This is a genomic window from Streptosporangium sp. NPDC049078 (assembly GCF_040648855.1).
Classification (GTDB): domain Bacteria; phylum Actinomycetota; class Actinomycetes; order Streptosporangiales; family Streptosporangiaceae; genus Streptosporangium.
The window spans coordinates 1-115,343 of the sequence record NZ_JBEZEL010000003.1 but is presented as its reverse complement, the minus strand read 5'-3'; the positions used below and the strand labels follow the sequence as shown (position 1 = coordinate 115,343).

Annotated in this window: 84 protein-coding genes (1 of these 84 running past the window's edge); 48 read left to right on the top strand and 36 right to left on the bottom strand. The window is 69.0% G+C overall.

Translation table 11 applies throughout. The annotated features are described in order from the left end of the window. From AB0B90_RS05615 to AB0B90_RS05605, 3 genes are all read right to left on the bottom strand, one after another. A protein-coding gene (locus tag AB0B90_RS05615; RefSeq protein WP_362920976.1) for an MFS transporter crosses the window boundary here: on the bottom strand, positions 1-1,434 show its 5' portion. Its footprint begins 153 nt before the window's first position; 1,434 of the gene's 1,587 nt are visible here — the first part of the coding sequence; it begins with the start codon at positions 1,432-1,434; its stop codon lies beyond the left edge, outside the window. Continuing rightward, entirely contained in the window at positions 1,431-2,003 is a 573-nt protein-coding gene (locus AB0B90_RS05610; protein WP_350947559.1) for a TetR family transcriptional regulator, read from the bottom strand. Before AB0B90_RS05610 ends, AB0B90_RS05615 begins: the two co-directional genes overlap by 4 nt. Positions 2,004-2,112: 109 nt before the next feature. Continuing rightward, entirely contained in the window at positions 2,113-3,294 is a 1,182-nt protein-coding gene (locus AB0B90_RS05605; RefSeq protein ID WP_350947558.1) for an epoxide hydrolase family protein, read from the bottom strand. Positions 3,295-3,356: 62 nt separating this feature from the next. Between AB0B90_RS05605 and AB0B90_RS05600 the strand changes: the two genes are divergently transcribed. From AB0B90_RS05600 to pglX, 3 genes are all read left to right on the top strand, one after another. Continuing rightward, positions 3,357-4,310 (top strand): WYL domain-containing protein, encoded by a 954-nt coding sequence (locus AB0B90_RS05600; RefSeq protein ID WP_362920973.1) that lies wholly within the window; start codon positions 3,357-3,359, stop codon positions 4,308-4,310. A gap of 114 nt (positions 4,311-4,424) precedes the next feature. Next, positions 4,425-8,933: a BREX system serine/threonine kinase PglW gene (gene pglW, locus AB0B90_RS05595; RefSeq protein ID WP_350947556.1), complete on the top strand. Its 4,509-nt coding sequence runs from the start codon at positions 4,425-4,427 to the stop codon at positions 8,931-8,933. Then, positions 8,930-12,937, top strand: a complete 4,008-nt coding sequence (gene pglX / locus AB0B90_RS05590; protein ID WP_362920970.1) for a BREX-2 system adenine-specific DNA-methyltransferase PglX — start codon at positions 8,930-8,932, stop codon at positions 12,935-12,937. The genes pglW and pglX overlap by 4 nt, the downstream gene beginning before the upstream one ends. A gap of 81 nt (positions 12,938-13,018) precedes the next feature. On the opposite strand, the gene AB0B90_RS05585 is transcribed toward pglX, so the two are convergent. From AB0B90_RS05585 to AB0B90_RS05575, 3 genes are all read right to left on the bottom strand, one after another. Continuing rightward, positions 13,019-13,231, bottom strand: coding sequence for a DUF397 domain-containing protein (locus tag AB0B90_RS05585; RefSeq protein WP_350947554.1), 213 nt, complete (start codon positions 13,229-13,231; stop codon positions 13,019-13,021). Between the two features lie 87 nt (positions 13,232-13,318). Then, positions 13,319-13,531 carry a DUF397 domain-containing protein gene (locus AB0B90_RS05580; protein ID WP_362920968.1) on the bottom strand — a complete coding sequence of 71 codons (213 nt, stop codon included), beginning with the start codon at positions 13,529-13,531 and terminating at the stop codon, positions 13,319-13,321. Then, positions 13,522-14,343: a helix-turn-helix transcriptional regulator gene (locus AB0B90_RS05575; RefSeq protein WP_362920966.1), complete on the bottom strand. Its 822-nt coding sequence runs from the start codon at positions 14,341-14,343 to the stop codon at positions 13,522-13,524. The genes AB0B90_RS05580 and AB0B90_RS05575 overlap by 10 nt, the downstream gene beginning before the upstream one ends. Positions 14,344-14,826: 483 nt before the next feature. Here AB0B90_RS05575 and AB0B90_RS05570 point away from each other — a divergent pair, with 483 nt between their 5' ends. The 4 genes from AB0B90_RS05570 to AB0B90_RS05555 all read left to right on the top strand — a co-directional run bounded on the left by AB0B90_RS05570 (position 14,827) and on the right by AB0B90_RS05555 (position 17,650). Further along, positions 14,827-15,261 carry a hypothetical protein gene (locus AB0B90_RS05570; RefSeq protein ID WP_350947551.1) on the top strand — a complete coding sequence of 145 codons (435 nt, stop codon included), beginning with the start codon at positions 14,827-14,829 and terminating at the stop codon, positions 15,259-15,261. After that, positions 15,258-15,983 carry an ATP-binding protein gene (locus AB0B90_RS05565; protein ID WP_362920963.1) on the top strand — a complete coding sequence of 242 codons (726 nt, stop codon included), beginning with the start codon at positions 15,258-15,260 and terminating at the stop codon, positions 15,981-15,983. The genes AB0B90_RS05570 and AB0B90_RS05565 overlap by 4 nt, the downstream gene beginning before the upstream one ends. Before the next feature lie 189 nt (positions 15,984-16,172). After that, positions 16,173-16,838, top strand: coding sequence for an NUDIX domain-containing protein (locus AB0B90_RS05560; protein ID WP_362920961.1), 666 nt, complete (start codon positions 16,173-16,175; stop codon positions 16,836-16,838). Positions 16,839-16,879: 41 nt separating this feature from the next. Continuing rightward, positions 16,880-17,650: an SIR2 family protein gene (locus AB0B90_RS05555; protein WP_350947548.1), complete on the top strand. Its 771-nt coding sequence runs from the start codon at positions 16,880-16,882 to the stop codon at positions 17,648-17,650. Here AB0B90_RS05555 and AB0B90_RS05550 read toward each other — a convergent pair. The 3 genes from AB0B90_RS05550 to AB0B90_RS05540 form a co-directional block, all read right to left on the bottom strand. After that, positions 17,645-18,871 carry a radical SAM protein gene (locus AB0B90_RS05550; protein ID WP_362920958.1) on the bottom strand — a complete coding sequence of 409 codons (1,227 nt, stop codon included), beginning with the start codon at positions 18,869-18,871 and terminating at the stop codon, positions 17,645-17,647. The two genes, AB0B90_RS05555 and AB0B90_RS05550, sit on opposite strands and share 6 nt — an antisense overlap. A gap of 299 nt (positions 18,872-19,170) precedes the next feature. Then, positions 19,171-20,172: a queuosine salvage family protein gene (locus tag AB0B90_RS05545; RefSeq protein ID WP_362921331.1), complete on the bottom strand. Its 1,002-nt coding sequence runs from the start codon at positions 20,170-20,172 to the stop codon at positions 19,171-19,173. Positions 20,173-20,237: 65 nt separating this feature from the next. Next, positions 20,238-23,252, bottom strand: coding sequence for an SUMF1/EgtB/PvdO family nonheme iron enzyme (locus AB0B90_RS05540; protein ID WP_362920956.1), 3,015 nt, complete (start codon positions 23,250-23,252; stop codon positions 20,238-20,240). Between the two features lie 250 nt (positions 23,253-23,502). Between AB0B90_RS05540 and AB0B90_RS05535 the strand changes: the two genes are divergently transcribed. From AB0B90_RS05535 to sppA, 18 genes are all read left to right on the top strand, one after another. Continuing rightward, positions 23,503-27,378, top strand: coding sequence for a hypothetical protein (locus tag AB0B90_RS05535; protein WP_362920954.1), 3,876 nt, complete (start codon positions 23,503-23,505; stop codon positions 27,376-27,378). Beyond that, positions 27,375-30,272 (top strand): BREX-2 system phosphatase PglZ, encoded by a 2,898-nt coding sequence (gene pglZ / locus AB0B90_RS05530; RefSeq protein WP_362920952.1) that lies wholly within the window; start codon positions 27,375-27,377, stop codon positions 30,270-30,272. The genes AB0B90_RS05535 and pglZ overlap by 4 nt, the downstream gene beginning before the upstream one ends. A 13-nt stretch (positions 30,273-30,285) precedes the next feature. Further along, positions 30,286-31,593: a BREX system ATP-binding protein BrxD gene (gene brxD / locus AB0B90_RS05525; RefSeq protein ID WP_362920950.1), complete on the top strand. Its 1,308-nt coding sequence runs from the start codon at positions 30,286-30,288 to the stop codon at positions 31,591-31,593. A gap of 58 nt (positions 31,594-31,651) precedes the next feature. Next, complete coding sequence (locus AB0B90_RS05520) at positions 31,652-33,910, top strand: DEAD/DEAH box helicase (RefSeq protein ID WP_362920948.1); 2,259 nt, start codon at positions 31,652-31,654, stop codon at positions 33,908-33,910. Between the two features lie 477 nt (positions 33,911-34,387). After that, positions 34,388-35,971: an ATP-binding protein gene (locus AB0B90_RS05515; protein WP_350947540.1), complete on the top strand. Its 1,584-nt coding sequence runs from the start codon at positions 34,388-34,390 to the stop codon at positions 35,969-35,971. 98 nt (positions 35,972-36,069) lie between these two features. Beyond that, positions 36,070-36,504, top strand: coding sequence for a roadblock/LC7 domain-containing protein (locus tag AB0B90_RS05510; protein ID WP_350947539.1), 435 nt, complete (start codon positions 36,070-36,072; stop codon positions 36,502-36,504). Beyond that, a complete protein-coding gene (locus AB0B90_RS05505; protein ID WP_350947538.1) occupies positions 36,501-36,857 on the top strand; it encodes a DUF742 domain-containing protein in 357 nt (118 codons plus the stop codon). Before AB0B90_RS05510 ends, AB0B90_RS05505 begins: the two co-directional genes overlap by 4 nt. 4 nt (positions 36,858-36,861) lie before the next feature. Then, positions 36,862-37,461 carry an ATP/GTP-binding protein gene (locus tag AB0B90_RS05500; RefSeq protein ID WP_350947537.1) on the top strand — a complete coding sequence of 200 codons (600 nt, stop codon included), beginning with the start codon at positions 36,862-36,864 and terminating at the stop codon, positions 37,459-37,461. Then, complete coding sequence (locus tag AB0B90_RS05495; RefSeq protein ID WP_350947536.1) at positions 37,458-38,780, top strand: cytochrome P450; 1,323 nt, start codon at positions 37,458-37,460, stop codon at positions 38,778-38,780. Before AB0B90_RS05500 ends, AB0B90_RS05495 begins: the two co-directional genes overlap by 4 nt. A 30-nt stretch (positions 38,781-38,810) precedes the next feature. Further along, positions 38,811-39,665, top strand: coding sequence for an aldo/keto reductase (locus AB0B90_RS05490; protein ID WP_350947535.1), 855 nt, complete (start codon positions 38,811-38,813; stop codon positions 39,663-39,665). A gap of 351 nt (positions 39,666-40,016) precedes the next feature. Beyond that, positions 40,017-41,393: a PHB depolymerase family esterase gene (locus tag AB0B90_RS05485; protein ID WP_350947534.1), complete on the top strand. Its 1,377-nt coding sequence runs from the start codon at positions 40,017-40,019 to the stop codon at positions 41,391-41,393. A 142-nt stretch (positions 41,394-41,535) separates the two neighbouring features. Beyond that, a complete protein-coding gene (locus tag AB0B90_RS05480) occupies positions 41,536-43,062 on the top strand; it encodes a M6 family metalloprotease domain-containing protein (RefSeq protein WP_350947533.1) in 1,527 nt (508 codons plus the stop codon). 93 nt (positions 43,063-43,155) lie between these two features. Further along, entirely contained in the window at positions 43,156-43,830 is a 675-nt protein-coding gene (locus AB0B90_RS05475) for a hypothetical protein (protein WP_350947532.1), read from the top strand. Positions 43,831-43,833: 3 nt separating this feature from the next. Further along, positions 43,834-45,075 carry a copper amine oxidase gene (locus tag AB0B90_RS05470; protein ID WP_350947531.1) on the top strand — a complete coding sequence of 414 codons (1,242 nt, stop codon included), beginning with the start codon at positions 43,834-43,836 and terminating at the stop codon, positions 45,073-45,075. A gap of 289 nt (positions 45,076-45,364) precedes the next feature. Beyond that, positions 45,365-47,665, top strand: a complete 2,301-nt coding sequence (gene glgB / locus AB0B90_RS05465) for a 1,4-alpha-glucan branching protein GlgB (RefSeq protein WP_362920942.1) — start codon at positions 45,365-45,367, stop codon at positions 47,663-47,665. Positions 47,666-48,098: 433 nt separating this feature from the next. Further along, the gene (locus AB0B90_RS05460) at positions 48,099-49,700 is read left to right on the top strand and encodes a glycosyl hydrolase family 18 protein (protein ID WP_350947529.1); all 1,602 of its coding nucleotides are present in this window, start codon (positions 48,099-48,101) and stop codon (positions 49,698-49,700) included. A 228-nt stretch (positions 49,701-49,928) separates the two neighbouring features. Beyond that, positions 49,929-52,019: a S8 family serine peptidase gene (locus AB0B90_RS05455; RefSeq protein WP_362920939.1), complete on the top strand. Its 2,091-nt coding sequence runs from the start codon at positions 49,929-49,931 to the stop codon at positions 52,017-52,019. Between the two features lie 135 nt (positions 52,020-52,154). Next, the gene (sppA, locus tag AB0B90_RS05450) at positions 52,155-53,858 is read left to right on the top strand and encodes a signal peptide peptidase SppA (protein ID WP_362899290.1); all 1,704 of its coding nucleotides are present in this window, start codon (positions 52,155-52,157) and stop codon (positions 53,856-53,858) included. A gap of 243 nt (positions 53,859-54,101) precedes the next feature. Here the strand turns inward: sppA and AB0B90_RS05445 are convergent, their stop codons facing one another. Then, the gene (locus tag AB0B90_RS05445; RefSeq protein WP_350947526.1) at positions 54,102-54,572 is read right to left on the bottom strand and encodes a flavin reductase family protein; all 471 of its coding nucleotides are present in this window, start codon (positions 54,570-54,572) and stop codon (positions 54,102-54,104) included. Positions 54,573-54,866: 294 nt separating this feature from the next. On the opposite strand from AB0B90_RS05445, the gene AB0B90_RS05440 reads away from it, so the two are divergent. The 3 genes from AB0B90_RS05440 (at position 54,867) to AB0B90_RS05430 (ending at position 64,052) form a co-directional block, all read left to right on the top strand. Continuing rightward, entirely contained in the window at positions 54,867-55,601 is a 735-nt protein-coding gene (locus tag AB0B90_RS05440) for an alpha/beta hydrolase (RefSeq protein WP_350947525.1), read from the top strand. A 591-nt stretch (positions 55,602-56,192) separates the two neighbouring features. After that, positions 56,193-63,434 carry a LamG-like jellyroll fold domain-containing protein gene (locus tag AB0B90_RS05435; protein WP_362920936.1) on the top strand — a complete coding sequence of 2,414 codons (7,242 nt, stop codon included), beginning with the start codon at positions 56,193-56,195 and terminating at the stop codon, positions 63,432-63,434. 144 nt (positions 63,435-63,578) lie between these two features. Continuing rightward, complete coding sequence (locus AB0B90_RS05430; protein WP_350947523.1) at positions 63,579-64,052, top strand: hypothetical protein; 474 nt, start codon at positions 63,579-63,581, stop codon at positions 64,050-64,052. Between the two features lie 603 nt (positions 64,053-64,655). Here AB0B90_RS05430 and AB0B90_RS05425 read toward each other — a convergent pair. Both AB0B90_RS05425 and AB0B90_RS05420 read right to left on the bottom strand, forming a co-directional pair. Further along, positions 64,656-65,753: an IS630 family transposase gene (locus AB0B90_RS05425; protein ID WP_350947522.1), complete on the bottom strand. Its 1,098-nt coding sequence runs from the start codon at positions 65,751-65,753 to the stop codon at positions 64,656-64,658. Between the two features lie 171 nt (positions 65,754-65,924). Then, complete coding sequence (locus AB0B90_RS05420; RefSeq protein ID WP_350947521.1) at positions 65,925-67,274, bottom strand: helix-turn-helix transcriptional regulator; 1,350 nt, start codon at positions 67,272-67,274, stop codon at positions 65,925-65,927. Between the two features lie 583 nt (positions 67,275-67,857). Between AB0B90_RS05420 and AB0B90_RS05415 the strand changes: the two genes are divergently transcribed. Continuing rightward, positions 67,858-68,508: an ATP-binding protein gene (locus AB0B90_RS05415; protein WP_362920933.1), complete on the top strand. Its 651-nt coding sequence runs from the start codon at positions 67,858-67,860 to the stop codon at positions 68,506-68,508. A 35-nt stretch (positions 68,509-68,543) separates the two neighbouring features. Here the strand turns inward: AB0B90_RS05415 and AB0B90_RS05410 are convergent, their stop codons facing one another. The 6 genes from AB0B90_RS05410 to AB0B90_RS05385 form a co-directional block, all read right to left on the bottom strand. Then, positions 68,544-69,572 carry a peptidase gene (locus AB0B90_RS05410; protein WP_362920931.1) on the bottom strand — a complete coding sequence of 343 codons (1,029 nt, stop codon included), beginning with the start codon at positions 69,570-69,572 and terminating at the stop codon, positions 68,544-68,546. Positions 69,573-69,590: 18 nt separating this feature from the next. Continuing rightward, entirely contained in the window at positions 69,591-70,121 is a 531-nt protein-coding gene (locus tag AB0B90_RS05405; RefSeq protein WP_362920929.1) for a hypothetical protein, read from the bottom strand. A gap of 452 nt (positions 70,122-70,573) precedes the next feature. Next, positions 70,574-71,497, bottom strand: coding sequence for an ABC transporter substrate-binding protein (locus tag AB0B90_RS05400; RefSeq protein WP_350947517.1), 924 nt, complete (start codon positions 71,495-71,497; stop codon positions 70,574-70,576). A 36-nt stretch (positions 71,498-71,533) separates the two neighbouring features. Then, complete coding sequence (locus tag AB0B90_RS05395; RefSeq protein ID WP_350947516.1) at positions 71,534-72,205, bottom strand: ABC transporter permease; 672 nt, start codon at positions 72,203-72,205, stop codon at positions 71,534-71,536. A 112-nt stretch (positions 72,206-72,317) separates the two neighbouring features. Beyond that, complete coding sequence (locus AB0B90_RS05390) at positions 72,318-72,980, bottom strand: ABC transporter permease (RefSeq protein WP_350947515.1); 663 nt, start codon at positions 72,978-72,980, stop codon at positions 72,318-72,320. After that, positions 72,973-74,118, bottom strand: a complete 1,146-nt coding sequence (locus tag AB0B90_RS05385; protein WP_362920927.1) for an ABC transporter ATP-binding protein — start codon at positions 74,116-74,118, stop codon at positions 72,973-72,975. The genes AB0B90_RS05390 and AB0B90_RS05385 overlap by 8 nt, the downstream gene beginning before the upstream one ends. Before the next feature lie 300 nt (positions 74,119-74,418). On the opposite strand from AB0B90_RS05385, the gene AB0B90_RS05380 reads away from it, so the two are divergent. Then, the gene (locus tag AB0B90_RS05380) at positions 74,419-76,905 is read left to right on the top strand and encodes a hypothetical protein (protein WP_362920925.1); all 2,487 of its coding nucleotides are present in this window, start codon (positions 74,419-74,421) and stop codon (positions 76,903-76,905) included. Between the two features lie 96 nt (positions 76,906-77,001). Here the strand turns inward: AB0B90_RS05380 and AB0B90_RS05375 are convergent, their stop codons facing one another. Beyond that, on the bottom strand, positions 77,002-78,507 hold the full coding sequence (locus tag AB0B90_RS05375) for an MFS transporter (protein WP_350947512.1): 1,506 nt from the start codon (positions 78,505-78,507) through the stop codon (positions 77,002-77,004). Between the two features lie 358 nt (positions 78,508-78,865). On the opposite strand from AB0B90_RS05375, the gene AB0B90_RS05370 reads away from it, so the two are divergent. Continuing rightward, positions 78,866-79,699 (top strand): hypothetical protein, encoded by an 834-nt coding sequence (locus AB0B90_RS05370; RefSeq protein WP_362920923.1) that lies wholly within the window; start codon positions 78,866-78,868, stop codon positions 79,697-79,699. Next, a complete protein-coding gene (locus tag AB0B90_RS05365) occupies positions 79,696-80,070 on the top strand; it encodes a GntR family transcriptional regulator (protein ID WP_350947510.1) in 375 nt (124 codons plus the stop codon). The genes AB0B90_RS05370 and AB0B90_RS05365 overlap by 4 nt, the downstream gene beginning before the upstream one ends. A gap of 244 nt (positions 80,071-80,314) precedes the next feature. Here AB0B90_RS05365 and AB0B90_RS05360 read toward each other — a convergent pair whose 3' ends face one another. Further along, on the bottom strand, positions 80,315-81,298 hold the full coding sequence (locus AB0B90_RS05360; protein ID WP_350947509.1) for a helix-turn-helix domain-containing protein: 984 nt from the start codon (positions 81,296-81,298) through the stop codon (positions 80,315-80,317). 480 nt (positions 81,299-81,778) lie between these two features. Between AB0B90_RS05360 and AB0B90_RS05355 the strand changes: the two genes are divergently transcribed. Then, on the top strand, positions 81,779-82,867 hold the full coding sequence (locus AB0B90_RS05355) for a glycoside hydrolase family 19 protein (RefSeq protein ID WP_362920920.1): 1,089 nt from the start codon (positions 81,779-81,781) through the stop codon (positions 82,865-82,867). Between the two features lie 266 nt (positions 82,868-83,133). Here AB0B90_RS05355 and AB0B90_RS05350 read toward each other — a convergent pair whose 3' ends face one another. The 8 genes from AB0B90_RS05350 to AB0B90_RS05315 all read right to left on the bottom strand — a co-directional run bounded on the left by AB0B90_RS05350 (position 83,134) and on the right by AB0B90_RS05315 (position 90,448). Beyond that, positions 83,134-84,114, bottom strand: coding sequence for an NAD(P)-dependent alcohol dehydrogenase (locus AB0B90_RS05350; protein ID WP_350950229.1), 981 nt, complete (start codon positions 84,112-84,114; stop codon positions 83,134-83,136). Between the two features lie 13 nt (positions 84,115-84,127). Further along, the gene (locus AB0B90_RS05345; RefSeq protein WP_350950230.1) at positions 84,128-84,364 is read right to left on the bottom strand and encodes a helix-turn-helix transcriptional regulator; all 237 of its coding nucleotides are present in this window, start codon (positions 84,362-84,364) and stop codon (positions 84,128-84,130) included. A 2-nt stretch (positions 84,365-84,366) separates the two neighbouring features. After that, positions 84,367-84,783: a hypothetical protein gene (locus tag AB0B90_RS05340; protein ID WP_362920918.1), complete on the bottom strand. Its 417-nt coding sequence runs from the start codon at positions 84,781-84,783 to the stop codon at positions 84,367-84,369. 260 nt (positions 84,784-85,043) lie between these two features. Then, on the bottom strand, positions 85,044-86,216 hold the full coding sequence (locus AB0B90_RS05335) for a lipid-transfer protein (RefSeq protein WP_362920916.1): 1,173 nt from the start codon (positions 86,214-86,216) through the stop codon (positions 85,044-85,046). 149 nt (positions 86,217-86,365) lie between these two features. Beyond that, a complete protein-coding gene (locus tag AB0B90_RS05330) occupies positions 86,366-86,776 on the bottom strand; it encodes a MaoC/PaaZ C-terminal domain-containing protein (RefSeq protein ID WP_350950233.1) in 411 nt (136 codons plus the stop codon). Further along, positions 86,776-88,086: an OB-fold domain-containing protein gene (locus AB0B90_RS05325; protein WP_362920914.1), complete on the bottom strand. Its 1,311-nt coding sequence runs from the start codon at positions 88,084-88,086 to the stop codon at positions 86,776-86,778. Before AB0B90_RS05325 ends, AB0B90_RS05330 begins: the two co-directional genes overlap by 1 nt. A gap of 113 nt (positions 88,087-88,199) precedes the next feature. Beyond that, positions 88,200-89,354 carry an acyl-CoA dehydrogenase family protein gene (locus AB0B90_RS05320; RefSeq protein WP_362899244.1) on the bottom strand — a complete coding sequence of 385 codons (1,155 nt, stop codon included), beginning with the start codon at positions 89,352-89,354 and terminating at the stop codon, positions 88,200-88,202. Further along, positions 89,354-90,448, bottom strand: a complete 1,095-nt coding sequence (locus tag AB0B90_RS05315; RefSeq protein WP_350950236.1) for an acyl-CoA dehydrogenase family protein — start codon at positions 90,446-90,448, stop codon at positions 89,354-89,356. The genes AB0B90_RS05320 and AB0B90_RS05315 overlap by 1 nt, the downstream gene beginning before the upstream one ends. A gap of 298 nt (positions 90,449-90,746) precedes the next feature. Between AB0B90_RS05315 and AB0B90_RS05310 the strand changes: the two genes are divergently transcribed. From AB0B90_RS05310 to AB0B90_RS05295, 4 genes are all read left to right on the top strand, one after another. Beyond that, positions 90,747-91,355 (top strand): TetR family transcriptional regulator, encoded by a 609-nt coding sequence (locus tag AB0B90_RS05310; RefSeq protein WP_350950259.1) that lies wholly within the window; start codon positions 90,747-90,749, stop codon positions 91,353-91,355. 171 nt (positions 91,356-91,526) lie between these two features. Next, complete coding sequence (locus AB0B90_RS05305; protein ID WP_350950237.1) at positions 91,527-92,684, top strand: steroid 3-ketoacyl-CoA thiolase; 1,158 nt, start codon at positions 91,527-91,529, stop codon at positions 92,682-92,684. Between the two features lie 144 nt (positions 92,685-92,828). Beyond that, a complete protein-coding gene (locus AB0B90_RS05300) occupies positions 92,829-93,848 on the top strand; it encodes an MBL fold metallo-hydrolase (RefSeq protein ID WP_350950238.1) in 1,020 nt (339 codons plus the stop codon). Between the two features lie 37 nt (positions 93,849-93,885). Beyond that, complete coding sequence (locus AB0B90_RS05295; protein WP_362920910.1) at positions 93,886-94,560, top strand: FadR/GntR family transcriptional regulator; 675 nt, start codon at positions 93,886-93,888, stop codon at positions 94,558-94,560. A gap of 170 nt (positions 94,561-94,730) precedes the next feature. On the opposite strand, the gene AB0B90_RS05290 is transcribed toward AB0B90_RS05295, so the two are convergent. The 5 genes from AB0B90_RS05290 to AB0B90_RS05270 all read right to left on the bottom strand — a co-directional run bounded on the left by AB0B90_RS05290 (position 94,731) and on the right by AB0B90_RS05270 (position 99,026). Next, entirely contained in the window at positions 94,731-95,948 is a 1,218-nt protein-coding gene (locus tag AB0B90_RS05290) for an RNA polymerase sigma factor (RefSeq protein WP_362920908.1), read from the bottom strand. A gap of 8 nt (positions 95,949-95,956) precedes the next feature. After that, positions 95,957-96,310: a YciI family protein gene (locus AB0B90_RS05285; RefSeq protein ID WP_350950241.1), complete on the bottom strand. Its 354-nt coding sequence runs from the start codon at positions 96,308-96,310 to the stop codon at positions 95,957-95,959. 118 nt (positions 96,311-96,428) lie between these two features. Then, a complete protein-coding gene (locus tag AB0B90_RS05280; protein WP_350950242.1) occupies positions 96,429-97,364 on the bottom strand; it encodes an aldo/keto reductase in 936 nt (311 codons plus the stop codon). Positions 97,365-97,406: 42 nt separating this feature from the next. Beyond that, complete coding sequence (locus tag AB0B90_RS05275) at positions 97,407-98,153, bottom strand: SDR family oxidoreductase (protein WP_350950243.1); 747 nt, start codon at positions 98,151-98,153, stop codon at positions 97,407-97,409. A gap of 27 nt (positions 98,154-98,180) precedes the next feature. Next, the gene (locus tag AB0B90_RS05270; RefSeq protein ID WP_350950244.1) at positions 98,181-99,026 is read right to left on the bottom strand and encodes a fumarylacetoacetate hydrolase family protein; all 846 of its coding nucleotides are present in this window, start codon (positions 99,024-99,026) and stop codon (positions 98,181-98,183) included. Positions 99,027-99,185: 159 nt separating this feature from the next. Here AB0B90_RS05270 and AB0B90_RS05265 point away from each other — a divergent pair, with 159 nt between their 5' ends. The 3 genes from AB0B90_RS05265 to AB0B90_RS05255 all read left to right on the top strand — a co-directional run bounded on the left by AB0B90_RS05265 (position 99,186) and on the right by AB0B90_RS05255 (position 103,772). Further along, positions 99,186-101,486 (top strand): glycoside hydrolase family 95 protein, encoded by a 2,301-nt coding sequence (locus tag AB0B90_RS05265; RefSeq protein ID WP_362920904.1) that lies wholly within the window; start codon positions 99,186-99,188, stop codon positions 101,484-101,486. 268 nt (positions 101,487-101,754) lie between these two features. After that, positions 101,755-102,960: a cytochrome P450 gene (locus tag AB0B90_RS05260; protein WP_362899224.1), complete on the top strand. Its 1,206-nt coding sequence runs from the start codon at positions 101,755-101,757 to the stop codon at positions 102,958-102,960. A 374-nt stretch (positions 102,961-103,334) separates the two neighbouring features. Beyond that, positions 103,335-103,772 carry a DNA-binding protein gene (locus AB0B90_RS05255; RefSeq protein ID WP_362920902.1) on the top strand — a complete coding sequence of 146 codons (438 nt, stop codon included), beginning with the start codon at positions 103,335-103,337 and terminating at the stop codon, positions 103,770-103,772. Between the two features lie 79 nt (positions 103,773-103,851). Here the strand turns inward: AB0B90_RS05255 and AB0B90_RS05250 are convergent, their stop codons facing one another. Both AB0B90_RS05250 and AB0B90_RS05245 read right to left on the bottom strand, forming a co-directional pair. Then, complete coding sequence (locus AB0B90_RS05250) at positions 103,852-105,033, bottom strand: macrolide family glycosyltransferase (RefSeq protein WP_362920899.1); 1,182 nt, start codon at positions 105,031-105,033, stop codon at positions 103,852-103,854. Positions 105,034-105,225: 192 nt separating this feature from the next. Further along, entirely contained in the window at positions 105,226-106,254 is a 1,029-nt protein-coding gene (locus tag AB0B90_RS05245; protein WP_350950249.1) for a GDP-mannose 4,6-dehydratase, read from the bottom strand. A gap of 296 nt (positions 106,255-106,550) precedes the next feature. On the opposite strand from AB0B90_RS05245, the gene AB0B90_RS05240 reads away from it, so the two are divergent. The 5 genes from AB0B90_RS05240 to AB0B90_RS05220 all read left to right on the top strand — a co-directional run bounded on the left by AB0B90_RS05240 (position 106,551) and on the right by AB0B90_RS05220 (position 112,688). Continuing rightward, positions 106,551-107,795, top strand: coding sequence for a glycosyltransferase family 4 protein (locus AB0B90_RS05240; protein WP_362920897.1), 1,245 nt, complete (start codon positions 106,551-106,553; stop codon positions 107,793-107,795). A gap of 66 nt (positions 107,796-107,861) precedes the next feature. Continuing rightward, complete coding sequence (locus AB0B90_RS05235) at positions 107,862-108,575, top strand: methyltransferase domain-containing protein (protein ID WP_350950251.1); 714 nt, start codon at positions 107,862-107,864, stop codon at positions 108,573-108,575. Positions 108,576-108,592: 17 nt separating this feature from the next. After that, on the top strand, positions 108,593-109,645 hold the full coding sequence (locus AB0B90_RS05230) for a prenyltransferase (RefSeq protein ID WP_350950252.1): 1,053 nt from the start codon (positions 108,593-108,595) through the stop codon (positions 109,643-109,645). 77 nt (positions 109,646-109,722) lie between these two features. Continuing rightward, positions 109,723-111,699, top strand: a complete 1,977-nt coding sequence (locus tag AB0B90_RS05225) for a CRTAC1 family protein (RefSeq protein WP_362920894.1) — start codon at positions 109,723-109,725, stop codon at positions 111,697-111,699. Next, positions 111,696-112,688, top strand: a complete 993-nt coding sequence (locus AB0B90_RS05220) for an enediyne biosynthesis protein UnbU (RefSeq protein WP_362920892.1) — start codon at positions 111,696-111,698, stop codon at positions 112,686-112,688. The genes AB0B90_RS05225 and AB0B90_RS05220 overlap by 4 nt, the downstream gene beginning before the upstream one ends. Here AB0B90_RS05220 and AB0B90_RS05215 read toward each other — a convergent pair. Then, positions 112,624-113,271 carry a class I SAM-dependent methyltransferase gene (locus AB0B90_RS05215; protein WP_350950255.1) on the bottom strand — a complete coding sequence of 216 codons (648 nt, stop codon included), beginning with the start codon at positions 113,269-113,271 and terminating at the stop codon, positions 112,624-112,626. The two genes, AB0B90_RS05220 and AB0B90_RS05215, sit on opposite strands and share 65 nt — an antisense overlap. 76 nt (positions 113,272-113,347) lie before the next feature. Between AB0B90_RS05215 and AB0B90_RS05210 the strand changes: the two genes are divergently transcribed. The 3 genes from AB0B90_RS05210 to AB0B90_RS05200 are packed head-to-tail and all read left to right on the top strand — an operon-like array spanning position 113,348 to position 115,113. Next, positions 113,348-113,812: a pyridoxamine 5'-phosphate oxidase family protein gene (locus tag AB0B90_RS05210; protein WP_362920890.1), complete on the top strand. Its 465-nt coding sequence runs from the start codon at positions 113,348-113,350 to the stop codon at positions 113,810-113,812. A 9-nt stretch (positions 113,813-113,821) separates the two neighbouring features. Beyond that, positions 113,822-114,016: a ferredoxin gene (locus AB0B90_RS05205; protein WP_350950257.1), complete on the top strand. Its 195-nt coding sequence runs from the start codon at positions 113,822-113,824 to the stop codon at positions 114,014-114,016. 11 nt (positions 114,017-114,027) lie between these two features. Next, positions 114,028-115,113, top strand: coding sequence for a Zn-dependent alcohol dehydrogenase (locus AB0B90_RS05200; RefSeq protein WP_350950258.1), 1,086 nt, complete (start codon positions 114,028-114,030; stop codon positions 115,111-115,113). Positions 115,114-115,343: the final 230 nt, after the last annotated feature.

Genomic DNA, 115,343 nt, shown 5'->3' with positions numbered 1-115,343 from the left:
GGTCACCTCCAGCGACGCGGTGAACGCCGTTTTCGCCTGGCGGGCCAGCTCCATCCCGGCTGTTCCGGCGTGGCGGGCGACCTCGATCGCACCTCCCAGGGAGTCGCGCGCCGCCTCGACGGCGGAGACGGAGGAGGATAGCGCCGCACGGTAGACGGCGGCCGCGACGCTGCCCAGCACGGCGACGCCGAGCAGGCCGCCCAGCTCGTAGGAGGTCTCCTCGATCGCGGCGGCGCTGCCCGCTTTCTCCAGCGGCGCGCCCGCCATGATGACCGATGAGGCGATCGCCAGAGAGCCCATGCCGGAGCCGACCAGCAACAGTGACACGGCGACCCATGGGTAGACGACGGGTGCGGCGAACAGCACGCCGAGCCCCAGCCCGGAGATCGCCAGACCGCCGGCCAGCACCGTGCGGGTCCCGATCCGGACGGCCAGCCAGGGCGCCAGCGGAGACAGCAGCAGCGCGCCCAGCGCGGCCGGCAGCATCCGCACGCCGGTCTCCAGGGGGGAGTAACCCTGGACAAGCTGCATCCACTGCGCCATCAGCAACATCACCGCCCCCATCGCGATCGAGGTGCTCAGCGCCGCCAGCGTGCCCGCGCTGAACGGCCGACTGCGAAACAGGCGGATCTCAAGCAGAGGGTCGGGCCGCCTCAGGCAGCGCTGTACGAACCAGGTGAGCGTCACCGCCGCCACGGTGAGGGCGACCCACGGCCATGGCGTGGCAGGTCCCTCCTTGACGAACTGCTTGATCGAGAAGACCAGGGCGACCATCCCGGCGATCGACAGCGCGGTCGCGACCAGGTCCCAGCGACCCGGGTGCGGGTTGCGCGACTCCGGAAGCAGGATCAGGCCAGCGAGCACCGCCAGGACCATCACCGGCACGTTGACCAGGAAGGCCGAATGCCAGCTGAAGTACTCCAGCAGCAGTCCACCCAGGATCGGCCCTAGCGCGCTTCCCAGGGCGGCCATCGCCGCCCAGATGCCCAGCGCGGTCGCCCGTTCCGCCGGGTCGGCGAAAAGGGTGCGGATCATCGACAGTGTGGATGGCATGATCATGGCACCGCCGACGCCGAGCAGGGCTCGTACGGCGATCACCTCGCCCGGTGAGGAAGCCCACAGCACTGCCACCGACGCCAGCCCGAAGAGTACGAAGCCGGCGAGCAGCGTCTTCTTACGCCCCCAACGGTCGCCCAGAGCGCTCACCGTGACCAGCAGGCCCGCCAGCACCAGTGAGTAGACGTCCACCATCCACAACAGCTCGACCGAACTGGGCCGCAGTTCGGCGGAGATGGCGGGCAGGGCGACGTTGAGGATGGTCATGTCCATGATCACCAACAGCAGGCTGGCCGACAGCACCGCCAGGCCGGCCCATCGCCGTGGGTGGGGCGGCGCGGTGGCGGCGCCCGGTACGGGCGCGGGGAGGAGACTCATCGCGTCCCCCCCGCGAGGCCGGCGCCGTTGAAGAACGTCTCGTGCACGAGCCACTGCAGGTCCCGGCGCGCGACGCTGCCCTGGTGCAGGCTTTCCCGTACGGCCAGCAGCAGACCGTACACCGTGTTGCCGATCCATCGGGGAGGTAGGTCGGCGCGCAGGACTCCGGCTCGTTGTGCCGCCTGATAGAGCGTGACCTCCAACTCCTCCAGCGCGTCGCTGCGTTCGCGCAGCGCGGGCATGGACAGCGTCAGGTCGGCCAGGGCGAAGCTGTACTCCTCGGCGTCGTCGATCAGCCCGGTCAGCATCTCGCGCAAGGCGGTGGTGATCACGGCCGGGTCCGCCGAGCGAGCGGCCTCCCGAATGCCCGCGCTCTGCTGGGCGGCCTCCCAGCGGTTCAGCGCGTGGTGGCCGAGTGCCAGCAGTAGTTCCTCACGACCGCTGAAGTGGCGGTGCAGCGTGGCACGGCTCACCCCGGCCGCCTCGGCGAGTTCTCCCATCGAGGCGCCCGGATCCTGGTTGAGGCGCTGGATCGCTGCGGCAATGATCTGGCCGTAGCCCACAGCCATCAGTCAACTCCATATCATTTGAAACATACTTGTCTCAAATGAGAGTACAACGTTCCACAACGTTCCGCTCGCTCGCGGCTCGCAGATCAGCCGGTGGTGTGGGCCGCGTTCACGTCAACGCGCCGTATCGGGAGGAACCGGCCATGACGCGGATCTTCCGGAAGAACGTCCGGACGTCGTCGACCAGCAGGTCGGGGGCCTCCATCGCGGCGAAGTGACCGCCCCGGTCGAACTCCGACCAGTGGATCACGTTGTGCTCGCGCTCGGCGACACGCCGGATCCCGCCGTCGCCGGGGAATACAGCGACCCCGTGCGCGATCTCCGAACGTTCGACCGGCGTCCCCCACTGTGCCGAGCCCTCCTTGTAGAGCCGGGCGGACGAGGCGGCGGTGCGGGTCAGCCAGTAGATCGTCACGTCGGTGAGCATCTGGTCACGGTCGACCGCCTCCTCGGGCAGGTCGTGCGCGGGGTCGGTCCACTCCTTGAACTTCTCCACGATCCAGGCCAGCTGGGCGGCGGGGGAATCGTGCAGGCCGAAGGCGACGGTCTGCGGCCGGGTGGCCTGAAGGATCGCGTAGCCGGAGCGGTCGTTGTCGGCGTAGAGCATCATGCGGGCCTGCTCGGTCTCGGTAAGGCCCTCCATCTCGGCCGGGTCGAAGGTCGGGAAGCCGAGCGCGCCGTTGACGTGCACGCCGACCACCCGGTCGGGGGCGACGCGGCCGAGCTCGGGGGAGACGACCGAGCCGCTGTCGCCGCCCTGGGCGCCGTAGCGCTCGTATCCGAGGCGGCTCATCAGCTCGGCCCACGCGCGGGCGACCCGGCGCAGGTCCCAGCCGGTCTCACGGGTGGGACCCGAGAAGGCGAAGCCGGGTATGGACGGGGCGACGACGTGGAAGGCGTCGGCGGGGTCGCCGCCGTGGGCGCGAGGGTCGGTGAGCGGGCCGATCACCTTCGTGAACTCGACGATCGAACCGGGCCAGCCGTGGGTGAGGACGAGCGGCAGCGCGTCCGGCTCGGGGGACCGCACGTGCAGGAAGTGGATGTTCTGGCCGTCGATCTCGGTGGTGAACTGCGGGTACTCGTTGAGCGCCGCCTCGTGCTTCCGCCAGTCGTACCCGCTGCGCCAGTACTCGGCCAGTTGCCGTACGTACGAGACCGGGATGCCGTACGACCAGCCGACGCCGGGCAGCTCGTCGGGCCAGAGGGTGCGCGCCAGCCGGTCGTGCAGGTCGTCGAGCGCGGACTGCGGGATATCGATGCGGAACGGAGCGATCTCCGTGGTGAACGTCATGGTGATCACGCTAGAGAGGGGTTAGGACAGGATCGGTCCTAGAAGTACGGCAATCTGGGGGCATGTTGGAGACATCGGCCCGGTTGCTCAGACTGCTCTCGCTCCTGCAGACCCATCGGGACTGGTCGGGCGCGGAACTGGCGGAGCGGCTCGGCGTGACCACCCGGACCGTCCGCCGTGACGTCGGGCGGCTGCGCGAGCTGGGCTATCCCGTGCACGCCACCGCGGGCGCGCCCGGCTACCGTCTCGGCGCAGGCACGGACCTGCCTCCGCTGCTGCTGGACGACGACGAGGCGGTGGCGGTCGCGGTGGGCCTGCGCACGGCGGCCGGGAGCTCGGTGTCGGGGATCGAGGAGACCTCCGTGCGGGCACTGGCCAAGCTGGAGCAGGTGCTGCCGTCCCGGCTCCGGCATCGCGTACACGCGCTGCGGTCGATGACCGTGCCGATGGGACGGGCGGGTTCGGCGGTGGACCCGGCGTCCCTGAGCGCGATCGCCGCCGCCTGCCGCGACCACGAGACCCTGCGGTTCGACTACCGCACGCACGACGGGCAGGAGAGCGTCCGCGCCGCCGAGCCCTACCGGCTCGTCCATTCGGGACGGCACTGGTATCTGCTGGGCTGGGACACCGGCCGGGCCGGCTGGCGCACCTATCGGATCGACCGCCTGAGCCTGCGGACGCCGAACGGGCCGCGATTCGTGCCTCGCGACCCGCCCGACCCCGACCTGGCGGCCTACATGTCCCGTTCGATCTCCGGAGCGCCCTATCGCTACCAGGGTCGCTTCACGATGCACGCTCCGGCCGAGGTCGTCGCCGAGCACATGCCGGCCACGATGGGGGCGATCGAGCCGATCGACGAGCGGTCCTGCACGGTGTCCAGCGGTGCGAACGACCTCGACGAGCTCGCCGTCTGGGTCGCGCTGATGGACATCGACTTCGAGGTGCACGAGCCGCCCGAGCTCGTCGACCGCATCCGCGCCCTCTCCACCCGCCTCGCCGCCGCCACCCCCACCTGATGGGAATCGGCTCACTGTAAGCAGCCCGTTATCGAAGTCCCCCGGCTCGGCGGGGTCCGCGATCTACCCTGGTGCACAGCCACGCAGACCCCCACTGCCTTGGAGATCCTTGACGTGCTAGAAGGCCGTTGGACCACGATCACGCCTTCCCAGTACCAGCACGAGCGCGAGGCCCTGGAACACGTCCGCTCGGGGCTGCCCGACGCGGAGCCGTACCGTGCCTGGTCGAATTTCACCTTCACCGCCAACACCGGGCACGTCCGCGAGGTCGACCTGTTCGTGGCCGCGCCCGCGGGGCTCTTCCTCATCGAGATCAAGAGCCTGCACGGGCGGCTCGGCGCGAGCGGCGCCAACTGGGTGCAGACGACCGGCAACCGCACCCGCTATTTCGACAACCCGCTGCACCTGGCCGACTCCAAGGCCAAGCAGCTCAAGTCGCTGCTGCAGCAGGCCGCCGGACCTCGGGCGCGGGTCCCCTACATCCACGCCGCGGTCTTCCTCTCCGTGCCCTCGCTGGAGGTGGAGCTGCCCGACCAGCACCTCACCGGGGTCTACGGGCCCGAGAACGGCCGGCTACCGAAGATCCTGTCGGACCTGCTCACGGCGGCGCCCCGCGACCAGCGCCGCCGCATCACCCCGGAGATCTCCCGGCCGCTCGGCGGCTGGCTGCGCAAGGTGGGGATCGCCAAGAGCCGCTCCCACCTCCAGGTGGGAGCCTGGGAGCTGGAGCCGCGCCCGTTCGACGCCGGGCCCACCTGGGAAGACCACCTGGCCACGCACCGCGACATCAGCGCCGAGAAACGCCGTATCCGCATCTACCTGGTCGAGCGCAACGCCGACGAGGACATGCGGGCCAGCATGGGCCGGGCGGCCCGCCGCGAGGTGCTGGCCCTGCACGGCATCAGTCACCCGGGCATCGTGCGGGTCGACACCCTGGAGCAGCACGAGATGGGCCCTGCGCTCATCTTCCGGCACGACCCGCGCGCCATGCGCCTGGACCACTACATCGGCGAGTACGGCCCGCGCCTCGACCTGCTCACCCGGCTCAACCTGATCCGCCAGCTCGTCGAGGCGGTGTCGTACGCCCACGGGCGGCATCTGCACCACCGGGCGCTGTCGGCGCGCAGCGTGCTGGTCACGCCGGGCCGCGCTCCCAGGGACGCGCGGGAGCAGGGCTGGCTCAACCCGCAGCTCCAGATCAGCGACTGGCAGACCGCCACCCGAGGTGAGGGCACCGACGGCACGAGTCCGGGGATGAGCTCCAGCAGCCATGTCGGCCAGCACATGGAGGCGTCAGCCCAGGCTTATCTGGCCCCTGAGCTGAACACGCCGAGCCCCGACCCGGTGGCGCTCGACGTGTTCGGCCTGGGCACCCTGTCCTACCTGCTGCTCACCGGTCTGCCTCCGAGCGATCGGCGGGCCGACCTCCTCGCCCGCCTGTCGAAGGAGAACGGCCTGCGCCCCTCGACGGTCGCCGACTCGGTGACCGGGTTCATGGACGAGCTGGTCCAGGCCGCCACCGCGCCGGTTCCCGTACAGCGGCTGACCAGCGTGGCCGAGTTCCTGGAGATGCTGGAGATCGTCGAGGACGAGGCGACCGCCCCCGAGTCGGTCCACCCCGCCGACGAGCAGCCGGGAGACGACCTCGATCCGCTGGAGGCCAGGCAGGGCGACGTGATCGGCGGCGAGTGGCGGGTGGAGAAGCGGCTCGGCACCGGCTCCACCTCCCGCGCCCTGCTGGTGACGAACCTGCGGAGCGAGAAACTGGAAGTGCTCAAGGTCGCCCTGTCGGACGAGAAGGCGGCGAGGCTCGACCACGAGGCGTCGGTGCTGCGCGACCTGCGTGACGACTCGCGCGTCATCAAGCTGGTCCGCCCCGAGCCGATCAGGATCGGCGACCGTACCTGCATCGTGCTGGAACACGCGGGCGAGCACACCGTCGCCCGCAAGATCCGCGAGCAGGGGGCGCTCACCCCGGACGAGCTGGAGACCTACAGCGACTACCTGTTCGGCGCGCTGGACTTCCTGGAGGGCGAGGGCGTCACCCACCGCGACATCAAGCCGGACAACATCGCGATCAGGGTCCGCCCGAACCGTACCCGCCAGCTCGTCCTCTTCGACTTCTCGCTGGCCGGCATCTCGGTCAGGGAGATCGAGGCGGGCACCCCGTACTACCTCGACCCCTTCCTGGGGACGGCGAAGCGGACCGTCTACGACGCGCACGCCGAGCGGTACGCCCTCGCGGTGACCCTGCACCAGATGGCCTCCGGTGAGCTGCCGGCCTGGGGCGACAACGCGACCGAGCCCCGCTACACCGAGGGCCCGCCCACCCTGGCCGCCGAGGCGTTCGACCCGTCCGTCAGGGAGGGGCTGGTCGAGTTCTTCCTGCGGGCGCTGCACCGCGAGGCACGGCAGCGGTTCGAGTCGCTCAAGGACATGCGCAACGCCTGGTTCCAGGTGTTCCGGCGCTCGGACGCGGTGCCGCCGGTGAGTTCCGGGCATCCGGGCGACCTGCCCGCCGAGGAGGTCACCGCGGAGGAGGCGCGGGACGCCGCCGCGCTGGCCGCCACCCGCGCGACCGTGCTGGAGACCGCCGGACTGACCTCCCGTGCGGTGTCGACGGCGCACCGGCTGGGCGCCACCACGGTCGGCGACCTGCTGAGCCTCCCCTCCAAGACCCTGTTCACCCTCCCCGGCCTCGGCGCCAAGACCCGCCAGGAGCTCCAGCGCCGGATCCGTGACTGGCGGACCCGGCTCGACGAGAGCGAGCCGATCACCACCGGCGAGCGGGTCGCCGCCCGCGAGGAGGCCGCCGCACTGGACGGCGACGAGGTGGTGCTCGGCCGGATCGGCCTGGACACCGTCGCCGCCCTGCTCGTCCCCGAACGGCACAGGAACGGCCGCAACGCGGGCGAGGTGGAGGCCATCCGGCTGCTGCTGGGGCTGCCCGACTCCACCGGTGCGCTGCCCGGCCTTCCGCCGTGGCCGCGTCAGGAGGCGGTGGCCACGGCGGTCGCGGTGACCAGGGGCCGGGTCGCCCAGATGCTCACCCGGCAACGCGACCGGTGGCACACGGAACCGGTGATCCGCAGCGTCCGGGACGAGGTGCTGGAGCTTCTCGCCCAGAGTGGCCGGGTGATGGCGGTGGCCGAGCTGGCCGAGGCGGTCCTCGCCGCCCGGGGTTCCAGCCGCACCGATCCGGCGCTGCGCCGGGCGCTCGCCCTGGCCGCCGTACGGGCGGCGGTGGAGATCGACCCGGTCGTGAAGGAGCCCGAGGAGCCCCGGCTGCTGCTCCGCCGCCACGACGACCGGCACGACGACCGCCGCGATGACCGGCACGGTGAACGGGCGGACGAGCGGGCGGGTGACCGGCTGATGGTGGCGCTGGAGGTCGGGGCGGACGACTCCCCCGACACCCCCTCGGCCACGGCACTGCTCGACTACGCCGACGCGCTGGGCGAGGCGGCCGACCGGCTGGCCGCCCAGGAGGTGCTGCCGACCTCGGCGGCGGTCCTTCGCGAGCTGAGGGCGGTACCCGTTCCCGGCCAGGCCCCGGTGCTGGAGGACCGCCGCCTGGTCCAGCTCGCCGCCGCGGCCTCGCTGCGGGCCGCGGCCACCTCCCGGCTGGAGATCTATCCGCGCGACCTGGACCCGGTGCGGGCGCTCCGGCTCACCCAGGCGGGCGTGATACCGCTCGGCGGGGGCGACGGGCATCCCGCGGGGCTCAGGCCCGAGCAGGTACGCGAACGGGTGCGGGCCCGTTTCCCCGCGCTCGCCCCGCTTCCCGGCCATCCGCGCCTGGACACGCTGCTCCGCGACGCCGGTTTCGACGTCCGCTGGCGGGACGGCCGGTACGTCCCGCCGCAGTCGCCCGACTCGGTCTCCGGCACGGTCATCCGGCGCCGGTCCACCCGTACCGGGGCGTCGCGCTGGACGGCGGCCACCCCCGAGCTGGCCGAGGCGCTCCGCACCGAGGAGCGGCTCGCCTCGGCCGGACAGGGCGGCTTCCGCGCGCTGACCGTGGGCCTGACCGGGTACGAGCGGGGCCGCCGTGAGCTGGTCGGCCGCTTCGGCGCCCGGCCGGTGAACGTGACCGGCCTCTTCGTCGCGGCGCTGCACGAGCTGATCGATCCTCGGCCGCTGCCGACGTGGCAGACCGTGCTCGGTGCCGACCTGGCCGAGCCGGGCAGCAGGGGCGCGCTCAAGCTCGCCGAGTACGCCCGCGACGCCTGGGAACTGGTCGCTCCGCGCCTGGACGCGCTGTTGTCGGCCACCCCGTTCCCCGACACCCCGCGTCCGCGGACCTCGAATCCGGATTCCGGACGCCCGGAGACCGGGCACGCGGGTCCTGGGCACCCCGGCTCCGGGCGCGCCGCGGGCCCGCTGTTGCTGCACGACGCCGCGGCCGCCGCCAGGTACGACGGTCTGGGGGTGATCCGGCGCCTCGCCGGTCGGGCGCGGGCCGGCGGGCCGCCGGTCTGGCTGCTCTGCCCGATGACCGACCCGAACCGTTCGCCGAACCTGGACGGGGCGCTGACCCCGGCCCAGCTGCCGAACGAGTGGATCAAGCTGCCCGACGCCTGGGTGGCGAACCAGCACCGAAGTGGAGCGAGAGCGTCGTGATCGACCGCAAGGCACTGCTGGCCGACCTGCAGAAGCAGGTCAGGACGCTGGAGAAGGACCTGCGGGACCAGGTGGAGACCGCCTCGGAGATCGTCGGCACCGACGGCACCGGGCACTCCGGCGGCGGTGCCCGCCACGAAGGCGCAGGGCACGGGGACGCCGATCACGGGGGTGCCGCCGACGGGGACGCCCGGCGGGTCGGCGGTTCGGACGGAGGCCGCACGGCGAGGAGGGTCCGCGACCGGCTGGACGCCGAGTACCGGCTCGCGTTCCGGCTGGGTCGTACGGCGGCGACCTGGGCCGCGTGGCGGGACGAACGGGTCACCCAGGCCGCGGCGGCCTGGGTGCTCGGTACGGTCTTCGTCCGATTCTGCGAGGACAACGGGCTGCTGACCTCGCCCTACCTCGCCGGTCCCTCGCCGGAGCGGATGGTCCTCGCCGAGGAGGCGCAGGAGGAGTTCTTCCGGCTCAACCCCGCCGAGACCGACCGGGGCTGGCTGCTCGCCGCGTTCGCCGAGATCGCGGACTCCCAGGCCGGCGCGCTGCTCTTCGACCGCAGGCACAACCCGCTCTACCAGATCCCGATCTCGCACGACGCGGCCAAGGAGCTGATCGGCTTCTGGCGGCGGCGCGGCGAGGACGGGGTGCTCGTCCACTCCTTCGCCGTCGAGGACTGGGACACCCGCTTCCTCGGCGACCTCTACCAGGACCTGTCCGAGGCGGCACGCAAGACGTACGCGCTGCTGCAGACCCCGGAGTTCGTCGAGGAGTTCATCCTCGACTACACGCTCACCCCGGCGATCGCCGAGTTCGGCCACGACGAGATCCGGATGATCGACCCCACCTGCGGGTCCGGTCACTTCGTGCTGGGCGCCTTCCACCGGCTGCTGGACGAGTGGACCCGGCACGCGCCGATGCGGGACCGGCGCGAGCTGGTACGGCTGGCGCTGCAGGCGGTCCACGGGGTGGACCTCAACCCGTTCGCCATCGCGGTCGCCCGCTTCCGGCTGTTCATCGCGGCACTGCGGGCCTCGGGCTTCACCACGCTGGCCGAGGCGAGAAACTACGAGTTCCCGCTGAACCTCGCCATCGGCGACTCGCTGATCAAGGCCCGCCAGCTCGCGCTGCCCACCATGGAGTCCGACGCCGCGATCCTGCACGGGGTCAGCGAACAGGGCAGGCTCTTCGCCGCAGCCAACGAACAGGGCGACCTTTTCTCGCAGACCTACGAGGAAGAGGTCGCCGACCTCCCGAGAGACGAACTGGCCGAGTTCGCTTACACCACCGAGGATGTCCAGAATTTCCCGGGCATCTTGAGTCCGGGCAGCTACCACGTGGTCGTGGGCAATCCGCCTTACATCACGGTCAAGGACAAAAAGCTCAACGAATTGTACCGCGAACTCTATAAAGCCTGCGCAGGTCAATATGCACTCTCAGTGCCGTTCGCTCAACGCTTCTTCGAGTTGGCGCTGTCTGCGGAGAACGACGGCAGAGGCGCCGGTTACGTCGGCCAGATAACAGCCAACTCATTCATGAAGCGAGAATTTGGCCGTAAACTAATCGAAGAGTTTTTTGCCCATCAGGTTGAACTTACCCATGTCATCGACACATCGGGGGCGTACATCCCTGGACATGGCACCCCAACCGTAATTTTATTCGGCCGTAGTCGAAGACGGAAGCGCTCTGAAACCATCCATATGGTCATGGGAATCAGCGGAGAGCCCAACCCCCCTCCAATTCCCGCCGAAGGCAAAGTATGGCAAGCCATCATCACTCAAATCGGCAACCCTAAATCAGAGTCAAAGTGGCTAAGCACTACAGATGCCAACAGAAAAGACCTCGCTCGATACCCTTGGAATCTGGGGGGAGGTGGCGCAGTCGAACTTCAAGAGTTGATCGAGTCTGCCAGCAGGCGGAGAATCGCTGACGTAGCGACAAGCGTAGGCCGCTCAACTGCAACCGGCGAAGACGAACTTTATTTTCTCCGTGACGAATCCACTGCGCGGAGACTTGGTGAAAGCGATTACGTCAGAGATCTTGTCGTCGGAGACACCGTCCGCGACTTCGTCATCTTCGATGTGGTCAAGGTCCGAAACCCCTATCTAGACTCAGCCAACAGGGTTAGCATCCCCACCTCTCACCCCCTTAGCACACGCAGCCTCTGGCCAGCTCGCACGCTCTTGTCGAGGCGGGTTATCTTCGGCAAGTCAATGCACGACCAAGGGCGCCCCTGGACAAGTCATCTGGAAAACTACTCCAGTAAGCTGACAACACCCCACGGGATCACCTTCGCTTTTGTTTCCACTCACAACCATTTCACCTTTGATCGACTAGGCCGACTTTTCAATCGGACTGCACCCGTAATTAAATTACCAACAAAAGCTTCGAATATTTCAGAGAAAGAGCACTTCGAGCTACTTGGAGCCTTAAACAGCTCAACAGCGTGTTTCTGGCTTAAGCAGGTGAGCCAGGACAAAGGAAACCGTGGCGGCGAGCGAGGCACAGGCCGCTATGCGTGGGAGAATTTTTTTGAATTCACTGCGACAAAGCTACAAGAATTTCCGCTCCCGAAGCATTTACCCTTGGACCTCGGGCGGGAGCTCGATGCTCTAGCACAAACACTTCAAGAAGCGAGCCCCGCAAGAGTGGTGGCAGGAACCACACCAACCCGGGAGCGATTGAGAAACGCGCGGGAGCAGTGGCATTCGACCCGAGCGCGGATGATCGCGCTTCAGGAAGAGCTGGACTGGCACGTCTACTCGCTCTACGGACTTCTGGATGAGAGCTTGACCGCTCCACCGGAGGCCATTCCACAACTCAACCTTGGCGAGCGGGCTTTTGAGATCGTCATGGCGAGCAACCCCGAGGTGGACGAGTCAGACGATCAATGGTTCATCCGACACCGGCGCGAGGGCTCGCGCAAGGTCAAGGAGATTCCGGGTCACTGGCCGGACGAGTACAAAAAGGTCGTGGAGCGGCGAATCGCGCTGATCGGCTCTGATCGCAACATCGGGCTACTGGAGCGTCCCGAATACAAGAGGCGCTGGGCGCTGATCAAAGACGTAAAGCCATGGGGGTGGGCCGAGCAGGAAGCGGCTGCCCTGCGCAACTGGCTGCTGGATCGGTGTGAGGCGCGGGAGCTCTGGTTCCACTACCTGGACGGGATGGAGCAGCCTCGGATGCTCAGCACCGCACAGCTCGCCGACCTGCTTAGGCCCGATGAGGACTTCGTCTCGGTCGCCGAGCTGTACGCCCCCGGCAAGGACCTGGAGAAGGTGGTCGCCGAGCTGGTCGCCGACGAGCACGTTCCCTACCTCGCGCAGCTCCGCTACAAGGACTCCGGCCTGAGCAAGCGCGCCGACTGGGAGGACGTCTGGAACCGGCAGCGCCGGGAGGACGCAGCCCAGGCCGTCGCGGACGCGGCCAGGCAGGCGGCCGAACGGCAGCGGAAGATCGCCGACGACCTGGAAGACGGCGAGGAGCGTAAGCGGGCCTACGACGAGTGGACCGCGCTCAACACCGAGCAGGTCAGGGCCGAGGCGGAGGTGAAGAGGATCCGGGACGCGATCCCGGTGCCGCCGAAGTACGGTTCGGGTGACTTCCTCAAGGTCTCGTACTGGCGTAACCGCGGCAAGCTCGACGTGCCGAAGGAGCGGTTCATCTCCTATCCGCACGCGGGCCGCGACGGTGACCCGGCGCTGGTCCTCGGCTGGGCCGGCTGGGACCACAAGGAGCAGGCTCAGGCTCTCGCCACCATCGTCGTCGACCGGGAGCAGAACCACGGCTGGGACGCAGACCGGCTGACCCCGCTGCTCGCCGGGCTCCGCGAGGTGCTGCCCTGGGTCCGCCAGTGGCACGACGAGTTCGACTACGTCTACGGCGCCAGCCCTGCCGACATCTACGAAGGCTTCCTCACCCAGACGCGCGACCGCCTGCACCTCGGCGACAACGACCTCACCACCTGGCGTCCCCCGAAGACGACCCGCCCCCGCAAGCAACCCTGACCAGGCTCACGGGAAATGAGACATCGGTGCCTCTCGTCCGTCGACCACGGCCGAGAGCCCTCCCGTGTTCCGCAGGCGTAACTAGAAGTCGAACTCGCCCTTCTTGGCCCCGTCCACGAAGGCGTCCCACACGCTCGCACTCACCACGAACGGCGCCCGCTCGGGGGCCTCAGTGTCACGCAGCCCCACCCGACCACCCGACAACGGAGCCACCTCAAGACAGTCACCCTGGTCGGGACCGCTCTTGGTGGCCTTACGCCAGGCCGCGCTCTTCAACTCATCACTCAGGTCCACGGTCTCTCCGCCTCTCCACTGCGGATAACGGTGCACGGGGAAGCTCCCAGCAACGACCGGGAGCCTCCCCTGCGGAGGGATCGAGGGTCAGAAGTCGAACTCACCCTTCTTCGCCCCGTCCACGAAGGCGTCCCACACGCTCGCGCTCACCACGAACGGCGCCCGCTCGGGGGCCTCGGTGTCACGCAGCCCCACCCGACCACCCGACAACGGAGCCACCTCCAGGCAGTTCCCCTGGTCGGGACCGCTCTTGGTGGCCTTACGCCAGGCCGCGCTCTTCAACTCATCACTCAGGTCCACAGTTTCTCCGCCTCCCTGATCAACTCGGTGGACATTTGCTGGGGTTGCGCCTCGGCTCGCAAGGCGTCATACCTGCTATGGATAGCTTCGACATCTTCAGGGCGGTTTGTCACGTGCCCATGAATTGCGGACTGGATATACGCCGTATCCGGAACTCCTGAAAGCTGCGCGATCACGAAGCCACCGAGAACCCCGGTCACCACCCCCAGCTTCAAGGGGATGATCTGGATGCCGATTCGTGGGGATTCTACCGCCTCCACGAGGCGTTCGAGTTGCCGGCGCATGATTTCCTTGCTGCCGACCAGGCGGTGCAGAACGCCCTCGTCCAGCACCGCGCGGAACAGCGGCGGGTTTTCGCGAGCGAAGATCTCCTGCCGCCCTATTCGGGCCGCGACAGCCTTCTCTATTTGTTTGTCGGTTATGCCGGGCTCGCTCCGGATAACCACCCGCGCGTACTCCTCGGTCTGCAGCAGACCCGGCACGATGAGCGGTTCCCAGGTATGTAGAAAATGCGCCTCCTGCTCGATATCCAGCCACCCCCGGAACCACCGAGGGCTCGTCGAGCGGGTGACGTACTCCCAGAGCCGAACGAGCTCCCCGCCCGCGCCCACGGCCTCGTCGTAGTGCTCCATGAAGCTCCGGCCTGCCCTGCGCTGCCCTCGCTCGGTGAAGCCGATCAGGCTCGCGCTGAAAGGGATGACCTCCGCCAGGCGCTCTATGGAGATGCCGGTTCTATTTCGGTATTTGCGAAGTTCGGCCCCCAGAAGGACCAGAGGCTTTACAGAAGGGTCGGGTTCCTGGAAAGCGGACATTTCAGCTCCGTCCTGCGGGGGGCGCTACTCCGCCAACACAAAAAAACACAGTCCACTACAAAGTGTCCTGGAGGTGTGTAGGGAGTTTCGATACTCAACGTAGCCGGTCGAGGGCACTCTGTGAAGGGAAGGAGGGCGCGAGAAAAGCGTCGGATAAGCCCTCTTACCACATGCATCAAAAGGCCTCGGCAAACCTGTCGCCAAAATAGTTGTCTATGTCCGGAAAAGAGGGTCAGAAATGGCGCCGAGGTGTCGGATCATGCGACATCGACAGGTAGTTCAGGCATCCGCCGGATACAGACCTGTCACCACTCGGCAAGCCCTGGTCGGACGGCCGGAAGTCACCTGACGCAGGCACGACCACCCGGACGGCGCCGCCCCCGCCCCGGAAACGCAGTCCTCACCCCAGAAACGAAAGCGGGACCCGCCACGGCATCGCACGCCGGGACGAGCCCCTCGACCGGACGCAGGAGGTCCGATCTGATGCATCACCCTAGAGGAAACCCCCGCCCCATCAGGGTCCGTTGGCACGCCGACCGGCCGCCGATGCCGCTCGGTTGCCGCTGGTGCGGTCATCCCCCGTACGCGCACGAGGCCGCCAGCCTGCCGCACCGCGCCCGCCACCACTGGGAGCAGCCCACCCCCGCCCAGGTCCACGCCAGGATGACCACCCGCCGCCGCCTCGGCCTTTCCGGTCGTCCGCCGGTCGCGACGCCCGTCCGGTCGATCCCCGCTCCCCCTCCCGTCGTTTCCCCGGCGCGGCTCCCGGAGGTCTCCCCCGGCCGGCACCGGCGCCCTGAGCAGGCCGGGGTCACGGCCGGGGTCGCGGTCACCACCGTGCCGTACCGGCGAGGACGGCCGCCGGGTTCCCGTACCCCCGGCAAGCACACCCCGTACCGGCAGGGGGCGACGGCATGAACGGACGCGAGCCAGAGCCACAGCCCCGGCAGGGCGGGCGGCACCGGCGCGGGACCGTCACCGAGCGGGTCTGCTCCCGGCCCTGGGACCCGGCGGAACGCGCCGCCGCCGAGCAGCTGGACCAGATCGAGCCCGCCTGGATCGTCTGGTACGGCACCGGCACCCGGCACTTCCACGCCGTCGCCGTCTGGCCCGCCGCCGAACCCCTGATCGTGCGGGCCCGCACCGCCGACGAGCTACGCGACCTGATGCGCGAGGCCGAACGCAGCACACCGCCACCCCGAGGAGGGACCATGCCCGTGAGCCCCGACACACCGCACCCCACGGACGACCCGCGCGCCGTCTACTGGGACCTGCCGCACGACCTGCCGATCGTCGGCAAGGCCCGCGCCATGGTGAGCGAGACCCTCACCGCCTGGGCGCTGCACCACCTCACCGACGATGCCGTCCTGGTGGTCGGCGAGCTGCTCGCCAACGCGATCGTCCACGGCGAGCCCGTGGTCAGGCTCTCCCTGTGGGCCGACGCCGACGAGTTCCAGGTCCAGGTCACCGACCGTGGCCCCGGACAGCCGCGTCACCTCACCCTGGATCCCGAGTCCCTGCACGGCCGCGGGCTCGCCATCGTCAGGGCTCTGGCCCACGACACCGGCGTCACCCCCCTCCCCGACCGCCCCGGCAAAACCGTCTGGGCCCACTGGCGTCTCTCCGTCGGCGACCGCTGAGAGCGCAGCCCCGAGCCCGAACGACCTCCGCCCGCCCTGCCGCGGCCCACCGGGGCCGATCGCGGTCACGCACCCCCGAGCGGAGAGGCGTACGAATACCGATCGACACATAAGACATCTCTACCTATCAACCAATAAATGCGACAGCGCTTGATCTCACACAACGAGGCCATGATGTATCATCGGCCGATGACCGAAACGGTTGATCTTGTAAATGGCGAAGGGCACGTGGTCAAGCGAGCAGTTCCGCGCCAGGACGCCGGTCGTTACGAAGGTCTTTATCTGTCGATTGTCATCGTGGTCATATTCAACGGAATCGGGCAGATACTCGTTCATCGACGCTCCCTGTCCAAGGATGTCAATCCGGGGGACATCGACCATGTCTGCGGTGCGGTGGTCTCCGGAGAAACCCCTCACCAGGCCGCACATCGGGAGACCCGCGAAGAACTCGGGGTCTCACTGCACAACCTTCACGTGCTGCACCGGGGAATCAATCCGTACGACCGTTACCGATATCTGTTCACAGGCGAGACGGACGAGAGTCCGCGTCGAGACGAAATAGATCCGGCGGAGGTCGATTGGGTGGGTTATGAGCATCCGGCGGCGCTCATCGCCAAACGCGAGTCGGGCGAGCTCACCTTCATCGACGGTTTCTTCGACGATCTGGACGTCGCGCTGCGATTCTTCGCCGAGCGCCGTGCCCCACAGGCCGTTCCCGTGCCCGGAGCGCTCGACTCCCGTCCGCCTTCCTCCGTTCGGACGCGTGACCGTGCGGCACAGTGGGGGGCGCCGGACGTCACGGTCCCGTCGATCGTTCACGACCGCCTCCACAACGATGTGTTCACCGGTCGTTGAAGGACCGTCTGCTCGAAGGGGCGGCTGACTACACTTGGGCCGTGCTCCCGCCCATCCCGTTGGAACTCGTCGAATCGGTCCAGAGCGGGGATGTGGTCGCTTTCTGTGGTGCGGGACTTTCCGCCCTCGGCGGCCTGCCCACCGGATCCCAGCTGGCACGTGCCCTCGCCTCCCGCCTGGACGATTTCGACGGCAACCCCGACGATCTGACGGAGGTCTCCACCACCTACTCCGCCCTGCGGGGAAGGCACGCTCTCCTGTCATTTCTTCTCGATCGTGTCGAGCATGTGCCGGCCGCCCCCACCGACACGCATCGCACGCTGTGCGGGCAGCCGTTCGCCGCCTTCGTCTCCACGAACTGGGATCATTTCATCGAGCAGTCGCTCAGTTCACTGGGCATCGCGCACAGCGTGGTCGTCACCGACGGCGAGTTGCCCTTCATCCGTTCCGGGTCGGTGCCGGTGCTGAAGATCCACGGGACGCCGGCCCGGCCGGACACGATCGTGGTCACCGATCGCGACTACTACGACCTGTTCTCCGTCCAGCCGGGAATCGCATCGGTGCTCAACGGCTATTTCGCCACGAAGACGCTGCTGTTCCTGGGCTACGGACTGAACGACCCCGATTTCAAGCGGCTTTACTACACGCTCGGCCGCCGCTTCGGCCCGCTGCAGCGGCGCGCCTACGCGGTTCAGCTGCGTCCGGCGGCGACGGCCGTGAGCGTCTGGCGCGAACAGCGACTCGACGTCATCGACCAGGACGTGAAGGAGTTCGCCGTCGAGCTCGCGAGGGCGACCGGGCTGCCGTCATAGGGCGGACCCCGCGGAGTTTCGTGGCACGTCGGCGGGGTGAAGGAAGGCGGAGACGGCGTTGGTCAGCATGAAGGCGTCCTCGGAAAGCGCGATCATGCCCGTCCGCTCCTCCAGCACTCCTGACCGGCAGAGACGGCGCGTCTTGTCCCGAAGCTCCCCGAGCCGGAGGCTCTCCACGGCATCCGCCTCCACCAGGGGCACGGGCGTCCCCGAGCGGAGCCCCACGATGATCCGGCGGATCTCGACATCCTCGGCCGTCAGCCGGAACACCGTGTTCAACCGATCGTCGATCTCCGTCCAGGAGACGTGAGGCGCCGACAGCACCCGTTTGTAGCCGTCGACGTCCCGTCCGCGCTGGACGAACCCGCCCGGCAGGAAGGAGTAACTGCCCGAGCCGAAGCCCAGGTGGCGAAACTCCCTGCACCTGTGCACCGTCCAGCGGTGCCGGTGCTCCTCGCCGCGGACGAACGTGGTCCCCGCCCCCGGAACGTAGCCCATGCCGTAGAGCCCCTGCTGGATCGTCCAGAGTGCTTCGATCACCGCGTCGGCACTCGGCATCTCATGCGGCCTGCGCCGCAGCACGGGGATCTCCTCCACGTCCCACAGCTGGTAGACGCTCACACTCGGAAGTGAGAACCCCAGCTCTCGAAGATCGTGGACAGCCTCCAGGATCTCCACGGCCTGGCCCGCCACCGTGCACTCCTCCCGCGGGTAGCCCAGGATGAAGTCGACGTTGTAGCTGGGAAGAAGGCAGTCCGCGGCCCTCAGCAGCTCGATGACCGCCCGCTTCGTGCTACCGCGCCCCATTCTTCGCAGCGCATGGTCTCTCCACGCCTGTATGCCGACGCTGATCCGGGTAATGGGCAGGCGGGTCCGCGTGGCGAGTGCCCCCAGGAACGAGGTCCAGTAGGCGGCATCACGACCGGCGTCGGGAGCGCACTCGATCGTGGCCTCCACCGGCACGCCCTGCGGCGCGAACACGGCGACCCGGTCAAGGAGCCTGTTCAGCTGCTCGATCCGCAGAACACTCGGCGTCCCGCCTCCGATGTAGAGGGTGGACATCCGCGGAGACCCCAGAATCCCAAGGTGGTCACCGAACTCCCCCAATTCCCTGAGCAGCGCCGAAAGATAGCTCTCCAGCTCCCCGTCGTCACGAAGGAGGCTCCTGTGCAGACTGCAGAAATTGCAGTTGATCCGGCAGAAGGGAATATGTAGATACATGCTGAAGTCGGCGAACTCACCGATGACGTGGCGGTCAAGGCCCCCCGGAACGCTCAGTTTGCGAGCGAAATAGGGAGGAGGGTAGGTGTAGGTGAAATTGTGGAGCGACGGAGTGACGGCCGATGAGATTTCGCGCAGTTGATCTCGATGCCACAATCGATTCTCCGCTCAGGGCTCCTGAGCATCAATCGTCGCCCGCGGACCGTGTGGCGTCAAGGGCGCTTGGAGACCGGCGACCGGAGAAAAACGGAAGGGATTCCTCGACGAACAGGAGACCGTCATCCCCGGCCACAGGCCGCTCAATAGTTTTCGGTGGCCACCACCGGTTCCCAGAGATCACGAGATCGCGCGTCCGACTTTCCCGGACACCAGCTCTCGAAGACACACCGATTCGGGGTGGGGGACGCCAGGTAGGAGTGAAAGGAGTCGTTCTCGACCCGTTGGCTCACACAGAGCGGGGCGTTCCTGCAGCAGCTGCGAGCGTGTGCCCACAACAGCACGTCGAAATCGAACATGGGCATACCCGCGAGCCCCGGCAACTCGCTGCACACCCGCATCGAAACCTCCCGGACGACCGTTTCCACAGCGGGGCTCACCTTTCGCTGGTCGCGGAGCCGACGGGCGACGTCGTCATCCAGAACAGTGATGCAGCCCGTACGGAGCAGGATGCGCATCCGGTGGTAGTCAATCATCGGCAGAATATTGTGCTGATCCGCTATCTTCCATCGGCCGGAGAAGTGAACGGTCATCAGGAAGGCACTGCTCTTTTTGTGCAGGGGATCCCGGAAGGCGGACAGCCGCTCCAGCAGGGCGTAGACGCCGCTGTCACCGCCAACGGTGTGCTCCGCCTCCTCAAGCAGGAGACTCACGCTGCCCTCGAAGGCACGCAGCAATTCCGATGAGGTGGTGCGGAGTATCTCCGCACGTCGGGACAGGTCGGCGAGCTTGACCTCCGCCTTTTCCGCGTGCCCGACGAGGATGGCCGTGAGCCCGGCCTCCGTGATGTCCTCCATCGCCTCGGGGCTCAGCGTTCCCGGGCTCTCGACCGCCTGCCGGGTGAAGGCCCTGAGCAGAAAGTCCCAGCCCTTGTAGTAGTCTCCCGAGAAATACCCCGCCAGGCCGCCCTTCGTGGCGTGGCATATCGCGGACGCCCATAGATACGCCCGGAAGGCGGTCTCGTCCTCGACCTCCACCTGCGGGGTCAGTTGCGCGGAGAAGTCCGCCGCCAACGGTAGCCGCCCGAGAGTTCCGGCCAGGAGTCTGATCCTGTTCTCGTCGATGACGACAGTGCCCGTCTCCATCACATGCGCCATGAGTGGCCTCCCAGTTCGCGCTAGGCTGATTCCGGACGATCGCCCTCGGGGTTTTAAAGGGAGTACGCCATGCGGAATCCCACGTATTCGTTACGGGTCTCCGGGGCGAGGGAGTATTTGTTGCTGACCGCGCTGGCCCCTTCCGCGGAGCCCGCCCACGAACCACCGCGGGCACATTTGTGCTCTCCCTGCTCCGGACCGGCCGGATTGTGTGTCCGGTCGATGTCATGCTGCGGCGCCCACCAGTCCTGCACCCAGTCGAAGGTGTTTCCACACATATCGGCGACCCCATGGGGACTGTCACCACCTGCTGGGGAATATTGCCCGATCGGGGTGGTGCGTCCGGGACCTCCGATTCGCGTGTTTCCTTTCTTCGGGTCATGGTCGTCGCCCCACGACCATAGTCGTTTCACCTTGCCGACGGGGTCCCAACCTGCCGCCATCTCCCACTCCGCCGCCGTCGGAAGCCGGGCGGAAATTCCGAATTCACGCCCATACCAGCGACAGTAGGCATTTGCCTCGTGCCAGCTCACCTGGGTCACCGGATGCTCCGTGATGCGTTTCGGCGGCGCCTCACCGCGCCAGTGTTCCGGCGAGCGGAGCCCGGCGGCCCGGATGAATTGGAAATATTCGAGATTGGTGACGGGAAAGCGCTGGATGGCGAAAGACGATACATAGGCACGATATTCCGGTCGAGAATGCTCGAATCTACCGTCGTCAGTACCGAACACGAACTCCCCGCCCGTTATCGTGACGAACATGTCGGCCGCCGGCGGTGGATGATCCTCTGCGGCGAGCATCCTGGCCGCGGTACGGCGGGTCGCCGGATAGTCACTGCTCAGCGCGCGCTTCAGAAGTTCGCGTCCTGCGGGGTCCCGCGTTTCGGACAGCCAGTGCAACACGGCCAGCTGAAGCCCCGGATCGGGTGCCGCCACGATCCGGTGAAACTCCTGCCAGATGTCGAGGCCGGAGGTGACGGCCCTCTCGGCCCACCAGCCGACATCCTCATCACGGTCGAGAGCGGCCAGCAGCATCAGCCGTGCCTGGCCGGGTGTGAGGTCGAGTTCCTCCCGATGTCTCTCGATCGTGGTCCACTGGATCTGGCCCGGCAGGACCCCCAACCGGTCGAAGTCCATCACCGACTGATTCAGGATCTGCCGCGCGTACTTCCGCTCCACGTCCTCGGGCTCGATCCAGGCCCAGATCTTGCCGGCCAGGATGTCGTGGGCCAGTTCGTACAGTCGGTCACGTCCGTGGATCGGCCGGACGACACGCCTTTTCGTGAGCTCCTGCAGGGCGTCCTGCAAGGTCTCGGCGGAGATGCCGAGGCGACGCGTCATGGTGTCGCGTTCGATCTCCTTGGCGGTCATCGCCGCTTTCGTCCTATCGGGTCCGACCATGCACTTCAGTACGGCCTTCGCCGTCTCCCTGCGGTCAGGATCGAGATCCTCCAGCGTGTGGTCGAGGTATTCGGCGAGAATCCCCGGGGTTCCACCCAGCCGTTCGTAGGTGGCGAGCCGGAGCACGCCGGAATCCGGAGAGTCGGCCCGGTGGAGCATGTGGCAGACGATCTGGAGATGCGCCGGATCGATCCCGCCGTCGTCCAGGTCACGGAGAAGCCGGTCGAGCAGGTCGGCCTCCGTCCCTATGCCGAAACGCCGCTCCGTGGCCGAGAGGAACTCCGTGGCCTGGGCATGGGACAGCCGCCGCACCCAGTAGCGATTCTTGAAAACGGCGTCCATGGGTGGTTCGAGTTCCAGCAGACAGTGCAGGAAGTCCTCCCTGATGACCACGACCACGCGGAGGTCGAGCAGGTCACCGGTGAGGCATTCGTCGAGCTGCCGGGCGAACTCCGCGCGTGAGTCCGGGCCCACCCGGATGAAGAACTCCTCGAACTGGTCGATGACGACGACCGTCGGCCGGTCGCGAAGCACCGCTCGCAACTCGCCGTACAGGTTCTTTCCCTCCGAGGACTCGTCACCCTGAGGGCGTACGGCGGAGAGGATCTCCGTCGCCGGATGCTGGAGTGCCCGGACGGTGTAGGTGTCGAACCCCTGGGCGTGCAACCTCGGCACCAGGCCCGCGTTTATCAGCGAGGTCTTCCCGACACCGGACACACCGGTGATGAGCACGAAAGGGCTGCTCGCGACCATCGCCGCGATGAGCGCGGAATCCGCGTCGCGCCCGAAGAAGACCTCGGCGTCCCCTTCCGTGAAGTAGTCGAGGAACTTGAACGGTTTCGTCCGCGTCCGGGGGCGCTCAGCGGTCCGCACCCGGAGCGAGCGTCCACGCGGGGCGCCCTCCTGCGCCAACTGCGACAGCGACCGGCGTACAGGGCCCGAGACGAGGTCGTACCCGCGGTGGCGCCACACCGCGGCCGACGCCTCCGACTCCTCCTCGGCCAGGATGTACCGACGCCGGGAGTATGTCGGCGAGGTCTGCAGCAGGGTGTGGACCATTTCCAGAAAGGGATCGTCCAGCCGGTATCCGACGAAGACCAGGGTCTTGGTCATCAGGATTCCCCGCACGATGATGCCGACCTGGTCGATCGCCGTCGAAAGCCACATGAGCCGGTCCTGGCTGACGACGAGTGAATCCGGCTGGGAGACGCAACCGGCGAGTTTGATGAGCCAGGGGCGGTGATCGTCTGTCGCGTAGGCGGCGTTGACGGGATCGGCGATCACGGTGTGCTGATTGCGACCGGCTGCGCTCAACGCCATTTCAGCGCTATACGAGACACTTGTGGATATAAGCGCCTCTGTGGCCAGCTTCGCGGCGAGCACGAGTTCCTCGCCGACTTCCGGATTCGTGGCCCCCAGTTCCTCTCGAATCAGCCGGCCCAAGGCATGTCGCCCGCGCAGCGCCTCATATTGCGAGGCGAGGATCGGAAGGTCGCGGTGGGTGGGATGTCGCGGCGCATCGCCACCCAGCCGACGGGCGATTGCCGTCACCATCTGCTCAGGAGTGGCCGGCCCTGCGGGACGCCCGGCGTTCAGCCCGTCACCGACGACAGGTACGACCTCTCCGGCGGCCGCGGCCTCCAGAAGTTCCGCCGGCAATCTTCGCATATGACATCACCAGCCCGTCAGTACGCGAAAGTTCACAAACCGCACTACAGCGACAAAGTCCCTGCTCCGGATAGTCGTGAGGTGCACACCCGGCGACGATTCTGACTAGGCGCACGATATCACCCGCTCCCCGGAGTTACCGGCGACCGGACATAACACTCCAGCGAACGACCTTCCCCGCGGCGTCATCCCGCGGATACCTTAATGAGTTCAAGAAATCGCCTGTCGCAGGTCAAAACAAGTGAGGGACATGACAACGCCACACCAGCCGCCGTTGCTTCGGGAGTTCATCGACATTCCCGAGGGGATGAGCGACAGCGATTTCGTGCTCAAACTCGCCGAGGGGGTGACCGACGCCGAGTCGACGCTCCGCGACTACGTCATCACCGAGGACCTGGTCGCGAACTTCGATCGAGCTCTCGGGCTGATCAAGGCGGCGGTCACCGGGCACAGCTCGAAGGCCGCCTACCTGCACGGATCGTTCGGCGCCGGTAAATCCCACTTCATGGCCGTGCTGCACGCGCTGCTGCGCGGAGAGAAGACCGCGCGAGAGCGGGTGGAGTTCGCCGGGCTGCTGGCCAAGCACGACTGGCTGGTCGGCAGGCGCTTCCTGCTTGTACCGTTCCACCTGCTCGACGCCAAGTCGCTGGAGCACCGGGTGCTGGGACGCTACGTCGACTACGTCCGCTCCCTCGAACCCGACGCGCCCATCCCCTCCGTACACCGCACCGACGCCCTGCTGGCGCAGGCGGCCCACCTGCGCGCGCGGATCGGCGACGAGGCGTTCATCCAGGGGCTCCCCGGTGGCGACGAGGTCGACGAGTGGGGCGACCCCAGGCCGTCCTGGACCTCCGAGCAGCTCGACTCCGCCTTCGCCGGGTCCCACGCCGACGCCTCCGACGGCCACGACGAGCATCCGATCGTGCTCACCGCCGAGGACGAGCTCCGGCGCAAGCTGGTGAACGAGCTGCTGCAGACCTGGAACACGGGGTTCTTCACCAACGCCAAGGAGGACGCGGAGGGGTTCGTCTCCCTGGACCGGGGTCTGCTGGAGATCAGCAGGCACGCCAAGGACCTCGGCTACGACGCGCTCATCCTCTTTCTCGACGAGCTCGTCCTCTGGCTCACCAACTCGGTGGGCGATCCGAAGTTCGTGTCCCGCGAGGTACAGAAGATCACGAACTTCGTGGAGTCCGGCGACGCGACCCGCCCGATCCCGGTCATCAGTCTCATCGCCCGCCAACGCGACCTGCGCGACCTGATCGGCGAGGAGGTGGTCGGCGCCGTCGAGCTGGGCTTCCAGGACACCCTCGACCTGGCCAAGAGCCGCTTCGACACCATCACGCTGGAGGACCGCAACCTGCCGGTGATCGCCCAGCAGCGGCTGCTCACCGCGAAGGACGACGCGGCCGCCGCCGCACTGGCCCGCGCGTTCGACCAGACCAGCAAGGTCAGGCGCGAGGTGTGGGACACCCTGCTCGGCTCCGGCAACGCCACCGGCGCCGATATCGACGCCTTCCGCAGGACCTATCCCTTCAGCCCCGCCTTCATGGACACCCTCGTCCACATCTCCAGCGCGCTCCAGCGCTCCCGTACGGCGCTGAAGCTGATGCGGCGGATCCTCATCCGCCGCCGTGACGACCTGCGACTGGGCGACCTGATCCCGCTCGGCGACCTCTACGACGTGATCTCCGAGGGCGGCGACGAGCCGTTCACCCAGAAGCTCAAGGTCGAGTTCGAGGCCGCGCAGAAGCTGTATGACACCAAGCTCCGCCCGTACCTTCTGGGCCGCTACGGCGACCTCACCGAGGACGAGATCGCCAGGGTGCGGCGCGGCACCGAGACCGAGCCCCGGCTGGCCGGGCGGGTGCGAGCGTTCACGGGCGACGACCGGCTGATCAAGACGCTGCTGCTCTCCGCGCTCGCGCCGACGGTGCCCGCGCTGCACAACCTGACCGCGAGCCGCCTCGCCGCCCTCAACCACGGCAGCGTCACCAGTCCGATCTCCGGTGGCGAGGTCGGGCTGGTGGCACGCAAGGTCGAGGAGTGGGCCGGTCAGTTCAACGAGATCAAGTTCGCCAAGGCCGACGATCCGGGGGTCGGCCTCGAACTCGTCGGCGTCGACATCGACTCCATCCTGGACAACGCCCGCAACGCGGGAGCCGACACCACCGGCACCAGGAAGAACCTGATCAGGAAGCTCCTGTACAGGGAGCTTGGCGTGACCGAGACCGAGCAGTACGGCGGCGACCGGTTCGAGCTCGCCTGGCGCGGCAGCAAGCGGTCCGTGGAGGTCGTCTTCGGCAACATCCGCGACCACGACGACCTCAGGGACGACGCCTTCCACCCGGCCGACCCGACGAGCTGGCGGGTCATCGTCGACTACCCGTTCGACGAGGGCGACTACACCCCTGCCGACGACCGCAACCGGGTGCAGATCATGTTCGCGAACGGCTTCCGCGACCGCACGCTCTGCTGGGTGCCCGCCTCCCTGTCCGCCGAGCGCACCCAGGACCTGCGCAGGCTGGTGACGATCGAGTACGCCCTGCACGGCAAGCGGTTCGACGAGGTCGCCAAGGATCTCAACCCGACCGACCGGCACCGGGCCCGCCAGACCCTCACCGGCCAGGGCGTCGTGCTCTCGAACAAGCTGGCCGAGACACTCCGGCAGGCGTACGGCCTGACCGGCAAGCAGCAGGGCGACGTCGTCACCGGCTTCGACGACCACCTGCTCTCGCTGTCGGAGGAGCTGAACCCCCGCCTGCCCTCCGGCGCGTCGCTGGCGGACGCGATGGCCGGCCTGGCCGGGCAGATGCTGACCTGCCAGTTCCCCGCCCACCCCGACTTCGACCCCGACCACGTCGGCGGCGCCGCCGTGGTCAAGGCGGCCGACGCCAGGCTGGTGCTCGACTACGTCCGCAAGGCCGTCGAGGCGTCCGACGGGCGGGTGGAGGTCGACAAGCCGCACCGCGCCACGATGCGCCGCGTCGCCAACCCGCTGCTGCTCGGCGAGATGCACGAGGCCGCGTTCGTCCTCGGCTCGCACTGGCGCGGCCACTTCAACCGGTGCGCGGCGCAGGACCGGGTGACCGGTGACCTCAAGATCCCCGTGCTGCTCGACTGGATCGACCGGCCGGAACGGCGTGGCCTGGACCGGCTCGTCGCCTACCTGGTGATCGCCTGTTTCGCCGAGCAGACCGACCGGTCCTGGACCCAGCACGGCGGCCCGGTCAATCCGGAACTCGCCCAGATCAGGGACGACATGGCGCTCCGCGAGGAGAGCCTGCCCGGCGAGAAGGTCTGGGATACCGCGCGCCGACGGGCGATGGAGATCTTCGGCCGGAACCCTCCCGCCGCGCGCCGGGCGCGGCTGGCCGGGCTCTTCGCCCGCGAGCTCTCCGACGACGCGCGCCGCCACCGCGACGCGGCGCACGACCTGGTGGCCGAGCTGGAGAACCGCGGGGACATGCTCGGACTCGACCTCGACGCGAGGGAGGGGCGGCTGCGGACCGCCCGTCAGGCCGCCGACCTGCTCGACGGGCTGGGGTCGCGGCACGGCAAGCTGGAGATCATCGAGCAGCTCGCGTCCGCCGACGTCGGCGAGGCCCCGCAGCGGGTGGGCAAGAGCATCAAGAGCGCGGCGGCGGTGGTGACCGCCCTGCGTACCGCCCGCTGGGACAACTTCGCCCACCTCGCCGACCTGAGCGAGCCGTTCAGCGCCAGGGCCGAGCTGATCGTCGGCGAGCTGCGCCAGGCGGCTCTCGCCGACGAGCTGACCCTCCCGCTGGCTCCCGCGCTGGCCCGGGCGGGCTCGGCCGCGGGAGACCTGATCCGCGAGGCGATCCGCCGCCGGGACCCCGTCCCGGATCCCGTCCCGGACCCCATCGGTCCCGGCCCCGTCCCCAAGCCCCCGCCCGGCCCTCGGCCGGAGGTCATCTACAGCGGGCCGGTCTCGCGGCTGGAGGAGCGGTTGTCGCAGCTGCTCACGGACGCCCGTACCCTCGCGGAGGCGCACCCCGACCTGGAGCTGAGACTCACCGATCTACTCACCCAGGCGCGCGCCCTCGCGAAGGCGGATCCCGGCGCCGACGTCGAGATCTCCATGCGATCGGTCCCCCGCCGGTGAGCCCGGCCTCGGTCGCCTCACGGCCGCTGCCCATCACCATCGCCGCCCTGGAGCAGGAGGTCGCCCGGCTGCTGCGCAGGTACGCCAAGAGCGACCAGCGGGTACTGCTCATCCGGGCCGCCCCCGACTGGGCGGGTGCGGACGAGATCACGCTGAACGGCCGGACCGTACGCATAGCCGCGTGCGTGTCGCCCCTGGCGGTCATGGAGCAGGTCATGACCCACCTGGATCGCGACGACGACAGCGGCCGCGAAGGCGAAGGCGGCGACGGCGACGGCGACGGCTCTGTGCTGGTCGTACTCACCGACGCGGAGGAGAGCACGCTCGGAGTCGGTCTGCTGAGCAGGGTGATCCGGCAGCGGATCTTCGTCGTGGAGCCCTGGCGGCTGGTCGAGGAGAGCTTCGGCGCCCAGCGGACGGACCCCCGGCTGGTGGCGGAGGGCTGGGCGGCCGAGGCCCTGATCGACGCGATGCCCCCCGGCGGGTGGCCACGACTGACCGGCGCCATGCTGACCCGGGAGATCGCACTCGGGCAGCTCGCGGCCCGGCGGCTCCGCCTCGACCGGCTGGGCATCGGCGCCGACGAGCTGAGCGCGGCCGCGCTGCTGCTCTGGAGTTCGGACCCCGCCGCGGTCGAGGCGTTCCGCGGCCTGCGGGAGACCGAGCGCGAGGGCCTGCGGTCGTGGCTTCGTGAGACCACCGGCAGCACCGTCGACGTGCTGTTCCAGCTCGTGGACGGCGGCCACGCCGCCGACGCCCTCGCGCTGGGTCTGGTCTGCGGCGCGCTCTGGAACCCCTCAGCGGAGGGCGTCGCGCAACGCGCCCAGGGAGGCGCGCTCGCCTACATCTCGGCCATGAGCGCGGACACGTCCGCGCGCGGTGGCCCGCACCCCTCGGTGGAGGATGCGAGCATCCGCGCCTTCGCCGCCACCGCCGAGCGTTTCGTGGCCTGGCTGCTCCGCGACGGGGGTGACGCGGGCGAGGCACGCCTGGCGCACGCCACCCTGGAACGGGCCGAGGACCTCGTCGGCCAGTTCGGCGCCAGGGCCGCCGCCCGGCACAGCGACCTGCTCGGCTCCGGCTTCGAGGACAGGCTCGACGACGTCGCGTCCGCGCTGTCGGCGGCGCTCGAAAAGCGCTCCGCACCAAGCCTGGCGGTGCTGGCCGACACGGTCGCGGGACTGCGGACGCACGTGCTCGCCAGGGCGGAGAGCCACCGGGTGCGCCGCGCCGAGATGGCTCAGCGACTCCTCCAGTGGCTGGTGCGGCCACATGTCACGGCCGAACGGGTCAGTGGCGTCGGCCCGGCCGTGCAGGCACAGATCGACGAGTGGGGCTGGGTCGACCGTGCCCGCGACGACCTCTGGCTCGGTGAGCCGCACCACAGACCTTTGAAGGAGGCGTACCGGAGACTCCACGACCTCGTCCGCACCCGGGGAGACGAGCTGAACAGGGCGTTCGCCGCGAAGCTCTCCGCCTGGACCGCCACAGGACCCGGTGACCTGCTCACCGTCGACACCGTGCTCCCGCGCGTGGTGGCGCCCCTCGTCGCGGACAGGTCCGACCGAAGCCGTCCGCTGCTGTTCGTCGTCCTGGACGGGATGAGCGCCGCCGTCGCCACCGAACTGGCCGAGGAGCTCCGCGAGCGGAACTGGGAGGAGTACGACCCGGTTCCGGGCTCCGGAGGCCGGGCACGCAGGCGCGCGGTGGTGGCGGCGATCCCCACCATGACCAGGGTCTCCCGGGCCAGCCTGTTCGCCGCCCGCCTCGTCACGGGGGACGCCGCCGAGGAACGCAAGGCATTCGAGAACCACCCGTTCTGGAAGGGGCGGAAGGTCCGGCTGTTCCACAAGGGCAGCCTCTCCGGCTCCGCGGGCGACTCCCTGGGAGAGGAACTGACCACGGCGCTGGAGGACGTGTCGACACATGTCGGCGTGGTGCTGAACACGATCGACGACACGCTGGACAAGGGCAGGGGGCGGATCGACGACGCGTGGGGGGTGGCCGACGTCGGCATCCTGCGCACCCTGCTGCACCACGCCCGGCTCCAGGGCAGAGCGGTCATCCTGACCAGCGACCACGGTCACGTGCTGGAGCGGGGCGGCACGCTGCGTACCGTCCCCGGTCCCCGCTCGGCCCGCCACCGCGACGCCGGAGCGCCGGTCGGCGAGGGCGAGGTGGAGCTCACCGGTCCGAGGGTGGCGGGTGGGCGTCTCGTCGCGCTCTGGGACCCCTACCTGCGCTACCTGCCCGGTAAGGCCGGTTACCACGGTGGTGCCTCGCTGGCCGAGGTCACGGTCCCGCTGCTCGCGTTCCTCCCGCTCGGCTCCTCGGTGCCCGACGGGTGGCGGGCCCTGCCCGACCAGCGTCCCGAATGGTGGTCGCTGGAGGCAGCACCCTCGCCACCCCCGCCGCCCTTGCCGTCCCCGGTGCCGCAGGCCCCCGCCGGACCCCGTACCAAGGGCAGGAAGGCCCCGCAGGTCGCACAGGGCCCGACGCTGTTCGACGACTTCAAGGACTTCGAGGATGGGGCGGGCTCGGCCGCGGTCGACGAACCCGCGACCTCGAACCCGAACGAGACCCTGGTGACCGAGCTGCTCGCGACCGAACTGTTCGCGGCGCAACACCAGATGATGCCGCGCAGGGTGCAGAAGGCGAAGATCCACGCCGTGCTGCTCGCCCTGCTGGACGCGGGCGGCCCGCTCCCCCTTCCCGTCGTGGCCCAGCGCGCGGGGGAACACACCGTACGGGCGGCGGGGTTCGTCGCCACGCTCCAGCGGATCCTCAACGTCGACAACTATCCGGTGCTCTCCATCACCGACAATGGCCGGAGCGCCCGGCTCGACGCACATCTGCTGAGAGAGCAGTTCGGGCTCGGAAACCCGAGAAAGTGAGAGGACGGCCTTCGTGACAGCAGACGTGTCGGTGAGTGCCGTCCGGCGGCGCGAGGTGATCGACGCGCTCCGGCAGGGTGCCGTGCCGCAGGCGGGTCTCGACCTGCTCGCGGTCGGTCTCGGCCGGTTCGGCGACACCGTCGGCGACGAGCTGGACACCCTGGCCTCCGGCGGCTCGGTCTTCAAGGCGGTCAGGGGTGAGTACGGCTCGGGGAAGACCTTCTTCACCCGCTGGCTCGCCGAGCAGGCCAAGCGCAGGGGCATGGCGACGGCCGAGGTCCAGGTTTCCGAGAACGAGACCCCGCTGCACCGGCTGGAAACCGTCTACCGGCGACTGACCGAACGCCTCTGCACGGCGAGCTACCCGCCCAGCGCCCTGCGGCCCGTCGTGGATGCGTGGTTCTACGTGCTCGAAGAGGACGCGCTCACCGCGGGCGCCGACCCCTCGGAGCTCGGGCAGGCTGTCGAGGACCTGCTCGCCGAACGGCTGGCCGGGGTGAGCCGGTCGGCGCCCACCTTCGCGGCGGCCCTGCGCGGTTACCGGGGGGCCTCGGCCGCCGGGGACGCGGCGACCGCCGACGCGATCCTGGCGTGGCTGGGCGGCCAGCCGAACATCGCCGCCGCCGCGCGTCGCACGGCCGGCGTCCGAGGCGATCTCGACCACTTCGGCGCGCTGGGTTTCGTCCAGGGGCTGCTGACCGTGCTGCGCGACTCAGGCCATCCCGGCCTGGTGCTTGTGCTGGACGAGGTCGAGACCCTGCAACGGGTCAGGTCCGACGCCCGGGACAAGGCGCTCAACTCGCTGCGGCAGCTCATCGACGAGGTCCACTCGGGCCGCTTTCCCGGCCTCTACCTGCTGGTCACCGGGACGCCCGCCTTCTTCGAGGGGCCGCAGGGCGCGCAGCGGCTGGCGCCCCTCGCTCAGCGGCTGGCCACCGACTTCACCGGAGATCCACGCTTCGACAATCCCCGGGCCATCCAGATCCGGCTGCCGGGCTTCACCCTCGACTCCCTCGGCGAGCTGGGAACCCGGGTCCGTGACCTCTACGCCGCCGGAGCCTCCGTACCCGGCCGGATCGCCTCGGTCGTGGACGACGGCTACCTGGCGGACCTCGGCCGCGCGGTGACGGGAGAGCTGGGCGGCCGGGTGGGGGTCGCGCCGCGCCTGTTCCTGCGCAAGCTCGTCGACGTGATGGACCGCGTCGACCAGTTCGAGGAGTTCGACCCCCGGCGGCACTACGCGCTCACCCTGGCCGCCTCGGAGCTGACCGAGGTGGAGCGGAACGCGATGTCGGCGGACAGTGTGGAACTGGACCTGTGAGCGATCCGGTGCACCCCCCTCCGGCCCCCTCGGAGCCGACCGACACGGAAACAGGGTCATGAGCGACCTGGCGCCCCTGCACCCCACTCTGGCGCACCATGTCGTCAACACGCTCGGGTGGCCGTCGCTGCGCCCTCTCCAACAGCAGGCCCTGGGGCCGCTCGCCTCGGGGCAGGACGCTCTGCTGCTCGCGCCGACGGCGGGAGGCAAGACCGAGGCGGCCGCGTTCCCGCTGCTGTCGGCGATGGCCACGCAGCACTGGACAGGCATCTCGATCCTCTACGTGTGCCCGATCAAGGCGCTGCTGAACAACCTGCTGCCCCGGCTGGAGCGGTACGCGGAATGGCTGGGGCGCCGGGTCGCCCTCTGGCACGGCGACGTCACCTCGTCCAGACGGGCCGCGATCCTGCGTGACCCGCCCGACATCCTGCTCACCACGCCGGAGTCCCTGGAGTCGATGCTCGTCAGCACCAAGGTGGACCACCCGGTGATCTTCTCCGGGCTGAGGGCCGTCGTGGTGGACGAGGTACACGCGTTTGCAGGTGACGACCGGGGCTGGCATCTGCTGTGCGTCCTCGAACGACTCACCCGCGTCGCAGGCCGTCCGATCCAGCGTGTCGGTCTGTCCGCGACGGTCGGCAACCCCACCGAGTTGCTGGCCTGGCTCCAGGGATCGAGCCACGGCAACCGTACGGGAGAGGTCATCTCACCATCCGGTGAACCGTCCGGATACTCTCCGGGTTCGGCCGACCCGTCCCCGCCCTCTCACGACCCGTCCGCTTCTTTCGGTCCGCCCTCAAGCCCTCCGACCTGTCACGACTCCCTTTCCGCCCTACCCGGGGGTTCTCCCGCCCTCGCCGATCCGTTCGGAGGCTCCCCCGGCGGCCCGCCTCCGGGTGATGTCGAGCTCGACCACGTGGGCTCCGTCGCGAACGCGGCCAAGGTCATCGCCGCACTGCACCGAGGGGAGAAAAGACTCGTCTTCTGCGACTCCCGGCAACTCGTCGAGGAACTGGGCACCCGGCTGCGCACGCTGGGTGTGACGGTGTTCCTCTCCCATGCCTCGCTGTCCGTCGAAGAACGCCGCCGGGCCGAGCACGCCTTCGGCGAGGGCCGGGACTGCGTCATCGTCGCCACCTCCACCCTCGAACTGGGCATAGACGTCGGTGACCTGGATCGGGTCATCCAGATCGACGCGCCCTCCACCGTGGCCTCCTTCCTTCAGCGTGTCGGCCGTACCGGGCGGCGTCCCGGCTCCACGCGCAACTGCCTCTTCCTCGCCCTCGACGAGCAGGGACTGCTCCGGGCCTCGGGGCTGCTCCGTCTCTGGGGGCGACACTGGGTCGAGCCGGTCACGCCCCCGCCCGAACCGAGGCACATCGTCGCGCAGCAGTTCCTCGCCCTGTGCCTGCAGGAGTATCGGATCGGAGACCGTACCTGGCCCGAGTGGTGGCCGGGCCTCGAACCCTTCGGTGCCGAGGCGGCACCGATCCTGCGGCACCTCGTCTCGGCGGGGTTCGTCGACACCGACGGCGGCATGCTCTTCATCGGTCCGGCCGCGGAAAAGGCGTTCGGGCACCGTCATTTCATGGAGCTCACCACCGTTTTCACGGCGTCGCCCCAGTTCACGGTCCTGCACGGCCGTGCCGAGATCGGCCGCGTCGACCCGTCGCTGCTCTGCGACCACCGCGAGGGACCCCGGCTGCTCCTGCTCGCCGGCCGGAGCTGGCAGGTCACCTGGATCGACTGGAAACGCCGCCGTTGCTTCGTCGAGGCGGCGGAGCACGGCGGACGCGCCCGATGGCAGTCGGGCGGCCTTCCGCGGGGGACGTCCTTCCAGCTCATGCAGGCCATCCGGGAGGTGCTCCTGGGCGCGCCCCCTCCCGTACGGCTGACCCGTCGCGCCGTCGACGCGCTGGCCGACGCGCGGGAGCGGCATCTGGACGTCGTCCACCCCGGCGGTTCGGTCATCGTGCGCGGGGACGACGTGCGCTGGTGGACCTGGGCCGGGTATCGCGCCAACCTGACCCTGCGGAGCACGCTCGCCTCGGTGGCCGACCCCAAGCAGCAGGTGACCGACGCCTGGCTGCGCCTTCGGACAGACGTATCCAAGGAAAGCTGGACCTCCGCCCTGCGGGACTCGGCCGAAGGACTGTGCCTACCGGAACCCGACCCCGGAGCACTGGAGGGCCTGAAGTTCAACACCGCCCTGCCCGCACGACTCGCCGAGCGCACCCTGGCCGCCCGCCTGGCGGACTTCGACGGAGCCCGCGCCGTCTTGAACCAGCAGCACCGTTTCTCCGTCTCCAGCGGTTGAGGTGTCGCGGCAACGAGTGTTCCGGTCGTCAGCGGTGATGACAATCTGGTCACGAGCCTGTTCGTCGAGCACCACCGTAAATATGACGTCGGGTGCTGCGGTGAGCGCGACTGGACGATCCTTTTCCGGTCCATCGGGACGACAAGGTCTCACACCTCGAGCTCATCCGGAAAATCGTCACTATATGTCCATAGATGTCCTAGTAGCGAGCATTGGTCAATGGATGCGTTGACTACTGGTTGATTAAAACTGAAACACCTAGTTCGAGAGTGACTGTCTGTTCTTGGTCGTAGCCGTGGTGCTACGGTGTCTGCCTGTTCACGCTCTGCTGTTGAAACGGCACCGCATGGCCGTCCCGCCGTACAGGGAACAGCAGGTTCGACGCGGCCCTGTCATGCCCTGCCGCCACCCCCGAGGACGCCGATGTCAGTAGATGCACCCCACCGGGCGCGGAGAAGGTTTTCACCGAGGGAACTGGTGGTCCTCGCCGCTCTCGGCACCATGGTCATTACGGCCTGCGCGTGGTTGTGGGCGATATACGCCGCCCCCTATGAGGCCAGAGGGCTGATGGCACTCGTCGGCGGGGTCTCGGCCCTGCTGCTGTCGGGCGCCGTCGCCGCCGCCGTCCACTACGCCGGCACCGGTAACCGGCTGCGTGAGCAGGCCGAATGGGCCGGCGCGCGGTTCACCTGGCTGGAGCGGGAAACGCTGCGGATGGCCGAGGAGTCGCTGCCCTCGCTGGGACGTCAGGTGCGCGAAGGCGCCTCGGTCGCCGACGCGCTCTCCCAGATGCCGCAGCCTCCGGAAGGCCCGCTGCGGCACCTGCTCGGCTCGGCCGGGCACGAGCTCGAACTGCTCGAACGCGAGCGCGCCGCCGCCCAGGTGTCCCGTGAGACGACCGAGGACGAGATCTCCCGGCTGATCGACGACACGCTGCCGGAACTGGTCAGGCGGATCCAGACGAACCGGATGTCGGTGAGCGCCGCACTGGCCGAGATACCCCAGCCGGAGCACGAGCCGCTGCGCGACCTGCTGCGCGAGACGGCGCGGCAGCTCTCCGAGAGCGAGCGCAGGGGCACCGCCGTGATGGCGGCGTGCGCCGGGGCCGCGGCCCGCGTGCAGGCACAGGCCACCAGCCTGCTCGCCCGGCTGCGCGAACTGGAGGAGCAGTACGGCGATGACGAGGAGGTGTTCGCCGATCTGCTGGACCTGGACCACCGCATCTCCCAGGTGAGCCGGCTGGCGGACAACGTCGCGCTGCTGAGCGGCGGTCGTTCCGGACGGCGGTGGACCCGGCCGATCGTCATGGAGAGCGTCCTGCGCGGCGCGATGGGCCGCATCGGCGGCTACCGGCGCATCCGGCTGCACTCCACCAGCACCGCCGCCGTCGCGGGATACGCGGCCGAGGGCGTGATGCACGCGCTGGCCGAGTTGATGGACAACGCCGCCACGTTCTCGGCGCACGGCACCGAGGTCCACGTGTACGTGGACGAGGAGGACGCCGGCGTGGTGATCACGATCGAGGACAGTGGCCTGGGGATGCGCCCGCGCGAGCGGCAGCACGCCACCAGGATCGTGTCCGAGCCGCTCGACATGCGGACGCTGTCCGGCACCCGGCTGGGCCTGGCGGTCGTGGGACGCCTGGTCGACAAGTACGGCCTGACGGTCAGCTTCCGGTCGTCCGCCCGCGGTGGCATGGGGGTCGTGATGCTGATCCCGCGCCTGCTGATCACGCAGCCCCTGTCGATCACCGTGTCGCCCGACGCCGAGACTTTGGTCCGCCGCCCCGTGCGGGCCGCCGTACAAGCCGGCGTGCGGGCCACCGCGCAGGCACCGGCCATACCCGCGCAGGAGGGGCCGGCCGACGAGTCCGAAGACCTGCTGCCCAGGCGGCGCCGAGGGCAGACGCTGGCCGAGGCGACCAGGGCTCGGCAGGCGTCACCGGCCAAGCCCGCGCGCGAGGGGCGTGACTCGGCCGCGAGGTTCGCCGCGTTCCGCCAGGCCGGCGGTCGTGGACCCACGTCCCCTCAGGCCCCTTCCCCGGACCCGGGCGACTCTTGACACGTGTCCGCCGACCACCGGACATCTTTGGATTCACAGATGAGGAGGCAGGGGCCGTCCCTCCCGGGCCCGCGCCGCAGGGGCACCCCGTCGTTTCTATGAGCACAACCGACGCTTCGAACACCACCGATCGTGACTTCGACTGGCTACTGGAGAACCTCAAGAAGAAGACCCCGGGGATCAGGCATGTGCTGGTACTGACCAGGGACGGCCTGAAGATGAGCTTCACCGCCGGCCTCGGTCGGGACGGTGCCGACCAGCTCTCCGCCCTGGCCGCCGGGATCCAGAGTCTCTCGCTGAGCGCCTCCGCCGAGTTCGGGGACGGCATCGGAGCGGGGCAGGCGATGGTGGAGTTCGCCGGCGGACTGCTGCTCATCGTGCCGGCCGGGGACGGCGCCCACCTGGCCGTGGTGGCCGACGAGGACGGCGAGGTGGGGCTCATCGCGCACAACATGAACGAACTGGTGGAGCAGATCGGGGTCTACCTCACCGCGGCACCGCGGCAAACGAAGAACGGCGACGACCACGGATGACACGGCGAGCCATCGACCGAGAAGACCCCGACCGGCTCTACACGGTCACCGGGGGGCGTACCAGCGCCGATGAGAAGACCTTCGACTCCGTCTCCCTCATCGTCGCCGAGTGCGCCCCCACCCCCGGTATGCAGTCCGAGCACATCAAGATCCTGCGGATGGCCCAGCGGCCGACGGCGGTGGTGGAGATCTCGGCGGAACTGCGACTGCCGGTCAGCGTGGTGAAGATCCTGCTGCGCGACCTGCTGGACACCGGTCGCATCACCGTCCGTCATCCGTCGATCGCCGCACAGGCAGGACGACCGGATCCCGAAATCCTCAGGCAGGTGCTCGTTGCACTCCACAACCTCTGACCAGATGGCGGCCACCGCGCGAACGCCACTCCGCACGACCGCCGCGGACGCCCTGAAAATCGTGGTCGTCGGCGGGTTCGGGGCGGGAAAGACCACCTTGGTCGGCTCGGTGAGCGAGATCCGCCCGCTGAGCACCGAGGAGGTCATGACCCAGGCGAGCGTGGGCATCGACGACGCCAGCCAGGTACGGAACAAGTCGACCACCACGGTGGCCTTCGACTTCGGCCGGATCACGCTGAACGAGAGCAAGGTGCTCTACCTGTTCGGCGCGCCCGGTCAGCAGCGGTTCTGGTTCCTGTGGGACCAGTTGTTCGCCGGCAGCCTGGGCGCGGTCGTCCTGGTGGACGCCCGCCGCCTGGAGGATTCGTGGTACTCCATCGACCGGCTGGAACACCACCGGACCCCGTTCGTCGTCGCGGTCAACCGCTTCAGCGACGGGCCCTCCCTGGACGCGGTGCGCGAGGCGCTGGCACTGTCGCCCGAGGTCCCGCTCATCGACTGCGACGCGAGAGAGCGGTCCTCGTCCAAGCACGTGCTGATCACGCTCATCGAGCACCTCACCCGCACCTACGACCAGTCGCCCGCCCGAGAGAGCATGCCGTGACGAACTCCCCTCCCCTGCCCGACTCCACAGACCCGTCCGCCGGCTCGCCCGGATCGCAGAATCCCGAGCGGAGGCGGGAGTTGCTGGAGGGATACCCCGACCACGCCGATGCCGTACCCCTGTACGGGGCACTGATCGGCGACGACCCGACCGCGCTGTTCCAGGAGATGCGCCGCCGGCACGGACCCGTCGTCCCCGTTCTCCTCGACGGCATCCCCGTCTGGTACGTGATCGGTTATCGCGAGCTGCACCATGTCGCCAGCCAGCCGCAGTTGTTCGGCCGCGACTCCCGGCGCTGGAACATGAATGATCACCTCCCCCCGGACTGGCCGTCGCTCCCGCAGGTGAACTGGCAGCCGTCCGTGATGTACTCCGAGGGGGCCGAGCACCAGCGGCGGATCGGCGCCGTCAGTGACGCGATGGACGCCGTCGACCGCACCGAGCTGGCGCTGATCTGCGAGCGGATCGCCGACCTCGCGATCGACGAGTTCGCCGGGGACGGCCACACCGACCTGATCTCCCGGTACGCCTACCGGATTCCGGCTCAGGTCATCACCCGGCTGTTCGGGCTGGCGGAAACCGACCTGCCGGAACTGGTCGAGGACGTCAACTACGTGTTGAGCGGAGGCGAGGAGGCCCCCTCGGCGATTGCCCGAATCCTGGACAAGATAGGCCGGCTCATCGCCGACAAACGCACCCTGCCGGGCCACGACATCACCTCGCGCGTACTGGCACACCCCTCGCGGCTCACCGACGAGGAGATCGTCATGGATCTGATCGTGGTGATGATCGCCTCCCATGACAGCACAGCCAACTGGATCGGCAGCGCCCTGCGGCTGATGCTGGTGGACGACCACTTCTCGATGAGCCTGCAGGGCGGCCGCAGCAGCGTCGGCGAGGCGCTGAACGAGGTGCTGTGGAAGGACCCGCCCACGCCGAACCTGCCCTCACGCTGGGCCGTGCAGGACTGCGAGTTGGCCGGGCGGCGCATCCGCCGGGGCGACATGCTGGTGCTCGGCGTCACCGCGGCCAACGCCGATCCGCAGGTGCGACCGGCCGCCCATGCCGGCTCCGGCGCCAACCGGGCGCACATGTCCTTCGGCCACGGCGAGTACGGTTGCCCCTTCCCCGCGCCCGAACTCGCCGAGATCATCGCCAAGACGACTGTGGAGGTCCTTCTCGACCGGTTGCCCGACGTCTATCTCACCGTGAAACCGGACGAGCTGCGATGGCGCCCTTCGCTGTGGGTTCGTAGCCTGGAGGCCCTGCCCGTACAGTTCAGCCCGATCGTGCCGACCGGCCGCCCGTGGAGCACCTGAAGCGCCCCGGGGGTTGATAACTTCTCGAAAATGGGAGAAGCCAACACATTCCGCATCGGAGGCACGATCGACGTACGGCGGCTCGGGTTCGGGGCGATGCATTTGCCGACCGAGCCCGGCGAGGCCCGTAAGGGTGCCGTCGAAGTGGTCCGGCGCGCCGTCGAGCTGGGTGTCACGCTGATCGACACCGCGTATCTGTACGGGTGGGGCGCGAACGAGGAACTCCTCGTCGAGGCGCTGTATCCCTATCGGAACGAGACGCTCATCACGACGAAGGTGGGCGTCGTGCCACCGGACCCGCCGCGCGACGCGGCCCTGTGCGGACGGCCGGAGGTCCTGCGAGATCAGGTCGAGCGGGCCCTGCGCCGACTCCGGGTCGACCGGCTCGATCTCCTCCAGTTACACCGCATCGACCCGGAGGTGCCACTCGCCGACCAGGTCGGAACGCTGCGTGACCTGCGGGCCGACGGCAAGATCGGTCATATCGGGCTGTCCGAGGTCACCGTCGCCCAGCTCGACCAGGCACGGCGGATCGTCGACATCGCCGGCGTGCAGAACCGCTACAACATTCTCGACCGCGAGCACGAGGCCGTGCTCGACGCCTGCACCACGGCCGGGATCGCCTTCCTGCCCTGGCGACCCGTCCACCCCGCGGCCTCGGAGCCGACGGGCGAGATCGCCGCCGTGGCGACCGAGCTCGGCGCCACGGCGGCCCAGGTCGCGCTGGCGTGGCTGCTCGACCGTTCACCGGTCATGCTGCCGATCCCCGGCACCGCCTCGATCGAGCACCTGGAGCAGAACGTCGCCGCGGCGAGCCTGCGGCTGAGCGACGACCAGCGGAGCCGTCTCGACGCCATTCGGCCGAGCGCGACCGGTGACCGCTGAGGCCCACCACACCGCCTCTGCCGACACCGGTCAGCGCGATCATCCAGTCGATCAACACGGAGATCGGGCTCGGAGGCGTCTCCGTCTACGGCGCGAACAAAGAGGACGGAAACTTTCATCGGAGGGGGCGGGGGCATCCGTACCGCTTTCGCCACCAAAGGTGTTTCTCACCTGCGAGAAACCGCCGCGGAAAGGAGGGCGTACGCCGGACGCGAACCCGCACCCCCAGCCTGTGATTGAAAATTTCGGCTAATAAATTTAACTTTCGGCGACAAGCGTGAGACGTCGAACGCCGGGGCCGCGAAGGTCAGGGGGCTCCGGCGATCGGCCGTGGCCGAAAGGAGATCGACGATGTCCGACAGCGATGTTCCACGCCGGACCGACCGGGGCGCGGGGAGGAGTCGGCTGAGGACGGCCCTGCGAATGGCGTGCGCGATCATTCCCCTCCTGCTCGGCTTCGCGCTCACGACCGCGCCCGCGTCCTCCGCCTCCCTGGTGGAGGTCACCGGCTTCGGGACGAACCCCAGCAACCTGCGGATGCACCTCTACGTCCCGGACCGGGTGGCGCCCCGTCCCGCCATCCTGCTCGCGGTGCACTACTGCACCGGCTCCGGCCCCGCCTTCTACTCCGGCACGCAGTTCGCCTCGCTCGCCGACCAGTACGGGTTCATCGTGATCTACCCGTCGGCCACCCGCAGCGGGAACTGCTTCGACGTCTCCTCCTCCGAGGCGCTCAGGCGCGGCGGCGGGAGCGACCCGGTCGGGCTGATGTCGATGGTGAACTACGTCCAGCAGCGTCACAACGGCGACCCCTCCCGGGTCTACGTGACCGGCGCCTCCTCGGGCGCGATGATGACGGAGGTCATGCTGGGCCTGTACCCGGACGTGTTCAAGGCGGGGGCGGCCTTCATGGGGGTGCCCTTCGGCTGCTTCGCCAGCACCTCCGGATGGAACAGCGAGTGCGCCAACGGCACGATCGTGAGGACCCCCGAGCAGTGGGGCAACCTCGTACGGGCCGCCTACCCCGGCTACACCGGCGCCCGGCCCCGCGTCCAGCTGTGGCACGGCACCGAGGACTCCACCCTGCGCTATCCGAACCTGGGCGAGGCGGTCAAGCAGTGGACCAACGTCCACGGCCTGAGCCAGACGCCGACCTCGACCGACACCCCACGGCAGGGCTGGAACCGCAGCCGCTACGCCGACTCCACCGGCACCGTCAAGGTCGAGGCCTACAGCCTGCCGGGTGTCGGGCACAGCCTGCCGCAGGGCGGGATGGCCGAGTCGGCGATCCAGTTCTTCGGCCTGAACACCTCGGGCCCGTCCCCGACCCCCACCCCGACGCCCACGCCTACTCCGACCCCGACGCCCACCCCCACCCCCACTCCGACGCCGACGCCGACGCCGACGCCCGGCGGTGCCTCCTGCCAGGTGACCTACAGCGCCAACAGCTGGAACACCGGCTTCACCGCCAACCTGACCGTCACCAACACCGGCACCTCGACGATCAACGGCTGGGAGCTGAAGTTCACCTTCCCCGGCAACCAGCAGGTCACCCAGGGCTGGAGCGCCACCTGGTCGCAGTCCGGGCAGGTCGTGACCGGCCGCAACGCCTCCTACAACGGCACCCTGAGCCCCGGGCAGTCCGCCGGAATCGGCTTCAACGGCGCCTACAGCGGCACCAACGCCAACCCCGGCTCCTTCACCCTGAACGGCTCGGCCTGTAGCTGACCTCGGGAACACGACATCGGCTGCCTCCGGACCCCGGAGGCAGCCGATGTCGTACCGGTCACCGGTTGAGTAGGGGATTACTCACGACACGAACCCCCATGAGCCCTACCTTCGCCGCAAGAACGGACGATGGGGGGACACCATGCATCTCGTTCCGCTGGCGCCGGACGCGCTGGACAGGCTGGAGGCACGCTTCCACGAACTGAGGATCGCCGGGATCCTGCCCGAGCACCTCACGTTCGAGGACTACTACGCGGTGTGGCGCTCCGAGCGTCGCGGGCCGCGCGCGGCGGGCCTGGACGACGGCAGCGCCACCCCGCAGGCCCCCGCGAGCCTGATCAGCAGGCCGCCCAGGAAGCTCAGGGGCGTCGTCAGGACCCTGGTGCTGCTCGTCGACTTCGACGACCGGCCGCACGACCCCGCCCACGACGCGGCGCACTTCGAACGGCTGCTGTTCGGCACCCAGCCGGGCAGCATGCGCGACTTCTACCGGAAGGTGAGCGGCTTCGACGGCGACCCCGAAGGGCGGGGCATCGACGTCCAGGGCGAGGTGTTCGGCTGGTTCCGGCTGCCGCGGACGCTCGCCTTCTACGCCAACGACAAGTCGGGGATGGACGAGCGCAACTTCCCGCGCAACGCCCAGGGCATGGCGCGCGACGCCGTGCTCGCCGCCCTGGAGGCGGGCGTCGTCTTCGACCCCTCCTACGACGCGCTCGGCGAGAACCGGGTCACCGCGCTCTTCGTCGTGCACGCCGGTCCCGGTGCCGAGACCTTCTCCGACGCCGCCGGGCTGCGGTTCATCTGGAGCCTGAAGTGGACCGTCGGCGATCAGCCGATCACGGTCGGGCCCGGTCTCCAGGTGAGCACCTTCCTCACCGTTCCCGAGGACTGCAACGTCGGCGTCTGCGCCCACGAGTGGGGGCACCTGGCCGCGCGCTGGGCCGACTACTACGACACCGACCGGGCGCAGACCGGCGTCAAGTCGCACGGGCTGGGCAACTTCTGCCTGATGGCGGCGGGGTCGTGGGGCAACGGGGGCGTCACGCCCGTCTTCCCGACCGGCATGCTGCGCATGTTCCACGACTGGGTCACCCCGCGCCTGGTCACCGAGACCACCCGCGGCATCACGCTGCGGCCGGCGGCCGAGGGCGGCGACTTCGTCGTCGTCCACAACGACCGGACGATGACGAGCACGCAGTACGTCGTCGTGGAGTACCGCCGCAGGCGAGGCCAGGACGAGTTCCTGCCCGACCAGGGCGTCGCCGTCTACGTGGTGGACGAGTCCGTTCCCAACGTCGACGACGAGCGGCGCCTCGCGATCGAGCTGATGCAGGCCGACGGCCTGCGCCAGCTCGCCAGGCCGGGCAGCCTGGGCAACCGGGGCGACGCGAACGACCTGTACCCCTCGCTGGGCAACGCGAGAATCGGCCGGGACACCTCACCGGCGCTGAACCTGCCCGAGGGCGGGTGGACGGGCGTGACCGTCGAGGTCTCCGGCACACCGGGCGACGACGAGATGACGATCGACGTCGTCGTCGCCTCGTGGCCGAGTGACTCCAAGACCGACTCAGTGACCGACTCAGTGACCGACTCAGTGACCGACTCCGTGACCACGTGGCCCGTCGCGGCCCTGAAAACGGATGAAAGCCCCCAAAAACCAACAACGTAAACCAAAAGTGCAATACGCCTTTGGACCCGCCGGGACACTCACCGATCGCTACTCTTCGCAAGGAAAAGTCAACGGTGAGTAAAGAAGGTGCTCATGGGGCGAAGACTGATGGTGATGGCGGTCGCGGGAGCGGGGGTGGCCGTCGTCGCCGGGGCGGCGCTGTTCGTCTCCGGCGAGCAGGGGTCGCAGGCCGCGGGGGCCGCCCTGCGAATGCCCGCGCGGGAGGACCCGCTCACCGGCCAGGAGGTCGCCAAGGCCACCACGATCGCGTCGGCGGGATCCAGGTCGCACATGGCCGCCGGCCGGATCAAGCTGCTCTACGTGGAGCGCGACGACGACAAGGACGCCTCCGACCGGCGCCGCGCCGACGCGTACCTCTACGACTACGGCAGCGACAGGCTCATCGTGCGGACCGTCGACCTCGGCCGGGGCGAGGTCGTACGGGAGACCGTGGCGCGGGGGGTGCAGCCACCGCCGTCGAAGGAGGAGGAGACGACGGCCGCCGCCCTCCTGCTCGCCCATCCGGGGTACGGCAAGACCGTGCGCGAGGCGTACACCAAGGCCGGGGGCGGACCGCTGAGGTCGGCGGCGGAGCTGGGGCTGCGCGGGCTGATCTTCACCCCGTACGGCGAGCGCGGGTCCGCCAAGGAGTGCGACGTCCACCGGTGCCTGCGGCTGTTCGTCCGGTTGCCCGACGGCACCTGGCTGGACACCAGCCGGATGGTCGTCGACCTGTCCGCCAAGAAGATCCACACCCTGGAGTGGTAATCCGTGTTCCTCCGCCTCACCCTTTCCTGCGCCCTGCTCGCCGGAGGGCTCGCCGCGCCGCCCTCCGCGCCGAGAGCACCCGTACCGCCGCTGCCACCACAGCTCACCTCCTCCGGCGCGGCGCCGTCCCCCGGCCCGCAGACGGCGCCGGCGGCGACGGGAACCGGCGCGCAACCTCCCGCGGCCCCCTGCAACGCGCCGTACCGCGTCGACAAGACCCTGCCCAACGGGGCGCGCTGGCAGCTCTGCTGGGAGATGCGCAACGTCGAGGGTCTCACCCTGACCGGGATCGTCTACACCCCGAGAGGCCATCGGCCGATCACCGTGCTGCGCAGCACCTCGCTCGCCCAGATCCACGTGCCGTACGACAGGGGCAGGCCCCGCTACCACGACATCGGCTCGCTGGGATACGCCGCCATTCCGCTGCGGGCCGCGGACTGCCCGCTCGGCGAGCGCCGCGAGCAGTTCGTCTGCGTGACGACGAGGGCGCGCGGCCACGCGTACCTCAAGGCGGTCCCCGATCAGCTGAACATGACGGCCCAGGGGCGTGACCTGGTGGTCTTCGCCGCCTTCCAGGTCGGCTGGTACACCTACCTCGCCGAGTGGGCCTTCTCCGACGACGGCGCGATCACCCCGCGTGTGGGGGCCACGGGGTCGCTCGCCGGGTTCACCACCACACCCGAGCACGGCTGGCCCATCGGGGTGGGCGCCACCGGGTTCGAGGCGAACCACACCCACAACATCTTCTGGCGCCTGGACTTCGACGTGGCGGGCCGGGCGGACGACGTCGTGGAGCAGTACGACTTCAGCGGCTCCGGCACCGGGACCCGCAAGATCCAGCGGACGGTGTTCGGGACGGAGGCCAAGGCCGTCAGCAGGCCGATGCGCTGGTGGCGGGTGGTCGACAGGAAGGTGCGCAACGCCGACGGGCACCGCGTCTCCTGGGAGATCAACAACTCCGACACCGCCCAGTACCGGGGTCCCGCCGACGAGGCCTTCACCCGGGCCGATCTCTACGTCACCGACTACCGCTCCTGCGAGCGCCTCGCGACGGTCAACCCGTCTCCCGGGTGCGCCCTGTCCGTCGACCGCTACACCAACGGGGAGCGGCTCACCGATCCGGTCCTGTGGGTCAACGTCGGCTACCACCACGTCCCCCGCGACGAGGACGCCGACCCGATGCCGAGCCACTGGCAGGGGTTCCGGATCACCCCCCGCGACGTCACCGCCAAAAACCCGCACTGACCTGCTGTTTTCTGCTGCTTTATGCAGCTTTTGACCGCACAGGGCGGCACCGGGCGGTGTTGGGTGATGTGATCATCGGAATCGGCCGGGTTCGACCGGGACGCCGCCGCCGATGATCGGATACGGTCGGCGCACAGCGTTGTGATGGCCCCACATGACCGACAACCGTGACTTTCCCCTCCTTTGGCTCCGCGCGTTTCCCAATACGCATGGTGATAGCGGACATGGGCATGGGTTCGGTCACCCGAGTAGGGCAAGGTAGGGGCTATCGATCTACGGGAGTAAAGCCATGAGCGCGCACTTGGACCTGGACCGGCTCGCGGGCGGAGCACATCATGATCCGCACTCGATCCTCGGGTCGCACCTGGGTCCCGAGGGCGTGACGATCCGGACGCTGCGCCCCATGGCGCAGCGGGTCCAGGCACTCGTGGACGGCAAGGCCCACGACATGAAGCACGTCGCCCACGGCGTGTTCGCGGTCACCCTGCCCGGAGTCGACAAGATCCCCGACTACCGCCTCCGGATCGCCTACGCCGGCGCCGAGCCGTACGAGACCACCGATCCCTACCGGCACTGGCCGACCCTGGGCGAGATGGACCTGCACCTCATCGGCGAGGGACGCCACGAGCGGCTCTGGGAGGTCCTCGGCGCGCGGGTGATGCGGCACGAGGACGTGGACGGCACGGCCTTCGCCGTCTGGGCGCCCAACGCCCGCGGGGTGCGGGTCATCGGCGACTTCAACCACTGGGACGGCGCCGCGTACCCCATGCGCTCGCTCGGCGGGTCGGGCGTGTGGGAGCTGTTCGTCCCCGGTCTCGGCCCCGGCGACCGCTACAAGTTCAGCATCCTCGGTGTGGACGGGATCTGGCGGGCCAAGGCCGACCCGATGGCCCGGCGCACCGAGCTGCCCCCCGCGACCGCGTCGGTGATCGAGAAGTCGGACTACGCCTGGCGGGACGACGAGTGGATGCGGCGCCGCGCGGAGGGCAACGCCCTGCGGGAGGCGATGAGCGTCTACGAGGTGCACCTCGGCTCGTGGCGCCCCGGCCTGTCCTACCGCGAGCTCGCCGTCGAGCTGGTCGACTACGTGGTGGACATGGGGTTCACGCACGTGGAGCTGATGCCGGTCGCCGAGCATCCGTTCGGCGGCTCCTGGGGTTACCAGGTGACCTCCTACTACGCCCCGACCTCCCGTTTCGGCACCCCCGACGACTTCCGCCACCTCGTCGACGCCCTGCACGAGGCGGGCATCGGGGTGCTGGTCGACTGGGTGCCCGCGCACTTCCCGATGGACGACTGGGCGCTGGCCAGGTTCGACGGCACCCCGCTGTACGAGCACGCCGACCCCGCGCGGGGCGAGCACCCCGAGTGGGGCACCTACATCTTCGACTTCGGCCGCCGAGAGGTGCGCAACTTCCTCGTCGCCAACGCCGTGTACTGGCTGCGCGAGTTCCACATCGACGGGCTGCGCGTCGACGCGGTCGCCTCGATGCTCTACCTCGACTACTCGCGGCGCGAGGGCGAGTGGACGCCCAACGAGTACGGCGGCAGGGAGAACCTCGACGCGGTCGCGTTCCTCAAGGAGATGAACGCGGTCGCCTACCGGGAGGCGCCGGGCATCGTCACCGTCGCCGAGGAGTCGACCGCCTGGCCGGGCGTCTCCCGTCCCGTGCACCTGGGCGGGCTCGGCTTCGGGTTCAAGTGGAACATGGGCTGGATGCACGACACGCTCGCGTACCTCAAGCACGAGCCGGTCTTCCGCCAGTACCACCACCACCAGATGACGTTCTCGCTGATGTACGCGTACTCGGAGAACTTCGTGCTGCCGCTCTCGCACGACGAGGTGGTGCACGGCAAGGGGTCGCTGCTCGGCAAGATGCCCGGCGACGAGTGGCAGCGGTTCGCGAACCTGCGGGCGATGTTCGCCTTCATGTGGGCCCATCCGGGCAAGCAGCTGCTGTTCATGGGCGGCGAGTTCGGCCAGGGGTCCGAGTGGTCGGAGGAGCGCGGGCTCGACTGGTGGGTGCTCGACTTCGACGGGCACAAGGGGGTGCAGCGGCTGGTGCGCGACCTGAACCGGGTCTACAAGGAGTCTCCGGCCCTGTGGAGCGTGGACGCCTCCCCCGACGGCTTCCGCTGGATCGACGCCGACGACGCGCTGGGCAACGTCTTCTCCTTCCTGCGCTACGCCGAGGACGGCTCGGTGGTGGCGTGCGTGGCCAACTTCTCCGGCGCGCCGCACGACGACTACCGCCTCGGGCTGCCCTTCCCCGGCGCGTGGGAGGAGGTGCTCAACACCGACGCCTACGACTACGCGGGCAGCGGCGTGGGCAACCTCGGCGCCGTCCAGGCCACCGAGGAGCCGCGCCACGGTCTGCCGTACTCGGCCACGATGCGCGTCCCGCCGCTGGGAGCCCTCTGGCTGCGCCACCCCGGCGCGCTCGAACCCGCCGCGGACCAGCGCGCGGAGGAGATCGTCCAGGCCGCCGAGCAGGAGATCGCGCGGGAGCGGCTTGAGGTCGTAGGGGAGGCGGCCGAGGCCACCGAGCCCGAGGGACCCGAGGAGCGCCGGGAGGCCGAACCGGCCTGACCGAACCACTCCCCGGGCTCATCCGGAGCTCCCAGACTCCCCCGGGTTTCCCGGCGCACTCATCAGGAGTTCCCGGAACCCTTCGGGGTCTCCCCTGCGGACTCGTGCGGGAGCTTCCGGAACCATCCGGGGCTCTCCCCCAAGGAACGGAGCCGCCAGGCTCCCCCGGTACAGAGCCGTCGGACTCCCCCTCCGCAGAGTCCAACAGACCAGGTGAGAACGGGCCGGTCGCGCGATTCGCGCGACCGGCCCGTTTTCGCGCTCTATGCTTCCGGCACCCTCGCCGCAGCCCGTTCGGCCGAAAACCTTAAATCGGCCTTATATCAACGAACAAGGCATTGACCGTCGGCGTACGAGAACCTACGCTCTGGTAATTAATAGGAAACTTTCCTATGAATACGGGGACTCGGCACTCTCTGACCTGGAGCGACCCTTGCGACGAATTACCATCGGCTCCTTCATCGCGGCGGCGGCGCTGCTGGTTCCCCTGGGGATCGGCACCGCGACGGCCGCCACACCCGCCACCGCCACCTACACGACGACCTCGAACTGGGGATCAGGCTTCGAGGGCAAGGTCGTCGTGCAAGCCGGGACGAGTGCGCTGACCAGTTGGAAGGTCGAGTTCGACCTCCCCGCCGGGACCTCGATCACCACGTCCTGGGACGCCGACCTGACGAAGAGCGGCAACCACTACACCTTCGTCAACAAGTCGTGGAACGGCGCGCTCGCCGCGGGCGCCTCGACGAGCTTCGGTTTCAACGGCGCGCCCGGCGGGATCACCGGCGTGCTGAACTGCAAGCTCAACGGCGCCGCCTGCAACGGCACCGGCCCCTCGCCGACCCCCACCCCGACCCCGACGGTCACCCCCACGCCGACCCCGACCCCCACCCCGACGGTCACCCCCACCCCGCCGCCCCCCGGCGGCAAGAAGATCGTCGGATACTTCACCCAGTGGGGCGTCTACGCCCGCAACTACCACGTGAAGAACCTGGTCACGAGCGGCTCCGCGTCGAAGCTCACCCACATCCTGTACGCCTTCGGCAACACCACCGGCGGCCGGTGCACCATCGGTGACTCCTACGCCGACTACGAGAAGGCCTACACCGCGGCCGACAGCGTCGACGGCGTCGCCGACACCTGGGACCAGCCGCTGCGCGGCAGCTTCAACCAGCTCCGCAAGCTGAAGAAGGCGTACCCGAACATCAAGGTCATCTGGTCCTTCGGCGGCTGGACCTGGTCCGGCGGCTTCACCCAGGCCGCGCAGAACCCGGCCGCGTTCGCCGACTCCTGCTACAACCTGGTCGAGGACCCGCGCTGGGCCGACGTGTTCGACGGCATCGACATCGACTGGGAGTACCCCAACGCCTGCGGCCTCACCTGTGACAACAGCGGCCCGAACGCCTTCAAGAACATCATCTCCGCGCTGCGCACCAAGTTCGGCGCCAACGCCCTCGTCACCGCGGCGACCACGGCCGACGGCTCCAACGGCGGCAAGATCGACGCCGCCGACTACGCCGGCGCGATCAACAACCTGAACTGGCTCATGCCGATGACGTACGACTACTTCGGCGCGTTCAACCCCCAGGGCCCGACGGCTCCGCACTCGCCGCTCACCTCCTACACCGGCATCCCGCAGGCCGGGTTCAACTCCGACGCGGCGATCCAGAAGTTCAAGGCCAAGGGCATCCCGGCGAGCAAGCTGCTGCTGGGCATCGGCTTCTACGGCCGCGGCTGGACCGGCGTGACCCAGGCGGCTCCCGGCGGCTCCGCCACCGGCGCGGCCCAGGGCACCTACGAGGCGGGGATCGAGGACTACAAGGTCCTCAAGACCAAGTGCCCGCCCACCGGCACCGTCGGCGGCACCGCCTACGCCTACTGCAACGGCAACTGGTGGAGCTACGACACCCCCTCCACCATCACCGGGAAGATGACCTACGCCAAGAACCAGGGTCTGGGCGGGGCGTTCTTCTGGGAGACCAGCGGCGACACCACCAACGGTGAGCTGATCACCGCGATCTCCAACGGCCTCAAGTAATATTTCGACCACTCGGCCCTCCGAGCGCGTTACGCCGCGGGGGGCCGAGCTTTTCTCCACTCGGCCCTCCGCGCGCGTCACGCCGCGGGGACCGATCGCCCCCGTGCGCGTCACGCCGCGGGGGCAGAGCTTTTCTCCGAAGATCCTCCAAATCTGGGGCAAAGTATTCACTTGGCGCATACGGCTGCTTAGACTCCGAAACGCCCTTTTGATCCCCCCGGAGGACGCGTGCGACTTCGAGCTGTCGTGGCCATGGCGTTGGTCTTCACCCTCTCGCCCGCCATACCCGCCCTCGCCGAAGAAGTACCGGCGCCCCCGACGGCCTCCGCGAGCGAGAGCCCACCCGTGGCCCCGGGCGACGGATCCGGAGCCGGAGCCGAGGCCGGAGCAGGGGAGACGGGCGACGGATCCGAGGGGACGGGCGGTCAGGAGACCCCCGCCGACACACCGGTCTCACCCCCCGCCGACGCGACGCCCCCGCAGCCGAAACTGGAGGAGGGGCTCGCCTCCGACACCGACGGCGCCCGGGTCATCGTCGAGCTGGCGGCCCCCGCCGAGGCGGCCCCGGTGGCCGGGGAGGCACGGCAGCTGCCCGACGCCGAGGTCGTCCTCGAACCCGCGGACACCTCGTTCATCGTGGTCGAGGGCACCGGCGAGTCGCTCGCGAAGCTCGCCGAGGACCCGCGCGTCCTCTCCATCCGCCGCGACCGCGTCTACTCCCCCACCGCGCTGGGCTCGCTGAGTTCCGGCTCGCTCGCCACGAGCCTGCAGGTGATCGGCGCGGACAAGGCGCACGCCACCGGGACCAAGGGCGCCGGCCAGACGATCGCGATCATCGACACCGGGATCGACGCCGGCCACCCCGACTTCGGGGGCAAGGTCGTGGAGCAGGCCTGCTTCTCCGCCACGGACGAGGGCGCGCAGTCCCTGTGCCCCAACGGGCAGACGAACGACCCCGGATCCGCCGACGCGAACACCCCCGCCTGCGTCCACGAGGGTGTCAACCTGTGCGACCACGGCACCCACGTGGCGGGGATCGCCCACGCCGTCGCCCCCGAGGCGGACATCGTGGCGATCCAGGTCTTCAGCAGGTTCAACGACTGCGACGACGAGGGCGGGGTCTGCCTGAGCGCGTTCGAGTCCACGCTCCTGCTCGCCCTGGAGCACGTCGCGAAGCTCAAGGACGGCGGCAGGAACATCGCCGCGGTGAACCTCAGCCTCGGCGGCGGCCTGTACGAGGGAACCTGTGACGCCGAACCGGACCTGGCGGCGATGAAGAGCCGCGTCGACGACCTGCGCGCCAAGGGCGTGGCCGTCGTGGCCGCCGCAGGCAACGAGGGCGTGCCCGGCGCCGGGGCTCCCGGCTGCTTCTCCGCCCCGGTGACGGTCGGCGCGACGGGCGACGACGACACCGTCCCCTACTGGTCCAACTACGGTTCCGTGCTCGACCTCTTCGCCCCCGGCCTGGAGATCGAGTCCGCGGTGCCGGGCGGCGGCCACCAGGTCTACAGCGGGACCTCGATGTCCACCCCGTTCGTCACCGGCGCCATGGCGCTGATGGCCCAGAAGACCCCCGGTACCCCGGACGCGCTGGAGGCAGCGCTGAAGACCGCGGGCCGGCAGGTCACCTACGGCGGCGTGACCACCCCCCGCCTCGACCTGAACGCCGCGATCGCCGGAGGCACCCCGGGTGACCCCGTCACTCCCCCCGGCCCCGAGGTTCCCGGCGACGATTCCGGCCCGGAGACCGGCACCGACCCGAGCCCGGACCCCAGCCCCGAACCCAGTCCCGGGCCCAGCTCCGCTCCCCCTCCGCCGGCCCCGCCGAACGACCCGGTGCCGACGCCGGTCCCGCTGCCCACGGTGACGGTCACCGTCACCGTGACCGTCCCCCCGCCGGCGACGGCCACGGTGTGCACGCGCGGCAAGTCCACCAAGACGCTGAGCGCCGCGCAGTGGGCGGTTGAGGTCACCCGGGGCAAGGGCACGATCAAGGACGCGACGGTGAGCTGCTACCTCGGCCTGGTGGCCAAGGCGAGCAAGGTCTTCTCCGAGGTCACGCCCGCCTCCACCCTGGGCGGCGCGTACAAGGTGCTCAAGCCCGCCAAGAAGACGGCGAGGGCCAAGCTGGAGAGCGAACTGCTCGCCGCCTGGCTGAACTGGGCGAACGGCGGCGTGAACTTCACCGCGAAGATCAAGGAGACGGCCACGCTGAAGACGGTCCTCACCTCGGTCGAGAAGGCACGCCTGAAGGGCTCCTCCCCCGCCGCGTCCACCACGATGCTCAAGAAGCAGGTGAACGCCCGCCGAGCCGCGTAGCCCCGCAGGCCGTGTAGCCCCGTAGCCCGCGCAGAGCCGGAAGGCACGCGGTCTACGGGGCTCGCTTGTGCCAGAAAACGGGCGAGAACCTGCCGAGCCGCATAAGCCCGGTATGTGTCGCTTAGGGTGAGGGACATGGACGCGACCAAGGTGATCATCGATAGTGTCGAACGGTTCAAGCAGCGGCGTACCGCTCCCCTGATCCTTGAGCTCGACCTCACCGAGGGCCTGACAGACGGCAGTCCTCCGGCCGACCCGCTGAGCGCCATCATGGCGATGCGCAAGACGAGCCTCACCGACGTGCTCGCCGGGCTCAAGCGCGCCAGGAAGGACGACCGGGTCAGGGCACTGATCGTCAAGATCGGCACCCAGCCGCTGGGCCTCGCGATCGTCCAGGAGCTCCGCCAGGCTGTGATCCACTTCCGGGCCTCGGGCAAGCTGACCGTCGCGTTCGCCGAGACCTTCGGCGAGATCGGCGGGGGCACCGTCCCCTACTACCTGGGCAGCGCCTTCGAGCGGGTCTACCTCCAGCCCTCCGGCGACGTCGGCCTGACCGGTGTCGCGATGGAGCAGCGCTTCCTGCGGGGTGCCCTGGGCAAGATCGGCGTGGAGTACCAGATCGGCCAGCGGCACGAGTACAAGACGGCCGCCAACACCTTCACCCAGGACCACATGACCGAGGCCCACCGCGAGTCGATGAGCCGCATCACCGAGTCGATCACCGAACAGGTCGTGGCGGGCATCGCCGAAGGACGCGGCCTGGAGCCGGCCAAGGTACGCGAGCTGATCGACCAGGGCCCGTTCATCGGCGCCGAGGCCGTCGAGGCCAAGCTCGTCGACCGACTGGCCTACCGCGACGAGGTCTACGACGAGGTCAAGCAGTCCGTCGGCGACGGCGCGCTCCTGCTGTACGTCGGCCGCTACGCCAAGTCGCTGTCCGCGAAGAAGCTCCCGCACCCCGGCGAGCAGGTCGTCGCGCTCGTCCGCGGCAACGGCGCGATCCGGCTCGGCCGCAGCGGTCGCAGCCCGCTGGGCGGCGGTGGCGCGATGGGCTCCGACACCATCTGCGCCGCCCTGCGCGCGGCCCGCAACGACGACCACGTCAAGGCCGTCGTCTTCAGGGTCGACAGCCCCGGCGGCTCGTACACCGCCTCCGACGCCATCTGGCGCGAGGTCGTGCTCACCCGCAAGGCGGGCAAGCCCATCATCATCTCGATGGGCGATCTGGCCGCCTCCGGCGGCTACATGGTCTCGATGGCCGCCGACGTCATCGTGGCCCAGCCGGGCACGCTCACCGGCTCCATCGGCGTGTTCGGCGGCAAGGCGGTCATCGGCGGGCTGCTGGAGAAGATCGGCGTCACCTCCGAGACCGTCGGCGAGGGCGCCAACTCCGGGATGTTCTCCCCCACCAACGCCTTCTCCGAGGCGCAGTGGGCGCGGATCAACGCCTGGCTCGACCGGGTCTACGACGACTTCGTGAACAAGGTCGCCGAGGGACGCGGCCTGTCGCGCGAGCGCGCCCACGAGCTGGCCAAGGGCCGGGTCTGGACCGGCGCCGACGCCCTGGAGGGCGGCCTCGTCGACGAGCTCGGCGGCCTGGAGGACGCCCTCGCCATCGCCCGTAAGAAGGCGGGCCTCGCCGTCGACGCCCCCGTACGCGTCTACCCCAAGCTCAACCCCCTGGAGCGGCTGCGCCCCGCGGAGTCCAGCGAGGACAAGGCCGCCGCCCTGGCCAAGGTCCGCCTGGAGTCGTGGGGCCCCCTCGCCCACCTCGCCGGCGAGCTGGGCCTGCCCTCGTACGGCCCGCTCATCCTGCCGGGCACCTGGACGATCCGCTGACCTTCGTCGTACATCGCCGTGAGAGCCGTCCCGGTCGACCGGGGCGGCTCTCACGCCATCCGGCGCCGGACGAACGGTCGCCCGGTGCACCGCCAGTGCGGCGTCCCTCGCGGCGCCCGGAAAGGACAGGCCGCGCCCGATGAGCGTCGAGCCGGACACGCCTCCCGTCGCGGCGACTCTCGCGCCCGCACGAAACCTGCAGGAGCGCCCGTACGGAACCCCTGAGAAAGGGTGAGCGGGATTTCAGCGATAGCGGCTCCGGTAGCGCGCCAGCGGCAGCAGGGACGCGTCGACGTACTCGACCCCGAGGACCTTCGCGATGAACAGCGTGTGATCCCCGGCCGGGACCACCTTGACCGTCTCGGCCTCCAACGCGGTGACACCACCGTCCACCACGAGAGCCTCGCTCAGCGGACCCCGGTGGTGCGGCGTCCCCGCGAGCAACAACCTCGCACCAGGACGGCCTGCCGTGGCGAACCGGCTCGCGATCGCCTTCTGCCCGGCCGACAGCACACTCGCGGCCCATCTGTCCTGCCTGAGCAGCAGCTCGTTGAGATATCCGGCGCTGTCCAGGCTCACCATCACCAGCCGAGGATCCAGCGACAGCGAGGTGAAGGTGGAGACCGTCACCCCCACGTCGTCGCGGTCGTCCTTCACGGTGACGATCGTCACCCCGGTCACCACCTGGGCCATCGCCTCGACGAACTCGTTCATCCGGCCATCATCCCGGACCCATGCCGACCGCTTGGCCCGGCCCCATGTCCTCCGAACCACCTCACCTCATGCCCTCGCCCTTCTCCAACCGCGAGGCACCGGATGGACCAAAGACGAGACCGCCACCGGCATGAGAGCGCCGGACCCACCGACCTGGACTTCTCCGGAATGTTCCATGGCATAGACCGCCACCCGGTAGGAGAGCACCGGACCGGCGCCTGATCACCGCCGAGTCGGCCGGACGGCCACCCCTGGCATCATGGTCATCGGCCGACGCGACGGGAGCAGCTTCACATGCATGTCGAGACACACGGTCCTGCCGATGCCCCGCCCGTGCTCCTGCTGCACGGTGGCGGTGTCGCCGGTTGGATGTGGGAGCCGGTGCGTGAGCGTCTCGCGCGCGACCACCGGTTGATCGTCCCGGACCTGCCCGGCCACGACCGCAGCGCGGACGAGACGTATCACTCCCATGCCCAGACCGCAGAAGCCCTGACGAAGCTCCTCCACGACGTGGGCGGTCGCGTCTCCGTCGTCGGGTTCTCCCTGGGCGCGCAGCTGACGGTCCTGCTCGCCGCGCACCGGCCCGAGCTCGTGGAACGCGTGGTCGTGGTCAGCGCGCAGGCCAAGCCCATCGCGGCCACCGGCTTCACCCTCGGCCTACTCGGCGCCACCGCCGGACTCGCCCGGCAGCGGTGGTTCGCCAAACTGCAGGCCAAGCAGCTGTTCATCCCCGATCCGCTGCTCGACGACTACATCCGCACGTCCGCGAGCGTCTCGAAGCAGACCCTGCTCGCCGCAGTCGGCGAGAACCTGCGCTTCACGCCGCCGCCCGCGTGGTCGCGTTTCCCCCGCGAGGCGCTGATCCTCGCCGGCGGACGTGAACGGGCCCTGATGCGGGAGTCGGCCCGCGTGCTGCACGAGGCCCTGCCGGGCAGCGAGCTGGAAATCGTGGCGGACTGCGGACACGGCATCCCGCTACAACGACCCGACTGGTTCGCGGACCGCGTACGCGACCGGCTCGGCACCTGACCCCTGCCGCACTCGGCCCGATGTGCTCCGAATCACATCGCCCCACGACCTTCCCGTCGCCGCTTTCAACCCGCGAGAAATCACCCCCAGCCACTCCAGCACCACCGCCACCACCTTCGGCCCGCCCCAAAACCCCGAGTTCAAGCTCTCCGCTCCCCTCGTGGCCATTGCGAAGACCGCCATATCTCGCCGCTCGTGAACCCCGCCTTCAGAGAAACTCAAAGGCGAAGCCCCCAGGCGAACTGTGAGCCACCGCCCCCTCCCCCTACGTGATCGTTTCGGCTCGCCCCTCCCCGCAACCGAGCGTCACCGTGAGAACCCGGTCTCGATACACCGCATTTTCAAACCCGAAACACGTGTCCTATTTAGCCCCTCTTACACATATTGCGGACATAAAGGTTCTATGGGTAATTTCTGATCGTTTGCTGTTAGAACGCTCCGAACCGTCGACCTCGGCCCGCCTTGGGCCTGATGGCGGGCTGGGGTAACGCGGGAGCGATTGGCTCTCGCGCTGACTTGTTCGGAGGGTGACGGCGTATGCGCCGGAGTTTGTCATGGTCGTTTTCGGTAGTCGTGAGAACCTGGACGGCGGTGGCCGTGCTGGTGACGGCGCTACCGGGCCTGCTGCTGTTCCAGGCCTTTCCAGTGTCCGCCGCGACGGTGCAACCACTCGCCCTCTTTCAAGGCCCTCCCGACACACCTGACCAGTTGACCGGTTCGGCGGCGGGCTTTCCGTCCCTGGTGGAAACGGAGCGCACCTCGACAAAGGTGCAGGTGAAGTCCCCGACGGCGGAGATCGCTCCGCCCAAGGAGGCGTTGCCGCCCGAAGGCCGGTTCGTCAATGAGCCACAACCCTCCACGACGACGGCCCCGCCCCCTTCCAAGAAACAGCGGAAGCAGGCCGAGTCTCCGGCGCAAACATCGGCGGCCATGCTGGCGGCGCCCCCATGCGGGAGCGTTTCACCGTGGCGGTCCAATTACTCGGTCGCGCAAGGGGAGCGCGTCGCCTCGGCCGGCCGGATCTGGGAGGCGCTGCAGGCGATTTCCGGGATTGTCAACACCACACCCCCCGAGAACAGCTTCTCGTGGGTGTGGGCCGACCGGGGAGCGTGTCCGCTGCCCCCCGCCCCCACGGTCACCTCCATGACCCCCGCCAACGAGGCGCTGGTGATGACGCTGCAGCCGACGCTGTCGGCGACGGTGACATCGTGGGACGGCGGCGTCGCCAGCTTCGACTTCCTGGTCTGTGACAACCCGTCGATGTCGGGCGATTGCGTGTACTCCGACGACTACGACGATGTCTGCTGTGGACTGTACGGCCAGTGGACGCTCCCCGAAGGGTTGCTGGCCTGGGGCAAGGAGTACTGGTGGCAGGTGTACGTCAGCGACGCCTCCACGATCGGCGGCCAGGGACGTTACTCCTCGACTCGCTCCTTCACCATGGGGGTCCGCCAGCCGACGATCACTTCCAATCTGTCGACTCGGGGGATCAACGGCCAGGAGTTCTACCAGTCCACCGGTAACTACACGACGACCTTCACCGACGCGACGGTCGGCAGCGCAGGGCCGCCCCTGTCGGTGGTGCGGTCCTACAACAGCATGGACCCCCGACGCGACGGCGCGTTCGGAGCGGGCTGGTCGACCCGTTTCGACATGCGGGTCGTGCCGGAGACGATCCGGGGCTTCGAGGCGCTCCTGGTGACCTACCCCGACGGGCGTACGGTGCGCTTCGCCGACAAGGGAGACGGGACCTTCCAGCCACCGTCGGGCACGTACGCCACCCTGGCGACGGTTACCGGGGGCGGCTGGCGGCTGATGGACAAGTCGTCGACCTCCTACGTCTTCGACGCCCAGGGGCGGCTACTGAGGGTGACCGATGACCGTGGCCGCAGCCAGGAGATGACCTACGGCACCGACGGCAAGCTGAGCACGGTCACCGCGGCCGGCGGCAGGTCCCTGTCGTTCACCTGGACCGGAGCAAACGTCACCGCGGTGTCGACCGATCCTGTGAACGGATCCCCGCTGACCTGGACCTACGCCTACACCGGTGACCGCCTGACCAGGGTCTGCGCGCCGACGAGCGCGTGCACCGACTTCGAGTACGGCGCCGGATCGCTGTATCGCAGCTCGGTCCAGGACGCCGACCCGTTCGGCTACTGGCGGCTGAGCGACGCCTCCGGCAGCGCGGCCGATCTGGGCTGGGGCGCCGGCCCGGCCTCCTACTCCGGAGCGACGCGGGGGCGTCCGGGAGCGCTGGCCGGCACCACCGACACTGCCGTCGATCTGACGAGTTCGGGGTATGTGGAGGTGCCCTCAGGGCTCATGCCACGAATCCACCAGCAGGGAACGGTCGAGCTGTGGTTCAAGTCCACCGGAACGGGCCGCCTGCTGTCCTCGGGGCAGTTCGGCACCCTGGATCCGATGATCCAGGTGGGCACGGACGGCAAACTGCGCGCCTCCCTGCGGCCGACCTCCTCCCCCATCATCTCCCCCGCCGCGGTGAACAACGGCACCTGGCATCACCTGGCTTTCACACTCACCGGAAACAAGCAGACCCTCTACCTGGATGGCCTGCCCGTCGGGACGCTGACCCAGCCGGTGGCCACCGAGGCCCGTGACACCACCAGGATCGGCGGTGGCCTGGCCGGGTCCATCGACGAGCTCGCGGTCTACGACCGGCCACTGAGCGCGGACGAGGTCGCGGCACACTTCGCCGCCCGCGTTGAGGCCCCGAACAAACTGACCAAGGTCACCCTGCCGTCGGGCCGGGTGTGGGCGACCAACACCTACGACTCGGCATCCGAACGACTCAAGACGCACATCGACGCCAACGGGGGCACCTGGCAGATCGGGGCCCCGGCCTACAACCGGACGACCGGCGAGTCGACCGTGACAGTTACCGACCCGCGCACCGAGACACTGAAATACGTCTACGACGCCTGGCGCGGCTACCGCCTGGTCAGCCAGACCGACCAACTCGCCAAGGTCACCAAAGTCGCCTACGACACCGGCGGCTTCATTAGCAAGATCACAGACCCGAACAATAACGTAACTGAACATTTCAACGACAAACGAGGCAACCTTCTCAGAACCAAGAAGTGTCGGACGACGAATAGCTGTCAGACCGATCATCACGCGTACTACCTGAACAACAACAACCAGTTCGACCCCCGCAATGATCGGCCGATCGCCTCGCGGGACGCGCGTTCGTCCAGCGCCACCGACAACACCTACGCGACCAAGCGGGAGTACAACCAGCACGGCGAGATGCTCAAGCAGACCACCCCGGCCACCCCGGACTTCCCGAACGGCCGCTCCACCAGCACCACCTACACCGACGGCACCGAACCCGCCATCGGCGGCGGCACCACACCAGCGGGTCTGAACAAGTCCAGCAAGGATGCCAAGGGCAACGAGACGACCTACCGCTACAGCGCCGATGGTGACCTGGTCGAGCAGACCAGCCCGTCCGGACTGATAACGAAGTTCGCCCATGACGCGCTGGGCCGGGTGACCTCGCGAACCGAAATATCGGCAGCCCATCCCACCGGTGTCACCACGACGTTCACCTACGACGAGCTCGGGCGCCCGCTGACGCAGACTGCTCCCGGGGTGAAGAACGAGGTCACCAACGTCACCCACACCACCAAGACCACCTACACCTACGACGCGGACGGTAACAAGCTCACCGAGACGTTCTTGGATCTGACCGGTGGTGACCCGGCGCGCAACATCACCTATACCTATGACACCAGAGGGCGAACAGAGACGGTCACCAATCCCGAAGGCGGCGTGACCCGCTCCACTTGGGACGTCACCGGCGCCCTGGCCTCGACGACCGATCCGGTGGGCACCGTCTTGACCTACGCATACACCAAACGCGGCGAATCGGCCTCCGTGACGCTCAAGAACTGGACCGGCAGCCCGGTCGCCCCGCAGGCCGCTCGCGATGTGGTGCTGCAGGCGCTCTCCTACGACCCCGCCGGACGCCTGGCGGGTCAGGTCGACGCGATGGGTCGTAAGACCTCCTACAACTACTTCGCCGATAACCGTCTGTCCGAGATGATCGGCGACGATGTACGCCTCAACGGCTTGACCAGCCTGGACGACGTGGTGCTGCAGTCAAATGAGTATGACCCGGCCGGTAATCTCGTCCGCCAAGTCAGCGGCGGCGGCAAAGTCACCGTCCAGTCCGTCTACGATGCCGCGAACCGCCTCACCTCGATCACATTCGACCCCGCCGCTCTGGGGCGTAAAACCGCTTTCGAGTACGACGCGGTCGACAACGTCACGAAGAAGACCTCTACCGCGACCGGCACCACCCGCACCGAATCGGTCTCGTATGCCCACAACGTGTTGAATCAGGTGACCCGGCAGACGGTGGAGAACGGCACCGACGACCTGATCACCACCAACCTCTACGACGACCGGGGCCTGCTGAGCGCGACTACCGACCCGCGTGGGAACGCCTCCGGCGCCACGGCTGCGGACTTCACCACCACGATGCGCTACGACCTGGCCGGACGGTTGATGGAGACCAAGGCCGCGCAGGTGACGATCGAAAAGAACAGCACCACCGCCGCCATCGGGCAGCCCACCGTGAAGTACGGCTACAACAGCGCGGGCGAGCAGACCCACCTCGTCGATGCCGAAGGGCGCACCACCACCTCTGTCTTCGACAAGGCCGGGCGGCTGACCTCGACCGTCGGCGCGTCCTACACCCCGCCGGGCGGCAGCGCGATCACCCCGACGGTGAGTTTCGGCTACGACGAGGCCGGGCGGCAGACCACGGTCACCGACCCGCGCAACCACGTCACCTCCACTGTCTACGACGCGCTGGGGCGCCCGGTCAAGGTCACCGAACCCGGCCCGTCGGGGCCAGGCGGCGCCTGGGTGGGCGAGTACAACCTGCTGGGTGAACAGGTCGCGGCGACCGATCCCACCGGCGCCCGGAACGAGGCCACCTACGACGACCTGGGCCGGCAGATCACCCAGACCGTGATCGAGCGCACCCCCGCCACCGTCGCGCACACCACCGCTTTGACCTACGACACCGCCGGCAACCTCACCAAACGCGTCGCGCCCGGTAACAAGACCACCACTTACACGGTCAACGCCGCCGGAGAAGTCACCGCCACCGTCGCCCCGGCCACCCCCACCACCAGTGCCCCGGCCAGCCGCACCACCGCCTTCGGCTATGACCTGATGGGCCGGCAGACGAAGGTGACCGATGCACTCGGCAACGCCACCGAGGTCGCCTACGACCTCGCCGGCCGCAAGGTCTCCGCCAAGGACCTCAGCGGCACCGGCACGGTGCTGCGCACGGTCGGCTTCGGCTACGACGCGGCCGGTAACCCGACCAGCACCACCTCCGCCGAAGGCCACACCACCCAGCGCACGTTCGACGGCGCGGGGCGGCTGACCTCGCTGATCGAACCGGTCTCGGCGACCTCGTCGATCACCTCGACGTTCGGCTACGACGCGAGCGGGGCGCGTACCCGCACCACCGACGGCCGCGGCAACGCCACCTGGACCACCTACAACACCCTCGGCCTGGTTGAATCCGTCATCGAACCAGCCACCACCGCCCACCCAGGCGCCGCGGACCGCACCTGGACCAACCTCTACGACGCCTCCGGCAACGCCACCGCCACCCTGCAACCGGGCGGGGTGCGCCTGGATCGCACGTTCGACCATCTGGACCGGATGACCGCCGAGACCGGCAGCGGCGCGGCGATGGCCACCGTGAACCGTGCGGTCACCTACGACCAGGCCGGGCGAGTGACCGCGATCGGTGACTACAGCCTGGAATACAACGACCGTAGCCTGCTGACCAAGGTCTCCAAGGCCACCAATCAGGTCGCCGCCTACGCCTACGACGCCACGGGTAACCTCACCCAGCGCGTTGACCCGACCGGGACGGCCACCTACACCTGGGACGCCGTCGACCGGCTCAGCACCGCCAGCGACCCGGTGACCGGCCGCACCTGGACCTACGGCTACGACAACGCCAACCGGCTCACCAGCAAAACCTCCGCCAACCCGGTCGGCACCCAGACCTACGGCTACGACAGCATGGATCGGCTCACCTCCCAAGCGGTGAAGAACAACTCCGGCACCGAACTGTCGAAGATCGTCTATGGGTGGGACAAGGACGACAACCTCACCAGCAAGACCACCACCGGCACCGCCGGAGCCGGAACCAACACCTACGGCTACGACCGCGCCGGACGGCTGACCTCCTGGACCGCGCCCGGTGGCGCCGTCACCGCCTATGAGTGGGACGCCTCCGGCAACCGCACCAAGTCCGGGGCCGACACCTTTGCCTACGACCAGCGCAACCGGCTCACCTCCGGCGCTGGAGTCGACTACACCTACGCCCCCCGCGGCACCCTCGCCACCGAGACCAAAGCCGGTGTCACCCGCGATCTGGCCTTCGACGCCTTCGACCGCCTCGTCTCCGATGGAGAGGCCACCTACGGCTACGACGCCCTGGACCGGATGACCTCACGCACCAAGGGCGCCGCCCAGCAGCGCTTCGTCTACTCCGGGCTGACCAACGACATCACCACCACCACCGACGGTGTGGGCGCTGTCCAGGCCAAGTACGGCCGCGACCCCTTCGGCGGCCTGCTGAGTCTGCAGGAGGGCGCGATCCCCGCGCTCGCCACGATGACAGACCTGCACGGTGACGTGGTGGGCACCTTCTCCGGCACCGCCCTGGTCGACTCGACGGCCTACGACCCCTTCGGCAAGGTCACCCACCGCTCCGGCACCCAGCGCGCCCTCGGCTACCAGGGTGAGTACACCGACCCGGACACGGGCAAGGTCAACATGCACGCCCGCTGGTACCAGCCCGGCACCGGCGCCTTCACCTCCCGCGATGACTGGACTCTTTCTCCTGAACCTTCCAATCAAATAAACCGCTACACATATGGAAATTCAGATCCACTCGGAAACGAAGACCCTACAGGGCACTACCCGAAACCCTCAACTTTCAAAGAGGGGGGATATTGCATGACGGTGATGCACTGGACAAAATGCGCGCAAGCAGCATTGATAACCAACGAAACCGAAGAATTCGTTAACGGAAAAGAGGGCAACAAGGAAACCAAAAGAAGAAATGCGATTCGCCACTTCATCTGGCAGGTCAGAATTATGATGCAGTTTGGTGCCGACATCGCCAAGAAGCTTGGGGATAGTCACGAAAGGTTCAGACCCGACTACGAGAAGGGCAAAGACGATGAAAAAAAGAGGCAGGGGAAGGAAAGTGACACCGACTTCGACCAGCGCATCAACGCTTTCGCCAGAAAGTATACCTACGAACACCAAAAAATATTGAGAGACATAAAGTCGACTCATGGAGACGATGCCTGGTTGAACTATCTGTATGCTGTAGGAATTGATGAGATGTGCAGTGAAGGAATTCTCAAAGCTAATTCATGCCCTGAACATTACTACGCAGGCCGGCCTCCCGGAAGCAAGAGAAGCAATGCGGAACGGAAGCGCGAATCCAAAAAAGTAAGAGACCAGGCAAAGATTGACGCCGAGTGCATGTCTGGACCGTGCACGAAAAGCTACAGCGGCCACTACGACTTCTGGCATATCGAAAACGCAGCCAACATCTGGAGCGTTGAGTCTGGCATACCATGCGAAGTATGGAATCCCGGAAACTGCGACAAGCCCACGCGTAACTTTGAAATAAACTCCGCCGAAACATGGGAGTCGTACGTTTGGAACCTGAGTTCGGAATCATTTAGATATACGAGCAGCGCCCGCGAATGGACACAACCACAGATCGTCAGTTTTCACCAATACATCATCATAAGGTGAAGCCGAGATCGCACACGAGGTGGTTAGATCTGATGACATCGAATTCAGTCACTCCTCCGACCCGCCACCAATAATATTAATGCCCAACAGGAGGGAACGACTTTCAATTGAAATTTTCAACGACTATCACATTAAGGAGATCGTGTGCTGCAAGAAGGTCTTGTGAAATCACTGAGCACCGTGTCGGTGATCGTATTTTTCGCCGCTGGCCTGGCAGCCTGCTCTGGAGAAAATCAGTCCGAGACCTGCTGGGCGAGGGCAGATAAGGAAAACAAGATGCTCGCCGGACTGATCCATTCCGCTTTCAAAAATCACAGAGTTGTACTTTCCATTGAAGAAAGCAATGGATGTGATTCCGCAAACAACGGGGCATGGCTGGATGTCACCCTGAATGCAAACGTAACGAAGAATGAAGTTCGAAACGCATTCACGAAGGCTGGATGGTCATCGAATGTCGATAAATTCATGCCCTGCGGACCGACCTGCAATCCCACAATGGCCATACAGTCCGGAAAGCGACGTATCGGCATGAACCTCAGCAAGGAGGCCGATACGCCTTGGATGATTTCCATGCAAGCCATTGACGATTGCTGGACCGACGACAGTTACACCTGTTGACCCTTTTTGCCGTATATGATAAGTGCACATTAAAAGCAGAGCGCCGGCGGGAACGTCATTGAAACCAGGTAGCGGCATCTGGAATCTCGGCAAGGAGAAAGGATGCAACTGAGGAAAGCTCCAAGACACAGATGGATGTTCACCCGCCCCCCTCCACCAAGGCCACTACAGAAGTGAATCGCTGCCGCTAGAGTCAGAAATTCTGAGGGAGTCAGTCCTTGCCGACCCGGACACACTTCATCAGTGCGACGGGCCGACGGCTCTGAGCCCAACCACCGACTTATGCGTGAATTTATACAGCATCAGTCAATCGGTCATATTCAGCCACGATCTTTATGATCTTCGTATGGTCGGCTGCGGCATTCGACCAAGAGTTGATTTCGCTTCATGCTCGGGGTGGTAGCCCGGCTGTCGTGCCGGGTGGGCGGAATTTCGGCCGCGCAACGAAAGCTCAGCCGCCTGATTCGCTGCTGCGGCTGGGCGTGTGTTTCGCCGATGACACGAAGACCACCATCGAGCACCTGCGGAACAGGATGAACCCTTTCAGTGATCCGCTGGCCGAGCCCATGCTGGCATGGTCGCCAAGCGGCAGCTATTGGCGTGTCACGCAACCTTGGTGGGATAACTGGTCCATGAGCGGATCGGGGAGCTGGCCGCGAAGCTGACCTTGGGCTGGGCGTGCCGGTTGTGCCAGCGGATGTAGGCGGCGATGGCAGCGTTCTGCTCGGGGTGGCTGCGGCGGTTGGTGCCGTTGAGGGCGAAATAGCGCAAAGCGGCGAATTCGGACTCGATCCAGTTCAGCCAGGAGGCGTAGGTCGGCAGGAACACCAGCTCGACGTCGTTGGCGGCGGCCCAGGCTTTGACCTGGGGATGCTTGTGCGGCGAGTAGTTGTCCACGATCAGGTGGATCGTGCCTGCGGGCCAGCGCTCGCGCAGGGACTTGATGAACGACAGGAACTCGCGCCAGCGTTTGCGTTCACGGATCCGGTAGTGGATCTTCCCGGTGGCCAGGTCCAGGGCGCCGAGCAGGTGCATGACCCCGCTGTAGCGGTTGTAGGTGGCCCGCAGGCGGCGGGACCTCTTACCTGGCCGCCAGGTCTTGCCCTTGCGGGGTTGTAGGTTCAAGGGGCCGAACTCATTCAAGCACACCACCCGCCCACCCTGTGGCGGGGCGTCGTACAGGGCCAGGATGCGCTGCATCTTGGTGACGAAGTCGGTGTCGTTGCTGCTCTTCCATGCCGTGGTGGTCTGCCATGACACCTTGCCGGCCTTGAGGATCCGCGCCAGGTGCTGGCGGCTGATCGAGGTCACCAGCCGCAGCTCGATCAGGTGGGCGGCGAGCTTGGACAGGCTCCAGGTGGAAAAGCCGGTGAGGCCCCACTCGGCGGGGGTCGTCCGGGCGATCAGGCAGATGCGCTCGCGCACCCACTCACTGATCATGCGTGGACGACCCCCGCTCCATTTTGGGTCCAAGGCCTCGAACCCCCGCTCGTTGAACGCGTGCACCACCTGGCGCACGTAGTCGTCACTGACCTGCATCAACGACGTGATCGCCGAAGCCGACTGTCCTTGTGCGGACATCAGCACCACGATCGCCCGCCGCAGCTTCACCGGATCCTTGGCCGATCGGGTGATCCTTTGCAGGCGCCGTCCTTCCTCCATCGTCAGCGCACGGACGAACACCTCGGGTTTACGTGCCATGACCACCTCCCAGAACTACTCCGGGACCAGGCTGGCCTGCTCACCCGCCGAGATCAAATAGCCCAGCAAGGTTCAGTGACACGCCACTATGATCACCTTCATCCCAACTCACAACCCTGACGTGTTGGCATTTTTCCCAATTTCCATTACGTCGGAGTCGTACTGTCGGCCTCAGGACGCTTCCATTGTCGATTGATAGAGGTCTTCGAATCTTCGGACTGCGGCGGTGTCCGCGAAGGGGTGGAGACGGGAGCGGATGGCTTCCATGCGGTCGGTGACGCGGGCTGAGTTGACTTTGACCGCGAGGTTCAACGACTTCGCAGCGGCCTCCGTGGCCTGCTCGATCTCGCGGGCTTGGGCGTAGGCGTCGGCGAGCCAGCTCAGGTAGAGCGAAAACTCTCGGGCGCGCGTGGCGTCGTAAGTGTCGAGGCCCTGGGTGAGCAGCGGTTCGGCCTTGAGCGGGCGGCCGAGTTCGGTGAAGCATCGGCCGGCCATCACGTCGACCTCGCCTCGGTCCAGCCAGTAGACCCATTTGGGGTCCTCGTCTCCGTCCCCGTGCTGCTCGAACACCCGGTCGACCTCGCCGAGTGCCCGTTCGGTGATCGTCGAATCTCCCGCTTTGGCGTGTGCCCAGGCCACTCGTTCCAGCAGTAGAGCACGGGTGAGCGGGGTGCTTGATCGCTCGGCGCCCTTGACCGCTGTACGGGCTATCGTGGCCGCTTGTCTGGGGTCTCCCACGTTGGCCATCTGGTAGCTCAGCGAGGACAGCAGATTGGCCGCCGTCGGCTCGTCTTGGGCGACGTGCGCGGCCTGGATGCCTTGGACGTAGTAGGTACGGGCGCGATCGTAGAGTCCGGCGTCAGAGGTCACCCATCCCGCGAGCTGGCAGAGCTCTCCCACCGCTTTCAGCAGACGGCGGCCCACATCCTCGCGGTAGGCGGCCTCCCTGACGACCGTGACGGTCGCCTCCAACTCCTGGGAGACGAGTGCATGCAGATCCGTACCCCCCACGTAGTCGTCGAGGTGGCGCAGATGATCGACTCTGGTCTCGATCTTGTCGATCAGTGAATGCCCGACGCGACGTCCCGAGCGGATCTCGTGGAGCTGCGGTGCCTCCACGATCAGCCACTCGTGGGCGACGCGAAGCGCGGACTCCTCCGACAAGGCCTCGCTCTCGGCGGCCAGCCCGGCGGCCATCGCCTCGTTGCTCTCTCGCGTCCACCCGTCACTGAACAGCGTCAGGCGATCACCGTTCACGCTCGGCGGGGTGATACCCAGTCGCTTGGCGCGAGACAGGACAACCGCCTGGTCGAGCATCGCCAGAGGCAGATCGAGCACGATGCTCAACCACGGCAACCAGGCCAGGGGCAGCCGCTTGCCGCGCTCCCAGCGGGAGACCTCATTGCGAGTGATCGTGGCCTGCCCGGACACCCGTGCAAGCCGATCGGCGAGACTCGCCTGGGTGAGGCCCTTGGCCTGCCGGGACTGCTTGATCAGTTCCTCGATCGTCAGACCTTCCACACCCTGGCTCCTTTCGCGCACCATCTGTAGGCCAGGAAGCGGCCCCCAGCGACTGACTCGGCTTCAGGGCGGCCCCTCGATCCGGGCCCCTGTGAGGCTCCTTCCATGGTCACTCACCTGCGGTTCTCTTGGAAGGGAATTACACAGAGTTACTCGACCTCACCTGGAGCAGATATGCCGGGCGACTCCCCATCAGTGATCACCGTGAACCCCTGCCGAGCCATAGAGCCCTCCCGGGAGGAGGGAACCGCCTGCGATGACTACGGCCGAGTACCGCGCGCACTGGCATTGCGGTTCACCGGCTGGTGTCTTTGGTACGGCAAGGCCACCAGACGCTGGTGGGCACTGCCTCCCACCTGGTGCCAACAGCGCGTCGGCCTGATCGAAGCCGACACCCCCACCGAACTCGCCGCACAGATACAGCACATTGAGGACTTCCGCCCCCACCTCATCCCTGAGCAGTCGGCACCCCTCATCCTCGGCGCAGACACTCACGCCCCGCAGGCCAAAGGCCCCAGCAAGGAGAGCAGAGCCACTGCAAACATCCGGTTCGACAGGAGCGAGGGCAAGGGAGGTGGGCAAGATGGCAGCGCAATTCCTGTCCCTGCTCGTCGGCGTACTCGCTGACCGCCTCCGCACCACGACGACCACCGATGCCGTACGGTCACCGCACCCGGGACGGATCCCCGGCTGGCCGGAGTCCCTCGGCCACACGCCCGTCATCTCTCAACGGTTCGCCGCCACCCCCGACCAGGTCAGACCCGCACGCGCCTTCGTCGCCGAACTCCTCGGCGACGACCACCCGCTCCGCGACGACGCCATGCTCCTCACCAGCGAACTCGCCACCAACGCCGTCGAACACGCCAGAGGACCACTCGATGCGCAACCGGCAGACACCGAAGCCACCGACGCCGGACCGTACAACGCGGGGCCGTACGACGACACCGGACCGCACGACACAAGACCGTACGAGCACGACGCGGGGCCGGTCGAGCGAACACCGGAGTTCGTCGTCACGGTGGCCTTCCTCTCCCACGGCGTGCTCATCACCGTCCAGGACCCCGGCGCCTCACAGATCCCCTGCACCGGAAAGCCAAGCCCAGAGACCACCGGCGGCCGAGGACTCCTCCTCGTCAACGACCTCGCCACCCGCTGGGGATTCCACCGCGACCCCACAGGAACCGTCATCTGGTTCGAGCTCCGCTCGAACCAGACCACCACCCGGATCAGGTAGCCCTCACCAAAGGGGGACACCTGCCGAAGAGCATGTCAAGCGTTGCTCGGCTCCCTGCGTGAACGGCGTTTCCGCTGGATCAGCAGGAACGTGATCGCCGCGAGTACGGCGAGGAAGGCACCGACGGCGAGTGCCACCATGAGGTAGGGGTCCGTGTCCATCTCCGCCTTGACCGCTCGCGCCGCGCCTGCGGCGGGAAACCGGATGGTCGCTTCGGCGCTGCGTTTCGTCAGCCCGCTCTCCAGGCGCATACGGGCACGCCACGGGCCATCGGGCACCTGCTCGGTGAGGGTGGCGGTGACGGATCCCGTGTCACCGGGAGCGAGCGTCGTGCCCGTTTGGACCCTGTACGGACCCGCGCTGTGGTGCTGGCTTCCGGAGCTGCTGGTCAGTTTCAGGTCGCCGCTCAGGTCGAGGGCGCGGCCCCCGGTGTTGTGCACCTGCGCCATGACGGCCTGCTGACCGTCCGGTGAGCGCTGGGCCGTCAGCGAGTCGATGGTGAAGTCCGATGGCGGCGGGTTGCCGCGACCGACGTCCAAGTAGAGCCGGATACCGACGCGGTTGATCTGGGCGAGGCCGCCACCGGGCGGCGCGGCCTTGGCAGTCTCGGCCCAGATCATGGCGTAGCGCTCTCCGGGAGCGGCATCATCTGGCACGGCGACGGTCACGGTGACCGGCGCGCGGCCCTCTGGGGGCAAGACCACCTCATGCCGGTCCATGCTGGTCCAGGCGGACAGCTCATTGGCGGTGTGATCATCGGCGAACTGGAATTTCCGGTCGCTGATCTGTGCCGCGGCCGAGTAAATAGAGAGCTGCTTGGGTGAGCCGGTCGTGTTGAACACCTCGACCCGCCGATGGATGACGGTACCCGGCGCGAGGTGATCGACGATGTAGGCCCATGCCCGCTTGTCGGCTCGGGCCGCGACCGGCGCTTCGAGCAGGCGGATCCCGATGCCGCTCTCCGATGATCGAGCCGCCGCCTGCGCGGGCGCGTCGAGCGTGCCGGTGGCCAGGGTGAGAATCCCGGCCACCAGCAGCCCCGTAACGATGGTAGGCAGACGCACGATTGTCGCCGGCTCCGCTCAGCCGACCGAGTGGGTGACGGTGCCGGAGTAGGTTCCTCCGACGGCCGTGGTCGGAATCGTCACGGTGAGCGTTGGATTCCAGGTGGCGGTGTTGTTACCGACGAGGTTGGTGCCGGTGAACGCGACGCGCGGCACGTTGATGATGCCACCGGGACCCGGCGTGAAGGTTCCCTGGCCCGTCGTGGCGGTGGCCGATCCGGGGGAATAGGAGACATTGATGTTTCCGATGGTCTCTGGCGCTGTCCCTCCGCCGGTGGTGAAGTCGGTGGAGATGACGCTCGCGTTCCAGGAACCGTTCAGGGTGGCGCGATCGTCGGTCACCGTGACCGGGCCGATCTGCCCCGAGATGCTGGTGGCACCGGCGGCCACCGAGCCGAGGTTCGCCGTCGACGGCGCACTGATCGTCAGACCGGCGGTCGTGATCGAGAACGTGACGATGGTGTCCACGGCCAGGGCGGGCAGAGCTGTCGCCGCGGCCAGGCCGAGGCCGGCGACGACGGTAGCGATCGCCAAAAGCGGTTTACGCATCTTTTGGTCCTATGTTCAAGCGGATGTGAGAAGCGAAGCGCAGCTCGGACGCCTGATCCAAGGGGCAAGCCCGCAGGCATACCGCCACACTTCGCAGCAGACGATAACTCTCCGTAGCGACACAAGGTGTAGGACACGACGCGCGCATTCGGCACAACACCGTTCCATGACAGTGAAATGCCGAAAGGCATGGAATCCGGGCATCCGTTCGCCGGAGGGTGAGCTCGTGTGTGTTTCTCTTCTGCTCGAATTACTTCCTTGGCGGGCCTGAGGGCAACGGCGCTTCATTGGGGCATTGAGAGCCCGATCATGGTGCCGCGCCCGCCTGTGCCGCCGACCGGTAGGCGCGCCACCGGTCCGACGACAGCCGGTGGGAACGCCGGAAGGCGGGTGGATGTCCACCCGCCTTCCTTTGGGACCTTTGTGAAACCGTTGGGACCGCCGACAAAAACCTAGAGCAGGCCGTTCTGGGTGAGCCAGTCCTTGGCGACCGCCTCGGCGTCGTCCTTGTCGACCGCGACGCGCTTCATCAGCGCGACCAGGCCGGCGGTGTCCAGCTTGGCGGAGACCGCGTCGAGGGTCGTCCGCACCGTGTCGTTCACGCCGGCCTTGTTGACCAGGGGGGCGATGTTCTCCGCGGCGAAGGCGCTCTTGTTGTCCTCAAGGGAGACGAGGTCGTTCACGATGATCTTCGGGTCGGTGGTGAAGACGTTGCCGACCTGGACGGTGCCGTCCTTGATGGCGTCGGCGGTGGCGTCGCCGGTCTTCTTCCACTCCTTGAACTCCAGGCCGTAGGTGTCCTTGAAGTTCTTCTCCTGGCGGGTCTGGAACTCCGGCGGACCGCCCACCGAGTAGTTCTTGGCGACCTTGACCAGGTCCTCGATCGTGGTGAGGCCGTCCTTGGTGGCGGTCTCCTTGGTGACGGTCAGCGAGTTGTTGTCCTCGGCCGCGGCGGGGGTGAGGACCTCAAGCTCGGCGGGGAGCTTCTCCTTGAGGCCGGCGACGACGTCGTCCTTGGACTTCGCCGTGGTCGTGTTGTCGACGAAGGCGAGCAGGGAGCCGATGTACTCCGGCAGGATGGTGAGGCCGCCGCTCTTGATCTGGTCGTACAGGACCTCGCGGCTGCCGATGTTGAACTTCTCCTCGACCTCGACTCCCTTCGCCGCCAGGGCCTGGGAGTAGATCTCGCCGAGCAGGACGTTCTCCGGGAAGTTGGCCGATCCGATGACGACCTTCCCCCCTTCGGCGGGAGCGGCGGCGGACCCGGACTCGGCGGGGGCCGGGGAGGCGCTGGTGAGCGGATCTCCGCCACCGCATCCGGTAAGTGTGAGCGCCGCGGACAGGAGGATCGCCGCGGTGCTGATCAGGCGCTTCATGGTGCTATTCCCTTCCAAAACGGGGGGTAATGAAGACTATCTGATGGCCTGGCGCTCGCTCACCCCCGGGGAGACCGTTGCGCGCTGTACCAGGGTGAACCCGAGCTGAACGATCAACGCGAGCAGTGCTACGAGAACCGCTCCGCCGATCGTGCTCGGGAAATTCTTGGTCGCGAGACCGTCGATGATGAAACGGCCGAGACCGCCCAAGCCTACGTACGCGGCCACCGTCGCGGTCGCCACCACCTGGATCGCCGCCAGGCGCAGACCCAGCAGGATGAGCGGCAGCGCGACCGGCACCAGCACCCGGCCCAGGACCTGCCCGCCCCGCAGGCCCATGCCGTACGCGGCGTCGCGCAGGTCGGGGTCGACCCCTCGGATGCCCTCGTAGGTGTTGACCAGGATGGGCGGCACGGCGAGCGCCACCAGCGGGATGAGCACCGGCAGGCTCGTGCCGACGCCCAGGAACAGGACGATGAGGACGAGCAGGCCGAGCGTCGGCAGAGCGCGGGCCGCGTTGGCGGTGAGGATGACGAACAGGGCGCCCCTGCCGGTGTGGCCGATCAACAGCCCCAGCGGCAGCGCGATCAGCATGGCGAGGAGCAGCGAGAGACCGGCGAACTCCAGGTGTTCGAGCAGCCTGTTGGGGATCCCGTCGGGTCCCGACCAGTTGGCCGGGTCGCCGAAGAAGTCGAGCAGCCAGTTCACGCGGCACCCCTTACCCGCGGCGCCCGCGACACCCGCGTCATCAACGAGGTCAGCGACATCCACCACCTGATCGGTCGAGCCGCAAGGACCGCACGAGACACGATCAACCGTTTCACGCGGACCCCCTCGCCCTCGACCACGGGGTGAGCAGGCGCTGCGCCAGGATGAGCAGCAGGTCGGCGATCCCCGCGAGCACCACGACCAGCACGATGCCGACGACGATCGGGGTGTAGAACTGCCGCTGCCAGCCGTCGATGAACAGGTAGCCGAGCCCGCCCCTGCCGACCAGCGCGCCGACGCTGACCAGGCTCACGCTCGCGACCGTGGCCACCCTGAGCCCGGCGAGCACGACCGGTACCGCGATCGGCAGCTCCACCTGGAGCAGCCTGCGCAGCGGGGTGAAGCCCATCGCCACCGCGGACTGGCGCACATGGTCGGGGACCGAGCGCAGCCCGTCGACGACGGCGGGGATCAGCACCGCCATCGCGTAGAAGGTGAGCGGGACCATCACGGTCATCCGGGTGGCGAGGCCGGTGATCGGGATGAGCACGATGAAGACGGCGAGCGAGGGCAGCGAGTAGATCACGTTCATCACGCCGACGGTCGGCTGGTAGAGCCAGCGCCAGCGGACCCCTGCCAGCCCGAGCGGGAGCGCGATGATCAGTCCGACGAGGATCGGCACCAGCGCCATCACGATGTGGTCTTCGAGCAGGCCCTGGATCGTGGGCCAGTTGCGCCCGATCCAGTCCCAGCGGACCAGGGGCTCGTCACCCATCGACGCCCCCTGCGGGAGCGGCGGCGGCTCGCGACGGGCCGCCGATGCTGCTCGCCACCGTGGCCAGTGCCTCGTCCAGCGCCTCGCGGGTGGCGACGCCCACGGCCTTGCCCGACTCGTCCACCGCGACGGCGCTGCCCGACGGGGTCAGCAGCGTCGCGTCCAGCGCGGCGCGCAGCGAGTCGCGTCCGCTGACGAAGGTCCCGTACGGCGCGAGTTCGGTGTCGGCGAGGGTGCCCGACTCGGGCAGGTCCTTGACGGCGGCCCAGCCCAGCGGCCGGTTCTCCCCGTCCACCACGGCGAGCCACGGCTCGCCGGTGGCACGTGCCGTGGCGATGTCGGTGGAGGCGGGGACGAGCAGGTCGGTGCGGAGCCGTACTCCCTCGTCCGAGACGAACGACAGCCGCCGGATGCCCCGGTCTCGGCCCAGGAACTCGCGGACGAAGTCGTCGGCGGGCCGAGCCAGCAGCGTCGCGGGGTCGTCGAGCTGGGCGAGGTGGCCCCCGACCCGGAGCACGGCGACCCGGTCACCGAGCTTGACGGCCTCGTCGATGTCGTGGGTGACGAACACGATGGTCTTGTTCAGCTCGGCCTGGAGCCGCAGGAGCTCCTCCTGAAGGCTCGTACGGACGATCGGGTCGACCGCGCTGAACGGCTCGTCCATCAACAGTACGGGCGGGTCGGCGGCGAGCGCGCGGGCCACGCCGACGCGCTGCTGCTGCCCGCCGGAGAGCTGGAAGGGGTAGCGGCCGGCCATCTTGGGGTCGAGCCCGACCCGCTCCAGCAGCTCCATCGCGCGGTCGCGCGCCTTCTTCTTGTCCCAGCCGAGCAGCAGGGGCACCGTCGCCACGTTGTCGACGATCTTGCGGTGCGGGAAGAGCCCGGCCTGCTGGATGACGTAGCCGATGCCCCTGCGCAGGGTCGGCGGGTCGATGGTCTTGACGTCGACGCCGTCGAGGAGGATCTGTCCCTCCGAGGCGTCGATCATTCTGTTGATCATGCGGAGGGACGTCGTCTTACCGCATCCCGAGGGACCGACGAAGACGGTTATCTCCCCGGTCGGCACCTCAAGGCTCAGGTTGTCCACGGCGACGGTCCCGTCGGCGTAGCGCTTGGTGACACCGTTGAATGTGATCATGCGCAACCTCTTGTTTTCGCAGGGTTACGGCTCCCCTGCCACAACCGTCCCCATGATCCAGCACAGGTCAGCCTATGCCCCTCATCTCCGATCTGTCTTCCAGGCTTTCCCCAACCAGCTCCGAAGCAGATCCACAAGTGTATTTCTCAACAAAAGGGCATTGAGTAGTGCGGGAGGTGCCCATGACTTGACATGATTACCCACATTGCCGGAGTCCATCCCTCTGGCACCGTATGTCACAGGTTTCACAGCCGCCCCGCCCCTCCATCACGCTCGCCGAGACACCAGAGGAACCGGTCCATGACCCAACCGCTCCTCGGTCAACGCTCGCGCGTCGAACTGATCGCCGAGCTCTACGACCGCCACGCCGCAGGGCTGTTCGCCTACTCCCACGACCAGTTGGGCGACGCGGACTCGGCTTCCGACGTCCTGGTGGCCGTACTCTCCGGTGTCTCGGACACAGAACCGCCGCGCGCCGCGCTGTACGCGCTCGCCCGCCGCGAGATCTTCTTGCGCGACATCGTCTACTCGCCCCCTGCCATCGGCCTCGACCCGGCCGCCGCCCTCGTCGACCGCGTCCTGAGCGACCTGCGTACGCACCAGCGTGAGGTGCTGTACCTCTCGGGCGTGTGCGAGATGGACGCCTCCGAGCTGTCCTGGGTGCTCGACGTGGCCGTCGACACCGCCGACGAGCTGACGGTGAGCGCCTGCCGCCGCTTCGCCCAGTCGCTGGGCCGTGCCCTGGCCTCGGCCAAGGTTCCCGAGCACATGTCGGAGGTGTTCGGCGCCCTCGCCGTCGCCCCGGTCCGCGACGTCCTCAACCTCGCCCCCTGGGCGACTCCCCCGGCGAGACTGCGCGCCGCCGTGCTCGGGCCGAAGGCGCCGCCTGCCGCCTCCGCCGGACGGTCGACGTCGCCGCTGTTCAGGCAGCTGTGGCCGACGACGCCCGCGTGGCCGCTGCCGCTCGCGCAGACCGGTCCCCCGATCGGCGCCTCGGACTTCCCCGTGCCGGACCACATGGCGGAGGACCGCTTCCCCGATCCCTTCGCGCCGAGGGATCCCGACGCCGTCTCCACGCACGAGGCCACCACGGAGCCGATGCCCAGGCTCGGTAATGCCGTGCTCACCGCCCTGGACACCGCGGCCCTGCGGCCTCGCCGCCGCCTCCAGCGTCCCCGGCCGCGCCGGGCGGCGCCTCCGGCACCGGTTTCCGGGGACGTGCTGGACGAGCCTCCCGCGCGGGGAGATCTCTTCCGCCCGCTCAGCCCCGAGGCGCGGGCGGCCCGCGCCCGCACCGACAGGCTCGTCGCCGCGGCCCCCCGCACCGAGACCTCTCCCACCGAGACGCCTCAGGCTCCACACCAGGAAACAGCCCAGGCTCCGCACGCCGAGACCTCCCAGTCCTCGTTCGCCGAGACTTCCCTGACTCCGCACCCCGACGCCCCCCAGGCCCCGGCCCCGCTCTCGGCTCCGGCTCCGCACACCGAGGTCTCCCACCCTCCGCTCGGGGCTCCCTACCTGGAGACACCCCAGCTCTCGTTCGCCGAGATCTCCCTGCTCTTTCCCCCGAGGCCCCCCCGCGCGCCGTTCACCAGGAGCGGCAAGAGCACCGAAAGCACCGAGGCGTCTCCGGCGCCCTCCGCGGAATCCCTCAGGACGCCCTCCGCCGAGACCCTGCGGGCTCCGTTCGTCGAGTCTCCCCGGCGACCGGAGGCCACGCCGCTCACCGGCTTCCCGCCGCACGGAAACGGCGACGTACTGGACGACGTACTGGACGATGGTCCCGGCGACGTGCTGGGCGGCCACCTCGGGGACGTGCTGGACGACACGCCTCCCCTGCCCGGCTGGCCCCTGCAGACCGACCAGCTCGACGCCCTCGCCGACCGCGAGCGCCGGTCCTCCGCTTCAGCGCACGCGCGAGAAGCCGACTCATCGTCCGTACGACAAATCAGTACTTCTTCCGCGCGAGGCGCCGATCCCTCTCCCGCGCGCGAGGCCATTCCTTCTTCCGCGCCTTCTGCGCGAGGAGGCGGGCGGCACGCGCTCGCCGGTGACGACGACCGCTCCCACTTCTCGCTCCCCGACTGGACCAGGCGCGCCGAGAGGGTCGAGAGCGCCGAGAGTTCCGCGCCTCCGGCCGGGCGCGCTCAGCCCTCGTTCCCCGCCTGGGCCACGCGGAACGCCGATCCCGTCCGGTCCTCCGCCGTCGACTGGTTCGCGGACGCCGATCCCGCCAAGCCCGCTCCTTCCGAGCCCGCACCCTCCGGGACCGCGACCGCCGCCCCTTCCGACGCCGCGACCGCCGCATCCTTCGACGCCCAGACCCCTGAGGCTCCGACCGCCCTGCCCGCCTGGACCCCGCGGACCGACCACCTCCGCACCCCCACCGGTCGCGCCCAGCTGCGCCTGCCCCGCTGGGTCATGCGCGAGGACCAGCAGCCCGACGACGCCTCCCTGCCCTCCACACCCCCGAACCACGCCCTCACGCCGTACGAGACGGCGCGGGACGACGCGGCGACGACCATGCCGGGGAACGGGTTCGTGGCGATACCTCCGATGCCCTCGACACGTACAACACGTACGGAGACCGGCGCGGACGAGGCGGCCCCCTCTCTTTCCGACCGGGCCGCGACCCTCGAACGCAGGAACGGCCGGGCACCGCGCAGTCACAAGGCGACGAAGAGCGCGGCCCACCACGACTGGGCCTGGGAAGTGATCGGCTTCGTCATCGCGGTGACGATCGCGATGATCGTCTTCTTCGCGGTACCGATGATGACCACTCCCTGACGTCCTCCCCGCTCTCCCGGCTTTCTCCGATCGTGCGTACGCGTTGACCGCCGTCCTCCGTAGCCGGGAGGGCGGCGGTCAGCGGGGAACGGCGGCTCAGACGGGTCGCTCCTCGGCCACCGGCGTCTCGGTGGCGGCGGGGGTCCGAAGGGTGATCGCGGCGACCAGCGCCAGTGCGATGAAGATGACGGCACCGGTCGCGCCGACCGCGTTGAGCCCGCTGGTGAACGCGCCCCGGGCCGCGTCGAGCAGCCCGGGTACGTCTCCGGCGACCGACAGCGCCCCGACCAGGCTCGATGTGGCGGCCTCCGCGACCTCGGCGGGTGTGCCGGCGGGCAGGTCATCGGCGAGAACGGACCGGTAGACCACGGTCCCGAGACTGCCGAGCGTCGCGATGCCCATCGCGATGCCGAACTCGGCGCTGGTCTCCGAGACCGACGCGGCCGAGCCAGCCTTCTCCGGCGGTGCGGCGGCGAGCATCAGGTTCATGGTGAGCGCCATCGGGAACGAGATCCCGCCCGAGGCGAGCACCAGCCCGACGACGAGCAGGCCGGAACCGGTGGTGGTGACCTGCGTGACGACGAGCAGGCCGACGCCGGCGATCGCGAGGCCCAGCGCGGTGACGACGCCCGCCGGCCACTTGCGGGCCAGGGCCGGTGCGACCATCGAGCCGACGACCATGGCGATGTTCTGCGGGATGAGCCACATGCCGGTCGAGAGCGGCGAGAGGCCCGCGACGTTCTGCAGATACAGCGAGGCGAGCAGGGAGAGCCCTGCCATCACGACCCCGCCCAGAAGCATGATCCCCAAGGCCGTGCTGAACGTGCGGTTGGCGAACAGGCCCAGGTCGAGCAGCGGCTCGGCCAGGATCCGCTGGCGGCGGACGAAGAGTACGCCGATCGCGACACCGGCGACGATCGCCGCGAGCGCGACGGGCTGCCAGCCGTCGCGGGCGAGGGACTTGAGGCCGTAGATGACGGGCAGGATCGCGGTGAGTGACAGGGCGACGCTGAGGAGGTCGATCGGGTGTTCGGGCCGTTCCGCCTTGAACTCGGGAAGCAGGAACGGGCCCGCGATCAGCAGCAGCACCATGAACGGCACGCCGAGCAGGAAGACCGAGCCCCACCAGAAGTGCTGGAGCAGCAGGCCCCCGACGAGCGGGCCGAGCGTCGCCCCGCCCATGAAGCAGCTGAACCAGACACCGATGGCCATGCCCATCTGCTTGGGGTCGGGGAACATGTTGCGGATCAACGCCATCGTCGAGGGCATGAGCGTGGCACCGGCGACGCCGAGCAGCGCCCGCGCCGCGATCAGTGTCTCGGCGCTGGTGGCGTAGGCCGCCACGATCGAGGCCACCCCGAACGCGGCGGCACCGATCAGCAGCAGCCTGCGCCGGCCGATCCGGTCGCCGAGGGCGCCCATGGTGACGAGGAACCCGGCGATCATGAACGAGTAGATGTCGAGGATCCACAACTGTTGGGTGGCGTCGGCGTGCAGACCGGCGCCGAGTTGCGGCAGGGCCAGGTAGAGCACGCTGACGTCGAGCGAGATCAGCAGGGTCGGCAGGGCGAGGACGGCGAGGCCGATCCACGGGCGGCTCATAGGAATCTCCATGTCGGGCGGACCGGCTCTGGCACGGCGGCGAACATGCCCCGACGGTACTGGCCGACGATTCACATAGTCAATACAAAAAAATTTGTCGGTGACGGATTCGGCTCGCCACCGTGGTCACCTCGGGCGACGCGATGCCGCGTGCGGCGGCGGGAGCGAGACCGAGAGCTCAGAGCCCGCGTCCGGTGGTGGTCCGAGCAGGGGTGCCACTCCGGCCACCGCCCACTTGATGGTCCACGACGACGGCCGCCGCTCGTGCCACCGGGACGACGAGAGCCCACGGGGCATTGACTTTGTCGCAAAGTATGACGCACCATGTTGCTACAAAGCTTGCGACAAAGGAGGCATTATGACCCGTGAACCGTTACCGGACGCCGGCCCGCCGGTGCGTGCGGCCGATCTGCGACTGGCGGGCGAGTGGCTGGCCCGGCACGACCTGGCCGACGCCCGCCCGACCCCGCTGCTGGCCGGCCGGCTGGCGGTCCGCAGACGCGCCGGCCTCGCCGCCAACGTCGTCTTGGCCGTGCTGATCCTCGCGAGCGCGCTCGCCGCGGCCTACGACCGGCTGGCCACCTCCGCCTTCGGCGGCTTCCAGCCGCATCGCCCGCTGCCGCTTCTTGCCCTGACCGCGTTGGTGGCCGGGCTGCTGCTGGCACAGGCGCTGCTCGACTGGTGGGTGCGACGCATCGACCAGCGGGCGGGCGCGACGCTGTCCCGCAGGGCCGCCCATCTGATCCAGCCCGGCTGGCGGGTCGTGCTCGGCCGGCCGTACGCCGTCTTCGCGGTCGCCACGTTCGCCGGTGCGATGGCGCTGGCCGGGAGCGCCCTGGCCGTTCCCGACTCAACCGTGCGGCAGTTGGCCGTCATCGTGCTGATCGGCCTGCTCGGCGTGACTGCCATCACCGCCATGCAGCTGCGTCACCTGCTCAGGCGCCCGGTCGTGGCGGAGGACGAGGAGTCGCTGACCGCCGACGTCATCATGCGCGTCGAGGACGCCCGCGCCGTCACCACGCCGAACGTGCAGTGGACGCTGCCCATGGTGCTGCTGTTCGGCACCGCGCCCGGCTGGTGGAGCGCCGCTTCGGCCGCCTACCTGGTCCTGGGCCTGGCCGCGTGCATCGCGCTCCATGCCAGGACGCCGTCGAGCGCGGCGGTGGGCCGGCGGGCCATGAGCGTCCGATGATCGTCATCGACACGGCCTCGCCGGTTCCTCCGTTCGAGCAGCTACGAGTCCAGCTCGCCCGGCAGATCCAGGATCGCACGCTGGCCGTGGGCGCCCGGCTGCCGACCATCCGCCACCTCGCGGCCGACCTCGGCCTGGCCGTCAACACGGTCGGCCGGACTTACCGGGAGCTGGAGGAGGCGGGGCTGATCGAGACGCGCGGACGGGCGGGCTCGTTCGTGTCGGCCGCCGGCGAGGAGGGCCGGGAGCGGGCCCGCCGGGCCGCCGCCGACTACGCGGCTCTGATCGCCAGCGTCGGCATCGACACGGGCGAGGCGATCCGCATCGTCCAGGCGGCTCTGACATCCGGCGCGGCACCGGCCGCGTCATGACGGCGACCCGGCCTCGGGATCACGTCGCCGGCGAAGCGGCCGATCAGACGGCGTCCGAACCAACCGGCCGGAGATGCGCTGGGTGCGGTATTTTCGGTGACACCCCGAGCACTCACGACCCGCCCTCGACGGCCCGGCCGAGCGTTCACCGACGGCGTGCGGCGGCGCGGCCCAGCACTCACGGGCGACACGCGATGGCGCGGCCCAGCGCTCGGAATCGAGGTAAGGCCGCGCGGCCGAGCGCTCACAGCCAGTGTTCGGTGGCGGCGCGCCAGGCCAGCTGGGTGCGCGTCTGCGCGCCGGTGACGTCCAGGATGTTCGAGACGCGCCGCTGCACGGTCCGCTGGCTGACTCCCAGCTGGGTGGCGATCGACGTGTCCGACGCGCCGCCGACCAGCAGCGAGACCAGGTAGAGGTCGTCGGGACCGAGCGGGCAGGGCGTCGTCCCCTCGGTGAGCGCTCCGTCCTCGGCGATCCGCAGCAGGGTCGCCCGTTCCCAGTAGCACTCGAAGAGGGCGATCAGCGCCTCCAGCAGCTGGCCACCGCGGATCAGTGCCGCCGTCTGCTCGGAGATCCCGTCCCCCTGGACGAGCGGCAGTACGGCGGTCTCGTGGTCGACGATCGTCAGCCGCACCGGCAGCCAGGACATGACCCTGGCCTGCTCGCCCAGCTTCACCCCGTACGCGATGTCGGCCGGCATCCCCTCCTCCGCCAGCAGCGGCTTCTCGTAGATCACCCGGTACTCGACCCCGCGGCGCAGCGCGGCGAACTCGGCGTGGCTCTCCTCCGAGGGCAGCACGGTCTCGTGGTCCCGGCAGAAGTGGAGGACCTCGTGGCGGGCCGTCTCCTGCAGGTGGCCGAGGCACCCCTGGAGCGCGGTGCGGTTCGGCAGGACCTCGACCAGCCGACCGGCGTCGCGGCGGCGGACGCTGTCGCGGTACTCCTCGGAGAGCTGGTCCACCTCGCGCCGCGCCCAGTCGATCGCCTGCTGGTGGCGCAGGAGTTGCGAGCCCAGCACGATGTCGGGGGCCACGGCGGCGAACCGCCGCCTGCCGGGACCGATCGTCCTGATCAGCCCTCTGACCCGCATGGATATCAGTATCGTCTCGACCGTCTGGGCGTCGATGCCCAGGTTCCCTATGAGGTCGGCGATGTCCGCCTCCGCCGTGGCCACCAGGAACCGGTAGACGCGCTCCTCCATTGGATCGAGCCCGAGGGATTCCAACATGACGCACATGATGACATCCGAAACGCCCATAAAAGTTACATCTATTGTCTAACCGGACTTACACCATTGATGTGAATTAACCGGACGCGGGCCATATCGGATTCGGGGCGCATTCTTCCCGCGACAGCGGCGATCAGGTGTCATCGGGTTGTGACAGCGACCTGTCAGGACTAGTATCACGGAAACTCTTAGGAAAGTTTCTTAAGAGAAACTTAAGGCGGGTGCCTCGCAGGCCCCCGGCAACCGTTCGACCCGAACCAAGAGCTGCGCGAACCTCGATGGCGCGGATCGTCATCGCACGGGAGTCCGACCGTCCGGACGTCCCACACCCCCGGTTTCCCCCCATGGGAGCGATCATGCGGCGCACCCCCTCCTTACTCGCCCTGACCGGGCCTGCAAGGTTCTCGGGTGAGCCGCTCGCGCCCCGGTCGCGCGGCGCCTCGAACCTCTGCGGCCCCCACCGCACGAAGGAGTGATCAAGTGTTGAGACAGCGAATCATGGCCGCCCTCGCCGCCCTGGCGGTCACGGGCGTGCTGGCGGTCGCCCTCCCCGCGGCCTCCGCCTCCTCAGTGTCTGCCCCTGCCTGCGTCGCCGCGTGGAAGTCCTCGGCGGTCTACACCGGCGGCATGACCGCCTCCCACAACGGCCGCAACTGGTCGGCGAAGTGGTGGACCCAGAACGAGACCCCCGGCAGCGCCGACGTGTGGGCCGACCAGGGCGCCTGCGGCGGTGGCGGCACGACGCCTCCCCCTTCGGGCAACTGCAACCACCCGAACTGGGTCGCGGGCACCTGGTACGCCGCCGGGAGCATCGTCAAATACACCAACGGCCAGTTCTACCGCGCCAAGAACGAGAACCCCGGCTACGACCCGGTGATCAGCACCTGGTACTGGGAGCCGTACACCTGCGGCACGACGCCCACCACCCCTCCCACGAACCCGCCCACCTCGGGCTTCGTCGTGAGCCAGGCCCAGTTCGACCAGATGTTCCCGAACCGGAACTCGTTCTACACCTACAGCGGCCTCACCGCGGCGCTGAGCGCCTACCCGGGCTTCGCGAAGACCGGCAGTGACACCGTCAGGAAGCAGGAGGCGGCCGCCTTCCTCGCCAACGCCAGCCACGAGACCGGCGGCCTGGTCCACATCGTCGAGCAGAACACCGCGAACTACTCGCACTACTGCGACACGAGCCAGTCGTACGGCTGCCCCGCGGGCCAGTCGGCCTACTACGGGCGCGGCCCGATCCAGCTGAGCTGGAACTTCAACTACAAGGCGGCGGGCGACGCGCTCGGCATCAACCTGCTCGGCAACCCGTACCTGGTGCAGAACGACGCGTCGGTGGCCTGGAAGACCGCCCTGTGGTACTGGAACACCCAGAGCGGTCCCGGCACGATGACGCCGCACAACGCGATGGTCAACAGCCGCGGCTTCGGCGAGACGATCCGCAGCATCAACGGCAGCCTGGAGTGCAACGGCAGGAACCCCGCGCAGGTGCAGAGCCGGATCAGCACCTACCAGCGCTTCGTGCAGATCCTCGGCACCACCCCCGGTGGCAACCTGAGCTGCTGAATCCCTCGACTCGCGAGCCGCCGAACGAACCGAACAGCCGGTTCCCCGACGGCCCGGCCCCGAACGAACCGGACACCGGTTCTCCGACGGCCGCCGCGCGCCCTGCCTCCGACCGGGCGCACGGTTTCCGGGAAACGTCCCGCCGAGCGTGCGAACCCGTGAGGCGGTGACTCCACGCGTACGATCCACGCGCGTGACACGAAGGGCGCGGCCCACCGGCCGCGCCCTTCTCACGTCTTCTCCCCGACCCGCCCTCACTCCGCGCCTCACACGGTGATGACGACCTTGCCTTTCGGGTGACCGCCCCGGAGGTACCGGATGGCCTCGGGAAGCTCGCCCAGCGGGTACGTCCGGTCGACGACCGGCGTGACCTCGCCCTCCTCGACGGCCTTCCCCAGAAACAGGAGGTCCTCCTCGCTCTCCCGCAGCATCAGCGCGCACAGCTTCTGCCCCACGAACGGCGAGAGCAGCATCGCCCGGAGCTGGCGGTCGGTGCCCTGCAGCCACCGCCCCTTCCGCTCGCCGCCGACGATGACGAGCGTTCCCCGAGGGGTGAGGGCGCGCCGCAGGTGCGACAGCGAGCGGTTGCCCCCCGTGTCGAGGATGAGGTCGTAGCGGCGCCTCCCGTCCGCGAAGTCCTCACGGGTGTGGTCGACGACCTCGTCCGCGCCGATCGACCGGACCAGGTCCGTCTTCGCCGTGCCGCACACCCCGGTGACCTCGGCGCCGAACGCCTTGGCCAGCTGCACCGCGAACGTCCCGACACCGCCGCCCGCGCCGATGACCAGCACCTTCGCCCCCGGCTTCACCGGTCCTCCGGCGCGAAGCCCCTGCAGGGCCGTGTAGGCGGAGCCGGGGGTCGCCGCGGCCTGCTCGAAGGTGATGTTCGCGGGTTTGGGAACCAGCCTGTCCTGCCTGGCGCACGCGTACTCGGCGAAGGCGCCCTCGCAGGTGCCGAACACCTCGTCACCGACCCCGAACCGGGTCACACCCTCGCCGACCGCCTCGACGCGGCCGGCGACGTCCATGCCGAGAAGGCGGTTCTTCGGCTTGAGCAGCCCGAAGCCCGCGGCGCGGACGACGTAGGGCAGGCCCGTCGTGACGTGCCAGACGCCGTGGTCGAGGCCTGCCGCGTGGACGCGTACGAGCACCTCGCCCTCCCCCGCGACCGGCCGGTCGACGTCGCCGAGTCGCAGCAGGTCGGTCGAGCAGTAGGCGTCTCTGGCCATGGCCTTCATCGTCTTCATGGTCTTCATCGTTTTACGTCCCCTTCGGCGAGTCGGTGTCCGGATACTGGAAGACCTCGTCGAGCGGGACGCCGAACACACGGGCGATCCTGAAGGCCATCTCCAGCGAGGGCGAGTAGCGCCCCTGTTCTATGGCGATCACGGTCTGACGGGTCACGCCGACGCGTTCCGCCAGCTCCGCCTGCGTCATCTCCCCGGTGGCGAACCGCAGGGAGCGGATCGCATTGGTGATCTTGGTGGGCTTGACCATGCTCAGAACCCCCGGCGGTACGCGACGATCTTCACGACCGACGAGGAGAGGGCCGAGAGGACGAACGCCAGGTAGAGCGCGTGGGCGATCCAGAAGTGCTCGAACTCCGCCATCGTCAGGCCGAGGGCCCCCACGACGCCGATGGCGAGGACGTAGAACTCGGCCCGCATGCCGTGCCGGTGGATGTCGTCGTCGCGCTCGTCCTTCTCCACCTCACCGCGCGGGGCGGTCCCGGCGAACATGTTGCCGACCATGTTCGCGACCATCGCGGCGCCGATGGCCGTGATCATCGGCCACACGTAGTCGACCTCGGCGACACCGACCTCCCGGACCCTCCCGAGGATGATCGTGGCGTAGACCGCGAGCACGCCGATCGCGACCACGGCGTAGACCCACACGCGTTTCTCTTCCGTTGACATGCCCGCTCCCCATGTAAAACAAAGTAGACATGATGAAACGTAAAACAGAGCAGACATGATGTCAAGAATTATTAACTTCCCCCTGGTCAGGGGATCGCACGGACACCTCCATGGAACGGCGAACACCGCCGAGGCGCACCAGACGCCTCACCGAAACCGAGAACCGAGAACCCGGAGGCGGGAACGGGACACGGGACACCGGGCGGCCGGGACCGACACCGGTCCACGCCCGGCCTCGGCCTTCTCCACAGGGCCTCAGGTCACTCCGACGACAGGACGAGCCCGCTCGTCGGCACCCCCGTGCCCGCGGTGACCAGCACGTTCCGCACCCCGGCGACCTGGTTGGCCGAGGTGCCCCTGATCTGCCTGACGGCCTCGGCGATCCCGTTCATGCCGTGGATGTACGCCTCACCGAGCTGGCCGCCGTGTGGGTTGACCGGGAGGTGGCCGTCGATCTCGATGCCGCCCCCGGCCACGTAGTCGCGGGCCTCGCCGCGCCCGCAGAAGCCCAGCTCCTCCAGCTGGGTGAGGACGAACGGGGTGAAGTGGTCGTACAGGATCGCCGTCTGCACGTCCGAGGGCCCGAGCCCCGACTGCTTCCAGAGTTGGCGGCCGACCACCTCCATCTCCGGCAGGCCGGTCATGTCGTCGCGGTAGTAGCTGGTCATCATCATCTGGTCGGCGCCGGACCCCTGGGCGGCGGCGGTGATCACGGCGGGTGCCTCGCGCAGGTCCCTCGCCCGCTCGGCGGAGGTGACCACCAGCGCCACCGCGCCGTCGCTCTCCTGACAGCAGTCGAGCAGGTGCAGCGGCTCCACGATCCACTTGGACGCCTGGTGCTCCTCCAGGGTGATCGGGCGGCCGTGGAACCACGCGGCGGGATTGGTGGAGGCGTGCCTGCGCATCGCGACCGCCACCCGGCCGAAGTCCTCGGAGGTGGCGCCGTAGGTATGCATGTAGCGTCGGGCGAACATCGCCACCCAGGCCGCGGGGGTCATCAGCCCGTACGGCACGTGCCAGCTCATCTCCAGGCCCTGCGACGAAGGCTCGCCGGCGACGCGGGCGTCGGGCTGGCCGTACCTGTTCCCCGAGCGCTCGTTGAACGCCCGGTAGCAGACCACGGTCTCGGCGACCCCGGTGGCGACGGCCATCGCCGCGTGCAGCACGGTCCCGCACGCCGCGCCGCCGCCGTAGTGGACGCGGGAGAAGAACGACAGGTCGCCGATGCCCACCTCGCGGGCCACGGCGATCTCCTGGTTGGCGTCCTGGGTGTAGGTGACGAGGCCGTCCACGTCCGAGGGCGCGAGGCCCGCGTCGTCGAGCGCCGCGAACACCGCCTCGGCGGCGAGCTGGAGCTCGGACCTGCCTGACCGCTTGGAGAACTCGGTCGCGCCGATCCCGGCGACGGCCGTACTCCCTGAGAAGGAGACCACGGTGGTGAGGGCCTTTCTGTGTTTTCGCCGTTCCCTGCCGTTCTCGCCGTTTTCCGCCGTTCCGACCGCTTACGCCGCTCCCGGCCGTTTCCATCGTTTCGGTTGCTCTCGCCTCCCGGTCTCCGTCCTCGGCAGCCGCCGGGGCGCGGTCAGCGGGCGGGGAGGACGAGCCTGACGGTGCCCGAGACGTGGGCGCCGAGGCTGACCCCGCCCCGGACCTCGACGGTGAACTCGCCGTCCTCGCAGGCGACCACGCTGCCGGTGAAGGACAGCCGGTCGCCCGCGTACGCGGGGACGCCGAGCTTGACGTTGATGCCGCGGATGATGGCCTCGGGTCCCGCCCAGTCGGTGACGTAGCGCTCGACGAGACCCATCGTGGTCAGGATGTTGAGGAAGATGTCCTTCGACCCCTGCGCCCGCGCGACCTCGACGTCGTGGTGAACGGGGGTGAAGTCCATGGTCGCGAGTGCGGTCGACACGACCACGGTGGGGCTCAGGTCGATCGCGAGCTCGGGAAGCGGAGCTCCGACCCGCACCTCGTCGTCGGTAAGTGTCCGCATCACGCCTCCTGGGGGACCCACATGGGCAGGATCAGCTCGTCGTCCATCCGGCGGTACGTCAGGCGCACCGGCATACCGATACCCACCCGCGAAGCGGCGCAGTCCACCACGTTTCCCACGATCCGCACGCCTTCCGGTAGTTCCACCACGGCGACCACGAAAGGCGTACGAAGCCCCGGGACCTGCGGGTTGTGGTGGACGACGTAGCTGTAGACCTCCCCCTCGCCGCTCGCCGTCACGAACGTGCGGGTGGTCGAACGGCACGAGGGGCAGACCGGCCCCGGCGGGTGGCGGAGCTCGCCGCAGTCGGCGCACTTCTGGATCCGCAACTCGCCGGCGGCGACACCCTCCCAGAAGAAGGCGGTGTCGGCGTTGACCGCGGGTCTCAGCGGATACGGCGGCCGGGGGGACACATCCTCCCGTGTCTCCGGCATGTCCTTCGTGAGCACGTCCCTCGCGAGCGCCTCCTCGGCGGGCACGTTCGCGGGCGCGTCCTGCGCGGGCACGTCTCTCGCGAGCGCGTCCTCGGCGGACATGTTCGCGGGCATGTCCTTCGTGAGCACGTCCCTCGCGAGCGCGTCCTCGGCGGGCACGCCCGCGGGCGTGTCCTTCGCGGGTCGGATCCGAGCGGGCGGGGCCTCGGAGGTGCCGTTCTCCGTGGGCGCGGATCCGTTCCCGCTCGGTGCGACTTCGTTCTCGCCGGTGGTGTGCGTGTTCTCGTCCGGCCCTTCGGCACGTTGCCAGGGCCGGAACTTCAGCACCCGGAACAGCATGTCGGCCACGGCCTCGCCGTCGGCGTACCAGGTGATGTTCCAGGTGACGAAGTAGCCCTTGCCGAGCGCCGTCCGCTTCGGGCCGGTGATGCCGGTCAGCCGGGTGGCCGGGACCGGAAACTCGCCGAGCCGCACGTAGCGGTGGTAGGTCTGCTCGCAGTTGGTGGCGACCACCCCGGTGTAGCCGTTCTCGTCCAGCATCGCGAGAACCGCGTCGATCGGGGTACCCGCCCGCTTCCTCCTGTTCCCGGCCACGCCGGGCATCGTCCAGACCTGGATCATCGCCGGTGGGGCCACGATCCCCCCGTGCACTCCCGCCGCGGCGGCCTCGGGGTCGGTGTAGAGCGGATTGGTGTCGCCGATGGCGTCGGTCCAGTGCCGGATCATCGGGAGGTTCACCGGGTCCGCCTCCGCGACACCGAGCACCTCCCCCTCGGCGATCTGCCGCTCCGCCAGAGCGATGAGCCGTTCGTGCAGGGTGGCGGACTCCCCCCCGGTCTCCGGACCCGTCGCGGACACCGAACTTGTCGCGGACACCGGTCCTGTTGGGGCAGGCTCGGGCGCCGGGAGTGCCGGAGCCGTCGCGGCCGTCGGGACGGGCTGGGGCGTCGGGGCGGGCTCGGGTGCCGGGGACCCCGGCGGTGTCCCGGTCATCGGGGCGGCCTCGGCAGGCTCAGGCCGAGCATCGCGATGAGCTCGCGCTGGACCTCGTTGACGCCGCCGCCGAAGGTGAGCACGAGCGCGCCCTTCGCGCCGCGGTCCACGCGTCTCATCAGGTCCGCCGTCTCCGGGTCGGACGGGTCGCCGAAGCGCGCCAGGACCTCGCCGACGATCCTGCCGACGTCCTGCAGCCGCTCCGAGCCGTACACCTTGGTGGCCGAGGCGTCGGGGGCGCCCAGCCAGCCGAGGTCCATGTTGGCCGCGACCTGCCAGTTCAGCAGCTCGTTGGTCCTGAAGTAGGCGTACACCTGGCCGAGCGCCCTGCGTACCGCGGGCTCCTCGATCGTGCCGGTACGGCGGGCCCAGGCGAGGAACCGGTCGTAGGTGTGGGCGATGTTGCCCGCGGGGCCGAGCGTGACCCGCTCGTGGTTGAGCTGGTTGACGATCAGGTCCCAGCCCTTGTTCTCCTCCCCTACGACCATGTCCACCGGCACCCGCACGTCGGAGTAGTAGGTGGAGTTGGTGTGGTGGTTCCCGTCCATCGTGACGATCGGGGTCCACGAGTAGCCGGGATCGGCGCAGTCGACGATCATCATCGTGATCCCGCGGTGCTTCTTCGCGTCCGGGTCGGTACGGGCGGCGAGCCAGATGTAGTGGGAGTAGTGGCCGCCCGAGGTGAAGATCTTCTGCCCGTTCACGACGTAGTGGTCGCCGTCGCGGACCGCGGCGGTGCGCAGCGAGGCGAGGTCGGTGCCCGCCCCCGGCTCGCTGTAGCCGATCGCGAAGTGACACTCTCCCGCCAGGATGCGCGGCAGGAAGAACTCCTTCTGCGCCGCCGTCCCGTACTGCATGAGGGTCGGACCGACGGTCTGCACGGTGATGATCGGGTACGGCACCTCGGCGCGGGCGATCTCGTTCGCGAAGATCTGCTGCTCCAGCGGGCCGTATCCGCCGCCGCCGTACTCCTTGGGCCAGCCGAGTCCGAGCTTGCCGTCGCGGCCGAGGGCGCGGCAGTGCTCCATGTAGGCGTGGCCGAACGGGTCGGCGGAGATCCGCGCTCGTTCCTCCGCGCTGAGGCACGACCGGAAGTACTCGCGCAGTTCGTCGCGGAGCCTCTTCTGGTCGGGGGTGAGGTCGATCAGCATCAGACGAGCGCTCCGATCGTGTCGAGCCGGGCCTCCACCCCGCCCAGCAGGTGGGCGTGGTGCTTGCCCCAGGCGAAGTAGCGGTGCAGCGGATAGGTCACGTCCACCCCGATACCGCCGTGCAGGTGCTGGCAGGTGTAGAGCGCCCGCAGCGCCTGGTCGGTCGCGGTGAGGGCGCCGACGGCCAGGTCCGCCTCGGCCTCCTCGTCCGCCCCCTCGGCGAGCCGCCACGCCCCGGACCACACGGCCACGTCCAGCGCCCGCCCCGCGATGTAGACGTCGGCGATCTGCACGGTGACCGCCTGGAACTCGGCCAGCGCCCGGCCGAACTGCTTGCGGGTCCTGATGTACTCGGTGGTGAGCGCGAGCGCGCCGGCCAGCACCCCGGAGGTGACGGCGATGTTCCCGGCCAGCGCGAGTCTTCGCAGGCCACCGGCCGCCGCACCGTCCCGCGCCCCGACGGGCTCACCGGGGGTGCCCTCCAGGACGAGCGTGGCGGCGGGCTCGCCGGTGGAGGTCGGCACCGGCCGCAGGTCCGTCTCGGCGGGGTCGACCAGGAACAGGCCGACCCCGGTGGCGGTGGCGGCGGGGACGAGGATCCTCGCGGCCTGGGCGGCGTACGGCGTCGTGCCCTTGGCGCCGTCCAGCACCCATCCGGCGCCGTCCTCGCGGGCGGTCGTGAGCGGCGGGGCACCGAGGTCGCCGAAGGCACGACCCGGCTCGGAGGGGGCGACGGCCAGGGAGATCTCGCCGGCGGCCAGCGGGGCGAGTGCCTCGCGCTGCTCCCCGGAGCCGTACCTGGTGATCACCTGCGCCGCGACGAGGCTCTGCTCGGCGGGGACCGGGGCCACGTGGGCGCCGATCTCCCGCAGGACGACCGCCATCTCCACCGGCCCGAGCCCCGCGCCTCCGGCCTCCTCCGGCAGGCAGGCGCCGAGCAGTCCCGCCTGGGCGAGGGAGCGCCAGAGTGCGGCGTCGTAGGGCGCGTCCCCCTTCTCGTGGGCTTCGAGCCTGGCCGGGGTCACCTCCCTGCCGAGGAGGTCGACCGCGAGTCCGCGCAGGTCGGTCTGTGTCTCGTCGAGATTGAAGTCCACTGGCGCTCCAGGGTTTCTGTCGGCCGCGTCACCCTTCCGGAAAGTAGAACAGATTCTATTCTGTGTCCAGAGTCGGCCTATGGCAATAAGTCACCGCATAACCTCCGCACCGCATATGCCATGTAAGCGCGGGCCGTCTTTGTGACCGGCGAGTAACCCATCGGAGTATCCCTAAATCAGATAACGTGTTCTCATGCCCACTCCGCACGTGACGACCGACACGCCGGTCACCCCGCGCCGGACCGGCAGGCACGCCCAGAGCGGCGCCGATCCGGCCATCACCGAGGGGGCACCCGGCATGCGGAGTGAGTCGGCACCCACGAGCGTCCGCACCAGGAGCCAGCACCAGCGGCGCAAGCGCATCGTCCAGGCGGCCGCCGCCCTCGCCTCACGAGGTGGCGTCGAGGCAATGCAGATGCGGACCGTCGCCGAGCGCGCCGGGGTCGCGCTCGGAACGCTCTACCGATACTTCCCCTCCAAGATGGATCTCGTCGTCGCCGTCGTCGGCGAGGAGATCGACCTGCTGGAGACCAGCATCGAGCGTCGCCCGCCCAGCGCCACGACGGCTTCGGGGCGGGCCGTCGACGTGCTGATGCGCGCCACCCGGGGCCTGATGCGCGAGCCGGAGCTCGCCGACGCGCTCATCCGCTCGCTGATCATGGCCGATGTCGACATACCGTTCGGCGACCGTATGGCGGGGTTGCTGCTCCGCGTCGCCGGAGCCGACCTCACCGCCGAGACCGCCACCGAGGAGCAGTTCGCCCTCGCGGGCTCGCTGTCCAGCGTCTGGGTGCACGAACTCATGGAGATGCTCAGGGGCCGGCGCACGTACGAGCAGATCCAGCGCCGCATCGAGATCGCCGCCGGACGCCTGTTCGCCGACTTCCAGCCCTCCGCCTCCGGCTGAGAGGCGTTCCGCGAGAAACCCCACCCTGCCTTCCACCTGAAATTAGAACCCGTTACAGTCGCTACCGAAGGCGACTAGAGCGACGTTCTGGAGTGACGCGCGGGCGGGCGGATCGGCGAGGACGGCCGTCCGGTGCGCGCGAGCTCCCGGCCGGATTGCGAGGAGATCGTTATGGGTGCGGTGATCGTCGAGGCAGTGAGAACCCCGATCGGCAGGCGCAACGGATGGCTCGCCGGGCTGAAGCCGCAGGCGGTCCTCGCCGCCGCGCTCACCGGTCTGATCGGCAGGTCGGGCATCGACCCCGCCGCCGTGGAACAGGTTTTCGCCGGGTGCGTCACGCAGGCGGGCGAGCAGGGCGGCCACGTCGGACGGCACGCCTGGCTCTACGCCGGGCTGCCCTACCAGACGGGGGTGACCACGATCGACGCGCAGTGCGGCTCCTCACAGCAGGCGGTGCACCTGGTCGCGGCGCTCATCCAGGCCGGGGTGATCGACGTCGGCGTGGCCTGCGGCGTCGAGGTGATGAGCCGGGCTCCGCTCGGTTCCAACGTGCTGCCCGCCGACCCCCGGCCCGACGACTGGGACCTCGACCTGCCCGACCAGTTCACCGCCGCGGAACGGATCGCGCGGCGGCGCGGCCTCACCCGCGAGCACATCGACCGGTTCGGCGCCAGGTCCCAGCGCCTCGCCGCGGAGGCGTGGGCCCAGGGCCGCTTCGACCGGGAGGTCGTCGCGGTGACCGCGCCGGTCCTCGACCGTGAAGGTGCGCCCACCGGCGAGACCCGTGTCGTCGACAGGGACCAGGGGTTGCGCGAGACCACCGTCGAAGGGCTCGCCGGGCTCAGGCCCGTCATGGGCGAGGGCGGCCTGCACACGGCGGGCACCTCCTCGCAGATCTCCGACGGCGCGGCGGCGGTGCTGCTGATGAGCGAGGAGGCCGCCGCCCGGCACGGCCTGCGGCCCCGGGCCCGCGTCCTCGCCCAGGCGCTCGTCGGCTCCGAGCCGTACTACCACCTGGACGGACCGGTGGACGCGACCGCCAAGGTCCTGTCCTCGACCGGGATGAGCACGGCCGACATCGACAGGTTCGAGGTGAACGAGGCTTTCGCCTCGGTGGTCTTATCCTGGTCGTCGGTGCACAAGCCAGACATGGAACGGGTCAATGTCAACGGCGGCGCCATCGCGCTCGGCCATCCGGTCGGAGCGACCGGTTCCCGACTGATCACCACCGCCCTGCACGAGCTTGAGCGGTCCGACTCCTCGACCGCGCTGGTGGCGATGTGCGCGGGCGGGGCGCTCGCGACCGCGACCATCCTGGAGCGCCTCTGAGCGGCGCCGATACCCTGAGGCGTCTCCGCGCGCCGCCGGCCACCCGAGGCGCACCTGAGGCGCCGCCGACCCGAGGCGCCCCGCGTGGCGCCGGTGAGGAGCACCACCGTTGACCCCCCGCAGGTCGTACAAGGAGCACCAGCGTTGAAATCCCGCCGCAGGCCGTACAGCGAACAGCGTCCGTTCGACACCGGGGGCGGGGTGTGGAGCGTGCCCGTCCCGATCCCCGGCAACCCGCTCGGCTACACGCTGGTCTACGCGATCGAGTCCCCGGCGGGTCCCGTCCTGGTCGACGCGGGCTGGAACGCCCCCGAGGCGTGGCTGGCGCTGCGCGACGGGCTGGGGGCGGTCGGCATCGACGTCCGCGACGTGCGCGGCGTGGTCGTGACCCATTTCCACCCCGACCACGCCGGGCTGGCCGGCCAGGTGAGGGAGGAGTCCGGTGCGTGGATCGCGATGCACGAGGCCGACGCCGCGTTGATCGACTTCATGCGGCGGTTCGAGGGCGACGCGCAGCGCGACTTCCAGGCCGACATGCTGCGCCGGGCGGGAGCGGGAGCCGTCGAGGTGGAGGAGGTGAGGGGGAACCGGCCGCGGCCGCCCGCGCTCCCCGACCGCGTTCTCACCGACGGCGACCTGATCGACCTGCCGGGGCGCAGGCTCCGGACGATCTGGACGCCCGGTCACACTCCCGGCCACATCTGCCTGCACCTGGAGGACGCCGACCGGATCTTCACCGGGGACCACGTGCTGCCGGCGATCACGCCGCACATCGGGATCTACCCGTACGACCGTGCGGACGTGGATCCGCTCAGCGACTTCCTGGAGTCGCTGGAGAAGGTGAAGGGGATGGGACAGCTCGAGGCCCTGCCCGCCCATGAATGGATATTTCAAGACACGGCGGCTCGGGCGACGGAGATCCACATCCACCACGAGGAGAAACTCCGACGGCTCGCCGCCCTGCTCGGTGAGGAGAAGGAGCCCCTGACCATCTGGGAGATCGCCGAACGCATGACCTGGAACCGCCCATGGAAGGACTTCCCCGCCATACTGCGCGGGATGGCCGCCGGGGAGGCCGCGGCCCACCTGCGCACGCTGGAGGTACGCGGAGTCGTCCGCCGCGTGACGGGGGTGGATCCGGTGCGGTTCGCCATACACTCATAGACATCGGATGTCTGGCGCGACCTGAGGACGGTGCGGAGTGGCGGTCACCGACGCCGCTATCGACAAGATCAAAGAAATGATCCTGTCTGGCGATCTCGCCCCGGGCAGCAAACTGCCCAAGGAGTCCGACCTCGCCGATCGGCTCGGCCTGTCACGCAACTCCCTGCGCGAGGCCGTCAGGGCCCTGGCCCTGATCAAGGTGCTGGACGTGCGCCAGGGCGACGGCACGTACGTGACCAGCCTGGAGCCCAGGCTCCTGCTCGACGCGATGTCGTTCGTGGTCGACTTCCACCAGGACGACACCGTGCTGCAGTTCTTCCAGGTGCGGCGGATCCTGGAGCCCGCGGCGACCGCGATGGCGGCGGAGCACATGTCCGAGTCCGACATCACCGAGCTGCGCAAGATCCTCGACGGACTGCCTCCCAATCCGAGCGTCGAGCAGATGGTGTCCAACGACCTGGAGTTCCACCAGCGCATCGCGGCGGGCTCCGGCAACACGGTGCTGTGCTCCCTCATCGAGAGTCTCTCCGGCCCCACCACCAAGGCCAGGATCTGGCGGGGCCTCACCCAGGAGAACGCCCAGGAGAAGACCCTGGAGCAGCACGCCGCGATCTGCGACGCCATCGCCGCCCGCCAGCCCGAGGTGGCGCGGGCCTGGGCCACGGTCCACATCGCCGGGGTCGAGGAGTGGCTCCGCAAGACCCTCACCTGACGATCCCCGCGGCCGTCTCGCGCGCTTCGGCGGTCCCCGTCCGCACCGGTACAGGTCGACCGGGACCGGCAGAGCAGGCGAAGCACGACAAACGCCCGCCCTGGACAAAGCGCGAGCCTGCGCAGACACGAGCCCACACAGGCACGAACGGGAACGAACAGGCGCCGGACTCAGGCGAGTGCCTCGCGGTTGCGCCGTAGGAAATCACGCTCGGCCTCGTTGTGGGTGAGGGCAGTCGCCGCCTCGTAGGCCCGCGCCGCCTCGGTGGTACGGCCCAGACGCCTGAGCAGGTCGGCGCGGACGGCGTGGAACAGGTGGTAGTCATCGAGGTCGAGGCCATCGACCAGGGTGAGCGCCGCCTGCGGTCCGTCGACCTCGGCCACCGCGACGGCGCGGTTGAGTGCCACGACCGGGTTGGGGACGAGGGCCAGAAGCCGGTCGTACAGCGCCAGGATCTGCCACCAGTCGGTGAGGGCCGCGGTCGGCGCGTCGCTGTGCACGGCGTTGATCGCGGCCTGGATCTGGTAGGGGCCCGGCCGGTCGCGCCGCAGGCAGCGGCGCACGATGGCCTGGCCCTCGGTGATCAGGTCGCGATCCCATCGGCTCCGGTCCTGGTCCGCCAGCAGCACCAGGTCGCCGTCCGGCGTGGTGCGGGCGGCCCGGCGGGACTCGACGAGCAGCATGAGCCCGAGCAGCCCCATGACCTCGGGTTCGTCGGGCATGAGCTCGGCCAGGAGCCTTCCCAGCCGGACGGCCTCCGCGCAGAGCTCGTCGCGGACCAGCCGCTCGCCCGAGCTCGCCGTGTGCCCCTCGTTGAAGATGAGGTAGATCACGGCCAGGACGGACCTGAGCCGGTCCGGGAGGTCGGCCTCGGCCGGGACCCGGTACGGGATCCCCGCGGCGCGGATCTTGTTCTTCGCCCGGACGATCCGCTGGGCCATGGTCGCCTCGGGGACCAGGAAGGACCGGGCGATCTCGGCGGTGGTGAGCCCGCCCAGCAGCCTCAGCGTCAGCGCGACCCTGGCGTTGGCCGAGAGCGCGGGATGACAGCAGGTGAAGATCAGGCGGAGCCGGTCGTCGCGCACCGCGCCCTCCTCCCATGGCTCGCCACCGGCGTACAGCAGGGCCGCCTGGGCATGGCGGTCCTGGCGGGTCGCCTCCCGCCGGAACCGGTCGATCGCCCTGTTGCGGGCGGTCGTGATGATCCACCCCGCCGGGTTCGGCGGCAGGCCGGTGGAGGGCCACAGCCGTACCGCCACGGTGAAGGCGTCCTGGACCGCCTCCTCGGCGAGGTCGATGTCACCGAGGAGGCGGACCAGGACCGCGACCGCGCGCCCGTACTCCGCGCGGAACACCCGGTCGATCTCCGAGGCGGGAACGCCCTCCATCCTGGACGTCAGCCCGCCTCACCCTGGAACGGCCGCACCTCGACGGGGAGAAGGCCGATCGCCAGGGCGAGCCTGCGTCCCCATTCGAGCGCCTCGTCGAGGTCCGGCGCCCTGATGACGGTGAACCCGCCGAGGTGTTCCTTGCCCTCGGTGTACGGGCCGTCGGTCATGAGCGTGTCACCGTCCTTGACGCGGATCACGGTCGCCGTGTCCGGGGGGTGCAGTCCACCGGAGAAGACCCACACGCCGGCGGCCCGCATCTCCTCTTCCAGTGCGCCCAGGTTCCTGACGATCGGTTCCAGCACCTCGGGCGCCGGAACGCCTCCGTCGGGCTGATAGATGCTGAGCAGATACTGTTTCATCGCGCCTCCTGGGCCGGTGCGGCACCATCGCCGCCTTCCTACCCTTCACACGAACGGCGTCCGACGAAATCGACACCGGGCGCGACGGTCCCGCGAAATTCAACGGAGACCGGGCGGCTCAGGAGATGAGGCCCTCGGCGGTGAGGTCGGTCCAGAGGGCTTCCGGGACAGGTCTGGCGGCCAGTTCCGCGTTGCGGACGACCTCGGCGGCGGAGCGGGCGCCGATCACGACGCTCGCGACGGCCGGGTGGCGCAGAGGGAAGGCGAGGGCCGCCTGGGGGAGGGTGACGTCGTGGCGTTCGCAGACGGCGGCGATGCGGCGGGCGCGCTCCAGGAGCGGTCCGGGGGCGGGGGCGTAGTCGTAGGTGCCCGACGGGTCGTGGGTGGCGAGCAGTCCGCTGTTGAAGACCCCCGCGGCGAGCACCGAGACGCCGCGCTCGGCGCACAGGGGCAGCAACTCCTCCTCCCCCGACCGGTCGAGGAGGGTGTAGCGCCCGGCGAGCATGACCGTGTCGACGCCGGTCTCGCGGACGAACGCGGCGAGCATCCCCGTCTGGTTCATGCCGACCCCGACGGACTTCACGACGCCCTGGTCACGCAGTTCGGCGAGGGCCGGGTACGCCTCGGAGACGGCCTGCTCCCAGTGGTCGTCCGGGTCGTGGATCAGGGCGATGTCGACCGCGTCGAGGCCGAGCCGCTCCAGGCTCTCCTCCAGCGACCGCAGGATCCCGTCGCGGGAGAAGTCCCACACCCGGCGCATGTCCGCGGGGACGTCGAAGCCCTGGTCGTCCCGGCCGAAGGGGCCTTCGCCGGCGGCGGGCACGAGCAGACGTCCGACCTTGGTGGACAGGGTGTAGGAGTCGCGGGGCCTTTCCGCCAGGGCGGCGCCGAGTCGTCGTTCCGACAGGCCGAGCCCGTAGTGGGGCGCGGTGTCGAACAGGCGGACCCCCGCCTCGTAGGCCGCGTCCACCGCCGCGCGCGCCACGTCCTCACCGACCGCCGAGAACAGGTTTCCGATCGGCGCCGCGCCGAAGCCGTACCTGCTAACCCGCACCGCCTGCTCCGTTCCGTTTCTGCGATCCCGCCGGAATCCCTGTCACGACTTCGGCCGGAGCCTGAGCCCCTGCATCCCGCCGTCCACGGCCAGGATCGTGCCGGTGGTGGCCGAGGCGAGCGGGCTCGCGAGGTAGGCGATCGCGGCGGCGACCTCCGGGGCGCTCACCAGGCGGCCCATCGGCTGGCGGGCCTCCAGCGCCGCCCGCTCGGCCTCCGGGTCCTGCGCCGCGTCCAGCAGGCGCTGCACCCAGGGGGTGTCGGCGGTGCCCGGGTTGACGCAGTTGACCCGGATGCCCTCGCGCACGTGGTCGGCCGCCATCGCCAGCGTCAACGACTGGATCGCCCCCTTGGACGCGCTGTAGAGCGCCCGTTGGGGCAGTCCCGCCGTCGCCGCGATCGAGCAGGTGTTGACGATCACGGCGTGCTCCGAGCGGCGCAGGTGCGGCAGGCTCGCCCGGGTGACCCGGACGATGCCCAGGACGTTGACGTCCATCACCCTGGCCCACTCCTCGTAGGGGTTGTCCTCGATCGTCCCTGCGGCGCCGATCCCGGCGTTGTTCACCAGGATGTCCAGGCCACCGAGCCGCTCGACGGCCTCGGCGACGGCCGCACGGACCGCCTCCTCGTCGGTGACGTCGGCCCTCACCTCGACGAACGGGCCATCGGAGGCGTTGATGTCGAGGGAGGCCACCCTCGCCCCGCGTTCGGCCAGCAGGGTGGCGGTGGCCAGCCCGATGCCGGATCCGCCGCCGGTGACCAGGGCGCGCATGCCGTCGAACTCACCCATTGAGAGACCTCCGTACCGTTTCGTCGCTCACGCCTGTCCCATGGTCTGCCGCTGGCGCCCGAGTCCGTCGATCTCCAGCTCCACGACCTGCCCCGCGCGCAGGTACGGCGTGCCGGGCAGGCCGAGCGCGACGCCCGCCGGGGTGCCGGTGTTGATCAGGTCACCGGGTTCGAGGACCATGAACCGGCTGAGGTAGCGGATCACCTCCGCCACGGTGAAGATCATGTTCTTGGTGTCGCCGTTCTGGAACCGCTCCCCGTCCACCCACAGGCGCAGGCCAAGAGCCTGCGGGTCGGGGATCTCGTCGGGGGTGACCAGCCAGGGACCGAGCGGGTTGAAGGTCTCGCAGGACTTGCCCTTGTCCCACTGGCCGCCGCGCTCCAGCTGGAACTCGCGCTCGGAGACGTCGTTGGAGATGGCGTAGCCCGCGACCTTGGACAGCGCCTCCTCGTGCGTCTCGACGTAGCGGGCCGTCTCACCGATGACGACGGCCAGCTCGACCTCCCAGTCGGTCTTCACGCTGTCCCTGGGGATGAGCACCTCGTCGTCGGGCCCGACGATCGTGTTGGGCGCCTTCATGAAGACGATCGGCTCGGCCGGGGTGGCGGCGTTCGTCTCCGTCGCGTGGTCGATGTAGTTGAGGCCGATGCACACGATCTTCCCGGGCCGCGCGATCGGGGCGCCGATCCGCAGTCCTTCGGCGTCCAGCACGGGAAGATCGTCCCGCTCCAGTGCCTCGCGGACCCGAGCCACGCCTCCCGAAGCGAAGAAAGCCCCGTCGATCTCGGTTTCCGAGATTGCACGGAGGTTACCGGCCTCGTCCAGGACGGCCGGGCGCTCCTGGCCCACGGGTCCCACTCGCAGTAGCTTCACGCCGTACCCTTCACTGATACATCGGATGTCTTGTTCCGTGATGTTTAACGACACCAAACCTCGGTGTCAACCCTCACCGATCGAAACATCTCCTCCACCATCGAGGGGGAACCGCGGCCGGAAGGGTTGAACGTGACACGCTCGGATACACCCGATGACTTGACGCTCTGGTACGACAGACCGGCCGCCGACTGGGAAACCCAGGCGTTACCGATCGGCAACGGCGCGCTGGGTGCCACGGTGTTCGGCGGCGTCGGCGGCGAGCGGATCCAGTTCAACGAGAAGTCGCTGTGGACCGGCGGCCCCGGAGCGAACGGCTACGACTTCGGCAACTGGACCTCCCCGAGGCCGGACGCGATCGCCGAGATCAGGGCGCGGATCGACCGCGACGGCGCGATGTCCCCCGAGGCGGTGGCGGCGAGGCTCGGGCAACCCAGGAGCGGATTCGGTGCCTACCAGACTTTCGGGGACCTATGGCTGGACATGCACGACGGCCCCGAGTTCCCCGGGGGCGCCGTCACCGGTTACCGCAGGGAGCTGGACCTGCGCGAGGCGGTCGCCAGGGTCGGTTACACCGCGAACGGGGTGACCCACTCCCGCGAGTACTTCGCCAGCCACCCGGGAAACGTCGTCGTCGGCAGGCTCTCCGCCGACAGGGGCGGCGAGGTCTCCTTCACGCTGCGCACCTCCTCTCCCCGCGGCGACGGGCAGGTCTCGGTCTCCGAGGGCCGCCTCACCGTGAGGGGCGTCCTCGCCGACAACGGCATGAGGTTCGAGGCGCAGGTCCAGGTGATCGCCCGGGGCGGCACCCGCACCGACGGCACCGACGAGATCACCGTCACGGGCGCGGACAGCGCGGTGTTCGTCCTGTCTGCGGGCACCGACTACTCCGACGTCTACCCGGCCTACCGGACCGCGGACCCGCACGCCGCGGTGACCGGGGCGGTCGACGGGGCCTCCCGCAGGTCGTACGAGGAGCTCAGGGCCGAGCACCGGGCCGACCACCGCAGGCTGTTCGACCGGGTCGGGCTCGACCTCGGGCAGAGGACCCCGGCCGTCCCGACCGACAGGCTGCGCGCGGCCTACACCGGCGGCGCCTCGGCCGACGACCGGGCGCTGGAGGCGATGTTCTTCGCCTACGGCCGCTACCTGCTGATCGCCTCCTCCAGGGAGGGGTCGCTCCCGGCGAACCTGCAGGGCGTGTGGAACGACTCCGTCGATCCTCCCTGGGCGGCCGACTACCACGTCAACATCAACCTGCAGATGAACTACTGGCTCGCCGAGCAGACCAACCTCGCCGAGACGACCGAGCCGTACGACCGCTACATCCGGTCGCTGGTCGCTCCCGGTGAGAGGACCGCGCGGGAGATGTTCGGGGCGCGCGGCTGGGTGGTGCACAACGAGACCAACCCGTTCGGCTTCACCGGCGTGCACGACTGGGCCACCGCGTTCTGGTTCCCCGAGGCGGCGGCGTGGCTCACCCTGCGGATGTACGACCACTACCGTTTCTGCGGCGACGTCGAGTATCTGCGCGAGACCGCGTACCCGGTGATGAAGGGCGCGGCCGAGTTCTGGCTGGACACCCTCCACACCGACCCGCGCGACGGTGGGCTGGTGGTCTCCCCCGGCTACTCCCCCGAGCACGGCGACTTCACGGCGGGCGCCTCGATGTCCCAGCAGATCGTCTTCCAACTGCTGACCGACACCCTGGAGGCGGCGAAGACACTGAGGACCGACACGGCCTTCCAGGCCGAGGTGACGGCCGCGCTGGCCATGCTCGACCCGGGGATCCGCATCGGGTGCTGGGGACAGCTCCAGGAGTGGAAGGAGGACCTCGACGACCCGGGCGACACCCACCGGCACGTCTCCCACCTGTTCGCACTGCACCCCGGACGGCAGATCGTCGCCGGCACCCCGGAGGCCGAGGCGGCCGGGATCTCGCTCACCGCGCGGGGCGACGGCGGCACCGGCTGGAGCAAGGCGTGGAAGATCAACTTTTGGGCCCGCCTGCTGGACGGTGACCGCGCGCACAGGATGCTCGTCGAACAGCTCGGCGGCTCCACTCTGGACAACCTGTGGGACACCCACCCGCCGTTCCAGATCGACGGCAACTTCGGCGCCGCCTCCGGCATGGCCGAGATGCTGCTGCAGAGCGGACACGGCACGGTCCACGTGCTGCCCGCACTGCCGTCCGCCTGGCCCACCGGTTCGGTGACCGGCCTGCGCGCCCGGGGCGACGTGACCGTGGACGTCTCGTGGCGGGACGGCGACGCCGACAGGGTCACCGTGCACGCCGGGACGTCGGGCCCCCTCAGGGTCCGCGCCGCCATGGTCGGTGGCCGACACCACGTCGAGGACGAGCGCGGCGGGATCGTCACCCCGCGTCGCGACGGTGACGTCATCACCATCGACGCCGAAGCCGGCGGGTCCTACACGATCGTCAAGCTCGCCGTCCCCTGATCGCGGCCGCCGTACGGGCTCCGACTTGACGAGACCCCCTTACCGTAATAGAACACGTTCCAGAAAGAAGAATCGCCGAGCGCCCGCTCAGGCACTCGGTAACTCGGCGTGCCCGGAGCGGAAGGCGGGAGCAGCAAAAAGTCCCGCGATCGCCACGTTCGCGATGGATTCTCGGCGAACGCGTGAGGGTACGCCGCTGACCGCACCCCCAAAATCGCGCCGATATGAACCGTGTCACGAAAGCGCCGACCGGTTCGCAGGAGGACCATTGGATATCGATCTGGTCGACCAGGACTTCTACTGGCAGAACGGCGCACCCTACGAACAGCTGGCCTGGCTGCGGGCGAACGCGCCGGTCTACGCGCACCCGGGCGACGCCGAGCGGGGATGGCCGGGCTTCTGGGCGGTCACCAAGCACGCCGACGTGGTGCAGGTCTCCCGCCGCTCCGACCTGTTCTCGTCGAGCAGGAAGCTCGCGCTCTTCAACGAGATCCCCGAGGACCAGAGGGCCCTCCAGCGGCTGATGATGCTCAACCAGGACCCACCGGAGCACACCCGGCGGCGCTCCCTGGTCAACCGGGGCTTCACCCCGCGCATGATGAACGCCCTGGAGGGGCACATCCGCGACATCTGCCACGAGCTGGTGGACGAGGCGAAGGGACGCGGCTCGGTCGACTTCGTCAGGGACATCGCCGCCCCGCTCCCGCTGTACGTGATCTGCGAGCTGCTCGGCGCCCCCGTCGAGGATCGCGACAAGATCTTCAACTGGTCCAACCAGATGATCGGGGCCGAGGACCCCGACTACGCGGCCGATCCCGAAGAGGGCACGAACGCGGCGATGGAGGTCTACGCCTACGCCAACACCCTCGCCGCCGAGCGGCGCGCCCAGCCCCGCGAGGACATCGTCACCAAGCTGATCATGCCCGACGCCGCCGGGGAGACCCTCACCGAGGAGGAGTTCGACCTGTTCGTGCTGCTGCTCGTGGTGGCGGGCAACGAGACCACCCGTAACGCCGCCTCGGGCGGCATGCTCGCCTTCTTCGAGAACCCCGAGCAGTGGCGGCGCCTCGTCGCCGACCGCTCTCTCGCCCGCACCGCCGCCGACGAGATCGTCCGCTGGGTCGCCCCGGTGAACCTCTTCCGCCGTACGGCCACCGCCGACACGACGATCGGCGGGCAGGAGGTGAAGGAGGACGACAAGGTCGTGATCTTCTACAGCTCCGCCAACCGGGACGAGGAGGTGTTCGCCGACCCCGGCGTCTTCGACATCGGCCGCGACCCCAACCCGCACATCGGCTTCGGCGGCGGCGGCGCGCACTTCTGCCTGGGCAACCACCTCGCCAAGCTGGAGCTGCGGGTGCTGTTCGAGGTGCTGGCCGAGCGGCTGCCCAACCTGGAGCAGGCGGGCGAGGCCCGCCGCCTGCGGTCCAACTTCATCAACGGCATCAAGGACCTGCCGGTCACCGTCGGCTGAGGTCGGGCGACACCGGACACGACATGGGAGGGCCGCCCTCCCATGTCGGAGGCACCGGAGAATCCGGCTCACACCGGCGGCTCACGGTGGTGCCGTCGGAGCATCCGGCTCGCGGTGGCGCCACTGTGGCGCCACTAAAGAAACCGGGCGAATCTCCCCGCGTCCCATCGAGTCCCCCGCGTCCTCCCGTGTTTTCCCATGGCCCTCGATGGACCTCGCGACCCTCGTCCGTGTCTCCCGTGTCTCCCGTGTCTCCCCCTACGCCTCCCCGCCCCGGTCGACGGGTCGCCGGGGTGGCACCACACCCATCGTTTAAACATTCTGTTGAACTTAGATTGTTGACAATAGATTGTGCTTTGGATCATCCTGGTCGCATGCCCGCTCATCACGACGGATCATCCGACCCCTTCACCGCTCCCGACCCCGCCCTGACCCGGACGCACCGCGAGTATGCCTCCCTCTCGCGCATCGCCGAGCGCCACGCGACCGACGAGTCCCAGCGCCTCCGGCAGGTCCACCCCACGGTCCTCGGGGCCCACGAGGCCGTCAGGCTCGTGACGTTCCTGCTGAGCGGCAGCGCCCACCCCGAGGAGGGTGAGCCGGAGGTGGACCACGCCGACATCACCGCCGCCCTCACCCTTCTGCCCAGGGCCCGCGCGGAGATGGACGAGCTTGAGGCCGCGCTTCTCCTCATGGCGCGGGGCCGCGGCCTCACCTGGCAGGAGATCGCGTTCGGCCTCGGCCTCGCCACCCCCCAGGCGGCCAAGCAACGCCACGAACGCCTGGCGGGCCGCACCGCACCGCCGGCCTGAGGGCTGCGCGTCAACCCCCACGCGCCGCTCAGCCGCGACGCGACGGGAGAATCCCCGGCCCTTCAGGCCGGGGAGGAGGTCAAAGCAGTTCCTCGATCAGGTCGGCCGCGCGGACGGTGCCGCCCTCACCCCGGACCTCGTCCCTGAGCTTCGCCAGCCGAGCCGCCACCTCCGGGTCGGAGGTGAGGTCGAGCAGGGCGGCGCGCAACGCCTTCGGGGTGGCGTCCTCGGTGTCGATCCTGCGGCCGACCCCGAGTTCCACGAGCCTGTCGGCGTTGCCGAACTGGTCGACGGCCTGCGGGACGGCGATCATCGGGACGCCGCAGTACAGGCCCTCCTGGCTGCCGCCCATGCCCGCGTGGGTGACGAACGCGTCGGCCCGCTCCAGGATCGAGAGCTGCGAGACCCAGGAGTGCACCTCGACGTTGGCGGGGATCGCGCCGAGTTCCGCCCGGTCCACGAACCTCCCGACCTGCAGGACGACGTGCCAGCCGGGCAGGTCCCCGAAGGCGGCCAGGCAGGAGCGGTAGAAGTCCGGCAGGTTGGTGAAGGCCGACCCCAGGGAGACGAGCAGCACCTTCTCCGCACCCTCGGGCCGGACCCAGGGCTCCTGGTGGGTGCGGGTGGCGAAGCAGGGCCCGGTGAAGGTGATCCTGGCGGGGTCGACCCGGTCGGCGTTGGGCTGCATGATCTTCGGGATGAGCGCGAGCGCCCGCGGCGGACGGCCTCCGAAGTCGTGGGAGTCGGTGTCGCGGATGCCGTTGTCATGCAGCCACTCGTCGAACCGCCGGTAGTGCTCGGCCCCGCCCGGAGCCTTCTTCAGCTCCTCGACCATCGGCGCCATCTCCTCCCGGTAGCCCTCCCAGGCCACGTACGTCGGCGAGAGCTGCATCAGGGGGATGTCCCAGTTCTCCGCGAGCACCCGGGCGGTGTAGCCGCCGATGTCGTAGAGGAACAGGTCGGGCCGGTCGTTCTCGTACGCGGCGCGGAGCTGCGGCAGCATCGAGATCGCGTCGCCGAGGAAGACGTCGAGCTGCGCGACCGTGTCCTCCGGCCACTTGGCGCTGTCTCCCATGGGCAGGGTCGAGGTGTACGGGACGAGTTCGGCCCCGGCGCCGGTGATCACGTCGGCGTAGGAGGGGTCGTTGGCGTAGGTCACCCGGTGCCCTCGCGCCACCAACTCCCTGATCACTTCGATGCTCGGGTTCACGTGGCCCGGCGCGGGGATGCTGACCATCGCGATGTGCGCGCGTCGGGACATGGTTTCTCCTCTGTCGGAATTCGGAATTCTGCCGGGATGCCCTCGGGGGTCCGTCGAGACCTTTTGGCGAGGGGCCGACGGAATCACATGAGTGACGAGACGTCTCGTCTCGCTTATGGCACAGCATTCCCCCTGTCGCGCACACTGTCAATACGAGACGCTACGACTCGTCTACTGAATACCCGGACCGGCTCAGGGCCAGGAGGAGTCCTGGTCGGGGTCGCCGCCCTCGGAGAGCAGCTTCACGTCCGACTCGACCATCATCGCCACGAGCTCCTCGAAGCCGACCGTGGGCTCCCAGCCGAGCTGGACGCGGGCCTTCTTCGGGTCCGCGCACAGCAGGTCGACCTCGGCCGGGCGGTGCAGGGTCTGGTCGGTGACGACGTACCGCTCCCAGTCGAGCCCGGCGGCGGTGAAGGCCGCCTCCACGAGGTCGCGGACGGTCTGGGTGCGACCGGTGCCGATCACGTAGTCCTCCGGCGTGTCCGCCTGGAGCATCAGGTGCATCGCGCGGACGTAGTCTCCGGCGAATCCCCAGTCGCGGCGCGCCTCCATGTTGCCCAGGCGCAGCTCGGAGGCGAGGCCGAGCTTGATCCTGGCCACACCGAGCGACACCTTCCTGGTGACGAACTCGGCCCCCCTGCGCGGGGACTCGTGGTTGAACAGGATCCCCGACACCGCGTACATGCCGTACGACTCGCGGTAGTTCTGCGTCAGGAAGTGCCCGTACGCCTTGGCCACACCGTACGGCGAGCGGGGGTGGAAGGGGGTGATCTCGGTCTGCGGGGTCTCGCGGACCTGGCCGAACATCTCCGAGGAGGACGCCTGGTAGAAGCGGATCTGACCCGATCCCGCCGCCGTACGCGAGGAGGAGATGCCCGAGCAGACCCGGATCGCCTCAAGCATGCGCAGCACACCCATGCCGGTCACCTCGGCGGTGAGCTCGGCCTGCTCCCACGACATGGGGACGAACGAGATCGCGCCCAGGTTGTAGACCTCGTCGGGCTGGACCTTCTCGACGGCGGAGATCAGCGACCCCTGGTCGAGCAGGTCGCCTCGGACGAGCTGGACGTCCTGCAGGAGCTTGCGGAAACGTGGAACTCGGGGGTTGGCCTGCCCGCGGACGAGACCGGAGACCTCGTAGCCCTGACCGAGCAGGCACTCGGCCAGATAGGAACCGTCCTGCCCGGTGATACCGGTGATCAGCGCGCGCCTGGCCAACGCGTCCTCCTCGCTTGCGGGGGCGGCAACCTATGCCGGTTCTTGTGCCGTTTGATGGCGAATGTACCCGCAGAGCATCCGGCAGGCACCATCACCCTGAGACACAACTCACCTAGAACGCGTTACACCGAATCACGCTCGATAAGGCTAACTTCCCAGTTCGCACGCAGTGAAGCGCGATCTAGGGACAATTCCACATCAGGTACAACAGGGCTCGTGAATGGTAGGGTCCGAGGACAAAGGTCATCTTTCACGGTACCTGTCCCCTTTTCGGACAGGTTGAGAAGGGGGTTGCCGTGCCGGGTGCTGAATCACTGCGGGTCGCGCTGCTGTCGTACCGCAGCAAACCGACCTGCGGTGGGCAGGGCGTCTACCTGCGCCATCTCAGTCGCGAGCTGGTCGCCCTCGGGCACAGCGTGGAGGTCTTCTCCGGCCAGCCCTACCCGGAGCTCGACGAGGGCGTCGTCCTCACCAAGATCCCCAGCCTTGACCTGTACCGCGACGAGGACCCCTTTCGCACCCCCGGGCTGAGTGAGTACCGCGACTGGATCGACCTGCTCGAAGTCGGCACCATGTGGACCGCCGGGTTCCCCGAGCCGCTCACCTTCAGCATGCGGGCGTACCGCGAGCTGAAGAAGCGCGTCGGCGACTTCGACGTCGTGCAGGACAACCAGACCCTCGGCTACGGCGTGCTCGGCATCCAGAAGCTGTTCCCCGTGGTCGGCACCATCCACCACCCGATCAGCGTGGACCGGCGCATCGAGATCAAGGCCGCGACGCCGCGCAAGAAGCTCCCGATGCGGCGCTGGTACGGCTTCGTGCGGATGCAGGCCAAGGTCGCGCCCCGGCTCAGCCCGATCCTCACCGTGAGCGAGTCGTCCCTCGCCGACATCCACCGCGACTTCAACGTGCCGCAGAAGAACATGCGGCTCATCCCGCTGGGCGTCGACACCCGCTACTTCCACCCGCGCCCGGAGCTTCCCAAGCGGCCCGGGTCCATCGTCGCGGTCGCCAGCGCCGACTCCCCGATGAAGGGCGTCGCGACGCTGCTGAGGGCCGTGGCGAAGCTCGCCACCGAACGCGACGTCAACCTGACCGTGGTGAGCAAACCCACCCCCGGCGGCCCGACCGAGAAGCTCGTCGGCGAACTGGCGCTGCACGACCGGGTCAGGTTCGTGCACGGCATCTCCGACGCCGAACTGGGCGAGCTCATCGCCACCTCGGAGATCTCGGTCGTCCCCTCCCTCTACGAGGGCTTCTCGCTGCCCGCCGTCGAGCACATGGCCTGCGGCACCCCGCTCGTCGCGAGCCGCACCGGGGCGCTGCCCGAGGTCGTCGGCGACGCCGCCGTACAGGTGGCCCCCGGCGACCCCGAGGAGCTCGCCGCGGTGCTGCGCCGCCTGCACGACTCCCCCGAGGAGCGTGCCGCGGTCGGCAAGAAGGGCTACGACCGGGTCATGGAGCGCTTCACCTGGAACGTCGTCGCCCAGCGGACCGTGGAGGCCTACCACGAGGCCATCCAGGCCCGCCGGGCGAAGTGAACGACCCCCTGAGACGACCGAAGTGAGCGACACCCTGAAACGACCACCTCTCACAAGGAGCGGCGAGTGCTGACTGTCGACTTCGACCGGTTGCCCGTGGGTCCGGGGACCCGAGTCCTGGACCTGGGCTGTGGCGGCGGACGGCACGCCTTCGAAGTGCTGCGGCGCGGCGCCGACGTGGTGGCCTTCGACATGGACGCCAGGGAGCTGGAGGGCGTGGCGAGCATGTTCTCCGCGATGGACAAGGCCGGGGAGGTGCCGCCGGGCGCGACGGCGGAGACCGTGACCGGCGACGCGCTCGACATGCCGTTCGAGGACGGCGGCTTCGACCGGGTGATCGCCGCGGAGGTGCTGGAGCACATCCCCGACGACATGGCCGCGATGCGCGAGATCTTCCGGGTGCTCAAGCCGGGCGGCCAGGCGGCCGTCACCGTGCCGAGCTTCCTGCCCGAACGCATCTGCTGGGCACTCGACGAGGCGTACCACACCGCTCCCGGCGGGCACGTCCGCATCTACACGCTCGCCGAGCTGAGCGCGAAGCTCAAGTCGACGGGCTTCGTCATCGGCCCGCACCACCACGCCCACGGCCTGCACGCGCCCTACTGGTGGATCAAGTGCGCGGTCGGCGTCGACAACGACGACCACCCGCTCGCCAAGGCGTACCACGAGCTGCTGGTCTGGGACATCATGAAGCGCCCCGCCGCCACCAGGATCGCCGAGGCCGTACTCAACCCGCTCATCGGCAAGAGCGTGGTGCTCTACGTCCGCAAGCCCGCGTGACCTCCGAAGGAGGGGCAGTGAGCGGCTGCATGGAGTGGGAAGAGGTCGTCCGCACCGCCCGGAGCATCGCGGCGGTGCAGGAGGCCGACGGCGGCGTCCCGTGGCCCGAGGGACACGTGGACGCCTGGAACCACATCGAGTGCCTGATGGCGATGAGCGTGGCGGGGCTGACCGGCCCGGTACGCCGCGGGTACGACTGGCTCGTCCGCACCCAGCGGGCCGACGGTTCCTGGCCGATGAAACTCGTCGGCGGCGAGGCCGTCGAGCAGGGCGGGGAGTCCAACCACGCCGCCTACGTCGCGGTCGGCGTCTGGCACGAACTCCTGGTGACCGGGGACGAGGACTTCGCCCGGCGGATGTGGCCGGTCGTCCGGACGGCGCTGGACTTCGTGGTCGGCCTGCAGACCACCCGGGGTGAGATCGTCTGGGAGCGCGCGGCCGACGGCAGGCCCGCCGCGTACGCCCTGCTGACCGGTTGCGCCTCCATCCACCAGGCTCTGCGCTGCGGTGTGCTGCTCGGCGAGCACCTGGGTGACCCGCAGCCCGACTGGGAGCTCGCCGCCGACCAGCTCGGCCACGTGCTGGCCGCCCACCCCGAGGCGTTCGCCGACAAGAGCCGCTTCTCGATGGACTGGTACTACCCGATCCTGGGCGGCGCGGTGCGCGGCCAGGCCGCGGAGACACGGCTCGCCGAGGAGTGGGACACGTTCGTGGAGGCGGGTCTCGGCATCCGCTGCGTCTCCGACCAGCCGTGGGTGACCGGCGCGGAGACGTGCGAGCTGGTGCTCGCCCTCGACGCCCTGGGCGACCGGGGACGGGCGCTGCGGCTCTTCTCCGACATGCAGCACCTGCGGCACGAGGACGGTTCGTACTGGACCGGCTGGCAGTTCGTGAACGGCAAGCACTTCCCGCACGAGCGCTCGGCCTACACCGCGGCCGCGGTCGTGCTCGCCGCCGACGCGCTGGACGGGCACACCCCCGCCTCGGGCATCTTCCGCGACGCGGGCGGGTACGTGACCGACCGTCCCACCGCCGCGTGCGGCTGCAGCCACGCCCGCTCCAGGAGCTGAACCTCCGGCGGTTTCTTTGCACGGAACCAGAAACGCGGTGCTTGAAGGGCTGAATGCGGCTCACTACGTTCGGGTCCGTGACTCGGAGGGGCGGTGGGGTTCGCAGATGCGCGGCGGGATTCCTCGCCCTGGTGTCCGCGACCGCCGGGTGGAGGCTGACCGCCCTGCCGGACACCTCGGCGGTGGAGGCGTCCGCCGCCTTCTCCTTCCACGCGAGACCGCTGAACCCTCCCTCACGGGCCGGTGACCGTCTCCTGCGGCCGGTCGCGCCGGGGTACGCGCGCCTCGGGAGCCCGGCGTCGTCGCTGGGCGCCGGGGTGGCCCTGTTCGACGTGGACGGCGAGGTCGTCGCCGACGACCTGTGCCTGGTCGACCCCCGCCGCGACACGGTGACCGTCAGGCCCGCGCCGGGGACCCCGCGCCGCTACCGGCCGTTCACACTGGTCCCCCCGGAGCGCAGACGGTACGAGGCGCCGACCGGGTGCCTGCCCGCCGATCTCGACCAGGACGGCTGGGAGGACCTGGTCGTCTACTACTGGGGCCGCTCCCCCTCCCTGTTCCTGCGCGTCCCCGGCGAGCCCCCGTCCGGTGCGGCCTTCCGTCACCGTTCGCTCACCGCCGAGCCGGAGATCTGGAACACCAGCGCCGCCACGGCCGGAGACTTCGACGGGGACGGCCGCCTCGACCTCGTCTTCGGCAACTACTTCCCCGACGGGGTCAGGGTGCTGGGCGGCGACCACGGCGACAGCGGTGACCACGACGACCGTGACGACAGCGGCGACAGCGGCGACGCCGTGATGCCCGACTCGCCGTCCGCCGCGGCCAACGGGGGCGGCGGACGGCTCTACCGGGCGACGGGACCCGCGCTGTTCACCGAGGAGAAGGGGGTGTTCGACGAGGTCGCGGGCGAGGGCCGGGGCTGGACCCTCGCTCTGGGCACCCAGGACCTGGACGGCGACGGACGGCCCGAACTGTACGTGGCCAACGACTTCGGCCCCGACCACCTGCTGGTCAACGAGTCGGCGCCCGGCAGGGTCCGGTTCACCGAGGCGAGCGGCACCCGGCATCTGGCGACTCCCTCCTCGCGGGTCCTCGGCCGCGACTCGTTCAGGGGGATGGGGGTCGCCTTCACCGACCTCAACGCCGACGGCAGGCCGGACATCCTGGTGAGCAACCTCAGCGGGGACCCCGCGCCGCGCGAGGGCGACTTCGCCTTCGTGTCACGGCGAGGAGGGCTGCACGAGGGGCACGCGCCGTACGACGACCTCGGCGAGGAGCTGGGGCTGAGCCGCAGCGGCTGGTCCTGGGACGTCAAGGCCGCGGATTTCGACAACGACGGCATCGACGAGATCATGCACGCGACCGGGTTCGTCAGGGGTGAGGCCGACCGGTGGGCGCGGCTGCGGGAGGCGGAGTCGGCCAACGACCTGTTCCTCTCCCGTCCCTCGCTGTGGCCGGATCTGAAGGTCGGCGACGACCTGTCGGGTCGCGAGACCAACACCTTCTTCACCAGGGGGCCGGACGGCCGCTACGTGGACGTGGCGCGGCGAGCCGGGGTCGACGGCGCCGGCGGGGACGGCGGGGACGGCGGGGGTGCGGTCAGCCGGGCCTTCGCCGTGGGCGACGTCGACGACGACGGGCGGCTGGACTTCGCGGTCGCCAACCAGTGGTCCGCGTCGGTGCTCTACAGCAACCACGGGCCGACGGCCCCGTTCGTGGGCCTGCGGCTCCGCCTCCCCGCCGGTGCCTGCGGCGCGGCCGGAGCGGCCCACCCCGGACCGACGCGGCCCGCCATCGGTGCCGTCGCCGCGGTGCGCCTGCCCGGCGGGATCACGCGGAGCAGGCAGCTCTACCCCGCCAACGGCCACAACGGCGTCTCCGCACCCGAACTGCTCTTCGGCCTGGGCGACGACCTGCCGAACCCCACCGCCCCCGTCGAGATCTCCTGGAGAAACGCCTGCGGCGGCACGCGTACCGCGTCGGTGTCCCTGGAGCCCGGCTGGCATCAAATCCTGCTCGCCGGCGACCGTGCCTCGGAGATCCGGCGGCCGTGAACGCCGACCGGAGGCGAGAGACGGCGTTCCGGCGGCTGGCGGGGTCCCTCACCCTGATCACCGTGCTCGGACACACCGTGCTCGGGTTCGAACAGTCCTGCCTGGCACCGGTGGCCGGCGTGCTCACCGGCGTGACCGCCGAACTCGCGCTGGAGACCGTGGAGGCGTGGTCGCGGCGACGCCGGCCCCGCTATCTCGGGGTGCCCCGCGCCCGGGTCGTCGGCTTCCTCCTGCCGTCCTACGTGTGCGGCCTGCTCTGCGCGATGCTGCTGTACGGCAACGGGCACCTGATGCCGATCGCGCTCGCCGTCCTCATCGGCGTCGGCGGCACGTACGTCTTCCGCATGAAAGCACCGGAGACCTTGGAGCAGGGGCGAAGGGCCGAGGACGCGGCGGGGAGCCCGTTCCTGAACCCGGCCGCCTTCGGGATCGTCGCCGTGCTGCTGCTGTTCCCGTGGGTCGGCCTCGCTCCGGCGTACCAGTTCACCGCGTGGGTCTCGGGGCCGTTCGACCTGATCGTGCCGCTCACCGTACTCGTCTGGGGCACGGTGATGAACGCCAGGCTCGCGGGTAGACTGCCGCTGCTCATGGGCTGGACGGGCGGGTTCGCCCTGCAGGCGCTCGTCAGGGGCACGCTGACCGACGTGTCGACGGTGAGCGCGCTGCTGCCGATGACCGGGACGGCCTTCGCCCTCTACGCCGGATACGTGATCGTCGAACCGGGCACCTCCCCCGCCAGGCCACGTGAGCAGGTCGTGTTCGGTCTCGCCACGGCGACGGTCTACGGGCTGCTGGTCCACCTTTCTGTCGTCTTCGGGCTGTTCTTCGCCCTGGTGATCGTCGGCGCGGGCCGGGGTCTGCACGCGGCGCTTCCGCCCCACCTGCGTCTCGCGCTCGCGGCACACCTCCACGCGACGCTTTCCGTCAGCCGATGCCGGATCCGACCCGTTCGAGCACCCGCAGCGAGCCCTCCTGCCGGACCTCCTTGAACGCGCCGGAGGCGAGGGCCCGCTGGTGGACGCGGTACGGAGCCTGCCCGCCCTGGGCCGGGTCGGGGTAGATGTCGTGGAAGACCAGGGCGCCGCCCGGCATGACGTGCGGGGCCCACCCCTCGTAGTCCTTGGTCACCGGATCCTCGGAGTGGCCGCCGTCGATGAAGAGCATCGCGAGCGGTGTGTTCCACAGCGCGGCGACGCGCTCGGAGCTGCCGACGATCGCGACGACCTCGTCCTCCAGCCCCGCGGAGGCGATGGTGGTGCGGAAGGTGGGCAGCGAGTCCATCTTGCCGAAGCGGAGGTCCATCAGCGTGGGGTCGTGGTGGGCCCAGCCCGGCTGGATCTCCTCGGAGCCCCGGTGGTGGTCCACGGTGAAGACGACGGACCCCGCCTGCCGCGCCCCCGCCCCGAGGTAGACGGCGGACTTCCCGCAGTAACTGCCGATCTCGCAGATCGGGCCCCGTGGGCCGTACTCGGCGGCGGTCTCGAACAGCGCGATTCCTTCCTCGGGTGGCATGAAACCCTTGGCGCGCTGGGCGACGTACAGCAGGTCGGCCGGCATGGTGGCGATGCTCATCGCAGCAGACTACCGAGACCGAACAACATTCCGACTCCCCTTGCCCGACCTTGTGGAACGTGTTCTACTTTGCACCGTGAACCAGCGCGCCCGCATCGTGATGACCGACGACGAGGTGACGGCCTTCATCGCCGAGTCTCGGAAGCTGCAACTCGGCACGATCAACCCCGACGGAACACCGCACATGGTGACCATGTTCTACGGGCTGGCCGAGGGCAGGATCTCGTTCTGGACCTACGGCAAGGCGCAGAAGACGCTCAACATCCAGCGCGACGCCCGGGTGAGCTGCCTGATCGAGGCCGGAGACGAATACTCCGACCTGCGCGGTGTCCTCGTCTACGGGGTGGCGCGCAGGATCGACGACCTCGACGGCGTCCTCGGCATCGGCATGGACGTGACCAGACGGATGGCCGGGATGCCCGACGCGGAAGAGTCACTCACCGAGTACGTGGCCCACACCGGCCGTAAAAGGGTCGCCTTCGTGGTCGAGCCGAGTCGAGTGATCTCCTGGGATCACCGTAAGCTCGCCATTCCCGGTTAGGAGGCCCATATGAAAATCAAAGTCGACTATCTGGTCTGCGAGGCCAATGCGATCTGCACGGGACTCGCCCCGGAGGTCTTCGAGCTCGACGACGACGACCAGCTGCACGTGCTGCTGCCTGAGCCGCCGCCGGAGATGCTGGACCGCGTCCGGCACGCGGTCCGGTCCTGCCCCAAAGCCGCACTCTCCCTTGAGGAGAACTAGGAGGACCCCCCATGCGTGGTGCGCTTCTACATGCCGTCGGCGACGACAAGCTCGACATCCGCGACGACCTCACCCTCGCGCCGATGGGCCCGACGGATGTCCGTGTCAAGATCAGGGCCACCGGCGTCTGCCATTCGGACCTGTCGGTGATCAGCGGCGTGCTGCCCATGCCGTTGCCGGTCGTCCCCGGCCACGAGGGGGCGGGAGAGGTCGTCGAGGTCGGTGACCACGTGACCTCGGTACAACCCGGCGACCACGTCATCGTCAACTGGACCCCGGCCTGCGGCAGCTGCGCGAACTGCCTGGTGAACCAGCCTTTCCTGTGCATGACGTACGTGATGGACAGCTTCGTCAACGCCCGTTTCCGCTACGGCGGCGACACCCCGGCGTTCGGCATGGCCGGGTGCGGCACCTGGTCCGAGGAGATCGTCGTGCCCTGGCAGGGGGCGATCAAGGTCGATTCCGACGTGCCGTTCGAGGCCGCGGCCCTCATCGGCTGCGGGATCACCACCGGCGTCGGCGCGGCGCTGAACACGGCCAAGGTGAGGGCGGGCTCGACCGTCGCCGTGGTCGGCGCGGGCGGTATCGGCCTGTCGGTGATCCAGGGCGCCCGCATCTCCGGCGCCACCACGATCCTCGCGATCGACCCCCTGGAGTCCAAGCACGCCCTCGCCAAGAAGGTCGGCGCGACCCACGCCATCACCCCCGACCAGCTCATGGACGCGGTCGGCACGCTCACCGGCGGGGCCGGGTTCGACTACGGTTTCGAGGCCGTCGGCAAGTCCGCCGCCATCATGACGGCCTGGCAGGCGACCCGCCGGGGTGGTGACACGATCGTGGTGGGCGCGGGCGCGATGGACGACAACGTCCCGCTGAGCGCCTTCAACCTATTGTTCGAGGGCAAGAACATTCTCAGCTCGCTGTACGGCGGCTCGGACGTCCGGCGCGACTTCCCGTTCTTCGCCGGGCTCTACAAGGCGGGCAAGCTCGACCTGGAGAGCATGATCAGCTCCCGTATCAAGCTGGCCGACCTGAACGACGCCGTGGCGGCGCTCAGGGGCGGTGAGGTCCTGCGCCAGATCGTCGTCCTGGACTGAGAGCCGTCGTCGTCGGCCGCGTGGCGGGCGTGCGAACTCGGTTCGCGCGCCCGCCACGCGGGTGACGGGGCCCGCTCACCGGGTGTGCACCCGGTGGGTGGCGGGCTCCGTCACACCTCCTCGATCGCCGTCATCCGGCTCTGGTCGTCGGCGCTGCGTTCGACCGCGGCCAGCACGCGCTGGACGTTCAACCCGTCGTCGAACGACGGAGCCGGAGCGACACCGGAAGT

Excerpts from the sequence above, each read along its gene's own strand:
- AB0B90_RS05275 (WP_350950243.1), bottom strand. The coding sequence starts at position 98,153 with ATGGGTGAGTTCGACGGCATGCGCGCCCTGGTCACCGGCGGCGGATCC.
- AB0B90_RS05490 (WP_350947535.1), top strand. The coding sequence starts at position 38,811 with ATGGGAGAAGCCAACACATTCCGCATCGGAGGCACGATCGACGTACGG.
- AB0B90_RS05485 (WP_350947534.1), top strand. The coding sequence starts at position 40,017 with ATGTCCGACAGCGATGTTCCACGCCGGACCGACCGGGGCGCGGGGAGG.
- AB0B90_RS05320 (WP_362899244.1), bottom strand. The coding sequence starts at position 89,354 with ATGCTGATCGACCTCACCCCCGACCAGAAGAGGCTCCGCGACGAACTG.
- AB0B90_RS05505 (WP_350947538.1), top strand. The coding sequence starts at position 36,501 with ATGACACGGCGAGCCATCGACCGAGAAGACCCCGACCGGCTCTACACG.
- AB0B90_RS05305 (WP_350950237.1), top strand. The coding sequence starts at position 91,527 with ATGGGTGCGGTGATCGTCGAGGCAGTGAGAACCCCGATCGGCAGGCGC.
- AB0B90_RS05510 (WP_350947539.1), top strand. The coding sequence starts at position 36,070 with ATGAGCACAACCGACGCTTCGAACACCACCGATCGTGACTTCGACTGG.
- AB0B90_RS05445 (WP_350947526.1), bottom strand. The coding sequence starts at position 54,572 with ATGAACGAGTTCGTCGAGGCGATGGCCCAGGTGGTGACCGGGGTGACG.
- AB0B90_RS05360 (WP_350947509.1), bottom strand. The coding sequence starts at position 81,298 with ATGTTGGAATCCCTCGGGCTCGATCCAATGGAGGAGCGCGTCTACCGG.
- AB0B90_RS05400 (WP_350947517.1), bottom strand. The coding sequence starts at position 71,497 with ATGAAGCGCCTGATCAGCACCGCGGCGATCCTCCTGTCCGCGGCGCTC.
- AB0B90_RS05380 (WP_362920925.1), top strand. The coding sequence starts at position 74,419 with ATGACCCAACCGCTCCTCGGTCAACGCTCGCGCGTCGAACTGATCGCC.
- AB0B90_RS05330 (WP_350950233.1), bottom strand. The coding sequence starts at position 86,776 with ATGCGGACACTTACCGACGACGAGGTGCGGGTCGGAGCTCCGCTTCCC.
- AB0B90_RS05405 (WP_362920929.1), bottom strand. The coding sequence starts at position 70,121 with ATGCGTAAACCGCTTTTGGCGATCGCTACCGTCGTCGCCGGCCTCGGC.
- AB0B90_RS05440 (WP_350947525.1), top strand. The coding sequence starts at position 54,867 with ATGCATGTCGAGACACACGGTCCTGCCGATGCCCCGCCCGTGCTCCTG.
- AB0B90_RS05340 (WP_362920918.1), bottom strand. The coding sequence starts at position 84,783 with ATGTCAACGGAAGAGAAACGCGTGTGGGTCTACGCCGTGGTCGCGATC.
- AB0B90_RS05310 (WP_350950259.1), top strand. The coding sequence starts at position 90,747 with ATGCGGAGTGAGTCGGCACCCACGAGCGTCCGCACCAGGAGCCAGCAC.
- AB0B90_RS05285 (WP_350950241.1), bottom strand. The coding sequence starts at position 96,310 with ATGAAACAGTATCTGCTCAGCATCTATCAGCCCGACGGAGGCGTTCCG.
- AB0B90_RS05535 (WP_362920954.1), top strand. The coding sequence starts at position 23,503 with ATGACAACGCCACACCAGCCGCCGTTGCTTCGGGAGTTCATCGACATT.
- AB0B90_RS05205 (WP_350950257.1), top strand. The coding sequence starts at position 113,822 with ATGAAAATCAAAGTCGACTATCTGGTCTGCGAGGCCAATGCGATCTGC.
- AB0B90_RS05500 (WP_350947537.1), top strand. The coding sequence starts at position 36,862 with ATGGCGGCCACCGCGCGAACGCCACTCCGCACGACCGCCGCGGACGCC.
- AB0B90_RS05390 (WP_350947515.1), bottom strand. The coding sequence starts at position 72,980 with ATGGGTGACGAGCCCCTGGTCCGCTGGGACTGGATCGGGCGCAACTGG.
- AB0B90_RS05570 (WP_350947551.1), top strand. The coding sequence starts at position 14,827 with ATGCATCACCCTAGAGGAAACCCCCGCCCCATCAGGGTCCGTTGGCAC.
- AB0B90_RS05370 (WP_362920923.1), top strand. The coding sequence starts at position 78,866 with ATGACCCGTGAACCGTTACCGGACGCCGGCCCGCCGGTGCGTGCGGCC.
- AB0B90_RS05200 (WP_350950258.1), top strand. The coding sequence starts at position 114,028 with ATGCGTGGTGCGCTTCTACATGCCGTCGGCGACGACAAGCTCGACATC.
- AB0B90_RS05255 (WP_362920902.1), top strand. The coding sequence starts at position 103,335 with ATGCCCGCTCATCACGACGGATCATCCGACCCCTTCACCGCTCCCGAC.
- AB0B90_RS05425 (WP_350947522.1), bottom strand. The coding sequence starts at position 65,753 with ATGGCACGTAAACCCGAGGTGTTCGTCCGTGCGCTGACGATGGAGGAA.
- AB0B90_RS05480 (WP_350947533.1), top strand. The coding sequence starts at position 41,536 with ATGCATCTCGTTCCGCTGGCGCCGGACGCGCTGGACAGGCTGGAGGCA.
- glgB (WP_362920942.1), top strand. The coding sequence starts at position 45,365 with ATGAGCGCGCACTTGGACCTGGACCGGCTCGCGGGCGGAGCACATCAT.
- AB0B90_RS05605 (WP_350947558.1), bottom strand. The coding sequence starts at position 3,294 with ATGACGTTCACCACGGAGATCGCTCCGTTCCGCATCGATATCCCGCAG.
- AB0B90_RS05415 (WP_362920933.1), top strand. The coding sequence starts at position 67,858 with ATGGCAGCGCAATTCCTGTCCCTGCTCGTCGGCGTACTCGCTGACCGC.
- AB0B90_RS05365 (WP_350947510.1), top strand. The coding sequence starts at position 79,696 with ATGATCGTCATCGACACGGCCTCGCCGGTTCCTCCGTTCGAGCAGCTA.
- AB0B90_RS05375 (WP_350947512.1), bottom strand. The coding sequence starts at position 78,507 with ATGAGCCGCCCGTGGATCGGCCTCGCCGTCCTCGCCCTGCCGACCCTG.
- AB0B90_RS05545 (WP_362921331.1), bottom strand. The coding sequence starts at position 20,172 with ATGGAGACGGGCACTGTCGTCATCGACGAGAACAGGATCAGACTCCTG.
- AB0B90_RS05560 (WP_362920961.1), top strand. The coding sequence starts at position 16,173 with ATGACCGAAACGGTTGATCTTGTAAATGGCGAAGGGCACGTGGTCAAG.
- AB0B90_RS05540 (WP_362920956.1), bottom strand. The coding sequence starts at position 23,252 with ATGCGAAGATTGCCGGCGGAACTTCTGGAGGCCGCGGCCGCCGGAGAG.
- AB0B90_RS05350 (WP_350950229.1), bottom strand. The coding sequence starts at position 84,114 with ATGAAGACGATGAAGGCCATGGCCAGAGACGCCTACTGCTCGACCGAC.
- AB0B90_RS05550 (WP_362920958.1), bottom strand. The coding sequence starts at position 18,871 with ATGTATCTACATATTCCCTTCTGCCGGATCAACTGCAATTTCTGCAGT.
- AB0B90_RS05600 (WP_362920973.1), top strand. The coding sequence starts at position 3,357 with ATGTTGGAGACATCGGCCCGGTTGCTCAGACTGCTCTCGCTCCTGCAG.
- AB0B90_RS05565 (WP_362920963.1), top strand. The coding sequence starts at position 15,258 with ATGAACGGACGCGAGCCAGAGCCACAGCCCCGGCAGGGCGGGCGGCAC.
- AB0B90_RS05345 (WP_350950230.1), bottom strand. The coding sequence starts at position 84,364 with ATGGTCAAGCCCACCAAGATCACCAATGCGATCCGCTCCCTGCGGTTC.
- AB0B90_RS05610 (WP_350947559.1), bottom strand. The coding sequence starts at position 2,003 with ATGGCTGTGGGCTACGGCCAGATCATTGCCGCAGCGATCCAGCGCCTC.
- sppA (WP_362899290.1), top strand. The coding sequence starts at position 52,155 with ATGGACGCGACCAAGGTGATCATCGATAGTGTCGAACGGTTCAAGCAG.
- AB0B90_RS05475 (WP_350947532.1), top strand. The coding sequence starts at position 43,156 with ATGGGGCGAAGACTGATGGTGATGGCGGTCGCGGGAGCGGGGGTGGCC.
- AB0B90_RS05520 (WP_362920948.1), top strand. The coding sequence starts at position 31,652 with ATGAGCGACCTGGCGCCCCTGCACCCCACTCTGGCGCACCATGTCGTC.
- AB0B90_RS05385 (WP_362920927.1), bottom strand. The coding sequence starts at position 74,118 with ATGATCACATTCAACGGTGTCACCAAGCGCTACGCCGACGGGACCGTC.
- AB0B90_RS05215 (WP_350950255.1), bottom strand. The coding sequence starts at position 113,271 with ATGAGCATCGCCACCATGCCGGCCGACCTGCTGTACGTCGCCCAGCGC.
- AB0B90_RS05250 (WP_362920899.1), bottom strand. The coding sequence starts at position 105,033 with ATGTCCCGACGCGCGCACATCGCGATGGTCAGCATCCCCGCGCCGGGC.
- AB0B90_RS05290 (WP_362920908.1), bottom strand. The coding sequence starts at position 95,948 with ATGGAGGGCGTTCCCGCCTCGGAGATCGACCGGGTGTTCCGCGCGGAG.
- AB0B90_RS05575 (WP_362920966.1), bottom strand. The coding sequence starts at position 14,343 with ATGTCCGCTTTCCAGGAACCCGACCCTTCTGTAAAGCCTCTGGTCCTT.